General features: G+C 44.8%; 93 protein-coding genes, 1 tRNA gene and 24 pseudogenes (1 of these 118 cut by a window edge). 34 read left to right on the forward strand and 84 right to left on the reverse strand.

The window, feature by feature from the left end; translation table 11 throughout:
* The 48 genes and pseudogenes from AC0L66_RS13200 to AC0L66_RS13435 form a co-directional block, all read right to left on the reverse strand.
* Positions 1-1,683: pseudogene (locus tag AC0L66_RS13200) on the reverse strand (chemotaxis protein CheA) (it extends 593 nt beyond the left edge of the window).
* 9 nt (positions 1,684-1,692) lie between these two features.
* Positions 1,693-2,409, reverse strand: a complete 717-nt coding sequence (locus tag AC0L66_RS13205) for a protein phosphatase CheZ (RefSeq protein WP_265676162.1) — start codon at positions 2,407-2,409, stop codon at positions 1,693-1,695.
* Between the two features lie 31 nt (positions 2,410-2,440).
* On the reverse strand, positions 2,441-2,809 hold the full coding sequence (cheY, locus tag AC0L66_RS13210; protein WP_096995504.1) for a chemotaxis response regulator CheY: 369 nt from the start codon (positions 2,807-2,809) through the stop codon (positions 2,441-2,443).
* A gap of 45 nt (positions 2,810-2,854) precedes the next feature.
* Entirely contained in the window at positions 2,855-3,589 is a 735-nt protein-coding gene (locus tag AC0L66_RS13215; RefSeq protein WP_473567620.1) for an RNA polymerase sigma factor FliA, read from the reverse strand.
* Positions 3,582-4,470 (reverse strand): annotated as a pseudogene (locus AC0L66_RS13220) (MinD/ParA family protein). Before AC0L66_RS13220 ends, AC0L66_RS13215 begins: the two are co-directional and overlap by 8 nt.
* Positions 4,471-4,482: 12 nt before the next feature.
* Positions 4,483-4,803, reverse strand: coding sequence for a hypothetical protein (locus tag AC0L66_RS13225; protein ID WP_473567621.1), 321 nt, complete (start codon positions 4,801-4,803; stop codon positions 4,483-4,485).
* Positions 4,733-6,098: pseudogene (flhF, locus tag AC0L66_RS13230) on the reverse strand (flagellar biosynthesis protein FlhF); the annotation flags it as partial. The pseudogene flhF and the gene AC0L66_RS13225, both read right to left, overlap by 71 nt.
* A gap of 128 nt (positions 6,099-6,226) precedes the next feature.
* A pseudogene (gene flhA, locus AC0L66_RS13235) lies at positions 6,227-8,327 on the reverse strand (flagellar biosynthesis protein FlhA).
* Between the two features lie 138 nt (positions 8,328-8,465).
* A pseudogene (gene flhB / locus AC0L66_RS13240) lies at positions 8,466-9,595 on the reverse strand (flagellar biosynthesis protein FlhB).
* 63 nt (positions 9,596-9,658) lie between these two features.
* Positions 9,659-10,441, reverse strand: coding sequence for a flagellar biosynthetic protein FliR (gene fliR, locus AC0L66_RS13245; RefSeq protein WP_265676169.1), 783 nt, complete (start codon positions 10,439-10,441; stop codon positions 9,659-9,661).
* Positions 10,442-10,449: 8 nt separating this feature from the next.
* Entirely contained in the window at positions 10,450-10,719 is a 270-nt protein-coding gene (gene fliQ / locus AC0L66_RS13250; RefSeq protein ID WP_250616851.1) for a flagellar biosynthesis protein FliQ, read from the reverse strand.
* A gap of 1 nt (position 10,720) precedes the next feature.
* Positions 10,721-11,599 carry a flagellar type III secretion system pore protein FliP gene (gene fliP, locus AC0L66_RS13255; protein ID WP_473567622.1) on the reverse strand — a complete coding sequence of 293 codons (879 nt, stop codon included), beginning with the start codon at positions 11,597-11,599 and terminating at the stop codon, positions 10,721-10,723.
* 1 nt (position 11,600) lies between these two features.
* Positions 11,601-12,011 carry a flagellar biosynthetic protein FliO gene (gene fliO / locus AC0L66_RS13260; protein ID WP_265676171.1) on the reverse strand — a complete coding sequence of 137 codons (411 nt, stop codon included), beginning with the start codon at positions 12,009-12,011 and terminating at the stop codon, positions 11,601-11,603.
* Between the two features lie 2 nt (positions 12,012-12,013).
* Positions 12,014-12,424, reverse strand: coding sequence for a flagellar motor switch protein FliN (fliN, locus tag AC0L66_RS13265; protein WP_265676172.1), 411 nt, complete (start codon positions 12,422-12,424; stop codon positions 12,014-12,016).
* 16 nt (positions 12,425-12,440) lie between these two features.
* Positions 12,441-13,487 carry a flagellar motor switch protein FliM gene (gene fliM, locus AC0L66_RS13270; RefSeq protein ID WP_473567624.1) on the reverse strand — a complete coding sequence of 349 codons (1,047 nt, stop codon included), beginning with the start codon at positions 13,485-13,487 and terminating at the stop codon, positions 12,441-12,443.
* Between the two features lie 7 nt (positions 13,488-13,494).
* The gene (fliL, locus tag AC0L66_RS13275; protein ID WP_473567626.1) at positions 13,495-13,989 is read right to left on the reverse strand and encodes a flagellar basal body-associated protein FliL; all 495 of its coding nucleotides are present in this window, start codon (positions 13,987-13,989) and stop codon (positions 13,495-13,497) included.
* A 124-nt stretch (positions 13,990-14,113) separates the two neighbouring features.
* Positions 14,114-15,790: a flagellar hook-length control protein FliK gene (locus AC0L66_RS13280; protein WP_473567628.1), complete on the reverse strand. Its 1,677-nt coding sequence runs from the start codon at positions 15,788-15,790 to the stop codon at positions 14,114-14,116.
* Complete coding sequence (locus AC0L66_RS13285; RefSeq protein ID WP_473567630.1) at positions 15,732-15,968, reverse strand: hypothetical protein; 237 nt, start codon at positions 15,966-15,968, stop codon at positions 15,732-15,734. Before AC0L66_RS13285 ends, AC0L66_RS13280 begins: the two co-directional genes overlap by 59 nt.
* A gap of 262 nt (positions 15,969-16,230) precedes the next feature.
* Positions 16,231-16,675: pseudogene (gene fliJ / locus AC0L66_RS13290) on the reverse strand (flagellar export protein FliJ).
* Between the two features lie 9 nt (positions 16,676-16,684).
* A complete protein-coding gene (fliI, locus tag AC0L66_RS13295; RefSeq protein ID WP_265676177.1) occupies positions 16,685-18,007 on the reverse strand; it encodes a flagellar protein export ATPase FliI in 1,323 nt (440 codons plus the stop codon).
* Positions 18,007-18,807, reverse strand: coding sequence for a flagellar assembly protein FliH (gene fliH, locus AC0L66_RS13300; RefSeq protein ID WP_473567632.1), 801 nt, complete (start codon positions 18,805-18,807; stop codon positions 18,007-18,009). The genes fliI and fliH overlap by 1 nt, the downstream gene beginning before the upstream one ends.
* 19 nt (positions 18,808-18,826) lie before the next feature.
* The gene (fliG, locus tag AC0L66_RS13305; protein ID WP_265676179.1) at positions 18,827-19,879 is read right to left on the reverse strand and encodes a flagellar motor switch protein FliG; all 1,053 of its coding nucleotides are present in this window, start codon (positions 19,877-19,879) and stop codon (positions 18,827-18,829) included.
* Positions 19,879-21,588 (reverse strand): flagellar basal-body MS-ring/collar protein FliF, encoded by a 1,710-nt coding sequence (gene fliF, locus AC0L66_RS13310; protein ID WP_279348310.1) that lies wholly within the window; start codon positions 21,586-21,588, stop codon positions 19,879-19,881. Before fliF ends, fliG begins: the two co-directional genes overlap by 1 nt.
* A 91-nt stretch (positions 21,589-21,679) precedes the next feature.
* Positions 21,680-21,991: a flagellar hook-basal body complex protein FliE gene (gene fliE / locus AC0L66_RS13315; protein WP_265676181.1), complete on the reverse strand. Its 312-nt coding sequence runs from the start codon at positions 21,989-21,991 to the stop codon at positions 21,680-21,682.
* A 137-nt stretch (positions 21,992-22,128) separates the two neighbouring features.
* Positions 22,129-22,302 (reverse strand): annotated as a pseudogene (locus AC0L66_RS13320) (helix-turn-helix domain-containing protein); the annotation flags it as partial.
* 119 nt (positions 22,303-22,421) lie between these two features.
* Positions 22,422-23,584, reverse strand: a pseudogene (locus tag AC0L66_RS13325) (sigma-54-dependent transcriptional regulator); the annotation flags it as partial.
* On the reverse strand, positions 23,584-24,663 hold the full coding sequence (locus AC0L66_RS13330; RefSeq protein ID WP_473567635.1) for a sensor histidine kinase: 1,080 nt from the start codon (positions 24,661-24,663) through the stop codon (positions 23,584-23,586). The pseudogene AC0L66_RS13325 and the gene AC0L66_RS13330, both read right to left, overlap by 1 nt.
* Positions 24,664-24,843: 180 nt before the next feature.
* Complete coding sequence (locus tag AC0L66_RS13335; RefSeq protein WP_265676184.1) at positions 24,844-26,304, reverse strand: sigma-54 dependent transcriptional regulator; 1,461 nt, start codon at positions 26,302-26,304, stop codon at positions 24,844-24,846.
* Positions 26,305-26,532: 228 nt separating this feature from the next.
* Positions 26,533-26,943 (reverse strand): flagellar export chaperone FliS, encoded by a 411-nt coding sequence (fliS, locus tag AC0L66_RS13340; RefSeq protein WP_265676185.1) that lies wholly within the window; start codon positions 26,941-26,943, stop codon positions 26,533-26,535.
* Positions 26,944-26,953: 10 nt separating this feature from the next.
* Positions 26,954-27,256 carry a flagellar protein FliT gene (fliT, locus tag AC0L66_RS13345; protein ID WP_265676186.1) on the reverse strand — a complete coding sequence of 101 codons (303 nt, stop codon included), beginning with the start codon at positions 27,254-27,256 and terminating at the stop codon, positions 26,954-26,956.
* A 55-nt stretch (positions 27,257-27,311) separates the two neighbouring features.
* Positions 27,312-29,267: a flagellar filament capping protein FliD gene (gene fliD, locus AC0L66_RS13350; RefSeq protein ID WP_265676216.1), complete on the reverse strand. Its 1,956-nt coding sequence runs from the start codon at positions 29,265-29,267 to the stop codon at positions 27,312-27,314.
* A 61-nt stretch (positions 29,268-29,328) separates the two neighbouring features.
* Positions 29,329-29,790, reverse strand: a complete 462-nt coding sequence (locus AC0L66_RS13355) for a flagellar protein FlaG (RefSeq protein ID WP_265676187.1) — start codon at positions 29,788-29,790, stop codon at positions 29,329-29,331.
* A 133-nt stretch (positions 29,791-29,923) separates the two neighbouring features.
* A complete protein-coding gene (locus AC0L66_RS13360) occupies positions 29,924-31,054 on the reverse strand; it encodes a flagellin (protein WP_265676189.1) in 1,131 nt (376 codons plus the stop codon).
* Positions 31,055-31,352: 298 nt separating this feature from the next.
* Positions 31,353-32,487, reverse strand: a pseudogene (locus AC0L66_RS13365) (flagellin).
* Positions 32,488-33,094: 607 nt separating this feature from the next.
* Positions 33,095-34,231, reverse strand: a complete 1,137-nt coding sequence (locus AC0L66_RS13370) for a flagellin (protein ID WP_265676191.1) — start codon at positions 34,229-34,231, stop codon at positions 33,095-33,097.
* Between the two features lie 460 nt (positions 34,232-34,691).
* The gene (gene flgL / locus AC0L66_RS13375) at positions 34,692-35,885 is read right to left on the reverse strand and encodes a flagellar hook-associated protein FlgL (RefSeq protein WP_265676192.1); all 1,194 of its coding nucleotides are present in this window, start codon (positions 35,883-35,885) and stop codon (positions 34,692-34,694) included.
* A gap of 12 nt (positions 35,886-35,897) precedes the next feature.
* Positions 35,898-37,778, reverse strand: a complete 1,881-nt coding sequence (gene flgK / locus AC0L66_RS13380) for a flagellar hook-associated protein FlgK (RefSeq protein WP_265676193.1) — start codon at positions 37,776-37,778, stop codon at positions 35,898-35,900.
* Between the two features lie 263 nt (positions 37,779-38,041).
* Positions 38,042-38,977 carry a flagellar assembly peptidoglycan hydrolase FlgJ gene (gene flgJ, locus AC0L66_RS13385; RefSeq protein ID WP_265676194.1) on the reverse strand — a complete coding sequence of 312 codons (936 nt, stop codon included), beginning with the start codon at positions 38,975-38,977 and terminating at the stop codon, positions 38,042-38,044.
* Between the two features lie 14 nt (positions 38,978-38,991).
* Positions 38,992-40,083: a flagellar basal body P-ring protein FlgI gene (locus AC0L66_RS13390; RefSeq protein WP_265676195.1), complete on the reverse strand. Its 1,092-nt coding sequence runs from the start codon at positions 40,081-40,083 to the stop codon at positions 38,992-38,994.
* 70 nt (positions 40,084-40,153) lie between these two features.
* Positions 40,154-40,927 carry a flagellar basal body L-ring protein FlgH gene (gene flgH, locus AC0L66_RS13395; RefSeq protein ID WP_473567639.1) on the reverse strand — a complete coding sequence of 258 codons (774 nt, stop codon included), beginning with the start codon at positions 40,925-40,927 and terminating at the stop codon, positions 40,154-40,156.
* Positions 40,928-41,038: 111 nt separating this feature from the next.
* A complete protein-coding gene (gene flgG / locus AC0L66_RS13400) occupies positions 41,039-41,827 on the reverse strand; it encodes a flagellar basal-body rod protein FlgG (RefSeq protein ID WP_265676196.1) in 789 nt (262 codons plus the stop codon).
* Positions 41,828-41,845: 18 nt separating this feature from the next.
* Positions 41,846-42,595 (reverse strand): flagellar basal-body rod protein FlgF, encoded by a 750-nt coding sequence (flgF, locus tag AC0L66_RS13405; RefSeq protein WP_473567641.1) that lies wholly within the window; start codon positions 42,593-42,595, stop codon positions 41,846-41,848.
* Positions 42,596-42,852: 257 nt separating this feature from the next.
* Complete coding sequence (flgE, locus tag AC0L66_RS13410) at positions 42,853-44,157, reverse strand: flagellar hook protein FlgE (RefSeq protein WP_265676198.1); 1,305 nt, start codon at positions 44,155-44,157, stop codon at positions 42,853-42,855.
* Between the two features lie 26 nt (positions 44,158-44,183).
* Complete coding sequence (locus AC0L66_RS13415) at positions 44,184-44,891, reverse strand: flagellar hook assembly protein FlgD (protein WP_265676199.1); 708 nt, start codon at positions 44,889-44,891, stop codon at positions 44,184-44,186.
* 16 nt (positions 44,892-44,907) lie between these two features.
* Positions 44,908-45,324: a flagellar basal body rod protein FlgC gene (gene flgC / locus AC0L66_RS13420; RefSeq protein WP_250619705.1), complete on the reverse strand. Its 417-nt coding sequence runs from the start codon at positions 45,322-45,324 to the stop codon at positions 44,908-44,910.
* A gap of 5 nt (positions 45,325-45,329) precedes the next feature.
* On the reverse strand, positions 45,330-45,725 hold the full coding sequence (gene flgB / locus AC0L66_RS13425) for a flagellar basal body rod protein FlgB (protein WP_428752395.1): 396 nt from the start codon (positions 45,723-45,725) through the stop codon (positions 45,330-45,332).
* Positions 45,726-46,124: 399 nt separating this feature from the next.
* The gene (locus AC0L66_RS13430; RefSeq protein ID WP_265676203.1) at positions 46,125-46,955 is read right to left on the reverse strand and encodes a CheR family methyltransferase; all 831 of its coding nucleotides are present in this window, start codon (positions 46,953-46,955) and stop codon (positions 46,125-46,127) included.
* A gap of 65 nt (positions 46,956-47,020) precedes the next feature.
* Positions 47,021-47,958: pseudogene (locus AC0L66_RS13435) on the reverse strand (chemotaxis protein CheV).
* 76 nt (positions 47,959-48,034) lie between these two features.
* Between AC0L66_RS13435 and flgA the strand changes: the two are divergent.
* The 3 genes and pseudogenes from flgA (at position 48,035) to AC0L66_RS13450 (ending at position 49,731) form a co-directional block, all read left to right on the forward strand.
* Positions 48,035-48,781 carry a flagellar basal body P-ring formation chaperone FlgA gene (gene flgA, locus AC0L66_RS13440; protein WP_390902949.1) on the forward strand — a complete coding sequence of 249 codons (747 nt, stop codon included), beginning with the start codon at positions 48,035-48,037 and terminating at the stop codon, positions 48,779-48,781.
* A gap of 144 nt (positions 48,782-48,925) precedes the next feature.
* Entirely contained in the window at positions 48,926-49,243 is a 318-nt protein-coding gene (gene flgM, locus AC0L66_RS13445; protein ID WP_473567644.1) for a flagellar biosynthesis anti-sigma factor FlgM, read from the forward strand.
* 60 nt (positions 49,244-49,303) lie between these two features.
* Positions 49,304-49,731: pseudogene (locus tag AC0L66_RS13450) on the forward strand (flagella synthesis protein FlgN).
* 147 nt (positions 49,732-49,878) lie between these two features.
* Here the strand turns inward: AC0L66_RS13450 and AC0L66_RS13455 are convergent.
* The gene (locus AC0L66_RS13455; protein WP_265676207.1) at positions 49,879-50,307 is read right to left on the reverse strand and encodes an LPP20 family lipoprotein; all 429 of its coding nucleotides are present in this window, start codon (positions 50,305-50,307) and stop codon (positions 49,879-49,881) included.
* Positions 50,308-50,316: 9 nt separating this feature from the next.
* Positions 50,317-50,952 carry a FlgO family outer membrane protein gene (locus tag AC0L66_RS13460; RefSeq protein WP_250619698.1) on the reverse strand — a complete coding sequence of 212 codons (636 nt, stop codon included), beginning with the start codon at positions 50,950-50,952 and terminating at the stop codon, positions 50,317-50,319.
* Positions 50,953-51,125: 173 nt separating this feature from the next.
* Between AC0L66_RS13460 and AC0L66_RS13465 the strand changes: the two are divergent.
* Together AC0L66_RS13465 and AC0L66_RS13470 are read left to right on the forward strand one after the other, a co-directional pair.
* Positions 51,126-52,263 (forward strand): annotated as a pseudogene (locus AC0L66_RS13465) (flagellar assembly protein FlgT).
* 53 nt (positions 52,264-52,316) lie between these two features.
* A tRNA-Arg gene (locus AC0L66_RS13470) sits at positions 52,317-52,393 on the forward strand.
* Positions 52,394-52,485: 92 nt separating this feature from the next.
* Here AC0L66_RS13470 and AC0L66_RS13475 read toward each other — a convergent pair.
* Both AC0L66_RS13475 and AC0L66_RS13480 read right to left on the reverse strand, forming a co-directional pair.
* Positions 52,486-54,708 (reverse strand): UvrD-helicase domain-containing protein, encoded by a 2,223-nt coding sequence (locus AC0L66_RS13475; RefSeq protein WP_473567646.1) that lies wholly within the window; start codon positions 54,706-54,708, stop codon positions 52,486-52,488.
* Positions 54,698-55,363, reverse strand: a complete 666-nt coding sequence (locus tag AC0L66_RS13480) for a hypothetical protein (protein WP_473567648.1) — start codon at positions 55,361-55,363, stop codon at positions 54,698-54,700. Before AC0L66_RS13480 ends, AC0L66_RS13475 begins: the two co-directional genes overlap by 11 nt.
* A gap of 422 nt (positions 55,364-55,785) precedes the next feature.
* On the opposite strand from AC0L66_RS13480, the gene AC0L66_RS13485 reads away from it, so the two are divergent.
* Positions 55,786-56,151 carry a hypothetical protein gene (locus AC0L66_RS13485; protein WP_473567650.1) on the forward strand — a complete coding sequence of 122 codons (366 nt, stop codon included), beginning with the start codon at positions 55,786-55,788 and terminating at the stop codon, positions 56,149-56,151.
* 63 nt (positions 56,152-56,214) lie between these two features.
* Here the strand turns inward: AC0L66_RS13485 and AC0L66_RS13490 are convergent, their stop codons facing one another.
* A complete protein-coding gene (locus AC0L66_RS13490) occupies positions 56,215-56,574 on the reverse strand; it encodes a PilZ domain-containing protein (protein ID WP_265677679.1) in 360 nt (119 codons plus the stop codon).
* A 345-nt stretch (positions 56,575-56,919) separates the two neighbouring features.
* On the opposite strand from AC0L66_RS13490, the gene AC0L66_RS13495 reads away from it, so the two are divergent.
* The gene (locus AC0L66_RS13495; protein WP_473567651.1) at positions 56,920-58,218 is read left to right on the forward strand and encodes a GGDEF domain-containing protein; all 1,299 of its coding nucleotides are present in this window, start codon (positions 56,920-56,922) and stop codon (positions 58,216-58,218) included.
* Between the two features lie 193 nt (positions 58,219-58,411).
* On the opposite strand, the gene AC0L66_RS13500 is transcribed toward AC0L66_RS13495, so the two are convergent.
* The gene (locus AC0L66_RS13500; protein ID WP_473567653.1) at positions 58,412-60,091 is read right to left on the reverse strand and encodes an RluA family pseudouridine synthase; all 1,680 of its coding nucleotides are present in this window, start codon (positions 60,089-60,091) and stop codon (positions 58,412-58,414) included.
* Between the two features lie 448 nt (positions 60,092-60,539).
* Between AC0L66_RS13500 and AC0L66_RS13505 the strand changes: the two genes are divergently transcribed.
* The 4 genes from AC0L66_RS13505 (at position 60,540) to AC0L66_RS13520 (ending at position 63,273) form a co-directional block, all read left to right on the forward strand.
* The gene (locus AC0L66_RS13505) at positions 60,540-61,025 is read left to right on the forward strand and encodes a hypothetical protein (protein WP_265677682.1); all 486 of its coding nucleotides are present in this window, start codon (positions 60,540-60,542) and stop codon (positions 61,023-61,025) included.
* A gap of 267 nt (positions 61,026-61,292) precedes the next feature.
* A complete protein-coding gene (locus AC0L66_RS13510; protein ID WP_265677683.1) occupies positions 61,293-61,562 on the forward strand; it encodes a PTS sugar transporter subunit IIB in 270 nt (89 codons plus the stop codon).
* A gap of 11 nt (positions 61,563-61,573) precedes the next feature.
* On the forward strand, positions 61,574-62,830 hold the full coding sequence (locus AC0L66_RS13515; protein WP_265677684.1) for a PTS ascorbate transporter subunit IIC: 1,257 nt from the start codon (positions 61,574-61,576) through the stop codon (positions 62,828-62,830).
* Positions 62,827-63,273, forward strand: coding sequence for a PTS sugar transporter subunit IIA (locus AC0L66_RS13520; protein WP_265677685.1), 447 nt, complete (start codon positions 62,827-62,829; stop codon positions 63,271-63,273). Before AC0L66_RS13515 ends, AC0L66_RS13520 begins: the two co-directional genes overlap by 4 nt.
* Positions 63,274-63,399: 126 nt before the next feature.
* Here the strand turns inward: AC0L66_RS13520 and AC0L66_RS13525 are convergent, their stop codons facing one another.
* Positions 63,400-63,861 carry a hypothetical protein gene (locus AC0L66_RS13525; RefSeq protein ID WP_473567655.1) on the reverse strand — a complete coding sequence of 154 codons (462 nt, stop codon included), beginning with the start codon at positions 63,859-63,861 and terminating at the stop codon, positions 63,400-63,402.
* A 771-nt stretch (positions 63,862-64,632) separates the two neighbouring features.
* On the opposite strand from AC0L66_RS13525, the gene AC0L66_RS13530 reads away from it, so the two are divergent.
* From AC0L66_RS13530 to AC0L66_RS13540, 3 genes are read left to right on the forward strand one after another with little or no spacing between them, the layout of a single operon-like run.
* Entirely contained in the window at positions 64,633-65,103 is a 471-nt protein-coding gene (locus AC0L66_RS13530; protein ID WP_473567656.1) for a hypothetical protein, read from the forward strand.
* Between the two features lie 55 nt (positions 65,104-65,158).
* The gene (gene mgtE, locus AC0L66_RS13535) at positions 65,159-66,499 is read left to right on the forward strand and encodes a magnesium transporter (protein WP_473569263.1); all 1,341 of its coding nucleotides are present in this window, start codon (positions 65,159-65,161) and stop codon (positions 66,497-66,499) included.
* A 19-nt stretch (positions 66,500-66,518) separates the two neighbouring features.
* Positions 66,519-67,232 carry an MgtC/SapB family protein gene (locus tag AC0L66_RS13540; RefSeq protein WP_265677808.1) on the forward strand — a complete coding sequence of 238 codons (714 nt, stop codon included), beginning with the start codon at positions 66,519-66,521 and terminating at the stop codon, positions 67,230-67,232.
* A 96-nt stretch (positions 67,233-67,328) separates the two neighbouring features.
* On the opposite strand, the gene AC0L66_RS13545 is transcribed toward AC0L66_RS13540, so the two are convergent.
* On the reverse strand, positions 67,329-67,706 hold the full coding sequence (locus AC0L66_RS13545) for a SirB2 family protein (RefSeq protein ID WP_428750646.1): 378 nt from the start codon (positions 67,704-67,706) through the stop codon (positions 67,329-67,331).
* Positions 67,707-68,148: 442 nt separating this feature from the next.
* Between AC0L66_RS13545 and AC0L66_RS13550 the strand changes: the two genes are divergently transcribed.
* From AC0L66_RS13550 to AC0L66_RS13605, 12 genes are all read left to right on the forward strand, one after another.
* Positions 68,149-68,793 carry an aldehyde dehydrogenase family protein gene (locus tag AC0L66_RS13550; RefSeq protein ID WP_473567660.1) on the forward strand — a complete coding sequence of 215 codons (645 nt, stop codon included), beginning with the start codon at positions 68,149-68,151 and terminating at the stop codon, positions 68,791-68,793.
* Positions 68,774-69,520, forward strand: a complete 747-nt coding sequence (locus tag AC0L66_RS13555; RefSeq protein WP_473567661.1) for an aldehyde dehydrogenase family protein — start codon at positions 68,774-68,776, stop codon at positions 69,518-69,520. Before AC0L66_RS13550 ends, AC0L66_RS13555 begins: the two co-directional genes overlap by 20 nt.
* A gap of 150 nt (positions 69,521-69,670) precedes the next feature.
* Positions 69,671-70,789, forward strand: coding sequence for a membrane-bound lytic murein transglycosylase MltC (gene mltC, locus AC0L66_RS13560; RefSeq protein WP_473567663.1), 1,119 nt, complete (start codon positions 69,671-69,673; stop codon positions 70,787-70,789).
* 214 nt (positions 70,790-71,003) lie between these two features.
* Complete coding sequence (locus tag AC0L66_RS13565) at positions 71,004-72,236, forward strand: NAD(P)/FAD-dependent oxidoreductase (protein WP_473567664.1); 1,233 nt, start codon at positions 71,004-71,006, stop codon at positions 72,234-72,236.
* A 72-nt stretch (positions 72,237-72,308) separates the two neighbouring features.
* Positions 72,309-73,589 (forward strand): dicarboxylate/amino acid:cation symporter, encoded by a 1,281-nt coding sequence (locus AC0L66_RS13570; RefSeq protein WP_428750642.1) that lies wholly within the window; start codon positions 72,309-72,311, stop codon positions 73,587-73,589.
* 395 nt (positions 73,590-73,984) lie between these two features.
* A complete protein-coding gene (locus tag AC0L66_RS13575; RefSeq protein WP_265675771.1) occupies positions 73,985-74,383 on the forward strand; it encodes a YgiW/YdeI family stress tolerance OB fold protein in 399 nt (132 codons plus the stop codon).
* 304 nt (positions 74,384-74,687) lie between these two features.
* Positions 74,688-76,091: a methyl-accepting chemotaxis protein gene (locus AC0L66_RS13580; RefSeq protein WP_473567665.1), complete on the forward strand. Its 1,404-nt coding sequence runs from the start codon at positions 74,688-74,690 to the stop codon at positions 76,089-76,091.
* Positions 76,092-76,213: 122 nt separating this feature from the next.
* Positions 76,214-76,948 (forward strand): TrmH family RNA methyltransferase, encoded by a 735-nt coding sequence (locus AC0L66_RS13585; RefSeq protein ID WP_473567667.1) that lies wholly within the window; start codon positions 76,214-76,216, stop codon positions 76,946-76,948.
* Between the two features lie 265 nt (positions 76,949-77,213).
* Positions 77,214-78,053: a LysR family transcriptional regulator gene (locus AC0L66_RS13590; RefSeq protein ID WP_473567668.1), complete on the forward strand. Its 840-nt coding sequence runs from the start codon at positions 77,214-77,216 to the stop codon at positions 78,051-78,053.
* Positions 78,054-78,336: 283 nt separating this feature from the next.
* Positions 78,337-79,962 carry a guanitoxin biosynthesis MBL fold metallo-hydrolase GntH gene (gene gntH / locus AC0L66_RS13595; protein WP_473567670.1) on the forward strand — a complete coding sequence of 542 codons (1,626 nt, stop codon included), beginning with the start codon at positions 78,337-78,339 and terminating at the stop codon, positions 79,960-79,962.
* A gap of 107 nt (positions 79,963-80,069) precedes the next feature.
* Positions 80,070-80,582, forward strand: a complete 513-nt coding sequence (locus tag AC0L66_RS13600; protein WP_473567671.1) for a hypothetical protein — start codon at positions 80,070-80,072, stop codon at positions 80,580-80,582.
* A 62-nt stretch (positions 80,583-80,644) separates the two neighbouring features.
* The gene (locus AC0L66_RS13605; protein ID WP_473567672.1) at positions 80,645-81,118 is read left to right on the forward strand and encodes a hypothetical protein; all 474 of its coding nucleotides are present in this window, start codon (positions 80,645-80,647) and stop codon (positions 81,116-81,118) included.
* Between the two features lie 165 nt (positions 81,119-81,283).
* Here the strand turns inward: AC0L66_RS13605 and fdxA are convergent, their stop codons facing one another.
* The gene (fdxA, locus tag AC0L66_RS13610) at positions 81,284-81,607 is read right to left on the reverse strand and encodes a ferredoxin FdxA (protein ID WP_265675774.1); all 324 of its coding nucleotides are present in this window, start codon (positions 81,605-81,607) and stop codon (positions 81,284-81,286) included.
* Between the two features lie 268 nt (positions 81,608-81,875).
* Between fdxA and AC0L66_RS13615 the strand changes: the two are divergent.
* Positions 81,876-83,494, forward strand: a pseudogene (locus AC0L66_RS13615) (NAD(P)/FAD-dependent oxidoreductase).
* Between the two features lie 92 nt (positions 83,495-83,586).
* On the opposite strand, the gene AC0L66_RS13620 reads toward AC0L66_RS13615, so the two are convergent.
* The 7 genes and pseudogenes from AC0L66_RS13620 to AC0L66_RS13650 form a co-directional block, all read right to left on the reverse strand.
* Positions 83,587-84,330 carry an ETEC_3214 domain-containing protein gene (locus tag AC0L66_RS13620; protein WP_473567674.1) on the reverse strand — a complete coding sequence of 248 codons (744 nt, stop codon included), beginning with the start codon at positions 84,328-84,330 and terminating at the stop codon, positions 83,587-83,589.
* A 16-nt stretch (positions 84,331-84,346) separates the two neighbouring features.
* Positions 84,347-85,866: pseudogene (locus tag AC0L66_RS13625) on the reverse strand (transglycosylase SLT domain-containing protein).
* Positions 85,867-85,910: 44 nt separating this feature from the next.
* A complete protein-coding gene (locus AC0L66_RS13630; protein ID WP_473569265.1) occupies positions 85,911-86,507 on the reverse strand; it encodes an LPP20 family lipoprotein in 597 nt (198 codons plus the stop codon).
* Positions 86,508-86,510: 3 nt separating this feature from the next.
* Entirely contained in the window at positions 86,511-87,515 is a 1,005-nt protein-coding gene (locus tag AC0L66_RS13635; RefSeq protein WP_473567675.1) for a hypothetical protein, read from the reverse strand.
* A 50-nt stretch (positions 87,516-87,565) separates the two neighbouring features.
* Positions 87,566-88,540 (reverse strand): hypothetical protein, encoded by a 975-nt coding sequence (locus AC0L66_RS13640; RefSeq protein WP_473567676.1) that lies wholly within the window; start codon positions 88,538-88,540, stop codon positions 87,566-87,568.
* A 412-nt stretch (positions 88,541-88,952) separates the two neighbouring features.
* The gene (locus AC0L66_RS13645; protein ID WP_473567678.1) at positions 88,953-89,264 is read right to left on the reverse strand and encodes a hypothetical protein; all 312 of its coding nucleotides are present in this window, start codon (positions 89,262-89,264) and stop codon (positions 88,953-88,955) included.
* Between the two features lie 263 nt (positions 89,265-89,527).
* Positions 89,528-90,028 carry a DUF3332 family protein gene (locus AC0L66_RS13650; protein ID WP_473567680.1) on the reverse strand — a complete coding sequence of 167 codons (501 nt, stop codon included), beginning with the start codon at positions 90,026-90,028 and terminating at the stop codon, positions 89,528-89,530.
* A 558-nt stretch (positions 90,029-90,586) separates the two neighbouring features.
* On the opposite strand from AC0L66_RS13650, the pseudogene AC0L66_RS13655 reads away from it, so the two are divergent.
* Positions 90,587-92,179 (forward strand): annotated as a pseudogene (locus AC0L66_RS13655) (BCCT family transporter).
* Between the two features lie 575 nt (positions 92,180-92,754).
* Here the strand turns inward: AC0L66_RS13655 and AC0L66_RS13660 are convergent.
* The 4 genes and pseudogenes from AC0L66_RS13660 to AC0L66_RS13675 form a co-directional block, all read right to left on the reverse strand.
* Positions 92,755-94,013 (reverse strand): annotated as a pseudogene (locus AC0L66_RS13660) (DEAD/DEAH box helicase).
* 181 nt (positions 94,014-94,194) lie between these two features.
* Positions 94,195-94,676: pseudogene (locus AC0L66_RS13665) on the reverse strand (YehS family protein).
* A 264-nt stretch (positions 94,677-94,940) separates the two neighbouring features.
* Positions 94,941-96,549: pseudogene (locus AC0L66_RS13670) on the reverse strand (methyl-accepting chemotaxis protein).
* A gap of 258 nt (positions 96,550-96,807) precedes the next feature.
* Positions 96,808-97,650 carry a crotonase/enoyl-CoA hydratase family protein gene (locus AC0L66_RS13675; RefSeq protein ID WP_473567681.1) on the reverse strand — a complete coding sequence of 281 codons (843 nt, stop codon included), beginning with the start codon at positions 97,648-97,650 and terminating at the stop codon, positions 96,808-96,810.
* 365 nt (positions 97,651-98,015) lie between these two features.
* On the opposite strand from AC0L66_RS13675, the gene AC0L66_RS13680 reads away from it, so the two are divergent.
* Both AC0L66_RS13680 and AC0L66_RS13685 read left to right on the forward strand, forming a co-directional pair.
* Positions 98,016-98,315 (forward strand): hypothetical protein, encoded by a 300-nt coding sequence (locus AC0L66_RS13680; protein ID WP_473567683.1) that lies wholly within the window; start codon positions 98,016-98,018, stop codon positions 98,313-98,315.
* A 151-nt stretch (positions 98,316-98,466) separates the two neighbouring features.
* Positions 98,467-98,709 carry a hypothetical protein gene (locus tag AC0L66_RS13685; protein ID WP_473567685.1) on the forward strand — a complete coding sequence of 81 codons (243 nt, stop codon included), beginning with the start codon at positions 98,467-98,469 and terminating at the stop codon, positions 98,707-98,709.
* A gap of 80 nt (positions 98,710-98,789) precedes the next feature.
* On the opposite strand, the gene AC0L66_RS13690 is transcribed toward AC0L66_RS13685, so the two are convergent.
* The 11 genes and pseudogenes from AC0L66_RS13690 to AC0L66_RS13740 all read right to left on the reverse strand — a co-directional run bounded on the left by AC0L66_RS13690 (position 98,790) and on the right by AC0L66_RS13740 (position 107,343).
* The gene (locus AC0L66_RS13690; RefSeq protein WP_265675783.1) at positions 98,790-99,683 is read right to left on the reverse strand and encodes an acyltransferase; all 894 of its coding nucleotides are present in this window, start codon (positions 99,681-99,683) and stop codon (positions 98,790-98,792) included.
* Between the two features lie 145 nt (positions 99,684-99,828).
* Complete coding sequence (gene pgpA / locus AC0L66_RS13695; protein WP_265675784.1) at positions 99,829-100,335, reverse strand: phosphatidylglycerophosphatase A; 507 nt, start codon at positions 100,333-100,335, stop codon at positions 99,829-99,831.
* Positions 100,332-101,305 (reverse strand): annotated as a pseudogene (thiL, locus tag AC0L66_RS13700) (thiamine-phosphate kinase). Before thiL ends, pgpA begins: the two are co-directional and overlap by 4 nt.
* A 91-nt stretch (positions 101,306-101,396) precedes the next feature.
* Positions 101,397-101,864 carry a transcription antitermination factor NusB gene (nusB, locus tag AC0L66_RS13705; RefSeq protein ID WP_265675785.1) on the reverse strand — a complete coding sequence of 156 codons (468 nt, stop codon included), beginning with the start codon at positions 101,862-101,864 and terminating at the stop codon, positions 101,397-101,399.
* Positions 101,864-102,334, reverse strand: coding sequence for a 6,7-dimethyl-8-ribityllumazine synthase (ribH, locus tag AC0L66_RS13710; RefSeq protein ID WP_004741508.1), 471 nt, complete (start codon positions 102,332-102,334; stop codon positions 101,864-101,866). The genes nusB and ribH overlap by 1 nt, the downstream gene beginning before the upstream one ends.
* A 175-nt stretch (positions 102,335-102,509) precedes the next feature.
* Positions 102,510-103,620: pseudogene (gene ribBA / locus AC0L66_RS13715) on the reverse strand (bifunctional 3,4-dihydroxy-2-butanone-4-phosphate synthase/GTP cyclohydrolase II).
* Positions 103,621-103,765: 145 nt separating this feature from the next.
* Positions 103,766-104,419 carry a riboflavin synthase gene (locus AC0L66_RS13720; RefSeq protein ID WP_265675790.1) on the reverse strand — a complete coding sequence of 218 codons (654 nt, stop codon included), beginning with the start codon at positions 104,417-104,419 and terminating at the stop codon, positions 103,766-103,768.
* Between the two features lie 79 nt (positions 104,420-104,498).
* Complete coding sequence (gene ribD / locus AC0L66_RS13725) at positions 104,499-105,629, reverse strand: bifunctional diaminohydroxyphosphoribosylaminopyrimidine deaminase/5-amino-6-(5-phosphoribosylamino)uracil reductase RibD (RefSeq protein WP_473567697.1); 1,131 nt, start codon at positions 105,627-105,629, stop codon at positions 104,499-104,501.
* Positions 105,630-105,652: 23 nt separating this feature from the next.
* Positions 105,653-106,102, reverse strand: coding sequence for a transcriptional regulator NrdR (gene nrdR, locus AC0L66_RS13730; protein WP_473567698.1), 450 nt, complete (start codon positions 106,100-106,102; stop codon positions 105,653-105,655).
* Positions 106,103-106,203: 101 nt separating this feature from the next.
* A complete protein-coding gene (gene truC / locus AC0L66_RS13735) occupies positions 106,204-106,938 on the reverse strand; it encodes a tRNA pseudouridine(65) synthase TruC (protein WP_473569267.1) in 735 nt (244 codons plus the stop codon).
* 207 nt (positions 106,939-107,145) lie between these two features.
* The gene (locus AC0L66_RS13740; RefSeq protein ID WP_473567700.1) at positions 107,146-107,343 is read right to left on the reverse strand and encodes a YqcC family protein; all 198 of its coding nucleotides are present in this window, start codon (positions 107,341-107,343) and stop codon (positions 107,146-107,148) included.
* A 117-nt stretch (positions 107,344-107,460) separates the two neighbouring features.
* On the opposite strand from AC0L66_RS13740, the gene AC0L66_RS13745 reads away from it, so the two are divergent.
* Positions 107,461-108,510, forward strand: a complete 1,050-nt coding sequence (locus AC0L66_RS13745) for a DUF3549 family protein (RefSeq protein WP_265675794.1) — start codon at positions 107,461-107,463, stop codon at positions 108,508-108,510.
* Between the two features lie 9 nt (positions 108,511-108,519).
* Positions 108,520-108,819 (forward strand): DUF3301 domain-containing protein, encoded by a 300-nt coding sequence (locus AC0L66_RS13750; RefSeq protein ID WP_265675795.1) that lies wholly within the window; start codon positions 108,520-108,522, stop codon positions 108,817-108,819.
* 35 nt (positions 108,820-108,854) lie between these two features.
* On the opposite strand, the gene AC0L66_RS13755 is transcribed toward AC0L66_RS13750, so the two are convergent.
* The gene (locus AC0L66_RS13755; RefSeq protein ID WP_265675796.1) at positions 108,855-109,334 is read right to left on the reverse strand and encodes a GNAT family N-acetyltransferase; all 480 of its coding nucleotides are present in this window, start codon (positions 109,332-109,334) and stop codon (positions 108,855-108,857) included.
* A 790-nt stretch (positions 109,335-110,124) separates the two neighbouring features.
* Here AC0L66_RS13755 and AC0L66_RS13760 point away from each other — a divergent pair.
* Both AC0L66_RS13760 and AC0L66_RS13765 read left to right on the forward strand, forming a co-directional pair.
* Positions 110,125-110,413, forward strand: a pseudogene (locus AC0L66_RS13760) (hypothetical protein).
* On the forward strand, positions 110,406-110,858 hold the full coding sequence (locus AC0L66_RS13765; RefSeq protein WP_250615518.1) for a YaiI/YqxD family protein: 453 nt from the start codon (positions 110,406-110,408) through the stop codon (positions 110,856-110,858). Before AC0L66_RS13760 ends, AC0L66_RS13765 begins: the two are co-directional and overlap by 8 nt.
* Before the next feature lie 79 nt (positions 110,859-110,937).
* On the opposite strand, the pseudogene AC0L66_RS13770 reads toward AC0L66_RS13765, so the two are convergent.
* The 4 genes and pseudogenes from AC0L66_RS13770 to frsA form a co-directional block, all read right to left on the reverse strand.
* Positions 110,938-112,187, reverse strand: a pseudogene (locus AC0L66_RS13770) (glutamate-5-semialdehyde dehydrogenase).
* Positions 112,188-112,206: 19 nt separating this feature from the next.
* Positions 112,207-113,344, reverse strand: a pseudogene (proB, locus tag AC0L66_RS13775) (glutamate 5-kinase).
* A 162-nt stretch (positions 113,345-113,506) separates the two neighbouring features.
* A complete protein-coding gene (gene crl / locus AC0L66_RS13780) occupies positions 113,507-113,896 on the reverse strand; it encodes a sigma factor-binding protein Crl (RefSeq protein ID WP_265675864.1) in 390 nt (129 codons plus the stop codon).
* 128 nt (positions 113,897-114,024) lie between these two features.
* Positions 114,025-115,273 (reverse strand): annotated as a pseudogene (frsA, locus tag AC0L66_RS13785) (esterase FrsA).
* Positions 115,274-115,343: the final 70 nt, after the last annotated feature.

Raw genomic sequence — 115,343 nt, forward strand, 5'->3', positions numbered from 1 at the left:
ATATCAGATTAAAACACTCTTTGTTGGTCAGACGCGAAGCCGCATCTTCATCCATCATGCCACGTTTAACCGCAATTGCTCGCAGCTTATCCGGATCCATGCCACCGCCATCATCGACGATAGCCAGTTCAATATGGTCACCTTCTTGTGACGCAGACAAGGTAACGGTACCTGTGCGTGATTTGCCCGACTGCTCGCGCACATCTGGCATTTCAATCCCATGGTCAACCGAATTTCGAACTAAGTGAATCAGCGGATCCGCTAACGCTTCAACCAAATTCTTATCTAGATCCGTTTCTTCACCTTGCATCACTAATACGATGTCTTTGTTCAGACTACGCGCGAGGTCGCGAATCACGCGAGGAAAACGTCCAAAGACCTTCTTGATGGGCTGCATGCGGGTTTTCATTACCGCGCCTTGCAAGTCTGCTGTTACAACATCAAGATTAGAGACCGCTTTTGACATCTCTTCATCGTTGCTATTAAGGCCGAGGCTAACCAATCGGTTTCGAACCAACACCAACTCACCCACCATATTCATGATGGTATCGAGTGTAGACGTGTCCACGCGCACGCTGGCTTCTGCCTGTGGTTTTTTCACAGGCGTTGCTTTCGTTTCGCTATTTGCAGGCAGCTTCTTCTCTTGCATCGCTGGCGCTGAAATCGGCGCTGGATGAGAAGCAGGAGCCACACTGACTGCACGTTCAGTGCTCGATACCCCAGCTGGAGCGAGTTCAGCGGTAGACGCGGTAGACTCTTGTAACACGGAGACAGGTTTCGTCGCGGCTTCTAGCTCTTCTGGTGAAGGACCATTGCCCACACCATGCAGTTCATCCAGTAGCTTTTCAAACTCTTCGTCCGTCATCAAATCCCCACCTGAAGGCGGCGAAGCTGGAGAAGGGGTTGGTGTCGCAGTCGGGAGGACAGCAGGTTGAGACGAAGCATCACCTAATGATGGGCCTTTGCCGACACCATGAAGTTCATCCAACAGTTTTTCAAATTCATCATCGGTAATATCAGAAGAACTGGCGTTAGCCGCTTGCGGCGTTTTATCTACCGAAGTAACGGCGGCCGAAACTGGCTGAGAAGGCACGTTTTTTTCTGGTTAGGCGCAGCGCCTTTGCCGTGTAGTTCATCTAAAAGACGTTCGAATTCATCTTGAGTAATATCATCGATTGAGCCGCCTTGAGCATCAATCGACGTTGATTCAACAGCAGCAGGCTCACTAATAGCCTCAACAATCGGTGCCACTGGCGCGGCGGGTTGAGGCACCTCGATAGGTTCGTTGCTGGTCGCTGGTGAGCTAAGACAATGTAACGCTTCTAAAAGACCAGGATCGGCAGGCGTGATAGATTCAGAGTTTTGTACCGACTGAAACTGATGATTAATGGTATCCAATGCTTTAAGCATGGTATCCATTAGGTTTGCGTCAACGCCTCTTTGGCCATTTCGCAAAATATCAAACACATTCTCCGCACCATGGCAGGTATCCACAAGTTCGGTCAACGCTAAAAACCCTGCGCCACCTTTAACAGTATGAAAGCCTCTAAATATTGCATTGAGCAGATCTTTATCTTCAGGGTTATTCTCTAGCTCAACCAGTTGCTCGGACAACAGTTCAAGAATTTCACCCGCTTCCACTAGAAAGTCCTGAAGGATTTCTTCATCTAATTCGTAGCTCATAGTCCACCTCTAAAACCCAAGACTCGAAAGCAAATCATCGACTTCGTCTTGCGAGGAAACGGCATCCGTTCGCTCGTGAGGGTTAATAATGGGTCCCTCAACGCCAACTGGTGCCTGCTTTGGTTTTGTAGTTATTGATTGTTGTTCGTCACTGAACACTTTCAAAATTTCCACAAGCCTTGTTTCCACTTCACTCACTAATGTGATAACTCGGCGTATGATTTGTCCAGTAAGGTCTTGAAAGTCCTGCGCCATGAGGATATTAGTTAGCTGCGTTCGAAGTTCAGTGCTATCGCCCTCAACCTGAGTCAGTAAGTCATCAATCCGGTGACACAAATCTTTAAATGTTTGTAGCTCAACGCGTCCATGCATGAGTTCATTCCATTGTGGACGAACTTGTAGCAAGCACCCATGAAGGTTATCGGCCATTGGCAAGCAATGCTCAACCGCATCCATGGTCGTATTCGCTGAAACTTCGGTTTTATTAATCACGTATTCAAGACGATCGCGCGCTTCAGGAATTTCGTCATTGGCGATCTCGTTTAATCGAGTATCGATACTAAATTCGCTTAATGCGTCGTGTAGATCTCGCGTCAATGCTCCAACTTCTTGGAGCACCCGACTTTCACTACTGCCTTGAATCATCATGACTAGCTCATCCGCCTCTTGCTGCTTTTGCTCTTCAAGGAGCACAACAAGTTGCTTAGCTTGTTCCAATGAAATCATTCTGAAATAGCCACTTTGCTATGGGAGCGCGTTATAAACGCTCAAAAATTTTGTCTAATTTTTCTTTTAATGTTGCAGCAGTAAATGGTTTAACAATGTAGCCATTGACACCTGCTTGTGCCGCTTCAATGATCTGCTCGCGTTTTGCTTCTGCAGTGATCATTAGGACAGGTAAATGTTTTAACTCGTCATCTGCTCGAATGTGGCGAAGAAGATCGATACCTTGCATGCCTGGCATATTCCAGTCAGTCACCACAAAGTCGAAGTCGCCTTTTTTGAGCATAGGTAACGCTGTTAAACCATCATCAGCTTCAAGCGTGTTGCTAAAGCCCAAGTCGCGTAGAAGGTTTTTGACAATACGTCGCATTGTTGAAAAGTCGTCAACAATAAGGATTTTCATGTTTTTATTCAAAATTGCCTCCACTGAAAGCAAGATCAGTGATTATTAATTATTATCAGTCCAAGCGCTGAGCTTGGTTCGAAGACGCTGCATCGTTTGACTAAGTATTTGGCTAACGCGCGATTCGCTGACGCCTAATACTTCACCTATCTCCTTCAAATTCAACTCTTCGTCATAATACAGGGATAACGTTAAGGCTTCACGCTCAGGGAGCGTTTTTATCGATTCAATTAACGCTTCGCGAAATGCATCATCCGCGACGCCCTGAAATGGCGAATTGTCTTCATCGTCTGTTGCAACAGAAACAGAGTCCTCTGAAACGCCTAAATCTTCAATACCTACCAAACGAGAACAGCTTATATCTGTTAATGCACGATGGTATTGTGTCAAACTCATGCCTAAATGCTGGGCAACCTCTGCATCCGTTGGCTCTCGATTAAGCTCAACTTCTAGCAATGAGATGGCTTGCGAAATATCGCGACTGTTCTTGTGTACCGACCTAGGTACCCAATCACCACGACGAATATCATCCAACATGGCACCACGTATACGGATTCCTGCATACGTTTCAAAACTTGCACCCTTACTACCGTCGTAGTTTTTTTGTGCTTCAATCAAGCCGATCATGCTGGCTTGAATCAAATCTTCCACCAATACATTCGGCGGCAGTCGCCCAATTAAGTGGTGCGCAATTCGCTTCACTAATACTGAGTATTTCTCTAAGAAAGCTTGCTGACCGCTTAAATTGGCATGCTGGTCATAGGTCAAAGCTTTATTCACTAAACGGTTCCTCTAGTGCTGCAGGTCGATTTAGCAAGCGCTCGACGAAAAATTCTAGATGCCCACTAGGGACTTTAGGAATCGGCCAAGTTAGCGCTTTGTTTGCTAAAGAGTTTAAAGCTAACGCAGCAGGCGAGCGCGGAAACGCATCCACAACAATCTTCTGCCTTTTCACTGCTTGTCGCACTTTATCATCTAACGGGATACAAGCGACTAACTCAAGGCTCACATTGAGGAATCTCTCTGTGACTAGTGTCAATTTTGCGAATAATTCTCGGCCTTCTCGGTAGCTACGCACCATATTCGCCACAACTTTAAAGCGTTGAACCTGATGCTCTCGGCTCAATAACTTAATCAACGCATAGGCATCAGTAATCGATGTTGGTTCATCACACACCACCACAACCACATCTTGTGCCGCGCGAGAAAAACTCACCACCATGTCTGAAATACTAAGCAGCAGTATCTACTAGCAGGACATCCATCTCATCTTCTAACGTACCAAAGGCACGAATCAAACCGATATGTTGTGCATGGCTTAATTCTGTCATGCTTTGCGTGCCTGAGGTGGCAGGAATAATACGGATGCCGTGTGGACCTTCCACAATCGCATCTTGTAAATCGCATTCACCCGCTAGAACATGCCCTAAGTTTCTCTTAGCGCGAATTCCAAGCATTACGTCGACATTGGCCAGACCTAAGTCCGCATCCAAAACCATGACTTTTTTGCCCTGACGAGCCATACAAATCGCAAGCCCAAGTGTTACGTTAGACTTGCCCACACCACCTTTACCACCAGTAACCGAAATTACCTTTGTGTACGTTGGCTGAGTCAAACGTCTCAGTCCACTAGCTTGGTCATGTATCATGTTATTTGTCATATTCGCTTGCACCTAAACCCCCTCCATATCGCTGTTCCAGAAGTGGGGTTCATTCTCTGTCGACTTTTCAAGTAATTCGTTCGCTTTAGCGACCATGTATTTTGGCTGAGCGATAACAATATCTTCCGGGACTCGTTGCCCATTAGCGATATACGTTACTGGCAGCGCATTTTGCACTACAACACTGATAAACTCACCCAAACTCAATGATTCATCGAGCTTGGTCATGATGCAGCCCGAGAGAGGGATGCGTCTAAAGTGGTCAAGTGTTTCTTGTAACACTTGACGTTGTGCCGTAGCTAGGTAACACCAAGTAACTATTAATGATTTCACCGCTCTCTTGCATCAGAGTATCTAACTGCTCTGAAAGACGGACATCTCGTTGTCCCATACCTGCGGTATCAATTAAGACTAAGCGTCGGTTTCTCAACTGATATAATACATCGGCCAGTTCTTCAGAATCTTTAGCCACTCTTACCGGACAGCCCATAATTCTGCCATAAATGGACAATTGTTCATGAGCACCGATACGATAAGTATCCGTTGTAACAAGAGCGACATTGTCCGAGCCGTATTCCATCGCCGCTCGAGCCGCTAACTTGGCGACCGTCGTGGTTTTTCCAACACCCGTTGGTCCCAGCAAAGCAACAATGCCACCTTGGCGTAAGATATCTTGCTTACTGATCACTACCTGATCAGAGACTAGCGCAAGTAATGCCTTCCAAGCTTTTTGTGGCGGCGTATCTTCTGGAATATAGCAAGCAAGTTGATCCGCTAATTCTGGTGAAATACCCATCCGCTCTAAGCGTTTGATCAGCATGGCTCGCAGAGGTTCTCTACGTTCGACTTCTTGCCACATCAGCCCAGAGACTTGGTGCTCTAATAAACGTCGAATAGAAGACATATCTTCTTTCATCGACTCTAACTCTTCGCCAATTTTTCCGTCGCGCTTGCTCGAAGAAGAATAGTGGCTTGAAGACGTCTGATTCGATGGCGAACGCTCTGACGAGGATTGCCCCGATGTGAAATGATTAGGCGTGTGGCGTTGCATTACTGCACGCGGGTCGGATTCTCGCTCGCCGTAAGAGCGCGATGACGAAGAATAAGGCGCGCTTCGTTCCTCTCCCGCTCTATCACGGTTCTCGTGCGATTCACGGCGATTGTCTTGAGTATATTGGTAACGGTCGCTACTTTGGTAAGCCGAACTCATTGATTGAGTTCGCTCAGACTGTCGTTCTAGCAGGGCTGACAACGAATCAGTCGGCTTCGCAGCTTGAACTTGGGTATTAGAATCAGAACCACCACGATAGTTTTTCAGCATATTTGCAAAGCGATCGCTAACCGAAGGGGTACTGGCATTACCACGTTGATTCAAGCTGACATGATCATCTTTTAATTCACGCTCACCTGAATACCCAGATTGAGTAGACGGCGTAAATTGGTGATAATGCCTTGTTGCTCATTTGACGTGGTGCAGCTTGATTACCATCGCCATCAATCGCGGCAACGATTTCAACGCCACCCGCCACTTTTTTATTTGACATGATGACCGCCTCTGCGCCAAGTTCTTCTTTAACTTGGAGCAAGGCTTGTCGCATATCTCTGGCAAAAAATCGTTTAATTTTCAACGGTCACATCCATTTTCCATACTACGGCGTTAGTGAATAGCAAGTCGCTATTCAGAGCGATTGAATACCATCGCCTATTATCTCTATCAACTAACCAATACTATCGACTAATCAATACTAACTACTCATTAATTTCCAACCGCCTGTACGATTCGTATTTGTTTTTCATCAGGTATTTCTTGGTAAGACAACACTCGTAAATTTGGAATCGTGTTTTTGACAAATTTAGCTAACGTCGAACGAAGTACGCCCGATGTGAGCAATACGGCTGCCTCACCTTTTAATTCTTGTTCTTGGGTGGCTTGTGTTAACGATGCTTGTAATCGTTCGGCTAAGCCAGGCTCAATACCCGCTGACTCACCACCCGCTGCTTGCATAGTTTGATGCAATATTTGTTCCAATTCTGGGATTAAGGTAATAACTGGCAATTCTGGCTCTATACCATTGATCTCTTGAACAATTAGTCGCTTAAGTGCAATACGCACAGCGGCAGTCAACACGTCAGGTTCTTGACTCTTTGATGAATATTCAGCCAATGTCTGGACTATGGTGCGGATATCTCGAATTGGAATCGCTTCATGAAGTAGGTTTTGCAACACCTTAACCATGGTACCCAATGGTAATTGTTCCGGCACAAAGTCTTCAACCAACTTGGGTGCACTGCGACCCAATAGCTCAAGTAAGTTTTGTACTTCTTCATGGCCCAACAGCTGCGCTGCGTTATTCGTTAACAACTGGCTCAAATGTGTGGCGAGCACTGTGGATGAATCTACAACGGTGTAACCAAGCGCTTGAGCGTGCTCTTTCTGCGCTTCTTGTATCCACACCGCTTCTAGACCAAACGCTGGATCAATGGTTGGCTCACCATCAATCAGCCCATATACCTGACCTGGGTTGATCGCCAGCTCTTGGTCTGGGCGGATTTCTGCCTCACCTACCGCCACGCCCATTAGCGTAATACGGTAGGAGTTTGGGGTCAGCTCCAAGTTGTCTCTAATGTGTACCGCGGGAATAAGGAAACCAAAGTCTTGGGAAAGCTTTTTACGTACCCCTTTGACTCGCTCCAGTAATTCGCCGCCTTGATCTCTATCGACAAGCGGGATCAAGCGGTAGCCGACCTCTAGTCCAATCACGTCAACCGGATGAACGTCATCCCACGACAGCTCTTTTGGTGGCGCTGATGGGTCTTTAGGTTGTAATTCTGCTGAGCAAGTTTTTCTGCTCTTCCGCTTTCTTCTGTTTACGCGTCATCCAGTACGCCCCGCCGCCCGCTAGGACCGCTAACAGTAGAAAGGCAAAATGTGGCATGCCCGGTACAATACCCATCACAAACATAATACCAGAGGTGATCATTAGCGCTTTGGGGTTATCAAACAGTTGGAAAACAACCTGTTGCCCCATATCTTCGTCAGTATTTTGACGCGTGACCATAATTGCCGCTGCAATAGACAGTAACAGCGATGGGATTTGTGCAACCAAACCATCACCAATAGTTAAGAGCGTGTAAATTTGTAACGCTTCACCAAAACCCAGTGAATGCTGCATCATACCGATGCTCAAACCACCAACGATATTAAGAAACAGGATCAAGATACTAGCAATGGCGTCCCCTTTTACAAACTTCGAGGCACCATCCATCGAACCGTAAAAGTCCGCTTCTTTAGTCACTTCAAAGCGACGTGTGCGGGCTTGGTCTTGATCAATGAGTCCGGCGTTTAAATCCGCATCAATGGCCATTTGTTTGCCGGGTAACGCATCCAAGGTAAAACGCGCGCTCACTTCTGAGATACGCCCTGCACCTTTGGTTACCACCATGAAGTTAATGATCATCAAGATCATAAACACCACAAGACCCACTGCGTAGTTACCACCAATCACCACGTTACCAAACGCTTCAATCACGTTACCTGCCGCGCCGCTACCTTCGTGACCATAAAGCAATACCACTCGCGTTGAGGCAACGTTAAGCGCCAAACGCAGCAATGTCGCAATCAGTAGTACAGTAGGAAACGCCGCAAAGTCCAGTGGACGACGGGTATAAACAGACACCAGCAACACCACCATCGCCAAGGCAATATTGAAGGTAAAAAAGAGATCGAGCAGCAACGCAGGGATGGGCAATATAATCATTGCCAGTGCAGCGAGAACCATAATTGGCGCGCCGACAGCAGGTAAAGCCCGATTTGGAATCGTCGGGAGTTTGTCGGCAAATGGTAAGGTTAATTTCATTACAACTACATCACTGCGGGTGGCACATAGCGCGCCATAATTAAAATATTAGATCTGTATCATGCAAGAAGCATACCTATAGACAGCCAATTTTTTGACACCCCATAAAGGCTGTACCATTGCGTCGGAAGGCAGCCATTAATATCGCATCTCTTTCGGTATCGTAATCTGGTCATTTTGCAGTGTCGGTCGCTGCCCGCCTTTTTTACGATATTGCTTTAATTGATACACGTAAGCAAGAATCTGCGCCACGGCGGCAAATAAGCTATCTGGGATCTCTTGTTCTAATTCCGATGTGTGGTACAGCGCACGAGCAAGGGGGGAGATGGCACAATATAAATATTATGTTCACGGGCAACTTCACGTATTTTCAAGGCCATATGATCAATCCCCTTTGCGACCACAATGGGGGCTTTATCCTGACCTTGTTTATATCGAAGTGCGACAGAGAAATGTTCTGGGTTGGTAATAATAACGTCTGCCTCTGGGACTTCCGCCATCATTCTTCGTTGTGCCGCTTCACGCTGAAGCATACGAATACGGCCTTTTACTTCCGGTTTACCTTCCGTATCTTTAAACTCATCTTTGACTTCTTGCTTAGTCATTTTGAGTTGTTCGGCATGCTGCCAAATTTGAAAGGGCACATCTATCGCCACCACAATCAATAACGTGGTACTGATCAGCAATATAAAATTGAGCAGAATATCCAACGCATGGAAAATGTTTTGTGGAAAGACCTCAACACTTAGTTGAAATAAGTCAGCACGTGATGCGTTAACTAAATAAAAAGCCATCCCCGCAACCAGTGATACTTTGAGAATGGATTTAATCAGTTCGACCCAACTTTGCATGCCGACCATGCGCTTTAGACCGCTGAGTGGATTCATTTTAGACAGTTTTGGCATCGCCGCTTCTGCCGAAAAGCTAATACCGCCAACACCAGCCGCGCCTACTAATGCAGCAAGAAACAAAACAAACAAAATCAGAATTAACGGCAGAACAAGCCCAGATAACACGCCCATGATGATGTCAAATAGCACAGTGTGATCGTAAATTTCTTCCCGTGATAGGGTGAAAAATCGACTCATGGTATTAAAAAGTGCTTTGGCTAGCCCTTCACCAAACATCATCAGGGACAGAGCCCCTACCATCAGCACTGATACAGACGCCAGCTCTTTCGATCTCGCAACCTGGCCTTTTTCACGCGCCTGCTTTAACCGCTGGGGCGTGGCGTCTTCTGTGCGTTCTTGTCCATCTGACTCAGCCAAGTCTGCCCCCTTTCGTCATGAGTAAGCTCATACTAATAATCACGCCAGTGCCAATCATCGTGTTCAACATGCTAAACGAATCAAGCGACATACTTGCCCCTCAACTTCTAGCCAGTACAGTTGATAATGGCTATACAGCCCGGCGAGCATATACCAACAAATCATCAAGCCCACTACCAGTGCAAACGTAAAGCCCAATGCAAAAATATTCAGTTGCGGGGCGGCTCTAGTCATCACACCAAACGACAAGTTAACCGTGAGTAGCGCAATAATCCCGGCAATCGCCATACTCAATGCCGTTTTGAACATTAAGCTTAGCCAGCCTGCCATCTCTCGAAAATCAACCGTAGTCAGTTGACCACTGCCAATGGGCAAAGTTTTAAAACTCATCACAACCAATTGAATCATTTTAAGATGACCATCGGTTGCCAAAAAGAACATAGTCGCCAAAAACATAAACAACTGACCTAACAGCGGTGTGCTTTGTCCATTGGCAGGATCCACCATAGAGGCAAAACCTAGACTCGATTGCATGCCGAGTATCTGCCCGAGCATAACAAAGGTCTGCACCATAAAAATGGTCACCATGCCCATCGAGATACCAATGATCATTTGCTCTGCAACAATCAAGAAGCCTTGGAATGAGAACAGCTCAATGTTTTGTGGGACCGCAGGTAATGTTGGCATCACCGCGAGAGTGAGGGCTAAACCAAGAAACAGACGAATTCTAGGTGAAACAAAATTGGCCCCTGTTACCGACATGACCATTAACATGGACGATATTCGCACATAAGGCCAAAAATAATTAGCTAGCCATTCAATCACCGTGCTCGTTGGGTATTCCATGCTCGGCGTTACCAAAGAACCTGAGGGATTCGTTCGATGATCTCATAAAAAAACTCCATCATCATTTGCGTCCCCCAATGAGCGAACCCCATCAAAACCAGTAATGTCACCACAAGCCTAGGAAGGAAACTCAACGTTTGTTCGTTGATCGAGGTAGCGGCTTGGAATATCGCCACCACTAAGCCAACCAATAAGCTTGGTACTACGATGGCGCAAACCAGTAGCAATACCATCCACAGAGCATCACGAAACAGTTCAACAAACAGCTCAGGCGTCATCTTAATTACTCCAGCTACAACGCAAAGCCGTATAGGCCAAGGTTGATAGAATCAAATTCCAACCATCAACTAAGACAAACAACATAAGTTTAAACGGAAGTGACACAATCATTGGCGACAACATCATCATACCCATTGCCATCAGGACCGACGCTACCACCAAGTCTATGATTAAAAATGGGAGGAACAGCATAAAGCCAATTTGGAACGCGGTTTTCAGCTCAGACGTGATGAATGCCGGAATCAAGACGGCAAGGGACACATCTTCTGGATTTTGCGCGGTGGAACCTGACATGTGTACGAAGGTTTCTAAGTCTTTAACGCGAGTTTGTTTCAGCATGAAATCCTTCATTGGGCCTTGTGCTTGGTCAAAGGCTTGTTTGGCTGAAATCTCTTCATTCAAATAAGGCTGAATTGCCTCATCATTCACCTTACTCAGCACAAGCGACATAATGAATAAGGTTAAAAACATGGCGATACCAATAATCACTTGGTTAGAAGGCGTTTGCTGTAAACCCATCGCTTGTCTAAGAATCGACATGACCACAACGATACGAGTAAATGACGTCATTAAGATGACCATGGCAGGCAAGAAGCCAAGCATGGTCATCAAGGCTAGAATTTGTAAGTTTACCGAATAATCTTCGCTGCCATCCGCATTGGTCTTCATGGTGAAGGCAGGAATACCTGGCCCAGACGCAAAACCACTCGCCGTTGAGCTTCCCGCCGCCCCTTGGTCGCTCTGCATCGCCGAAACCGTTACACCACTGTCTAGTGCTACACCGCTCGTCACTGGCGTCGCTAACGCCTCTTCAGCTGCGCATATTGGTGCAAAAATAAGGAGCAGACAAAGGCACGCTCCGCGCAGTATCGTCATCATGCTAACCTTGTTTTTTCATCAATTTGGATAACTGAGCCGCAAAAGCAGGCTGGGTGCTTTCTTCCTGTGTCAGTGGCGTCTCCAGTTTAGAAATCAACTGTATGGATTGCGCGGTGATACCAACAAGAAATTGTTCATCTCCCGCTTCCACTATCGCGATACGCTCTTTTGTCCCAACAGGGATTTGTCGCACAATTTTGAGCCCTTGCTGATTGATCATTGACGGTACTTTCATCCGTTTAAGCAACCAAGCCAGTCCCAAAATCACCATCACAACCAGTACAAGAGCCCCCAGTGTGGCGGCAAGATCAAACGGAGATTCTCCACCAGCGAGCTGAGTAGGCGCTTGCGAAGCCTGCGCAGAGGCAGACAATAGCAAGGAGGTAACCACTATCGAATTGAGTATTTTCATGCTTAACGTAACTTTTTAATGCGCTCGGTTTGGCTTATGACGTCGGTAAGACGAATACCAAATTTATCATTGACGACAACCACTTCTCCGTGGGCAATGAGAGTACCATTGACCATTACGTCCAATGACTCCCCCGCGATACGATCCAATTCAACCACCGACCCTTGGTTCAATTGCAGTAAGTTACGAATACTGATTTGCGAACGCCCTACTTCCATTGAAATAGTCACAGGAATGTCCATGATGGTATCGAGCTTGCGGCGCTCATCTTCGGAAATTGGCGTCGAGGAATCTTGCAGCTCATCCAAAGGCGCGGCAAGCACTTCATCTACGTCAATATCGGGGGCCATTGGATCTTCTCCAAGTGCGGCTGCCCATTCATCTGCTAACTTTTGGTCGTCTGTAATGCCCATAACTTTTTACACTCTCTTATTCGTTCTCATCGTCCACATGCTCGAGCTCAGCCATAATATCCTTACCAAGGAAAGCTAAATCCGTTTTTACCACATCTGGGCGTCTAATCTTCTCGGAAATTTGAACGGCAATTTTCTCTCCCGCTCTTCCCATTTTCACTCTATATGTCGGTAACTCTTCGACAAACATGGTGGCATTTTCCGGCATTTCAATCGGAATGATGTCACCCACTTGCAGCTCCATCAAGTCGCGTAGAGACACGTCTTTTTCCAACAAATTCACGCGAAAGTTAACTGGCACATCCATAATTTCTTCACGTAACGCGCTGCTCCAACGAACGTCAGTTTCCATTTTATCCGACTGCACCCCCGCATCGAGAAGCTCTCGAATAGGCTCAACCATCGAATACGGCATCACAACGTGGAAGTCGCCACCACCGCCATCAACTTCGATGTGGAAAGAGCTGACAACAATCACTTCCGTCGGACTAACAATGTTTGCCATGCTTGGGTTCACTTCTGAGTCCAAATATTCGAACTCTACCCCCATCACTGGCGACCATGCTTCTTTATAATCTTCAAACACGGTTTTCATCAGCAATTGAATAATACGGCGCTCGGTTGGCGTAAACTCTCGGCCTTCAATCTTGGCGTGGAAACGACCGTCTCCACCAAAAAAGTTTTCGACGAGAATAAAGACCAGACGCGCTTCCATGGTGATTAACGCGGTACCTTTTAACGGTCTAAACCGCACCATATTCAAACTAGTTGGCACATAAAGCGTGTTTTGGTATTCGCCAAATTTCATCATTTGAACGCCGTTTATCGACACTTCTGCGGTCTTTCTTAGCATATTGAATAAGCTAATTCGCATATGTCGTGCGAAGCGTTCGTTGATGAGCTCCAGCGTTGGCATTCGACCACGAACAATGCGGTCTTGGGAAGAGAAGTCAAAATGCACCGCATCACTAGGATCCTGATCCAGTTCTTCTTCTACCTCATCAACGTCATCTACGCCATGCAGTAGTGCATCAATTTCGTCTTGGCTTAATAAGTCAGTCACACATTACCTACTGGATAACAAAATCTGTAAAGAGTACACGTTCTATCACGGGCTTTCCGACCACTTGAGACAAGCTGCTCTGTATATCGGCGGTTGCTTGATCACGTAATTCAACTCGCCCATTGGTACTTCTTAGCTGCTCAACGGACGTTGAGGCAAACGTCGACAACAACGTACTCTCAATCAATGGCGAATGATAACGAGCTAACTCTTCATTATCCAAACCGCGTACCATTAGTTGAGCTTTAATTTGAACCATACGATCACGAGATTTACCTGCCACATTAAACACAAAAGGTTGCGCGATATTGACGTATGAAATAGGGTCGACCACCACAACAGGGGCGTTTTGCACAGACGTTGAACGGGGTTGAGGCGTACTATCGCCGCCAAAAAGCCAGTACGCCACGCCGCCAGCAATGAGTAACAGCATGAGTACTGCTACGATGATAATCAACAGCTTTTTCTTACTGTTTGGTTGTTCTTGAATATTTTCTGCCATATCAATATTTACTTTTAGTTAAGCGGCTTGAGGTTATTGAGCCGATTATACAGACAATCCTACATCTCGCGGTTTCGCTTTGAATTGATTCATTAAATAAAACGCTCAGAGCGAGATAAACTCGCTACGCATAGTAACTGATTCCGTCTTCTTTTTTCGCTATATTTAGGTTCATACTGACCCCTTCCTCTAAAGCGTCCACATCGCCATGAGACTGACCAGCGCCACTTGAACCTTGGTTATGAGCATCCGCCGATGCATGACGCTGCTGTTGACCAGAACCTTGTTGCTGTACTGAGGTATCAGCAAGTTGAATACCTTGCTGCGATAACATTTCTCGCAGCCTTGGCATTGATTGATCAACCATCTCTCGTGTTTGCTGGTTCTGAACGGTGAAATGCACGGTCGCGGTGTCACTATTGAGTGTCATGCGAATTTGCATTCGCCCTAACTCTGGCGGATCAAGGCGAATATCCACCTGCTTTAGGTTCTTCGCCATCATCATCTGAATACGTTCTGAAACTTGATCGCTGGCATTCTCTTTAGTGAGCACCATCGGTGATTGTACGTTCGTCGTCGCTTGTGGTTGCTCACCGCGTAGTGCTTGAGTGCCCAATGCTGTGCCTGCTGTCGCTGCCGGATTCAGACCGTTTAGCGGCTCATTACTCGACGCGGGACTGGGTTTCAAGCCTTTCAAGTTTGTCTGACCAACCCCCATCGCATTAGGTGGTGCGACTCCACTCGTCACTGGACTCGCTGACGGCGTTTCTTTTCCTGCTAGCATTGACGCTGCAGCTAATGTTCCTGCGGCTGGCGCACTAGCACCGTCATTACTCGCCGCTGCCGTTCCGTGGTGAGCTGAATGGAAAGGCTGCGCTTGCTGTGAATTTGGTTGCGATAATGGCGTTGGTACTGCATTGAGCCCATTCGACGCTGACGCCGCTTGCTTATCTAACGTTGATTTATCCAGCGCGGCGCCTGCGGCAAGTATCGCGGCTTTTCCTTCCAGCTTAGCATCACTGCTTCCATCAGTTTGCGACCAAGCGATTTGAGAATTCGCTCCGTCACTTTTTACGCTGCCGTCAGCCACTGCTAACCCTGCCACACCTGCTGACTGAGATAAGGTACTATTCGCTTGCCCTACTCCGATTGATGATGTCGATGTTGGCGGTGAGGCTGCTGTTGTAGAAAGCGCAGTTGCAGAAGCTATCGCGGTTGAGGATAACGCCTCCGCTGGTAAAGTCTGTCCAGTTGCGGATTCCACTGGCATAGATTGCCCTGATTCTACCGCGAAAGCCGCTAGCACCGCAGCATCGTCTGATGCTTGAGTCGCGTCAGTGGTCTCATTGACCTTAGCAGTCGCGACCGCCACCCCGGCAGCCGATTCTAATGGGGGCGTTTGCAGGGCTTTGTTTGACTCGTTTAAGCGATTCAGTAATTGAGAGCTTTCATCCATGGTCGCTTGTGCTGATGTGTCAGCGTGTCCTGACGACTTACCTTGTGAAGTCGCTGGCAAATTTCCAGAATTCGTTGCTGATACTCCCTCTTCCGAGGCAACAGTAGCACTCGCCAGCGCCATTTTCTTGACGTCCGAAGATGAGATTTCTTCACTTTCTGTTTGGGTCTTTACGTTTTGATTTACGCTATCAGCCGACTCACTTTTGCCGTTCGATTCGAATCCTTTATTCTCACTTGATGCTCGTGCAATCTCACCCTCACCATCCGTTACTGACTCGGAGGCATCAGAGGGAAAGCGGGCCAGAATCAGCCACTGATTTTTCTGATGTTCCCTTCTTAGCACTAGAACCATCAACACTTTGTTTTTTATCTGCATTTTCACCAGATATCGCACTTTTCAGTGTATCAAAAAAGCCCGGTTCCTCTGACGTCGTAACGGCATCTTTCGCTGAAGCAGAATCGTTGCTCGATTTAAGATTCGATGATGGTGACGCATTATTGCTAGAGACAGACAGACTCATTCCATTCGGGCCTACATAGTGGTGATAACAAAATTAATAGTGATGATGACAACATTAATAGTGGTGATAACAAAAATTAGAGGCAAGTGACTGCCGCCAGTTTTTATAAGCAGACATGATGCAATAATTATACCTAAGTGATAACAAGCGGCAGGATTGGATGTGCTTGGCGTGACATAAAGCGAATAAGGTGCATCGCTGAGTAACAAGCGTAAGCTATTGATCGGTTGAAGCTAATCACATTATTCAACTAAAAATTACTTTAACGCTGAGTTTTTCGGCGAGCAAACAGCAAATTAGAGAACTCATCCATTTGTTGTTGCTCCTTTTTATCGGCAATACGCGCTTTCTCTTTGGCTTTTTTTATCCATCATCCATTCATACGACCGCCGCTGCTTACGCGTGTTATGCCAAAACTCTTGGCAATCCTCAACTTGTTGCGTGAAGTGCGATTCTGCCGTTTTTTGCTTAGTCAGCGTTTCGTCCAATTGAGTCAGAAATCGGTTTAAATGTCCGTATTCACTCGCCGTCAGCCCTTCCTTTCCACGGCGCACCAATTGGTTACAGTAATCGAGTCGATACTGCTCTATCTGTCTAACTTGATTGTAGTAATCTTCGAGTTCAGAGCGCGCTTTATTCAGCGCCAACACAGCTTGTTGCTCGTTATCTTTTGCTTGATCAAGAAGAAAGTCGAGTGCATTGTCCATAACTTACCGTCAATTAACCTGCAGCAGTTGCTTGAGCATGTTAACGCACATGTCGTAAGGCACGGTCTCTTTCATGCTTTGCTGTAAATATTGATCCAACTTCGGCTTCAGGGTAAAGGCGCTATCAATCGCAGGGTCAGTCCCCGGTTTGTATGCCCCAATCGACACCAAATCTTGATTCTTGCGGCACACAGACAGCACCTGTCTCACCGCTTTGGACATCAATACATGCTGATCATCGGTTATTTGCGGCATGACACGACTCACTGATTTTTCCACATCAATCGCGGGATAGTGCCCAGCGTCTGCCATTTCGCGTGATAATACAATGTGACCATCTAGAATCGCACGTGAGGCATCGGCGATTGGGTCTTGTAGGTCATCACCTTCGGTCAATACTGTGAAAAACGCAGTAATCGAGCCTTGATTGTCATCACCATTGCCTGCTCGCTCAACAAGCGCTGGCAGCTTGGCAAACACCGATGGCGGATAACCTTTCGTTGCAGGGGGTTCACCCACCGATAAGGCAATCTCACGCTGCGCTTGTGCAAAACGAGTTAATGAGTCCATCAATAGCAATACATCGAGCCCTTGGTCTCTAAAGTACTCAGCGATAGTCAACGCCGTTTGGCAACCTTTCAAACGCATCAAAGGCGATGAATCCGCTGGTGCAGCCACCACTACAGAGCGTTGACGTCCCGTTGTACCTAAAATCTCTTCAATAAACTCTTTAACTTCTCGTCCACGCTCACCAATTAACCCCACCACCACCACTTGCGCGGTTGTGCCACGAGTCATCATGCCCAAAGTGACCGATTTACCCACACCAGACCCAGCAAATAGGCCGATACGTTGGCCTTTGCCAACCGTTAACAAGCCATTAATGGCCTTAAGGCCAACATCTAGCGGTTCTGAAATAGGCTTTCTTGCAAGGGGATTAATAGGCTGGGCATTAAACGAGGCGCGTTTCTCAGTGTATATCTCACCAAGGCCATCCAATGGATTACCGACGCCATCAATAACACGGCCTAACAGTTCCATCCCGACCGGTAAGCCAGTTTCTGCCGTCATTGGTGTCACTCTCGCGCCGGGCAAAATGCCACTGATTTGCTCGCTTGGCATCAAAAACAGGTGTTCACCGGAAAAGCCAACCACTTCCGCTTCCATCTCACCCGTCATGGTTTCGACTTTACACAAGCTACCGATGGGCGCTTTGCAGCCCGTCGCTTCTAATGTTAATCCAACAACTCGCACCAACTTACCTGACGCGACGGCACGTGACTTGTGCCCTGATACTTTATACTGAGCGAGACGGTCAGAGAGCGCTTGCATTAATCCGAACCTTGGTGGCGATTGGTGCCACAAAAGCTTTGTAGCACGCTGTGAATTCGCTCTTCCACCTTGTAGCTCACACTGGACTCACCCGCTTCAATTTGAACATCACCACGATTGAGCGCAGGCTCTACCACGAGTTGCCAATTACGAATATCCAGCTCTTGATCACCATAGGCTGCTCGGACAATGTCCACGTCAGCAGGATGTAGTTTGAGCGTAATAGCGTGTCCCACAATAGGGAGTACTTCTACCGACTGTTTAATTGTATCGAGAATAAATTGTGGGTTGGTTTGGACTTCAACATGCACGACTTCTTTGACTAACGTCAACACCATGTCGACCAGCTGCTTCTCAACTTGGCTACTCATCAGTTCAAGAGGTTGAGCAAACTGGTTTGCCATACCCATGAATATCTCAACCTGCTGCTTGATGTATTCCTCACCTGCAGCAACGCCTTCGGCCTTGCCAAGGTCAAGCCCTTCCTGATGACCCGCTTCTAATCCTTCCTGTTTACCCTTATCAAAACCTTGCTTAAACCCAGCTTCCTGGCCTTGGAACAGTCCTTCTTGATAAGCCCCCTGCTTAATCAATTCAATCTGCTCTTCCGTTAATTCAAACGGCGCATCTTCTGGCGTTGGCTCATCAAGCGGTGTCCAGCTTGGATCGTAATTTAATGCGGTTTCACGAGCGTGCTGATTGGTCTGAGACGTGTAATCGGGAAGTCCCCATGAATGTGCAGACTCCATGGTGATGTCTTCAGAAGGGCGCAAAAAGCCGCGTTTTCTATCTCCAGCCATGATTTACCTTACCCGTTGATTACAAGAACTCGTCGGCACCACCAGAGAGCATCAACTCTCCACTGTCTGCCATCTTTCTTGCTATGGTCAAAATCTCTTTTTGTGCCGATTCCACATCCGCGACACGTACAGGTGGCATCGCTTCAATATCTTCGCGCATCATATCAGCCGCACGTTTCGACATGTTATTGAAGATCTTCTCTTTAAGGCCATCATCCGCGCCTTTAAGTGCTCGTTGTAGAACATCTTGAGGGACGTCTCTAAGCAGCTTTTGAATGCCTTGATCATCAACCTCAATGAGGTTTTCAAATACAAACATAAGATCTTGAATATGAGTCGCCATGTCTTCGTCTTGGTCGCGAATTTGATCCATCAGCAAACCTTCGACATTGTTGTCGAGGTAGTTCATGATCTCGGCCGCCGCCTTCAGGCCACCAATTTTCGCAGCTTGCGCACCAGCTTGACCAGCAAACTGCTTCTCCATAATCTCGTTTAGCTCTGCCAACGCTGAAGGTTGTACTTCTTCTAAATTGGCGATACGCATCATGAGATCAAGACGCACTCGCTCTGGGAATTGAGAAAGAATTTCCGCCGACTGATCGGCTTCAAGATAGGACAATACGATGGTTTGAATTTGCGGGTGCTCATTAATAATGATGCTCGCCACTTGACGAGGGTCCATCCATTTCAATGAATCAAGTCCCTTCGAGCCAGTACCGAGTAAGATCTGGTCGACCAAATTATTGGCTTTATCTTCACCAAGTGCAGCCACCAAAGTATTACGCATGAAGTCTTCACTGCCCATGCCAATATTGGTGTACTTCTGAATGTCTTCAAGAAACGCACGGTGCACGGCACCCACTTTATCTTGGCTCAAGTCGCTTGCGCGAGCCATTGCCCCACCAACACGTTGCACTTGTTTTGGCTCTAAATGGCGAATGATACTAGCGGCGTCTTGTTCATTTAAACTGAGTAAAAGAATGGCGGCTTTTTCTTCACCACTTATGTTTGAGATATCTACGGTTGATTCAACAACCTGTCCACCATTGCTGGCTACAATTTCATTTGCCATTAGTTCTCAACCATCCAATTTTTCACCACTTGCGCGGCAAGCTCTGGCTCATTCGCCACGAGTGCTCGAACCGCCTTCAAGACGTCTTCATCTTTATGTAAGTTAGGCAGATCAATACCTGTACTAAATTCGAACAGTTCGCTGCCATCGATATCGCTGCCGATCAAACTGGTCTCACCATCGGCACCGAGCGGTAATCCATCTGGGCCATACAATTGCTCATCGGTATCTTGCGCAGCTGGATTAAGCAATTTCTTCATTGCCGGACGAATCAACACCAATACCACGACAATGATCACCAGTGCACTGGCAAACCATCGAACCCAATCGTTGAAATTCGGGTGTTCCCACAGTGGAACATCCGCCAATTGCTCGGTTACTGGTGTTTCAAAGGTCATACTCAATACATTGAGTAAATCACCACGGCTTTCACTAAAGCCCACCGAACCGATAAGAATTTGTCGAATTGCGGCCAGTTCGGTTTCTGAACGAGGCTCATACGTTACGTCGCCAGTATCCGGGTTCACTTTCGCGCGATTCTTAATCGCTACGGCGACCGTTTGACGATTCACGACACCACTTTGCTTACGCTCGTGACTGATCGTGGTATCAAGTTCAAAGTTGCGTGTGGCTTCTTTGTGTACCGAGCCTTGCCCTAATACCGACCCGTCTTTCATTTGCGCAACGTCAGTTGGAATCGAGGCATCCGCTGGCGGTTGATTACTCAGCGCACCAGGAACCCCAGCCACAGCGTTACCGTTATTATAATCTTCTAACGTATATTCACTTCGCGTCGCTGGCGTATTAGGATCAAACTGCTTACGAGTTTGCTCCACTGCACTGAAATCTAACTCAATATCCACCTGAGCGGTGTAGTTACCAAGTCCTAAAATAGGGATTAGCACCGAATCTATTTTTTCACGCAGCGCTTGTTCTTGGTTTTGCTCAAGCTCTTGCTCTTTTCGCCTTGCTGCAGATGTCGCGTCTTGTGAGCCCGAACTGAGCAGTCGGCCATGTTGATCGGTAACAGTAATTCGCGTGGTTTTCATGCCCGGCACCGCACTTGCCACCATATCAACTACCGAGTCGACTTCCTGACGTTTCAGTACTGAACCTGTTGCCAAGGTTAAAAAGACCGATGCGGACGCTTCTTGATTATGACGAACAAAGACACTTTGCTTAGGAAGAGCCAGCAATACTCGTGCAGTACGAATTTGTTTCATTTGCTCGATGGCTTTGCCAAGTTGACGCTCACGGCTGAGTTTAAGTCGCTCTTGCTCCAAACGCTGAGATACGCCAAAACCCATATCTTGCATTAAGATATCATCGCCAGTATTGGACGCGCGGTTTAGCCCCGCACGCACCATATCTAGCTTTAGGGTATTGTACTGATTAACTGGCACGCTCAACGCATTGCCTTCAAGCTTATATTCGACTTTCTTTTGATCAAGATAGTCGAGCACTGGGATTAACTCTTCTGTTTCGTAAACGCCTAATGGACGCATTTCAGGTTCTTTAACCCAAAAGAACAGCATCACGATAAGCGCGACACAAATAGAAATGGAAAGTACTAAAACAATTTGTCTTAATAGATCGAGATCACCCACTGCTAAATCAAATTTAGAGCTACTTTTCTCGTTAATATCTGGGTTTTGACCTTCTGAAACTAAATTTGAGCTAGCGACTAAATTCGAGTCAGCGCCATCCATTACGGTTACATCTGTTGAATGATTTTCTTGAGCCACTGTCCACTACCTAAATTGACGGTCTACTACCTAAAATAACGGTCTAATACTTAGACTACACGGGCATGTTCATGAGTTCTTTGTAGGCCTCAACAAGCTTATTACGTACTTGGATGGTTGCTTCAAACGCAACACTGGATTTATTTCTGGCGATCATAACATCGGATAACGATACATCGGCATCACCGCGATCAAATCGCATTTGTAAATTACCTGACGATTTTTGCAGTCCATTCACGTTATTTACTGCTTGTGAAAGCATGTCACCAAAATCCGCCCCTACTTGCTGCGCTGTAGGCGTAGCGCGGGCGCTAGATGCTTCAAGCATCATCGCTTGCATCTCGGTATTTAATCCATCAACTCTCATGCTTTCTCACTCACTGTCATTTTATTGACAGCGTCCTTTATTTGTCAGCGCTAAATCAGAAACCAGCAAAAATTATGCCATGAAAGGCATCGGTGTGACTAGCGTCGATAGCGCGAAAACTCGATACTGCGACACGCCTAGTTTGGGATATCTATACCTGCATCACGCATTTTTGCCAATTTGTAACGTAAGGTTCTTGGACTAATGCCTAATTTCTCAGACATATCTTTACGTCGCCCTTCGCACTCTTTTAGCGTTTCTAAAATAATGGCAAACTCCTGATCCCTCAATTCCCCACCCAGTCCTTCACCAATAGACACAGGCTTTTCTAATACCGCAGTTCTATCCGCACCATGACTAGGGTCGGCAATAGGGGCAACGCAAGGCTCAGCCATCGGTAACTCATTGCTCGCATACGAGATCGGATTGGCAACAGCTTGCTGTAAACCTGCCGCATCTTGCCAATCAACGCCCTCTAGCAAGATATGCTCCGATTCAATCATAGCTTGGTCGCATAAGATGAGTGCGCGTTGCACAACATTGTCGAGTTCACGGACATTTCCGGGCCATGGGTATTGCATCAGTTTTGCCATTGCCAACTCGCTAAACTTCGGTACTGGCATACCTAATTTCTTACAATGTCTTTCGGTTAAATGCGTGGCTAACGGTGCAATATCTCCCGTTCGCTCACGTAATGCAGGCCATGAAATTGGGAATACATTCAAACGATAATAAAGGTCTTCGCGAAAGTTACCCTCTTGGACGTACTGCTTAAGGTCTCGGTTACTCGTTGCAAGAACACGAACATCCAAGGCAATACTTTTACGGCTACCTAAACGCTCCACTTCACGCTCTTGTAACACACGCAATAGCTTGGCCTGTAAATTCAGGTCCATTTCGCTGACTTCATCAAGTAAGATGGTGCCGCCCTGCGCTTGTTCAAATTTTCCCGGACACGCTTGAATCGCACCGAGTAAACGCCCCTTTCTCATAACCAAACAGTGTGGCTTCCAGCATGTTGTCTGGAATGGCAGCGCAGTTAAGCGCCACGAATGGCCCATCCGAGCGCAGTGATTGATTATGAATGTAACGCGACATGACTTCTTTGCCTGAACCACTCGGTCCAAGTACCATGACACTGGCATCCGTTTTGGCGACTTTATCCGCTAGCGCTAATAGTTGGATACTTTTCGGATCGGCAACAATCGCATCGCCATTACTGTCTGACTTGACGGGTGCGTAACGGCTCACCATATTCAGCAGTACTTCTGGTGCAAACGGCTTCGCCATATAGTCAATCGCGCCTTCTTTCATTGCCGCGACCGCATCTTCTATATTGGCGTACGCTGTCATCAGCAAGACAGGTAGATTTGGCCAGTGCTGCTTAATATTTCGCAGCAACGCCAAGCCGCCCATTCCGGCCATTTGCACATCGGATACGACAATATCCACAGGCTGGCTTTTTAGTTTTACTAGGGCATCTTCAGCGCAATCGGCTTCTACCCATTCATAACCCGCGAGCGCCAAGGTATCGACCAAAGCTTCACGCAATCCTTCGTCGTCTTCTACTATCAGTACTTTGCTTTGTGCCATTATTCGTGTCCTTCATTTTTTGCGTCAGAAGAGGATGTCCCTGCAAGGGGTAAGCACATGGTAAAACACGCACCGTCGCCTTCTTCCGATATCAATTCAAGTCGGCCTTCATGAGCACGACAAACCATTTGTACCACAGCAAGACCGAGTCCAGTCCCTTGCGAGCGAGTGGTAAAAAAGGGTTCCATAATTCGTTGCTGAAGCTCTTTCGGGATGCCAGGTCCATTGTCCTGTATCGAGATTTTTAGTTCGTCATTCACCGGGCGAAAAAACACGTCAACTTGCGATTCTTTGCCACTAATTTGCACCGCATTTAACACTAAATTACTTAGCGCAGATGCTATTGCATTGGCATTCCCTAGTAGCTCAACGTCGTCATGTTCAACTTCAATAAAGTAATCGATATGATTACTTTTTAAGGTTGTCTCTACCATGGGCTGGTATTCTGCGACTAAGTCCTTTAAAGAAAACCTTTGTACCACTTTGTTGTCGCCACCTTTGGCAAACAACAACATGTCATTCACCTGCTTTTCTAAATCATGCAGTCGATCAACCAGCTTCATTTGAAAACGTGAGCGAGTGGCATCATTGAGATTAGGAGCCCCCAAATTTGAGGCATAGAGCATAGCGCTAGATAGCGGCGTACGAACCTGATGGGCCAATGACGCAACCATTCGACCCAGCGAGGATAAGCGCTGTAAATCACTCACCCTGGATTGTAGTAAGCGAGTTTCGGTGAGATCGGTAATGAGAATTAACTGGCCTGTTGAAGAAGCTGAAATAGCCAAACGTACCTTACGACCATTACGTAACGACACTTCATGCCCATCGTCTTCTTTGGGATCAAACACAACCTGAATAAGATGAAACCATTTTTGTCCAACTAACGGTAGCTCTAGAATTCGATGGGCTTCTGGGTTGGCTTCCCTAACCACTCCTTGCGTATCGAGCAAAATCACACCAGCAGGCATCGCTTCTATCACTTGTTGATAGCGTTCCACCTGAGATTCTAAGGAATCTAAATGCGAGGAGGACGTTGGAGTAGTCGGCTCTACGGCGTCACTAGGCGACGAGTTCATGAGTGAGGCATTCCTTTTGTTATCCCAACGACAGAGGGCAAGCACCCTTAGAATATACAGTTCCATAAAAAACTTAAGCCCGGTAATGCAAAAAGCATACCAGGCTTAAGTTTTTGTTTTTTAACAATTTAACAGCGTCAAAAAAATGTCGCACGCCAATTTCATGTGACAGCGATCACATTAGCGATTGAGGCTGTACTTACGCATTTTTTCAACTAAAGTCGTTCGTCGCATACCCAACATATCTGCCGCTCGCGCAACAATACCATCTTGTGCATCTAACGCCTGGTTAATCATATTGACTTCCAGTTCCGCGAGCATTTCTTTCAGGTTGACGCCTTCAGGAGGCAGTGCCTGCGGGGCATTATAGTCATCAAGTTGTGGCTCATTAAGGCTAAAATTATCAGCAAAAATGCTATCCAATGCATCGCGCTCTTGTTCTTCCACCGATTTAAAGATATTCATCTCTGGCTGGAACTCAGGAATGTCACTGTAGCGATACTTCACTGGAAGATGGTTAACATCAACCAAACTATTTGGATAAAGAATAACCATTCGCTCTACCAAGTTCGCTAACTCACGAACATTGCCGGGCCAATCATGTTCCATTAGAGAGTTAACCGAACGAGGGGCAAAGCAGATGGGCTGACCACCTTCTGCTTCCAAGCGCGTAAGCAATTCTTGAAGCAATAATGGAATATCTTCTTTACGATCTTTGAGCGATGGCATTTCAATAGGAAACACATTAAGTCGGTAAAACAGATCTTCACGGAAATCGCCACGCTGAATCATACTTTCTAGGTTGCGATGCGTTGCAGCCACTATGCGAACATTGGCTTTTAGCACCGCAGTCCCACCAACACGTTCAAACACACGCTCTTGTAACACTCGCAGTAGCTTCACCTGCATCGACATCGGCATGTCGCCAATTTCGTCCAAGAATAAAGTGCCACCTTCGGCTAACTCAAAACGCCCTTTACGAGAGGTAATCGCGCCCGTAAACGCCCCTTTCTCATGACCAAACAGTTCACTTTCTAATAAATCGGGTGGAATTGCGCCACAGTTAATGGGTACAAACGGCCCACCTCGACGACTTGAGTGGTAATGAATATTGCGGGCAACCACTTCTTTGCCAGTACCTGACTCGCCTAAAATGAGAACATTAGCCTCAGAATTGGCCACTTGCTCGATAAGATGCCTCACATCTTGAATGCCTTTGCTTTGACCAACAAGGCTTCTAAAAAGTGTGTTTTTCCGAGTATTGGAAGGTACTTGTACCCCTTTGCGACCAAGGAACTCTTGGCAGTGACGCAACGCATCACTCAGCTGTGGATAGTTGAGTGGAAGTTCTAACTCACCAACATAATTAGTTAATGGTTCCACAGCCCCAGTGAATTCACTCGTCACTAACAGTGGGATATGGTTGGAATGAGACAATTGGGTGAGTAAGGCGTCAGAAAACGTAGGGTGTGCTAATGCCCCTACAATACACCCTGACCAGGCTTGCGACCAATCAACTTGCTGTATGTCACTCGAAGGAATGGTGACACAATGTTCGCCGACAAACTCTAAAATAGTATTTAGATTCGTTCGAATTTGCTCATCGTCAGCGATGACGAGTAGTTTAGCTAAGCCATGCATCTTTTGAGATTAATGCCTCGATAAAAAGTACGGCCAAAGTGACGTCAAATATCTGTCATGCTGAGCCTAGAGGACAGCACATTTTCCAGCGCTCATTTATAAATTTAATTTTATAAAATAAGTAATTAGAGACAAAAAAACGCCATCTGGCATTGGATGGCGTCTATTCTATTGACAATAACCTTATAAGGCAACTTCATCGCGGCGAGATTAAGAGGTTAATTCCGCTTAAATCCCAACTTCTTCTGCCGTTAAATTATGGAAACCTGCAGGGATTTGATCCCAAGCCGACTTAATTTCCCTGATAATGTCGATAACATCGTCGATTGGTTGAGGATTATTCTCGTGATTGGCTTCTGTGATCTGTGTGATCATAAACTCATATAATTGATCAAGATTCTTGGCAATATCTCCACCATCATCCATTGATAAGCAACTACGAAGTGCGATGATGATGTCCAAGGCTTTGCCAATACGCTCACCTTTGACAGGAATATTGCCTTGCTGCATCGCCGCTTTCGCTTGGATCAGTCTTTCAATAGCACCACCCATCAACATCTGGATAACTTTGTGCGGTGAGGCAGCGCTTAATTGGCTGTCTACTGATACTTTCTTATATGCTTGCAATGAACCACGCATCACTATCCTCTCAAATAAATTTTTGGTACTGCTGCAGCGACTTTTTACCATGTCGGAATTTCCGCAGCGACAGTCCCAATTGTTCGGTTTTAGAATGCATCTTCGCGGTAACCTGCTTGGTCTCTTCCACCGCTAAGCGCCACTCTTCACTCTGCTTTAGACGAGGATTGCGCTCACAAGCCGCAATCAACGTTTTTATAATGTGTTCTCTTATATCGACCAAGGCATGAATTTCTTCAGTATTTAACTCAAGATTATCTAAATGCGATAGTAATTGGTGATCTGTGTCACGCAGTCGGTCAAATATCGTCACTCATCCTGCCTTTTTCTTTCATTAACAGTACGTTATATGTACTACACCGTAAAACTCAAGACAGCGCGTTCATCATGCCCGCAAGCTGCGATTGCATCTTGCCTGTCGCATCTTGCATCGCCGCAAATTTATCGTGAGTGCGTTTTTCCAACCCTTCCATGCGTCGATTTAGCGTGGTTTGATCATCGTTTAAGCTGTAGTTTCGCTCCGTCAGGCTCTTCTCCCGTGTTCGAATTGAACCCGTCACGCCCGTCATGCTGTGAATAGCGTCTTCAACCTTTTTCGCAAAACCATTGTTGCCGCCGAAGAAGTCTTCCAGCTTATTAAAATTATTGTTGAGTTGCTTATCAAGCATTTGATAATTGATCTCAAGGTTACCCTGCCTCGTGGTCGTAATACCAAATTCAGTCAAGGTTTTTAGATCGTCAGGCGCCCCTTCAACCGCACTTGAAAAAACACTTTTCAAGCGGGAGTCAGCACTACGAACGACACTATCACCGGACAATGGCCCCACCTGCCCCGTCGCCGGGTCGACTTTCGCGAGATCAGCGGATACTTGATAAAACTGATTATAGGCAGCAACAAACTGCTCAATATCGGCTCGAACGCTTTGTCTGTCGTATTCAACACCAATTTCCGCAGGGCGCTCTCCAGGTTGAGTTGTGCCCTTCAACGTGAGGTCAACACCTTCAATCGCATCTTCAATGACGTTGTTACTGCTCGCAAGCTCAGCGACACCGTCAAGCACCACTATTGAATCCTGTGCACTTTGTACTTCTGCCATACCTTTATAGATTTGCAGTGAACGCTGCGCTTCCGCAAGTTCAGCTTGAGCCGTCTCCACTTTCTCGATTCGCTCACGCTCTTCTGGGGTGAGCTTTTCGCGCTCTAGCTTTTTCGCTTCTGCTTCTGTCATGTCGCCTTCTGCGACCGCTTTAGCGATTGCCGCCTTTTCTGCTTCAAGCTCTTGTTCTAATTTAGCTTGTGCTTCTTTTGGCGTGACATAGGAGTCGGTCAATGTACCGGAGGCAGTATTACTCCAGCCAGGTACTTCTTTCGATTTTTCTAGCGCTTTTTCATCCAGTTCAGGTTCCGGTGCTTGATACGAATCCATCAGAGTGCCAGATGCGGTTTCCGTCCAACCGGGAATGGTATCCTCTGGGCGGCCAGAATTTGCCTCTTTGCCCTTTTGATTAGCATCGTCGTTAGCTTGCTCACTATCCTTAACTTGTGAGCCTTCCTCAGCTTGGGTGCTTTCGGCTTGTTGCGCTTGTGCACTTGGATCGTCGCTAGTCACCGCATCTTGCGCTGACTCTACGCTATCTTGAGGGGGCAAGCCCAATAAGGCGAGGGCTTCTGATTGTGCATGTTCAAGCTGTTTAACCCGCTGCTCTATCGTCTTATATTCAAAACGATATAAGTCATCGCCTGGCTCTGCCTCAACGTTGATAAGAATACTTTTCTCAGCACCAGATTGGTTAGCGGCGACAATCAAACGAGGGCCGTTCATATCTTTAATGACTGAGGCGCGAATACCGGGGTTATCTCGGGATCCATTGATCGCTCGAACGACATCAATGAGTTTGGAATTTTTGCCTAGGGAGAGGTCGAAGCTGTCTTCGCCAAGGGAAATTTGCAACTTGCCGGGTCCAAAACGAGCATCTTCTGGCACCACGTCAGACGCCACTTTGTGACTCTGGGCAAGTTGCAATACATCGACTGCATATTTGCCAGCAATTGCTTCAGTTGAAGCGGTCGCTGTGACAATACTCTCTTCAGAAGTGTCTACGCTGCGCACTGCAAACGCTTTTTCCTGACGAAAGTTTGCCATTAGGTTTTTCATCGTATCTAGTGACTCTCTGAGCCGCCCATAGGCACTGATACTGGAATCAATTTTAGTGCGTTCATAGTCAATACGTTGCTGTTTAGGCACACGTTCTGCGTTGACTATTTTGCTCACCATGGAATTGATATCCATGCCAGAAGACATCCCTATCGGGCCCATATTCACCAAACCACTTCGAAAGTAATACACGATCGTCACGCAATGCACTCACGCGTGACATATTCAATTAAACTCGCATATCGATACTGACAGAGGCGTGTTTTTCAAGGCGTTCGAGTACGACGAGTAAGTCTTCATCAGGGACCTGGCGGATAATCTCACCGGTATCATTGGCAATAATAGTGACAATATGACGCCCTGAATCTTCATCCATGCGAATCGATAAACTCGTATTCAACGTGGTTAAAAATTCATCCAAGCGTTCCACCATCTTTTCACGCTCGACATCATTGAGATCTCGGCGCTCTTTGGCAATCTGCTGAATAACTTCGGAAGTCTTATCATCTGATAACGCTTCACTCTCGACTTTTTTGCTTGGGTTGACCGTTTGATTTGGCGCTAATTTGCTCGCCAATATCTCATTGGGCTTCCCTTGCGCTGACGCACTTGTTGTATTCTTTGAAGCAATTTCTGTGCCACTAGAAGAGGCAAAAGGCTGAATGTTCGATGCGTAGGATGAAATATCCATAACAGTCTCCCGTTTCTAACCTTAATTGCCCAATGCCACCTCATATCCAAATGAATAATGAAATGACATTGGAAATCAACGACTGTCACGGACAGCCGCTAATACGATTTGCCTAAGGTTGTCTTGCCTAGAATTAACCTAGTAAGCTCAATGCAGCTGAAGGCGATTGTTTCGCTTGTGCAAGGATTGAAGTACTTGCTTGTTGCAAGATTTGGTTCTTCGTCATTGCCGTTGTTTCTTTCGCGTAGTCCGTGTCTTTAATACGGCTATTTGATGCATTTACATTCTCATTGATGTTGCTGAGGTTGTTAATCGCATGATCAAAACGGTTTTGGAAAGCACCTAAAGAAGCACGCTCTGAGTCAACATTTTTTAGTGCGCCATCAATAATCGCGACCGCTTCTTGAGCGCCGCCAACAGATGTTACATCAATGTCTTTTACCGTCACGTCTTTTGCATCGCCAATCGTTAAATCAGACGCTAGACTGCCACCAAATTCAACTTCGCCCGCTACTTTTTGAGTAGCAGCAAATAATTGCATTTTGCCATCTTCACTGACCGATGCTTTGACATCTGAGCTTTGGCCATTGATGTAGGTTGCAAGCTGTTCAATGTCGTCGCCTTGTTTTGCACTGATCGACAATTCAACTTCTTCACCTTGCTTATTGGTGTACTTCATTGTCAGATCGGCACCAGCATCAACGCGCCAGCTTGCATCTTTACCTTCTTCCGATGCGTAGCTCTTGCCACCCATCGCAGCAGTATCAGAACGCATGCTGCTCATCGAAAGCATAACCGCTTCGCCAGAATCTGCGCCAATTTGGAAAGATTGCGTACCGTAAGTACCGTTAAGTAGACGATTGCCACCAAATGATGTGGTTTCTGCAATACGGTTTAATTCATCGTTTAGCGCCGTGACTTCTTCTTGAATTGCCACACGCTCTGACTTGGAGTTCGAACCATTGGCGGATTGTAGGGAAAGGTCACGCATACGTTGCAGGATGTTAGTAGATTCATCCATTGCACCTTCCGCAGTTTGTGCAATTGAGATACCGTCATTGGCATTTTTCACTGCCATATCTAAACCACGGCTTTGCGCATTCAAACGGTTTGAGATTTGTAGACCCGCAGCGTCATCTTTTGCGCTGTTGATTTTGTAGCCAGAAGACAGACGCTCCATTGACTTAGTTGTGTTCTCTGCAGCGGTATTTAGATAGCGCTGAGCAGTCATTGCAGACACGTTAGTGTTTACATTAATCGCCATATATAGATCTCCTTAGGCATTTTAGGTAGATGGCCGCCGAGTCTCTCACCTCACGTTGGCACATCTATATCATTTCTCTCATTCCCTTTAACGGCGACGGTTTTAGAACCTTTAGCAAAAAAAAACGATTTTTGACTAATTAATTCAATTGATTGGGCAAATGTGATCCTGATCTGAAATACAAACAAGTATGGCGTTTTGTTGAGTATTTGCATAAAAGCAAAAAACCAGAGCTCAAGGCTCTGGTTTTTATCTTTAAACGCTTAGTAGAAGTAAAGCGTATCGTTAACTCAAGTGCTTAACCTAGTAGGCTCATCGCGGCTTGAGGTGCTTGTTTTGCTTGCGCCAAAATTGAGCTTGAAGCTTGAGAAAGAATTTGATTCTTTGTCATCTCTGTTGTCTCTTTAGCGAAGTCAGTATCTTTAATACGGCTCTTCGATGCATTCACGTTTTCGTTAATGTTATCAAGGTTGTTGATCGCATGGTCAAAACGGTTTTGGAATGCACCCAGCTCTGCACGGTGGCTATCAACGTATTTCAACGCAGAATCAAGAATCGCAACCGACTCTTGTGCACCACCAACGCTTGTCACGTCAATCGTATTCACGGTTACCGCTTGGCCGTCTTGCATGCCTAGCTCACCCGCTAGTGAACCACCAAACGACACTTCACCGTCTACTTTGTTAGTACCGGCAAACATTTGCAGTTGACCGTCTTCATTCACAGAAGCTTTGACTAGAATCGGTTTGACCATTGATGTAAGTCGCTAGCTGCTCAATATCATCGCCTTCTTTTGCAGTAATCGCGATATTTTGCTCGGCGCCAAATGTATCCGTTAGCGTGATATTTAGCTCGTTAGAGCCTGCTGCTACGCTCCAATCTTTATCTTTGGCTTCAGCTGCTTGGTAGCTCGTGCCACCCATTTTAGCGTTATCTGAACGCATATCGTTCAGTGTCAGCATAACGGCTTCGCCATTATCAGCACCGATTTGGAACGATTTCGTTCCGTGAGTGCCGTTTAGTAGTTTATTACCACCAAAAGATGTGGTTTCCGCGATACGATTAAGCTCATCATTTAGCGCAGTCACTTCTTCTTGAATCGCCACGCGCTCAGATTTTGAGTTAGAACCATTTGAAGATTGCAGAGACAAATCACGCATACGTTGCAAGATGTTTGTCGTCTCGTTCATTGCACCTTCAGCAGTTTGAGCAATCGAGATACCATCGTTGGCGTTACGCACTGCTACATCAAGACCACGGCTTTGTACGTTCAAGCGGTTAGAGATTTGTAGACCCGCAGCATCGTCTTTTGCACTGTTGATTTTAGAACCTGAAGCCAAACGCTCCATTGACGTCCCTTGCGCTTGACTTGCATTGTTTAGGTAACGCTGAGCGGTCATTGCCGATACGTTAGTATTTACGTTTACTGCCATTGTTGTTTCTCCAATTGATTTTCCGGTGTAGCGGTTTCCGACGTCTCGGAAAACCAAGTAGTTCTCTCAAAGTTAATCCTTTAACGACGCGGTAATGAAAACCTTTAGAAAAAAAGTGCAAAAAAACCAAGAAAATAGCCATTTGATTAGGATTTAGACAAACAGAAAAAAAGTGTAGAAAAAGGGTAAAGTTTACGTAAACGAGGCCGACAACATCTGGTTTGCCATTTAAATAGAGCAGGAAAAGACGTGAAATTCATCGCTAGCAGAACAGCGTAATGGCAAAACGATAGTGAGAACAAAGATAGTGAAGAAAACGAATTATTCGCGCAGAGAGCGGCTTGTGAGATGGTTTAATGTAAAAGGTTGGCTTTGAAAAAGAAAAAGCCCCTTTTCCTTTGAGAGAACTGGGGCTGGGTGGTCGCCAGAGGCTGCGTGGAGATCAAGAGAAATGAACGCAAGACCGGCAAACCGAACATACCTTGTTACCGTATTAGGGCAGGTTGTGAGAGAGAGCCCCAACACCTTCGCAAGATATGCATGCCTGTAAGTGATGATAGATTGCCACGTCTGGCGGCTACCACTCTTACTTAACTTACGCTGTTTACTACTGGAGTAAGGTCATCGCAGAGTTAGGCAACTGTTTCGCTTGAGCAAGAATCGAGGTACCTGCTTGTTGCAGGATCTGGTTCTTAGTCATGGCGGTTGTTTCTTTAGCAAAGTCCGTATCCTTGATGCGACTGTTTGACGCATCAACGTTCTCTTGAACATTGGCTAAGTTATTAATACTGTGGCTTAGGCGGTTTTGCTTAGCACCTAAGTCAGCACGTTGTGAATCCACATACTTTAAGGCCGAGTCGATAACCGATATACCATTCTGAGAGCCCGCGACCGTGGTCATATCAATATCTTGAACCGTCATTTGTGTCGCTTCATTGCTCAAGCCAAGATCCGAGGCTAAGCCACCAGAAATGGAGAGATCACCTTCTAAATCAGGCTCTGCGATGAAAATCTGCAACTCACCGTTGTCACCAACAGACGCATTCACTTTATCCGACTGACCATTGATGTAAGTGGCAAGCTGTTCAATATCATCACCTTGCTTAGCAATGATATCAATTGACACTTCTTCACCACTCTTCGTGACAAATTCAAACTTCAGATCACTGGCATCAGGTGCCACTGACCAATCTTTGTCTTTGCCGTTTTCAGCTAAGAAAGTCGAACCGCCCATACGGAAGTCATCGGCACGAATGCTTGTCAGACCCATAATCATAGCTTCACCGGAGTTCGCACCAATTTGGAAAGAAGCGTCGCCAAACGACCCATTCAGCAGACGGCGTCCACCAAACGAGGTGGTTTCAGCAATACGGTTCAGTTCAGCTTGAAGCGCGTTGGATTCTTCATTGATCGCTTGACGCTCTGACGGCGAGTTTGTGCCGTTAGAGGATTGAATCGCAAGATCTCGCATTCTTTGCAAGATGTTGGTTGACTCATTCATTGCGCCTTCTGCGGTTTGCGCAATCGAAATACCATCGTTGGCATTACGCATTGCAACGTCCAAGCCTCGCGATTGTGCCGTCAAACGGTTAGAAATTTGCAGACCCGCTGCATCGTCTTTCGCGCTATTGATCTTATGACCAGACGAAAGGCGCTCCATTGAGGTGTTTAAATCCCCAGAAGCTTTATTAAGGTAACGTTGTGCGGTCATTGCCGACACGTTAGTACTTACTGTCACTGCCATTTTGCTCTCCTAAATGAGTTCGCAAACATTCAAGATGGGTTGCGAAGTGGTCAGCATTGCTCTCATAAGGAAATGCACTGACCGACAACATCCATCTGATACCCCGTATCAGATGGAGTATCTATTCATTAAAATAAACCAACGAACTCCGTTAGTCTTATTGATGCTTTCCAAAGTTAATATACAAGTACTATGCCAAAAATTTGCCATTACTCGCACAATTAACAAAATCTTTATTTATCTGTATGTTAGCGGCACATTTTATTACTAATAACAATACTATCGCTGCCGCTTGGCTCTCAGAGGCAATGACAAGGCGGGAATAATTGCCGCTTTATCGACCTACGCTCATATGGCATTGCGCATATGGCAACCGAGGCCGTGACCATTGTCTCTACATTCCAAAGACTTTGCGTTTAAGCGATATGCCCATTGCAAATAAGCTGGAATGAGTGAACTATTACAAATAATTAAACAGCGTTAAGTCTTTGGTTTTACCAAACGCCAGTTGTGAAGCTTGTAACGCTCTCGAATTTTCTTCAAATTCAATCACCGCCTTGGAGTAATCCAAATCTTCGAAATTACTTTTTGAACGAGCCAGTGAAATTTTAAAATCTTCGTTTTGTTGCTCTTGCGTATCTAAGGTACTTAGGCGAACACCCACATCGGTTCTTGCTTTAGTCAGATGTAAGAACGCCGTATGAAACTCTTCGGTCACTCGATGCAGTTCTGCATTCGCAGAGGCATCAGAGGCGTCAGAATCTAACGCTTTGATGGCGTCTTTAAACGTATCAAAGACACTAAAACTTTCTCTTGGACTAAGCGTAATCGCGTCACCCGCGGTGATCTGCCCCTTCACTCGAAGACTGAAGCCTTCATGCGAAATACCATTTTTGTTATCGTAATCACCTGCTTTGACTACCGAACCATTTCGTTCTAATTGATAGCCAAACTGCTCGCGTCCCATATCAACAAAGGTAATTTTGTAAATACTGCTATCGTTAGCGTTTTGGTTATACGCTTTATCAAGTAACAATTCCGATGCGTTTTGTAATTGAAAATTTGGCTTATAACCACCAAACGGATTATCCACTTCCATAAACAACTTGCTGCCAGGGTCACTGGTCGGCATTTCCATGCTGTTGGAAATACGCATTTTTCGCTGGTAATCATCCCCGGCATACGCAATACGCCCTTGATTATCGGCGAAAAATGGCTGTGTTTTCGGCTTGGTTCCTGCAAATGTGTAATTGCCGGATTCATCTTGATTATTGGCTAACGCGAGAAAGTTTTTTGCTAACTCTTGCAGTTCTCGTGCTTTGGCTTCCCGGTCTTGGGGTGACAACGCGCCGTTAATCGACTCCATCGTCAAACGCTTTGCTTCATCAGAAAATTGCTCTGTCTCACGCAGCATGACTTCTTGGTGCTCAAGGCGGTTGCGCGACAACACAATCGCATCGGTAAACTGATCTAACTGTTCCGTTTGCTGCCCAACCTTTTGTAGGTAGTGTATTGCTAGCGGATCATCCGCTGGCTTTTGCAACTGTTTTCCCGACGCCAATTGCGCCTGGTTATGATGGATTTTATTTTCTTGTTTACGCATGTCGTTTTGCACAGTCTGATAACTATGAAAACTTGAAATTCGGTTCATCATAAATTAGCGCTCCTACCTTAACTGCAAGATAGTGTCGAAGGTTTCATTGGCGGCTTGCATAACGCGCGAAGACGCCATATAAGCTTGCTGAAACTTCATCATGTTTGCCGCTTCTTCATCTAAGTTAACACCAGAGATTGACGCTACCCGACTTTGTGCTGCTTGATGCTCTAATTCAGCCACTTCTTGCAGTCGTGTCGCGGTTGAAGCCTTTAACCCCACATCAGTATTCAAGTTATGGTAAACATCAATAATGGTTGATTCATGACCATTCATTTTCTTGTCACGCTGAATATCGAACATCTTGCGCAAATTACCGTTATCGCCTTCTGAGTGGGTAAGATTGGCGGTAAATTTATCATTCGGTAACGCGCCTGCCGTCAACTGGAATTCTGTTCCTAATACTGAAACGGGACCAGACGGAGGATAAGGTTGTGGGGCTAACAATATATTGCCTTTCGGGTCCGTTACTGCGAACTCCTTCCCTGTCGGGGAAACCAGTACTTCAAATTCTCGCAGCTGACCTGCGGCAAGCATAGTAAACTTTGCCGTTCCTTGAGCTGACGTCGTCGATGCTTCAAAGCTTTGTGCAGCAATGGCTTTGGGATCATTAGTGTCCATTTGAATTTGTGCCGCGCCATTTCGAGTAGGACGAATCAAGAGTTTTTCACCCGCCGCTGGCGCGTTACGAACATCAATGATCATGCCGTCAACGTAAAACGCGCGACCATCAATATTAAGTTCCGCCGTGATGGTTTCACCATCGGGCTTCGTCACGGTGTAATTCGTACCATTATATTTAAGCGCATATTCTCCGCCTTTAAGAGCACTGGTTTCACCAATGTACACCGCTACATCCGCATTCGACTGCGGCGTCGCGACCACGCGAGATTTCGCTATGGCTTCACTATTCGTATCGACAAAAATATCAGCGCCAACCTGACCATTCAGATCAAGCCCCTGATTTTGTAACTTATTAACCTCGAAGCTAAAGGCCGTCGCCACTCGCCCAAGTTCATCCATAATGTACGGAATTTCTTTATCACGTAGCTCAAACATTCCCGCTAATTTACCGCCAATATCTGTCGCAGTAATTGCCTTTATGCCCTTGCCTTCTACCATGGCTAAACGTCGTTGGTGAACGTCGGGATCACCGTCGATCATCTTCAACTGACTGGACTCTGTACCTGATACAAGGGTATGCCCGCTGCCAATATGGACATTAAATCCCTCGGCATTTTTACGCGGTGTGATGGTCACCTTGGTGTATTCGGACAGTTCTTTCACCAAGTTTTCATGTTTATCCATCAGGTCATTATGAGGTCCGGGAGTTTTCATCATTAGTCGATGAATATCGCGGATCTCTACGGCGAGTTGATTCACTCGCTCAACGCCCATTTCTAGCTTTTTATTCGCCGTATCAGCCTGCTGGCGAATGGTTTCATGGACATTGTTAAACGTTTGACGTACCTGATTGGCTTTTTCTAATACCACTTTACGCGCACCAACGTCGTTCGGTGTATCGGCAAGGGTTTTTACGGAGCTGAACCAATCATTTAAATTTTCAGGTATTTTTTTGGAAGCCACGGAAGATAGCATCCCTGACATGAGATCAAGGTTAGCCAAATTCTCGTTACGATAGTTAACTTGTGTCGTTGCCACATTAAGCTCTTTAACGGCAAACTGATCCCAAGAGCGGCGAACATTTTCCACATGCACACCCATGCCGTAGGTCTGACCGCCAAATTGCCTTGGGCTATTGGTGCCTTGCACGACAGACTGTCGGCTATAACCTTCCGTATTTGCATTTGAAATGTTATGACCAGTGGTGTTTAACTGTCTCTGAGCCGTGAGTACACTTTGCGTACCTAAGTTCAGAAGATCTGACGCCATATCGCCCCCAAAAATAACCATTCGCGTAACTCAATCACAGATTACGCTTAAAGAATCAGCGAACTAGAATCCAGCTCGCCATACAACTTTGCAATATATATGCCAGTATTTATTTATCGGGTCATTTGAGGAAAGGAATGCATTTCAAGGTGACTAAAGCAGGCTCAGAAACCAACAGAGGTAAGTAGGATAATAATAGGGTGAGCGGTGAAGACAATAAATAAAGGTTACCCAACGCAACATCAGGTAACCTTTGAAGAAGGCTACAGATTCATATCGTCAATCTGCGCTTTTACTCGTAAGACCTTATCGGCATAGCTCGGGTCTGTCGCATAACCCGCCTGATGAATATCGCGGATAAACGACTCTGAACCACTGTCACGCTTGAGCGCGGATTGATATCTCGGGTTTTCATTTAAGAATTGTACGTAGTCATTAAAGCTCTCTTCGTAAGTACGATAAGAGCGGAACGCTGCACGTTCTTGAACTGGCACATCCTGATGATACTCAAGGGTTTGTGTGGCGACTTTGCCACCATCCCAACTGCGGTCGGCTTTAATATTAAACAGGTTATTACTGCTACCTTGGCTATTGCTTACTACCTTTTGTCCCCAACCTGTCTCTAACGCTGCTTGTGCAAGCAACAAGGAAGGATCCACACCAAGTGATTTCGCGGCACTGTCGGCGTAAGGCTTCAGCGACTCGACAAAGCTTTGAGGCGTATTAAAATCAACGGCTTGGGTTTGTTTACGCTCATTGAGTCCTAACGTTGCCGCCATTTCACGCGCTTTGGCTTCATCGTACGGCATGTGTAACGAACTATGGAACGCCTCATTACGCATACGAATTTCACTACTCGGCGCTTCATCTTCCAAGCCTTGTCCGGCACTCAACTGAGCAACAATCATGTCAGCCAATCCCATTGAGCCAGATGAGCTCAATTCACTGGCCATTTGGTCGTCAAGCATCTGTTGATAGAACTGACCATTTTGGCTATTCATCATATCCGATTCAAAATGCGTATTGGCATCTCGCATCGATTTCAGCATCATGGAGGTAAAGATCGATTCAAACTGCGTCGCTGCAGCGCGAAGTGCCGCTTTGTCATCGGCTTTATCGCCACTTGTCGCTTGTTGACGAAGCTTGTCTAAACTGCTGATATCGTGAATAAAGCCGACATCATTTGGATTATTAATCATGATGTTCTGCCCTATTAAATCACAATAAGCTGGCCTTCAATGGCGCCTGCTTGTTTTAACGCTTGTAGAATAGCCATTAAATCTGATGGTGCTGCGCCAACTTCGTTGACGGCTCTGACGAGGTCATCTAACGTTAAGCCCGGTTCAAATTTAAACATTTTGCCGTCACCTTCCGTGACTTGAATGTCCGAATTCGGTACCACCACCGTTTCACCACCAGAGAACGCGCCCGGTTGACTCACTTTGAGATTCTCTTTAATCGCCACGGTCATCCCACCATGCGTAATCGCAGCTGCTTTGAGACGAACATGCTTACCGACGACAATCGTACCAGTGCGCGAATTAACAATGATTTTTGCACCACTGTCGGCCGTATCAAACTCAACATTTTCAACCGCAGATAAGAAGGCCACACGTTGACTCAGATCGCGAGGCGCTCTGACACGTACCGATGTTGCATCTAATGGGCTCGCCATCTGTGGCCCCAAGAAATTGTTGATGGCATTCGCCATATTCTGAGCGGTAGTAAAATCAGATTCAAGTAAGTTGAAAGTGATATAGTCTCCGCGGGAAAATGGTGTTGGGATTTCTCGCTCAACCATAGCGCCACTTGAAATCATGCCTACTACAGGGTTATTACCGACAATTTTTGACCCATCAAGGCCTTCGGCGCTGAAACCGCTCACGACTAAATTGCCCTGAGCAACGGCATACACTTCACCATCCAAACCTTGCATGAAGGTTTGCATCAATGTGCCACCACGCAAACTTTTTGCCGCGCCAATAGAAGACACCGTCACATCGATTTTTTGACCCGGCTTGGAAAATGCAGGTAACTCAGCCGTTACAATCACCGCCGCGACGTTTTTAAATTTAGGCTTAAAGCCAATGGGCATTTGAATGCCAAATCGCTCTAGCATTGAACGGAAGCTTTGTTCGGTAAACGGTGTTTTTTCACCCGTACCTGGTAAACCAGTAACAAGACCATAGCCCACAAGTTGGTTACTGCGCACCCCGGCAACTTCTGACACATCTTTAATGCGTGCCGCTTGTACACTTGCCGCGGCAAAGCACAAACCTAATAGTAAAAATGTGAATTTTTTCATTACCTTACCCCAAATACAAACAAACCCTCATAGGAGAGGGTTTGCCGCTTTTGATTCGTTAAAACCTGTCCTATAGAGAGACATTAAAAAATCGTGCCAAGAATCCAGGTTCTTGCATATCTTGTTGTGTTCCGGTGCCTGAATATTGAATTCGAGCGTTAGAAATGCGATTTGAGGCAATGGTGTTGTCAAATTCAATGTCGTCTGGGCGGATCGTGCCACTCAATCGGATGTACTCATCACCAGTATTCAAGGTCAGCCACTTTTCGCCACGAATAATCAGATTGCCATTGGCTAGTACTTCAATCACTTCCACCGTAATCGAACCGGATAAACTATTGCTTTGGTTGGCGGACGCGTTGCCTTTAAAACTGTTGTCATTTTTAAGTGCATAGGAGAAATCATAGTCGTTAATCGTGACTGGTCTGCCGCCGACTTCCAGTGGGTCCATCGTCGAGTCATTCGCTTTCGACAAATCCGCATCGGAGCTTTTTGCCGCTTTAGTGGCTTCATCAAGCGTGACAGTAATGATGTCACCTAAGCCGCGCGGTTTAGAATCATCGTACCAATCGCGGGAGTAATCGGTATTAAACAACGAGCCTGTCGCGGCAGCGTAGTGCTCAGGCTTGTTTTTAGGATGAATGGGTGCCCATGCAGGATCATCGGCGACAGGATCGGTTCTGCCTCTTAGTGTATCAACAATACCGTTAGACTGTGTGCGATCGCCTTCTACTGCATCGACCGCGGTGGTGCTGTCAGCGACTTCGTCCACCGACTCTTGCGGCCCAAATTGAGCACAGCCTGACAATACGGCTAACACGGTAATGCAAAAGAGTTTTTTCATTGTCCTGAATCCTGTCACGTTACTAAGTCTACGTTTACCAATCACTATCTAGCGCGCTTTAATATCGAGATAATTCAATATTTAAACGCTTTAAAAACTAGGCTCTGGAATCTATAACTGCTGGGTTGCGAAGCTCATCATCTTATCTACGGATGAAATCACTTTTGAATTCATCTCGTATACGCGCTGCGCTTCGATCATGTTGACCAACTCTTCGGTTACATTCACGTTTGAGCTTTCCAGCATAGATTGACGAATTTGCCCAAAGCCATCTAAACCCGGTACACCTTCGTTAGGATCGCCGCTCGCGCCTGTTGGCAAGTAGAGGTTTTGCCCTATCGGCTCTAAGCCGCCGGGGTTAATAAAGTCAACGGTGGTAATGTTACCGACCACCTGATTATCTTGTTGGCCACGAACACGCACGGACACTTCACCATCAGTCCCTACGGTAACGGAAATGGCGTCTTCAGGGATGGCAATTTCTGGCTCCAGAGAGTAACCCGAGCCCGACGTCACTATGATGCCTTCATCATTCAACGTAAATTGACCATTACGGCTATACCCAATATTGCCGTCTGGCATCAATACTTGGAAAAAACCGTCACCTTCAATCATCATATCCATACTGTTTGAGGTGGTTTGCGCATTACCTGGTGTGTGGATCTTTTGAGTTGCGACGACTTTTGAGCCCGCCCCTAACATTAAACCAGACGGCAGCTCCGTATTTTGCGAAGATTGACCACCTGGTTGGTTAATATTTTGATAAAACAGATCTTCAAATACCGCACGGCTTTTCTTATAGCCAACGGTGGAGGCATTCGCCAAGTTATTTGAGATCGTTGATATGTTGGTTTGCTGCGCGTCTAAGCCAGTCTTACTTACCCATAGTGCCGGATGCATCGTATTCCCCTAATCCAATTAACCCATGCGAAGCAAGGCATCAGACGCCTTGTCCATGTCTTCCGCTGACTTCATGAGCTTAACTTGCATCTCAAACTGACGTTGCAGGTCAATTAAGCTGGTCATCTCACCTACAGGGTTGACGTTACTGCCTTCTACCGCGCCCGTCATCAGTTGGACATTGCCATCAAGGCCATAGCCTAACTCCGGGTTTTTATTGCGGAACAAACCGTTAGTATCTTTGAATAGTGAACGATTATCGGGATTGGTCAGTTTAATACGGTCAACAATTTCCATTTCGTCTGCAGGCGCATCTTGTGGAATCACCGATACCGTACCATCGCGACCAATCTCAATTTTTTTAAGTGGAATTGGCACCGTAATTGGCGTACCACGTTCACCTAAAATCAAGTGGCCATTGCTGTTACTAAGTAGACCGTTTTGATCAACCTGTAAGCTACCGTTACGTGTTAACCCTTCCTTGTCGGCTTTATCCATCACTGAAATCCAACCTTGCCCTTCTATGGTGACATCAAGATCGCGGCCTGTCGTCACGACACTGCCTTGCTCAAAGTTGTGACCTGGACGCTCCGTCATGCTAAATACACGTGTCGGCATGCCTTCGCCATAGGCTTGCATCGATCGAGCTTGCGCAAGATCAGCTCTAAAGCCCGGTGTGCTGGCATTGGCGAGGTTGTTGGCTCTGAGTTGCAAAGCTTGCATATTTTGCTTTGCGCCGCTCATAGATAGATATAGGGCACGATCCATTGATAGCTCCAATATTCAAAGTACAGAATATATAAAGCAAATTGTATGCCAATATTAAAAGTACAATTAATACAATAGGTTAAGTGTAATTCAAAAAGAAAGTTGACCGATAGAGCCTAGAACGGCAAATGAATGGCCCAGTGTGGCAAATTAACGCGGCAAGGTAACGTGGCAAATTCACGTCAAGTGGCAAGATTGGCAAAAATAACAGGGTTAACGAAAAGCGCCAGTCAAAAACTGGCACTTTTCTCAACATATTATCTAATTTGTAAGATGTTTTGCTGCAACTGGTTATGTACATCAAGTGCACGCGAGTTCGCTTGGAAATTACGCTGCGCTGAAATAAGGTCCACCAGCTCTTGAGTCATATCGATGTTTGACTGCTCAAGCGTACCATTGTTGATAGTACCGAAGGAGCCTTTGTTCGATTCACCCCAAATCTTTGCACCCGATGCGGTGGTTGAATCCCACTGAGTTCCGCCTTTCTTTTCAAGACCTTGCTCATTAGCAACACGAACCAATGCAACACGACCAAGCGTTACGTTTTCGCCATTCGAATAGGTTCCGAGCACGTTACCCTTCTCGTCGTAATCGACTTTGGTTAAGAAACCAGTTGTTGCCCCATCTTCACTAAACTTCGTTAATTCAAACGGTGCGGCAAATTGTGTTGTGCTATCTAGCTTAAAAGACAATTGCTGAGCAGGATCGGCACCATTCATTTCAACCGCATTAGGACCTTCGCCAATCGCTTCTGTCACAATTGGTTGGCCATTATTAAGGCTCGCCAATGTACCATCGTTATTAAAACGTATTGTATGCCCAACATGTCCCGTTGGAGAAGAGGCGTCACCGCCACTGATATTCACTGGCTTTTCACCTGCACCATCACTCACCGTGTAGTAGCTTTGCCATGTGTTTGGCTGATTCTGATCCTTTACATAATAGGTCGTCATTTTATAAGACTGACCCATTGAATCATACATCGTTGAAGACGTTGAGCGGTTATAGGTTTCTGGATCCGTAAAATCAAACAATGCCGGATCTTTTAGATCGCCATTAGCGGGTAAGTTAGCGCCAATTTCAATGTTAGCGGTCTGTTTTGGCTTACCAAATTCAGGCGGAACATTAATTGGCTTAGGCTCATAAGAAACGACTTCATTAGTATCTTTGTTGACTTCATAACCCAGTAAGAACTCATCGTTAGATGTCACCATGTAGCTGTCTTTGTTCAGGTGAAACGCACCGTTTCGAGTGATTTCATTTTGCTGAGGCACCAAACGTTCTTTAGATACGGCAAAGAAGCCGGTACCGCTGATACGTAAATCCATTGGGTTGTTGGTAGATACACTCGACCCTTCATGGAATTGCTGAGCAATTTTACTTGGCTGAACACCGCCACCTGGGGTGGTTTTCGAATTCGTGAATAATGAATTCGAATACACATCACCAAATTCCGCACGTGACTCTTTAAAGCCGAATGTGTTGGCGTTGGCAATGTTATTACTGGTCGTATTTAAGTCCAACTGAGCCGATGATAATCCGCTCAAAGATACATATGACATTCCTAATCTCCTAACCTAGCTTATTTTCACGCTTTGCCGACTTCCAATACTTCCGCAAGTCGAACTGGATTTTCAAAACCAGCTAGATTGAGTAGTACGTTTCCGTCTCCTTTGCCAAGAAGCACGCTGTTGACGTTTGCATAACTAGACACTTCAAGCTCTTTGCTTTCTCCGTCCAACAAACCCGAGGCTTTCACCTTGTACTTGCCAGGCGGCAATGAATTACCTTGATCGTCTTTGCCGTCCCATTCTACGCGAGCATCACCACCGGGTTTTGCGCCAGCATTGAAGGTACGAACCAGTTGACCCATTTCATTTTCTACACGGACAAAAACATTTTCTAAAGACTGAGGCAATTTCACCATTGCCGCCATACCTTTATCCGCTTCCTTAACCCCTGCAGCGCCCGGTACTAACACATCTCGCCCTACCAAAGAGGAAGCTTGAAGCGCTTGATTTGACGTCATTGACGAATTGAGATTCTCGAACTGAGAATTCATTTTGCCAATACCATCTACCGTGGCAAACGAGGCCATTTGAGCAATCATTTGATCATTGCTCACTGGTTTAAACGGATCCTGCTGAGCCAGTTGCTTGGTGAGCAAAGACAAGAAATCTTCTTGCTTAAGATCTTGCTTACCCGTGGTCTCTGCTGGTTTGTTTTGGTCCTGTAGCTTTTTCAGTTGGTCAACGTAGGACAAACCGCTTTGACCAACATTGTTGATTCCGGCCATTTGCTATCTCCTATCTCTATTGACCCATTTGCAGGGTACGAAGCAACATCTGCTTACTCGCTTCCGCTACCTGGACGTTAGTCTGGTATGAACGAGACGCAGAAATCATGTTGGCCATTTCCTCCATCACATTAACGTTTGGCTTGTAGATATAGCCTTCGTCATTCGCGAGTGGATGATCTGGGTTGTACACTGCACTTAGGGGTTTATCGCTCTCTACAATGCCCATCACTTTGACTGGCACGGTATGATCACGGTTATAACGCGCTTTACTCAGTTCCGCTCCAAACACGGCATGACGCGCCTTGTAGGTTTCTTTCGCTGAGCTACTAACACTGTCGGCGTTGGCAAGGTTACTTGAGGTGGTATTAAGACGAACTGACTCAGCACTCATCGCTGAACCCGTTACGTTAAAAACATTAAATAAACTCATCTTAATTACTCCCCTTTGATTGCCTTGGTCATATTTTTGAACTTACTGCCTAAAAAATCGAGTGATGCCTGATGTCTTAGTTGGTTTTGCATGAACAGGTTTCGTTCAAGGTCAACATCTACGGTATTGCCATCCCCGGTATCGGGTTGGTCGGGAATACGGTAGAGCATTTCCCCTGTCACATTGGTAGAGGCAGATATATGCCGTCCATCGGTGCGGTCTAGTCCAATGCTTGCCCCTGAGGTTGCCGCTTTTAACGCACGATTAAAATCCATCCCCTTCGCTTTAAAGCCAGGTGTATTGGCTTGAGCGATGTTGGTAGAGATGACTTCAGCGTTCTTCTCGCGTACACCAACGGTGTGCTGATGAATGCCGAGTGCATTGTTAAAAGAGATGGCCATTTAAACCTCATTGTTCAAAAATAGGTGCCTTGAGAAATATAAAGCAATTTCCGCGCCAAAGTTTTAAGCCTCTGTTACTTTTATTGAGACCGTGGGGATTTTTATCTAAACCATAGGTAGTTTTATTTAACCTACGGGTACTAGATAAAGCCACGGCCCCGATTTAAGCTTCAGGTGCTAGATAAAGTGCCAGACACTTGATCTCTATGAGTGTGAAAATTGATTCAGTAAGCACATTCGGGATTAGCACAGCAATATCTGCGCCACGTTCGCGATGGTATTGATTAGGAATGTCGTTAGTGATTGCTCGCGACCCAACCACATGATTACAGCTTAGCAAGAAATGCCACGGAAAGGGGTAAGAAAAAGCCCCGGATGATCCGAGGCCAGTATTCGAGTTTAAGGTTTAAGCTTGTAGATAATGCCGGGGTTGCATCGCACCATTTCAAATTTGTCAGTTAACCCAGTTAACGACTCCGATGCACCTAACAATAAATACCCTCCGGGATTTAAACTGCGCGCCATTTGATTCAAGACTTGTGATTTCATCTCTGGCGAAAAGTAAATGAGTACATTTCGGCAAAAAATAATGTCGAACTTGCCTAGTAATGCATACGAGTCCATTAAGTTTTGTGGACGAAAGTTCACTAAGCGTTTCGCGCTATCTTTTATCTTCATCTTGCCGTTTTTCGCATCTTCAAAAAACGCGCGGCGACGCTCTGGTGACAAGCCACGTCCGAGTGCAAGGTTGTCGTACTCGCCCAAACGACACACATCCAACATTGTGTTGGAAATATCCGTCGCCGTGATCGACACATTCGGCAACATGCCAGGCTTCTTCGCTTGAGTTTCTAGTATCGTCATCGCCATTGAATACGGTTCTTGGCCTGAAGAACTCGCCGCTGACCATATTTTTATCGGACGTTTATTTGCCGCCATTTCTGGTAACAGCTTGTCAGATAGTACCGTGAACGGGTAATTATCTCGAAACCACAATGTTTCGTTGGTCGTCATCGCATCCACAGCGGCAATGCGCAATTCGCGATTTCGACCCGATACGACATCTCTCAATAAGTGAGACAATGACGTCAGCCCATTTTTACTCACTAACGGACTTAAGCGGCTTCTCACTAGATACTGCTTACTGTCTCCAAGCACAATGCCGCACTGTGACTCTAAAAAGCGGCTAAAATCACGATACTCTTGATCGCTTATGGTTATCGCTGTCATTAACTACTCTATACTGCTTTTGAAAGCTTGCTTAATACAAGTTCTATTGTGATTTTATTGTTTCGCTAACCTGCTACGACAGCAGCTTTTACTGCGCTTCCCAGCTCTTCTGGGTTGAACTTAGCGATAAACTCGTTGGCACCGACTCGCTCGACCATCGCCTGATTAAACACTCCGCTAAGCGAAGTATGCAAAATAATGTGCAAATCTTTAAGACCTGGATGACGGCGAACCTCTGCCGTTAAGGTGTAACCATCCATTTCTGGCATTTCAATATCCGAGATCAACAAGGATATTTGCTCGCGAATGTCGCCTTCTGACGCCATTTCTACCAGCTTGTTATACGCGTCTTTACCATCTTTAACCAAAATGGCTTCGAAGCCAATAGACTCGATTGCTCGTTGGACCTGTTTTCTTGCTACGGCGGAATCATCAGCGATCATAATACGCTTGACGATTTGCTTTTGTTGCTGAACTTCCGCTTCTGCAATTTCTTTAGCAAGATTACCATCCATCGCTTCTTCAACCTGAGTGATATTTCGGCCAGTATTTTCTCAACGTCAATGATTTCCACTAACTCATTATCAATATTGGTCACGGCAGTCAGATAATTTGCACGCCCAGCCCCTTCTGGCGGTGGTAAAATAGACTCCCAATGCATATTGATAATACGCTCAACAGAGCTCACCAAAAAGCCTTGTACACTACGGTTAAATTCCGAAATCACCACAAAACTATTGGCAATGTCTGTTGTTGGTCTGCCGCCTACAGCCAAGCTCAGATCAATAACAGAGATGGTTTGACCACGAATATGTGCCACCCCTTTGACCAAACGATGTAGATTCGGCATCGCGGTGAGTCGCGGGCATTGCAACACTTCTTTGACTTTAAATACGTTAATACCGTATCTCTGACGTCCCATTAAGCGAAACGTTAATAATTCAAGTCGGTTTTGACCTACTAGCTGCGTTCTCTGGTTCACCGAATCTAAGATACCGGTCATAAGTTCATCTCCATCTCAAACTTTACGCCAAAAAAGTGATAGTCTACTGCAGGCAACGAGGAACCTGAGAAACAGAATGCTGTATTATAAGACATCTTTTTTGAATACTTCCAGCCCCAATTTTAAGCCAATGCTTAATGGGCTTTTACTCTTTATCGTCTGGCACACGTTTTTCTTTAGTGCATTAACGCACGCAGCGACGCCAGAACAAATAGAAAACATCCAAAAGGCAGCCCAAGCTCATGTTTTGGATACCTTAGATGCCCCAATTGGCGCGGAGCTCACAGCAACCGCAGGACGAATCGACTCTCGTGTTCATGCGACCGATTGCATTGAGCCTTTGCAAACCTCCTCTTCCAATGCCAGAAACACCAGCAGTAACGTCACGGTTTTAGTTGAATGCCCAAGTGATAACTGGCGACTCTATGTGCCCGTTAGACTCAGCATTTCGTTGCCACTCGTTGCTGCGACTCGACCACTGGCGCGAGGGAGTATTGTCACCCAAGGCGACGTCATGATGACAATGGTGGATAAAAATCGTTTCCGTCGCCAAGGATTTACCGATTTTGAGCAAGTCGTTGGCTCCAAATTGAAACGAAATGTAAAGCTAGGGGATGTCATAGAGCGCAACGATGTCTGTGTTGTGTGCCGCAATGAAAAGGTCGTGATACGCGCCGTCAAAAGCGGCATGACCATCTCAACCAAAGGCACAGCCCTGAGTGATGGATCGAATGGTGACCAAGTAAGAGTGAAAAATGACAAGTCTCAGCGTATAATTGAAGGTATTGTCACTGGAGTGGCTGAAATTACCGTGAATTTTTAATTTATTACCCGTGACTTTTAAATTTTTCCTAAAGTATCTTCGCTATAGGTCGATACTGACGGTATACAAGAAAACTCTATTGTCTACGACTACTATTGTTTACGACTACTAATATTTACGAACATATGCACAGAAGGCTTAACTATGGCAGGCATTGATAACATTCGTTCTAGTCAGACGCTAACGACGACAAGTCGCGCCCCTGCTCGTTCGGAAACAAGTACAAGTAGCAGCTCAGCGCCAGTTAGTCAGTCATCAGCAAAGCAAGATGCCGTGACATTAAGTCAAGGCGGTAAAGCAATTGGGCAGATGCATCAACAGATGGCATCACAACCTAGCTTTGATACGGCAAAAGTTGCCGCCATTAAAGAAGCCATTGCTAACGGTTCTTATACCGTCGACCCAGAAAAACTTGCTGATAACATGATTAAGTTTGAAGAAGAGCTAGGCGGTTTAAAGTAATTCGCACTATCTAGAGAGAACGCGCTGTGCGACTCACTCGATAAATAAAAGGTAAAATGAATGGCAGCCCTTGTTGATTTAGTTGACTATCAGCTTAAAAATGCAAAAGCCCTGTCTCTTCTATTGTCAGAAGAGACCAAAGCCATCGCAGCTCGTGAATCGGGTGATATTGAGCGATTAGCCAAAGAAAAAATGGCGCTCATCGGGCAACTTCAACAAACCGACCAAAGACTAAGCCAACACCAAGACGTTGCAAGACTCACTGATGAAGCCTTGCTGGCTGAACAAGTCCGCACCGTCAAATCCATCATTCTTGATTGCCAAAAAATTAACGACATTAACGGACAAAGCCTACAACGGGCCCAACTCAGCTTTAATAAACTCAATAATTTGATGCAACAAAGCCACGGTAAGATAGGCATGACCTATAACGCTTAAGCGGACAGACTCATACGCTTTCAACACTAGGCACTAACCTTAAAGCCTAGCGTTTTCTACGCATTAAAAACAATCAAAGTTTAAGCACACCTAATTCTTATACACGATCAAAAAAAGCGACAATCATTGCCGCTCCTTTATACATCCTGCAATTAACGTTAGTCGTTAAAACAGTTATCCGTAAAAGCTGTTATCCATTAAAACAAGGTTTGACGCTTCTTCTCTGGAACACGACGGATTTCACCGTAGTCGCGAAGCCTGTCCATTTTTTCAATGTCGAGCAGCAGTTCTGTGACATAACTGTCACCGACTTTATAGCTTCTGACCACTTCCGCGCCACGAATCACACCGTCAACGGCCCCAGTTGTCGACTCTACGCCAAGCTTTTGGTCTTGCAGATCCGCTCTTGCCGACACTCGAAGACCGTATACTTGCTCTGCCAGCTCGCGGTATGCATCAATTTTAGAGGCACGCATGGCACGCACTTGCTTCTCTTCTTCAGTGCGACCCGATTGCTCACTAATGCTGGCATAACCGACAGCCGTCAACGTATTTTGGTTAAGCGTACCGATTGGTGCACAACCAACCATCAGCATCGTGGCCAATGCCATTAACCAGATTCTCATTGTCATTTCCTATGGTCGTAGAATGATAGTATGCGGCGAGGTCATCATTGGGTCTGAACGAATCAATACCCCATCTTCTGTACGCATTTGATTTAACGTATCAAGATCTCGACCAATGCGATCTGCTGGTAAGAAACCTTGTGCAGACGCAACCACGACTCGCGATTGCATACCAACCACACGAGCATTAATTAACACACCACCTTCTTGACGCAGCATCGTGCCCGTCAAAACAAACTGAATTTGTTGCTCTTGAGCTAAGTCTTTCCAATCTCGGCTTAACGCAAAGTCACCTTGGCTCGTCACCTGTATCGAGCCCGTTGTTTTAAAGTCGACAACTTTAAACCCACGGCGTTGCAACTGATGGATGAATCCTTCAGACACAGAATTGCCTAACCAATTGGTGGATTCCATACTCTGCAAATCCACAAAGGATGCCACTGCAATAGGGGTTCTCACCGATACACTGGTGTTTGACTCAACAAGGTCTTCGGTCAAACCTTCTACAAAATAGTCCATCGTATGACGGGGACTTTCCATCAGCATAAATTTACTGCCGCTGTAGGTTTCTTTACCGTTATAGATTGGTGAGTAGGCACAAGAGGTCAGTGTTAACACCGATGCCATCAATAGCCACTTTTTCATGTTTCACTCTCCAAAGTTGTGAATTGGGTAGATTAATTCCTGAGCCTGTGAAGGTTGGAACAATCTTTGCTTTCTCATTGTTGTCGTTAATAAGAAAGTCCGCTCCAATATTCGCTGGTAAACGTTTAGCAATAATCATCTAGCAAATATTGTTCCGCATTTGGATTGGTCGCATGAAAAAAATTATTTGTTCTTTAGTTTCAAGTACCTTACTCGCTATTGGTGCTAGCTCGGCGCACGCCGCTTGGTATGAGGTCACTGGTGTCTCAACCATCGTATCGTCAGAAAAGGCGGCAAGGATCTATGCCTTAGAGGACGCGGTCTACAAAGCGGTAGATTTTGCCGGAGCCGATATTGGCAGCCTTTCAGGGCTAGCGCCACTGCTTGAAGATGACAAAGAGCAATACCAGTTCATTGACTCTGAAGTTCGCCATATTGTCATTGATGATAAATACACCAGCGGCAACCAAATGTTCGTTAAAGTCCGCGTGGATATCTATCCATCGGCAAAGGCTTGCCATCAAAGCCAATACAAAAAGACCTTTGGGGTGGCAATGTTTGACATTGTCGACCCTCAGCAGGCCGTGATGGGACAAATCTATAAGCTTGGCGAAGATTACAGCTCGGTGATTGAAAAACAGCTTGCCACTCGCTCGTACAGCTTTGTTTCAGTGGGTACTACCCGCTATGAAATTGACAAGCGACAGCCAGAGCGGATAAAAATGATCGCACAAGATCTTGGCGCACAATACTTAATCACCGGAGAGATTAACGACTTAACAGCCACCATCACAGCTCGGCGGCTTACTGAGCGATGATGTCACCAATCGACAATTTGCCATGAACTTAGCTATTTTTGATGGCAAAACAGGCCATGAGATATTCCAGCATTCATACCGTGAAATCGCCAAATGGCCATTTGCGAAAACCAGTAAAGTAGATACAAAAAGCGCCCGTTTTTGGACATCCACCTACGGTGAGATGATGCAACGTGTTAGCCGTAACATTATGTTAGATTTTGAAGCGGAAGTGTCTTGTAAAATGACCTTGCCAGAAGTCGTTGCCAGCTACGGCAATAAAATTACGCTAGATTTAGGGCGAGTACACGGCGTCCAAGCCGGAGATAAGCTCACGCTTTGGCATACTGGGTCATTCATCGACCAAAATGGATTGCCGCGCAATAAAGTCTCACAAAGTGATATTACGCTAACGGTATCTCGAGTGTACGAGCGAGAAGCAGAGGCTACCGTAGACCAGCCAAGCTTAGCCAACAGCATTCAGATTGGCGATGTCATGCACAAACAACCATAAAACTAACAATATAGGCTTAACTTATTCAAATAATTGAGTATTATAAGCCATAAGCTCCCGTGGCACAGCTGGATAGCGCAGCCCCCTCCTAAGGGGCAGGTCACAGGTTCGAATCCTGTCGGGAGCGCCATTATTTAAAGGGCTAGCAAGTTAGTAACTGCTAGCCCTTTGTTGTTTTTGCTGTTCTGTGTAGCAAATTTGTAGCAGCTTGAGTTTTGCTACCTAAGCCGCGCTAACCTTGTAGGAACAGTTATTCTCTACATTTCGGCGATAAGTGGAACATCCCCAGAATGCACCATATTTGCCGCGCCTCAATTTCATCTCACTACCACAGTTCAAACACACTGGACGTTCGTGTTCGCAGCTGGAATTAATACAAGCCTGATAACCTTCTTTGCTTTCTCGGGTCATCGGACTTTCACACTGCTCACAAGGTGTTTCTTTATGCTTGCAGCGAGGATACAGCGTACAAGACATAAACTTGCCGTATTGACCAGTCCTAGGCTTAAGAATGCCTACCTTACAAGAATAACAAACGGTTTTATCCGCCTCTTGTTGCATTAAAGACACATCAAATTCATCAATAGCAACCGGGTACTTTTCTTTGAGTAGTTCCGTTACGAAATCACTGGCATCAGTCATATCAGCAAGTAAGTAAGCGTTGTGTTTCGCACGAGTTAAGGCGACATAAAACAATCGGCGCTCCTCAGCATGCTCAAAGCTGTCCCCTTGAGGTAACAAAGCGTTAATCAACGGGGGAATCTGCTTTTCTGACGGGAACCCATGTTTACCTGTCGTCAGCCCCATAACAACAACATACTCCGCCTCCTTGCCTTTAGATGCATGGAAGGACTGGTTCTCAATATCGAGCGTTGGATAACGCCTTCTAAGCCACTGTAAGTAGTTGGCATCCGGTAATTTGTACCAATACCGCGCCAATAAATAGACTTTGTTTTTAGCTGGCTTATTCGATTCAAGTACACGATTAGCGATAGAAGTTAACGCCTTATCCAGTGAGGATATTCCTTCCTCTTCAGCGCCTTGTCTAATGATGCTTAGCGCAGGTTCGTTAACTTGAACAAGAGACTTAATGTTCTTTTTTAGCTGAACTGGATTTTTTGTCACGAACCGAGTAGCAACGTCTCCGATAGAATTATTAAATCTAAACGTCATGTCTAGGGTCGTTTGAGACGTTGCACCAAAGTACAGTTCAAAATCTGTCGTTAAGCGAACATCTGCGCCACTAAAGCGGTAGATGGCTTGCCAATCATCGCCAACACAAAACAGAGAAGAATCCTCTTTGTTATCGCGTAGCGCTTTCACTAGCCTTGCCCTTGGTTCCGAAATATCTTGGAATTCATCAACGAGTAAATATTTCCACGGCGATTGAAATTGACCCGTTTCAACATACGACAATGCTTTGGAAATCATATCATTGAAATCGATGACGCTTTGCTCAACTAGGTAATCTTGGTAGCGTTGTAGCAACGGCATCAACAGCTCTAGTGCTTTTTCCGTTTGCTTGGGGTCAATAGAGCTATTAATTATTTGCTTAACCCCTTCCCCATCAAGACATGCGGCTTTATACATATCGACCATTGACCCTAGCAACCGTGCAAGCTCTGAGACCTGACCTGTCTGTTCTAAATTGTCGAGCAGAGTATTATCAGGCAGTGGGGTTGTGTTTACCTCACGAGCTATAAGTTCACTCTCCAAAATACCTAACATGGTTTGGTTACGATGTTGATGGTAATAGAGCTCCACATAACCCGTGCCATACTTAGCATGCGTTTTCCGTTTCCATTCTATCCCTTGTTGATATCGCTCTTTGTCGATATAAGGCGGAGGATTACCGTTTTTATCCGTGCCATAATACTCAATATAGATATCGTAATCAGGCAGGTAGAAATCTGGTTCATATTGTCGATACTGCTCCGTAGAGACATCGATTCGATACTTGGCTTCGTACTGGTAATTAATACCCTTTCTATACAGCCAGTTTGCAATCACCATTTCACCAAAACTTTTTACCTGCTCCCCTTTAAGAGTGCGGATATCATTATCGTTGAGGTACTTTAAGTACTCCCCCTGCGTTTTGAACTTGAATGGGTCTTTATCGACAAAATAATAAGCACTAAAATAGTCGAGTAGCGCTTTCTTGTATCGTGCATCCTGCATAAGAGACGCAATGGCGTCATTCATCCATTTTACTTTTGCTCGAACATCGCTTTCTAGGGGAGATAAACTTGGTGCTTTGCCCTCTACTTGGGCGATAATTTTGACACCAAGGCTATGAAACGTACTTGCTTTTACATCATCGAATCCTAACTTTTCTTTTATCCTCTCATCCATTTCTTGTGCGGCGATACGACCATAGGCAAGCATCAATATCTCCTTTGGCGTTGCCTGCCCACTGTTAATCAAATAGTAGGTTTTACCCACCATGACACTGGTTTTTCCTGTGCTTAGCGCCCGCTAGAAGTAGGTTGTTGTCATTATCGGTTACACAAGCGATTCTTTGCTTTTCGGTTAGCGGATTAGACTCGACATTATCGAAGAACGCTCCGAACGCTGCCAATTGACACTCAGTGTATTCATGACGGATTCTATCTATATCAGATTGAGTCCAATTCTTTATATTACTAAGTTGCTCCGCCGTTTCCTGCGCTAAGTCCGAAAGTCCAGATGCCTTATCCCAACCTTTCCAGCGCTTGAATTCATCATCAACAAATAATCTGATGTTTCGCACAGCAGAGTCGCGGATAAAACGTGAATGACATTGATGATTGACCCGTTGAATAAAATTTTTTAAACGTTCTGCATTGCGGTTAGCCCAAAAGGGGAAAAAGCGGTGTGCATGCTGTATTGGAAGAAGGTAGCTCAACATAGAAAAGCGATGTTGTTCACCGTTGATACGAAAACTTAAACTACCGCCAGAAAACGAAGCTTTGACGACTGGAGCACTGTCCAACTGTTCCCATTTGAAAAAATAGGTTTCGTCGCCTCTGTCTACTCTTACACCCGCTTCACAGATCGCCAGAACCGCTTGTTTGTTAAAAATTCGAGCGAGAAGGTTTGTGGTGAGTGTCCACTGGGTCATCGTACGCTACCGCCTAAGTGTGATATGCCTCGTAAAGTGGGCATAGTCTAACTTATTAGCTGAGTACTAGTACTTGAGCGTTGTTAAGTTTTGTTTCTAAACAATCTAAGAGTCTTTGATGAGACGGTACAACCAAACAAGAAAGACAATAGATAAAATATAATAAGCGGGGAGTCAGGACGACAGAGCCCCTTGGTGATCACAATCAAGACATGGTTAGCGTTAACTTAGAAATGGACATTTCTGAGCTACGAGCTTCATACTTTTTGGGAAAAAAGGGACACACATCAAAAGCGTACTTCAAAGGGTGACTTTCATATTTCCGTCAATCACTGCTACGCTGAAATCAGTCAATATAACTTAGCAACAAAAACGAATCGCTGTTTCTGTCGTTGGCTGTTACTTAGGTTAAGGAGGAGTGTTTGCCGAGCATTATTCAAGATTGCAATCGCGAGCTCAAAAAAGTGCTGCACTTCTACCCCGAAGAGCAGCGAACGAGCGTTGATTGTATGCTTGCTCAGCTAGTGTGCTGTGAGATTTTCCTCATTCAATACCCTATTCTCAATCATTTCCGCGGCAAAAGCTCTCCTTGGTATCATGTGCAGAATCTCCGGCACCAATTATTGTCTCGTCAAAAAGAACACGATTTGATTTGCTATGAACTGCCGATTTTTCAAGGCTGGTCTATGGCAAAAATTGATGATGCGCGAGTCTATGAAAAGCCGATTCCCCAAAACGTTCGTCGAGCTTATTTAGACTACCAATATTTTATTGAAAGCCTGTACTAAAAGGACACACCTCAAACTACCCTTATATTCAATTCTAAGAATTGATTCACATTCGTACTTAAGCTACTCCAGTGCGACTTGCATCGGAGCACCAAAGAATAACATGTCAGAGATGCCGAGTTTATTTTCAAATTGGATGCCAACTCGCAGTTCTCGGCTTCCTAATATCTGGCTACCAAATACCACTATTCCCAAGTATTTTTTGTTGCCAAGCTTCACTTCTACCCGTTCACCAATCATGAGTGATTTTCGACACGCAACACCAATACCACCTTTCGAAATATCGATGACCCTTACCTCTGTGTAGCTAGAAAATAGACCCGTTTTTTTAATAACCCCTTTTGCATGTTGCATAGTGTAACGGGGGTGCTCTCTGAGCTCACTGGCTAGGCTTGTATTTACTCTTGAAGTAAGCGCTTTCATTTATTATTGTCCACGTCCGTGTATTCTTGCCTGGTTTAGTTTATAAGCATCACTCATGTGAAACCTAACATTAACAAGCCAGTTTACGTCATGACTAGTGGTATTTTTTAGTTTTGTGATCCACTAATTACTTATCATAAAGCACTAAATTAAAAGTAATTATATAGGATCGTATAAGGTATCGCTAAGCCTTTAAATTGAGGCTAATGGAGGGCTCATTACGACCTACAAGATGTGATTTAAAACACGGTTTCATTATTGGAAATTGGCAAATTCGAGCAATTTGCTTAGTACTGATATACCCTAGGAATAAGTAAGCGCTTTCTTTTTTGGAGGGGGAATCCAGTGCATTGGTGGCGTCGAATTAGAAGAGAAAATGGTTACGCAATTTTAGCAATATTGAGCTTAATTCTGATTATCTGGTATCACTGGGGGATGGACGTGAGCCATCACATTAAGCTCAATGTACCGGGGATTTTGATGCAAAACGATGTTGCTAATGGAGGTAACTCTCAAGGTCAGTTTGTACAACATGATGAAGTTCTGAGTTTCTCTTGTAATACTCGACGCTCTAATACGTTTCCTTTTTGCAGTGTCGTGATACCAGTATCACCCCGAGCTCACGAAGAGCTCAATCTTAGCCGTTATCATTCCGTTAAAATCAAATTATCCTACTCGGAAACATCCGATCTTAAAGACTCAGTACTGGTATATTTACTCAATGCTGAGCACGATGCCACCTCTGCCACCACTATTTTACGAGCCAATCTTCAGAGTATCATTCCTGTTAATCAACCTGCTTATTTATACTCACTGCCCATTTCCAATTTCTATGTCCCATCTTGGTGGTCATTTTTGCACTCACAAATTTCCGATCACTCCGCACGATTCAATAACGTAACCAACATTCAAGTGGCCACTGGCGATAGCCACTCCATAAAAAACACCACCATTACCATTCACTCAATTGAATTTGTCGGTAAGTGGGTAACGTTGCTAGAAGTACAATCCCTATTAGTTACGGCATGGGTGCTCGCGGTGACCGTGGATGTTCTTTCTCGACTAATGGCACTAAAGCGATCGGTTCAGGCCAGCCAAAGCCGAGCGTCATTATTGGATATGAGTTTGACGCGCGCGAATCGGGAACGCGATGAATATCGCAAGCTTGCCTCTTTAGACAAATTAACCGGTCTCCATAACCGCCAAGGCATACAGGAGCGCTACTTTCAAAAACTATCCGAAGATACGTCGCTGTTTTTGATCATATTGGATGTTGATAACTTCAAACACATTAATGACACGTACGGCCACAATGAAGGAGATACCGTATTGATTAACCTAGCCACAACGTTGTCCTCTCATTTACGTGAGGACACGGCGGTTGGCCGCTGGGGCGGAGAGGAATTTGTGGTGATTTTCAGGGCGAAAAGCCAAGTCATCGCTACACGGATTGCAGAGCGTATTCGTAAAAATGTCTCGGATAATCAATTAAGCCTGTACTTACAAGTAACATGCTCTGTGGGTGTCACAAACGTGGATAAGAGCACAACCTTGCTAGATAACCTCGATCGCGCAGATAGAGCGTTATATCAATCAAAACAAGGGGGGAAAAATCGGGTATCAACTAAGTTCTCTGACTATTAGGAAAAAGTCGTACCGCGGACGCGATGAATTTAGCTTTGTCGGAACCGTCGTTCCCCTTAGCAAAGCGTACATCTGCTCGATAATTGACCATGTTGATATTCGATCAGTTAGCTCATTCATTGGTACGAAATGTAAATTCTAATCTCACATAGGTTCGGCTAATCACACACTAGCCGAACACGCGAATTGCCACTTAAAACTCAGCTTCCACCTGAAACGTCATGCGCTCATGGGTAATAGGGTGATCAAGAATCAATAATTCAGCGTGTAAATGCAGACGATTCGCCGTTTTACCATACAAGTCATCGCCGACTATTGGCATGTGTAAACCAAGGGCATGAGCACAATGCACTCTTAATTGATGAGTTCGACCCGTCTTGGGAGAAAGGTAAACCTTAGTTTGGTTATTTTTTCGCTCAATCACCTGCCATGTGGTTTCTGCGGGTTTACCATGTTCAAAACAAATCAATTGGCGCGGTCTGTCGTCTAGATCACCGCGCATTGGCAATGCAATACGTCCTTCATTTTCTTCAAGTACGCCATCAATCAATGCCACATAGCGCTTTTCAACCGTGCGTTGAATAAACTGCTTTTGTAAGCTCTTATTCGCTCGTTTACTGATCGCAATGACCATTAAACCCGATGTCGACATATCCAAACGATGCACGATCAATGGACCAGTGGCATCCGGAAACGTCTGCTTCATTCGAAGATAAACAGAATCTTCAATGGTTTTTCCAGGTACCGACAAAAACTCAGCGGGTTTATGCACTACTGCCATATCCTCATCTTGATAGAGGATATCAACAGCCTTACCTTCTGCTGGGTTCTTGAGTAGCGGGTTGTCATCCACCTCTAAACCTTCAAGCATATGCGTTAGAATGGGATGGCACTTACCCTGACAGGCTGGGTAATAGTTTTTATGCTGTCGAATGGATGATTTTGGTGGCAATCCCCACCAAAATTCCGCTAAAGCTAATGGTGTCATTCCATTTTTAAAGGCATATTGCAACAGTTTGGGCGCCGCGCACTCCCCTGCCGCCGCAGGGGGTACACCTTGAGTAGTCTTTGCAAAAAGTTCACCTAAGTTTTTCTCTTCACCATTGGCATTCAAAAACTGGTATTGATCAAACAACTGCTGCTGTAGCCCTGCAGACAGCGCTTTACGCGCCTGCTTCAGTGGGTTTATTTTGTCATTAAGCCCGTTCAATTCGCTCTGTGCCGCAGCGATACGCGCCTCCCAACTGAGCTTAAGATCGCGAAGCTGCAGCTTTTCTATCACGCTTGCTTGGCTTAACTGCTGTTTTAGTGCTTGGCGTTCTTCATCGGGCAATTCGGCTGCCTCGGCACGTTTGACCTTTCTAGCCTTACGCCCTTCTACCATATAACTACGATGGGCTTTTAATGCATCATCTGCCGCTTGCGTGACTTCTTGTAGTGTTAAACGAACGCTAGCAAGTTCTGGTGCCGCTTCTAGTGCATTAATTTGATGGCTAAGTTGATTAATTTCATCCTGCCCTGCGTGAAAAAAGCAGTCTTGGGCTAGCATATCGAACACTGGTGGTACAAAGCCTGGAAGCAAATTTTGATCGGCGACTTTACCCGAAAATGCAGAGAGATAACCAATATCGCCTTGGCTATTTTTAACCACCAGCACGCCAAACATTTTGCCAATGGCACCCTCTACTTCCCCTTCTAGACCGAAGTTATGTTGCCATTCAGACTGAGTGCAGAGATGCTCTTGTAACTCTGTTGCAGCTAATAAGCCCAGCGGATGGGGCGTATAATAAAATGGGTAAGTGAATCGCTCCGGCAATGAGTATTCATCAATGGACGACTTGAAGGGGGTGAAGCAGTGTTCTGGAGTGTGCATATGGCGCTCTATATCCAACATTCGCCCTATAGAGCGCAACGCTTCATGGGCATGAAAAGCTGGCAATTCTAACGGTTAAGTGAAGTAAGATCACTACTCAATCGTTTGCAGTTTCTAAGTAGTTGATTTTATGACGGTGCACCACATCAGCGCGCATCAGCAACGAGTCGATATCTCTTTTTACTTCCCATCGCGCAGTCATACCTCGTGAGGCGTTATCACTTTACTTACCACAAAGATAGAAGCAATGTTTATCAAGCGCTTTACTCCACGATAGACAAAGGATATCAAGTAAGATCTTAAGATCGTTTGATCTATATAACTAAGCCACTGTTTTTCAGATTAAAAAATGAAATCACGTTAATCTGCAATTTATAATGCATTGTCACAGCACTCGTGTATATAATTATAGAGAGATAAAACATCACGTTGTACTGGGTAACATTGAATGTTAATTAAGAAAATGGACGCTCCAAAAGATATGCAGATTGGTGCTTTTTTTGAAACAAAAAGGCATGGTTCCGTCATGATTGTTGAGTATTATAATACTCATACGGTTATCGTTGCGTTTAAAAACACAGGACATATTCGTTCAACCACAGCAGCAAAAATCCGCAGTGGCCAAATAACCGATCGTTCAGTTCCACCTCAATCATCGATGGTTGGTAGGAAGTATGAATCGTTAAAGCACGGTTTATTAACTATTAAACAAATTGAATCTGAAAATATCGTTGTTTTGGAAAGTGAAAATGGCGAGGAGGTGAGAATGTTACTTCCTGCGGTTCAAAAACTGAAAGAACAAATAGAGGAAGAGTATGAAAGTGATGACGAATTAGAATTGCCCACCTCTCTTAGTGCGCTAACAAAACGAAATAAGAAAACAAAAGATGTTAACTCACTTCTGAAAAAAATGATTACGGAATATGGTAAGTAAAACTGATTACCCTATATAAGCAACTACACACAAGACCTGGATCACACTTTATTCTCTCCTTAAAAATCATCATTTAAATCCCTATAAATATCGACGCTTACTTACTCTCATTTTAGGGTTATTTGCCATTTTGTGTGATCTGGGTCACAAGAGCATTTTAACTTTGTGAGCTAGGTCGATATCAATATTGGGGATTTTAGGTAACATCCTCTCCATCAAGACGTGAAACACTTATTTTTAGATCAACAAACCCTACAGAGATATATTATGAAAAAGATTATGGTTGTATGCGGAAATGGCCTTGGCACTTCACTAATGATGGAGATGGCGGTTAAAGAAGTTGTAAAGAAAATGGGGTTTGAAGCAGAAGTCGATCACGAAGATCTGTCATCGGCAGCGTCAAGTAAAGCGGATATTTGGGTTGCTGCAACGGACATTGCCAACCAACTTGAAGACGCAGGCAAAACTAACATCATTAGCTTAGCAAATATCTTTGACAAAGCGTCAATTGAAGAGCAATTAAAAGCAATCATCTAAGGTAATATACAATGGCTAATTTCTTTGAATTTATGCTTGGCTTATTAAAAGAGCCAGCAATAATGGTTGGATTAATTGCTTTCATTGGCTTAGTTGCTCAGAAAGCCGATGTATCAACCATTTTAAAAGGCACAATTAAAACCGTAATGGGTTTCCTGATTTTAGGGTTTGGTGCTGGCGCGCTTGTTGGCGCTCTAAATAACTTTTCCGTCGTATTTACTGAAGCATTTGGTGTAAGTGGTGTTATTCCAAATAACGAAGCGATTGTTGCTTTAGCACAAGAAGCATTTGGCTACGAAATGGCATTAATCATGTTCTTCGCCTTCGTTGTTAATATTCTATTGGCTCGCTTCACACCGCTTAAGTATATATTCTTAACGGGTCACCACACGATGTTTATGTCGATGTTGGTTGCGGTAATTCTTTCTACAGCGGGCATTACTGGCACACTATTAGTCGCTGTTGGTGCAGTGATTGTCGGCTCGCTAATGGTTATCATGCCAGCGCTTGCACAGAAGTACACTGAGAAAGTAATGGGTACTGATCAACTGGCAATGGGTCACTTTTCAACCCTGTCTTACTTGGTTTCTGGTTATATCGGCAGCAAGTTTGGTGACACATCGACCACTACTGAAGATATGAACGTACCAAAGAGCTTAATGTTCTTACGTGATACGCCAGTAGCTGTAGCGGTAACCATGGCAATCTTCTTCCTATTTGCCTCCATTTTTGCTGGTGGTGAGTTTGTTGAAACTGTTTCTGACGGCCAAAACTGGGTAGTCTTTACTTTCCTACAATCTCTTATTTTTGCTGGTGGTGTTTACATCGTTCTTCAAGGTGTAAAAATGCTCATCGCGGAAATCGTCCCAGCATTTAAAGGTATTTCCGATAAACTGGTTCCAGGTGCAAAACCGGCGCTAGATTGTCCAATGGTATTCCCTGTTGCACCAAACGCAGTACTTATCGGCTTCTTGTCTTCATTCACAGCTGGTCTTGTTGCGATGGGCATCCAAGGCATGTTTGATTGGACGATTATTGTTGCTGGTGTGGTTCCTCACTTCTTCGTGGGTGGCGCATCTGGTGTATACGGTAATGCGACAGGTGGTCTACGTGGTGCGATTCTAGGTTCATTCACTCAAGGTCTATGTATTTCATTCTTACCAATGCTGCTACTTCCTGTACTAGGTAATATCGGCCTAGAAGCGACAACATTTGCTGACTTTGACTTTGGTGTCGTTGGTCTTATTCTTGGATGGATTGTGTCATGAGCATTATGAAGTTAATTGGAGATAACATTGTTATCTCCACAGAGACGAACTTAAGCGTTGATGCAGCACTAGACATTACTTGTTCAAAACTTCTTGAACATGGCAAAGTTGAAGCAACGTACTTGGATGCGATTAAGCAAAAACATCAAGAGATTGGCGCGTACTATGTGCTGGCACCCAAAATTGCCATGCCGCATGCTCGCCCAGAAGATGGTGTTAATGAAGCAGCGCTGCAAATCACCGTCTTCAAACACGGTGTTGACCTTGAGTCAGAAGACAACGGTGATGTTTATTTCTCTGTCACCTTAGCAGCCATGGATTCAGACAGCCATATTCAAACCATTATGGCTCTGTCAGAGTTGTTCCAAAACGATGAAGATGTTGAAGCAATCATTTCTGCACAAACAACAGAACACATTGCTGAAATTTTAGAAAAATACTGATTCAGTCCCCCTACTGCAGTATGTATAAAGCCCTCTACTAGTAGAGGGCTTTTTTATATGATCTTATTGCCAGTATGCTTAATTTAACAAAGGTAAATAGTGATACATCTACCTTACAGGTGACAATTAAATAGTCTGTACTGGGATGTTTTCCATTTGAACCGATGTGTGGTCCTCGGTGTAATAGGTATAGGTCGCGACAATACCATCGTATTGGCTATTCACGAGTAATCGAAGTTCAACATTTGGTAATAATACAGGGCCTGGGCCAAAGCGTGGATCCCAAGAACCCGGCATAACAGGATACCCTGTTGCTACAATGAGGTTATTGCATTCAGATTCACCCATCACACACAACGGTGCTGCATCACCGTTTAACTTAGTAAAGTGCGGCTTATCAAGGTGAACAGATGGATGACTCACCTCACCAAAACCGCTTACCGTTCCGGTTTTAGGATGAATAGAGAGAGTCAGATTAAACTCAACACCACCCAAAACCCCCGGTGTGGCAATACGGTACTCACGATGCTCAACTTTGTGACTTGTTGATGATTGACCTAGCTCATTAACTTCGCTTGTTTCTGACATGTTATGTTCCTTTTATTTTCTACGACTTCCTAAGTAAGCACGTAAATTTTAATTCAACGAACGATAGAAACCATTACACGACATTACACGTTTACGGGGTAGTTAATTGAGGTATCTATCATTAGATTACTCGCTTGGTCATTTGTAAGTGAATATTTCATTGACGGTAAGTTAGTTTGACAATCAATTAAATATTCCCTACGATGCACTCGATTTTACAGAACAGTAATTTCACTCTAATTTTTAAATACAGGAATAATAGGGACCTATGGACTCTTCGAGTAGTCGAATAATAAAGTTTGGTGTTTTCGGTGGAACGAATATGCCCATGGTTTCTTGTCTGACAATAGTCTAATGACTATGCCAAGGGAAACCCTTGGCATAGGTGAACGCTCACTCCCCTCCCTGTTAACTCCAAACATTTTAAAGTCATATCAATCACATACACGTTGATTTAAATAGTCAACATGATAACTATTGGTTGTGGCTATTATCAAAAAGATTATTAATTTATCATTATAATGAAGCATCCGATCATATTATGAATGTGATCGCGACTATTGGATTCGCCACAACCCTGCTGTGGATCTAATTATAATAACACTTCATCTTAATATTAAATTCTACTTATTTGGTATAGTCAAACTCATCAATTATTGTCAATGTCGACGCTTGGCTTGTACTTATTTATTTGGCTGATATTTATATCATTTTGGTATGATATCACCTGTTTGGTTTCTTTGTTCTTATCCTATTTTAGGAGATACAAAGATGATAAAAACATTGCTTTCGATAGCAGGAATTAAGCAAGCTAAATCAGCGCGACTTGTTCCTGTGGAGCACTTCGTTAACACTGGTATTTTATGTGTTGGCGAAGACCTCTCACTCCAAGATGTGCGAGTAATAGCACGCTCAGCCTCAGACTTTCATGCCGTCGCGGCCATCTCTAAAAGCGGCTACTACCTTGGTCTATTGCCGCTAATTCATTTGCTCACCGCTAACCCAAAGCAATTGGTTTCCGAGTTTATTTTTGCACGCAATCATTACATATTTTCGTCTGAAAATACTGACCAAGCATCATGGCAATTAACCCATAGCCGATGGAATATCCTACCTGTACTGAATAGTGAACATCGAGTCATTGGCGTATTCGAACACAATAATGCTCGTGCATTAAACAATCACTACCAACACCTAAACACGCCAATCAAGCACTCACTACGTCTATCAACTTGCGCCTAAGCCCAATAGTTTCAAGGAAAATTCTATGACTTTTTACAACATATCCCAAGAGCTAATGTCGCTTCACATTAGTCAAAATCAATCAGCAGTGCAGCGTTTCCTTGCGTCACACCCATTAGCAGATTGCGCAGAGGCTTTTGTAGCACTTATCGATGACCAACAACTGAATGTACTGGAAGTACGAGATTTATTTCGCTTAATGACCCCTGAATCCCAAATTACATTATTGGAATACCTGCCACTTACTTTACAGACCAACCTTGCGGAATACCTAGATATCACTGAGCTCGTTCAATTAACACAAAACATGGCTCACGATGAACGAGCAGACCTCATCGCAACCTTGTCTATTCCATTACAACAACAAGTTCTCAGTACTATCGAGCACGAGCATCGCGTCGATATCGAGCAACTGACCTCTTACCCGCAAAGCAGTGTTGGCGCCATCATGACATCAGACTTTGCCACCTTAGCGATGAATAGTACCGTTGAAGATGCCATCAAGCAGCTTAAGCATATCGCACGTGACAGCGAAACCATTTATCAAGCGTACGTGGTTGATGCTCAAGAATGCCTACAAGGCACTGTTTCATTACGAGATTTGATTCTCGCCAAACCACTGCAAACCATTTCTGAGATCATGACCCGGGTATGTATTTTTGTGCGTGTCGAAGAAGCTCAACATATCGCATCTCAAGCGATACGAAAATACGACCTACTGGCACTTCCGGTACTAGACATTAACAACCGCTTAATTGGCATTGTCACTTATGACGACGCCATGGACGTTGCCGAAGAACATGTTGACCGTCATATCCACAAAACAGCCGCCGTCAATTACTCAGGAAACTTAAAGGACGCTTCCATTACCCTGATGTACCGAAAAAGAGTGTTTTGGTTGGTACTCTTAGTTTTTGGCAATATTTTTTCAGGAGCAGGTATCGCTCACTTTGAGGACATGATCGAAAGCTATATTGCCTTGGTTTTCTTTTTACCATTACTCATTGATAGCGGCGGTAACGCTGGCTCTCAGTCAGCGACATTAATGGTGCGCGCACTCGCCACTGGTGACATTATCGCTAAAGACTGGGCAAAAATGCTAGGCAAAGAACTGATGATTGCCGCCTTACTAGGGATCACGATGGCCTTAGCGGTTTCTTTTTTAGGGTTTTGGCGCGGTGGGTATGATATCGCGCTCGTCGTTGCGGTAACGATGCAAATCGTCGTACTTGTCGGCTCCGTCGTCGGGATGTCATTACCATTTTTGCTCAACAAAATGAAACTCGATCCCGCTTCCGCCAGTGCGCCTTTGGTCACATCCATTGCTGATGCGTTAGGGGTTCTTATTTACTTTTCCGTCGCATCGTTAATTCTTGATATGCCCGTCAGTATTTAGCCATAATGAAGAGAATATTATGATCATATCTGAATTAACCACTTTTCTTTTGCCGCTTATGGTTGCCTCAGTACTTGGCGCAACTGTTGGTGTCGAACGACAGTGGCATCAACGAATGGCTGGTTTGAGAACCAATGCGCTGGTGTCACTGGGTGCTGCCAGTTTCACTTTGATGTCAACGCTCGAAGTCAATGACGCCAGCCCTACACGTATCGCGGCTCAAGTCGTTTCAGGGATAGGTTTTCTTGGTGCAGGGGTCATCATGAAAGAAGGAGCCAATATCCGCGGGCTCAATACTGCCGCTACGTTATGGTGCTCGGCAGCCATTGGGGTAATGGCTGGTGTGGGGCAAAACACGGGCGCTTTCACAGTTGCACTCATGGTGCTTGCCACCAATACGCTGCTACGCCCACTTGTCTCTGCGATAAACCAACGCCCTAATCTTCATACGCAGCAAGATGAAAGCTGGTGGCGGTATCACGTGGAAGTCATGTGTCATCATCAAGAGGAGCCCTATGTTAGGGCGTTATTATTGCAAGGCGCGTCGGATGGTATTTTACAACTTCAAAAACTCGACAGCGAAAGCATTCAAGGTGAAGAGGTGTCTCAGGTACGTGTGTACTCATCCATTCTTGTTAATAAGAGAACGGATCACAACATCGAAAAGATCGTTGGGCGCTTGAGTTTAGAACCCTCGGTTTCATCGGCTTGTTGGCAGGTATCGGAAGCTTAATTTATTAATATTACACGCTAGGGCATCCCAACTAAAATAGGAGAGTAAACGCAGTGATTCGTTCACTCTCCTATTTACCTCAAATTAAGCCCATTATTAGCCAAGTACAACCGGAGCATGGAGCTTACCGATAACAAATATCAACGTAAAAATGATGCAAGTTAGTGACGTTAAGATAGCGCGAGATTGTCGACTTTGGTGAGGTCTGAAGACCAACATTGCACTGCCCACGTAAGCGATAAAAAGTATGAATTTTTCGGTCAACCAAGGATCAACAAATGGGTATTGTTTAATCGTCAGACACAATAACAAGGCACTGATAAGCATCATAAACGTTAATAGCTGATGCATCGCAAGTGCAAACTTGTTTTCAATGAGGGCCGACGCATTAAAGCCCCACATCGCCCTTAATAAAAAACTAATGAAGCTAAGTAAAACAAGTGCAACATGTGCTTTTAAGATCAGAGAGTACATAACTATCCTTAACACTATTTTTACATTCAAACGTGCGTTTAAGGTATGCAATAGGGGTGAAGAGTTCTTTGATGTAAATCAAATGTTTCTCTTTTGTTTCTCTTCCGGATATTGGTTGCTGTTTTTTTGTTTCACCCACGCACTCAGACAATCGCTATTCGCACTCCGTTCTCTTTTTCTATAACGATACATCGAGCAAATGGCATCACGTTGATACGTTATTTTGCGCAATATTATCCATTCGAATATCAGATATTAAAGTCGCTCACTCTCCCACATCACTCGTATAGGCGAACAGGAAAAGACGATTACTGGAGGCTTTGTCACATTTCTACCAATATAAACTATTCAAAAATCGGGCAAGAAAATAGCGTAGGCACATTGCCGAGAAGAGCAAGTATCCCCTTACCATAAGCATTAGTTTTGCCCCCGGAGAAACGAAATGACAATTAGAACATTGAATCCCTACACCAACCAAATCGAAAAGTCTTTCCCAATTATCGATAACACACAGGTCGAGCAAACACTTGGTCATGCGCATCATGCTCACCTGCAGTGGCAAGGCACATCGTATGCCGAACGAGCGGCGCTACTCATGAAAGTCGCTGATATTCTGGAAGCGAAAAGTGACGAATATGCCAAGCTAATGACGACAGAAATGGGCAAGCTTCATCGTGAAGGCGTTGCGCTTGAGCTTCCTCTCTGCGCACAAATCTGTCGCTACTACGCGACGAATGCGGAACGATTTCTTGCGCCTGAGCCTATCGAAGGTGTGAGCGCTGGCTCCGCGTTTATCGAAAGCCGACCTTTAGGGGTGATCTATGGTGTAATGCCTTGGAACTTCCCTTTTTATCAGGTGATTCGTTTTATCGCCCCTAACATAATGGCGGGCAACAGTGTGGTGTTTAAACACGCCTCCAACGTTCCTCAGTGTGCGCAAGCAATCACACAACTCTTCGAACAAGCTGGGTTTCCTAACCACTTAGTCAATCATCTTTTCATCGCGTCTAGCCAATCAGAGCTAATCATTGCAGACAAACGGGTACAAGGTGTTTCCCTTACAGGCAGTGAAAAAGCCTGGTGCTAATGTCGCAGCTCTAGCGGGTAAACACCTGAAAAAAGTGGTGATGGAACTGGGCGGCAATGACCCATTTATTGTCCTAGCTGATGCCGATATAGATAAAGCGGTAGAACTGGCTGCCATTGCCAAAATGTTCAATTCAGGGCAAGTGTGTATTAGCGCCAAACGCTTTATCGTAGACGATAGTGTCTATGATATTTTCATCGACAAATTCGCTTCCGCACTGGCAAGCTTAAAAGCGGGCGATCCTATGTCTGATGAAACAGGGTATGCGCCATTGGTGAATGTTTCTGAACGTGACCAGCTGCTTTTACAAATACAAACCGCCGTGTCGCAAGGTGCCCAACTCATCGTAGGCGGAGAAGCAGAAGCTTTAGAAGGTGCATGGCTAAAACCAACCATTTTGGCTGGTATCACACCAGAAATGGATGTCTTTGACCAAGAGCTCTTTGGTCCGATTGCCGTGGTGTACCGAGTCAACTCAGAGCAAGAAGCCATTGAACTGGCAAATAATAGCTCTTACGGGCTCAGCTCTGCCGTAATATCACAAGACGCTGGACGAGCGCATCACGTCGCTAATCAATTACATTGCGGCGCATCATTCATTAATACCTTCTCTATGTCAGAGGCTTGTTTGCCATTTGGCGGGATTAAAAATTCTGGCTTCGGTCGAGAGCTAGGGCGTCTTGGCATAGACGAATTCGTCAATAAAAAGCTTGTTCGAACATTATAAGAGATTCATCATCGCCCCTTTCGATTACGGTATATAACGGTGAAGGGGCGATTTTTCTTAAATACTCACTCATTGCGAAAAATAATTCCCTCAACAAGGAAACAATTAGATACTTGCTCATGTATCGTTTATCTCATTGAGTACCAACCCTTGAAGAAAGCACTTTGCCTATCTTTACTGCTGCTAATTACTGGTTGCACGCCTTCTGGTTCATCACAAACTAATCAATCCCAGCCCACGACCAATCCGGTTATGTCTCCCACAGAGAAGCAGGTTATTACTCAGTTGCTCAGCTATGTCGTCAAACAAGGAAAAGCAAAATGGGGTGAAGATGACTTTGTGCAAGCGGGAAAGCACCGCTACGTAAAGTATCTAGATGGTTACCAAACTCGGGCTCATATTGATTTCGATAAAGGCAAGATATACGTCTCGACCATCGCTCAGAGTGACTCGCACAGCAAACTCAAGAAAGCCATCGTACAAACCTTACTTATGCCTGCAGACCCAAAAGATGCCGAGCTATTTAGCGACAAAGCCGCCGCTTTAAAAGGTAAACCGTTTTTACTTAATCAAGTTCTCGATCAAGATGGCAAAGCGATTGAGTGGCAATGGAGAGCAAACCGCTACGCTGATCATTTAATGACGCATCAGCTTAAACGCAAAAGCATAAAACGTGGCACTGCCTATTATGTTGAAATTACCATGGTTAAGAATCATCTAGAGCAGAGGGAATACCAATACGCCTCACTCATTCAAGCTGCGGCAAAACGTTATGGGTTAACTGAAGATCTGATTTACTCCATCATCAAAACAGAGAGTAGTTTTAACCCTTATGCGGTCAGCCATGCTGGCGCGTATGGGTTGATGCAAGTCATCCCTAAAACCGCTGGTGCTGATGTATTTAATTTGGTGAAAAAGAAACCAGGTATTCCAACCAAAGCGTACCTCTTTGATCCTGCCAACAACATCGATACTGGCGCGGCGTATTTTTACATATTGAAAAACCGTTACCTGCGTGAGGTCAAGCACCCAACGTCTCTGCACTTTAGTATGATTTCGGCCTACAACAGCGGTACCGGAGGTGTGCTCGCAACTTTTCATCGCGATAGAAAACAAGCGATGAACAAACTAAATAACCTCGCGCCAAAACAAGTTTATACCGCTTTGACTACGCAACATCCAAAAGATGAAGCGCGGCGATACCTGCAAAAAGTGCTGTATTTTCAAAAGAATTCAACGAAACCACCCTATAAAACGGTCTCCTCATGACCCAAAACAGGAAAAGATTCGTGTAATGATCTTTTCCTTTCTCTTTCAACCATTATTACAACTGTGTAATAGTCATTTTTAAATTAGCGGGATTATCAATATAAACCGTTCCAATACAATAGCGCCATTCCGTTTGTACTGAAGACTTAACCTTTAGCGCAAACCCTATTTTTAGCAACGTCTATCACGATTGCTTGGGCTATTGGAGCACATCATGTCAAAAATCGTAGTCGTCGGCGGCGGTGCAGCTAGCCTTGAATTAGTGACCCGCCTTGGAAGAAGTTTTGGCCGTCGTGGGCAGCATGACATCGTTCTGATCGAACCTGCAAGCCATCACTATTGGAAACCTCGTCTGCACGAAATTGCGGCTGGCACTTTTGATTCCGAGCTCGATGCGGTTAGCTATTTACAACATGGCTATTGTAATCAATATCAAACTATCCAAGCATCAATGAGCCGTCTTGATCGCCAACGAAAAGAAATTGAAGTTCGTGACGCTCAAGGGCAAACCTCAATGGTCAATTACGACTATTTAGTGATTGCGGTCGGTGCCGTCAGTAATGACTTTAAAACCGAAGGCGTGAGTGAGCACTGCTTATTTCTCGACTCTGCGCAGCAAGCACAACAAGCATGGGAGCAAATTAATCCTCTGCTGCGTGCTCAGGGTGAACACCACATCTCTATTGTGGGTGCTGGCGCAACAGGCGTAGAGCTTGCTGCAGAGCTTGCTAAGGTCAATGAAAAGCTTAATCGCTACCGCCACGACGCCAACTTAAAGGTAACGCTTATTGAAGCCTCTGAGCGAATTCTCCCAGCAGGCCCTGCTTGCATGTCTGAGAAAGTTCATAACGCTCTGGTAAAAAACGGTGTAGAAATCAAAACCAACACCCGAGTAAAACGAGCGGAGAGTGGCAAGTTGATCACAGCGAACGGAGAAGTCATTAATGCAAACTTGCAGTTATGGGCAGCAGGTATTAAGTGCGCACCGTGGCTTGCTCAGCTTGATGGACTAGAAACCAATCGCCTCAATCAGTTAAAAGTGAATGCGACCTTAACGACAACAGTAGACGACAGCATTTTTGTCATTGGCGACAGTGCTGAATGTCCACAACCCGACGGCAGCGTTGTACCGCCAAGAGCACAAGCAGCAAATCAAGCCGCTGGGCACTTAGCGACACAGATAAAACGCAGGCTAAAAGGAAAAGAGATGAAACCGTTTGTATTTAATGACGGTGGAATGGTGATTGCGGTTGGGCACAACTATGCCGTGGGTAGCTTGATGAATAACAAACTCATTTTGCGCGGTCGCTTAGTTCGCAACCTATACGACACCATCTTCCGACTTCATCAACGTATTCTCTTTGGTTGGGGTCGAGTCACCGCTCTGGTTGTGCTAAAGCGATTGAAAGGCACACTCAACCCTTTTTACAAAAATAATATTTCATAATTTATTACTCATGAACTAACGAAGAGAAGACACCCACTTCTCCTCTTTCCTTGCTATGTTGGAACAACCATTATGTGGATGACGCTTCGCCAATCTTTACCTCTGCAGCTACTACTCTCTGCTGCGGCCGCTTGGGCTCTCGCAAGCTTACTGCCCTTGCCTAATGAAATTGCTCAGCAAAGTTGGTATCAACTGATTATGCTCGGTAAAACCACCTACCTTGGATTATTAAAAATGGTCGTTGGTATCGTTGTTATGCTGTCCTTATTGCAAGGTATTACCAGCATTGGCTCAACCATGCGCCTAAAGAAAATTGGCCGTTCCACGCTACTGTTCTATAGCTTCACATCGTTCATTGCCGTTAGCTTAGGTCTTGGTGCATCACTCATGCTGCCTGCTTGGCAGCCATTAGCAACCCCCGTTCCACTTAATGACAGTGTGCAACTGATCAATTCAGAAGCCACGACTGGCGGCGCCATTGCAGCAAAGCTAGTAAGCATGGCATTAGTAAACCCTGTCGCGGCGCTTGCTCAAGGGAACTTGCTGGCTATTGTCGTTTTTTCGTTTATGTTGGGCGTGGCGCTGCTGGCCTCTTTACCTGAAAAGCACTCACTATTTGAAACGCTTTCTGGATTGAACAAAGGCATTACTACCATTGTAAGTGCGATTATTCGTTTAGCGCCCGTCGCCGTATTTTCAATCGTGTTTGAATTCACGGTTAATGGCAATAATGCTCTATTTCATCAGCTGGCTTTGTTTGCTTTACTCGTTTTTACCTTAACTGTCGTTCATGGCGCGATCGTACTGCCAAGCATTGCCAAATTCATCACTGGTATTCGCTACCGTCGTTTGTTCCGTGCGATATCCGCGCCTATGGCCATGGCGTTTGCCACGTCATCAAGCTCAGCAACGCTGCCTCTATCCATGCAAACGGCAGAACAGGAGCTGGGTGTTTCTCAAAGTACTAGCAGCATGGTATTGCCTCTCGGTGCGGTAATGAATATGGATGGAACCGCTCTATTTGAAGGGGTGGCGGCTATTTTCTTAGCGCAACTGTTTGGCGTTGATTTAACCACGACTGGCCTAGTGATGATTTTCATTATGGCGATGGTTTCCTCCATTGGTGCACCTGGTATGCCATCAGGGTCCATGTCTGGTATGCAGATGGTATTGCTTGCGGCAGGCATCCCGCTGGAGGCCATTGCGATACTGCTGATCATTGAGCGCCCACTCGACACCTTCAGAACCGCAGTAAACGTTGAAGGCGATTTAATTGCGTCACTTGTCATAGACAAATGGCAGCAAGAGCAACCAGCCTCCATCAAAGTAGCAGGTAAACAGTGCCTAAATTAGTCAACTTATTCCGCTCTATTTCTTATGAATGTCATTTGAAAAATTGATTGTAGGTATCAGCCTACGCTCGTACTTTGACGCTGAGCGATATGAATATCAAGATCCCAATGAGCCCGTGGTACCTAGCGTAAGAATAATATAAGCATGGATTGGAGGTTAGCGAGTACGCAAGAAAACTGACATTCTTGCATACAATTTTCAATCTAATTTTTTTAGCAGCTTATTTTGCAAATATCGCCATTGAGCATGGAAGGTGAAATTTGCAAAATGATCACCTATATTTCATAGCATCAGCACATGGAATTTCTAGCACGCTGATCTATAGTGAAAATTAATGATTAATTTAATCACTGCTTAAAGTCGTGACTGACTCACTGTGATTTCTGGGGAAAACAATGAAAAAAACATCTCTCGTTCTAATTTCATCACTGCTTCTTTCCGCTTCTGTTTTAGCCTCTGAAGGGGCGATCAATAAAGAAGCCATGCAAACTACCACGGGTGGATTTCAAGGCCCAACGGATAACGACACATTAAGTACGGTCGAAGAGGTCATGAATGCGGGCTGGTTAACCGATGGCAATAAAGTCACGCTCGTCGGCCATATTGTTAAATCAATGGGAAATGACGTCTACACCTTCCAAGACAGTACCGGTCAGATGCCAATCGAAATTGAAGCAGACGAATGGGGCGGTCAAACCGTTACACCAAAAGACAAAGTAAAAATCTTTGGTGAAATCGAGAAAAATGACAGCGATGTGGCGGTTGAGGCCGATTCAGTGCAAATTCTGAAATAGCTTCCCATCCCCCTAATAAGTTCTACATGCCATGCTTAGCTCACTATCGCCAAAGCATGGCTTCATTTTCATGCGCACTGTACACCAGCGCTTAGTGGCGCCCTTCTCTACTCTCTACTCTCTACTCTCTACCAGAGTAACAAGCGTAACCGCCGACAAAACAAACAGACTTTGTGAACATCATTAATCCCATCGCGCACAACGTGACCTAGATCACATAAAGACTCTAACCCCAATACGCTTTACATGGATAATGTGCCCCAAGCACCTCCTGCTATTCATACAAGACCTAAAGAGTAACGTCATGAAAGAAATCGCATTCCGCTGGATTGATAAGTATTTGATCAACGTAACGATCAGAGAGAACTTTCTCATTCTTTTTTTCGCGCCAGTTCTTACCATCCTTATCGTTAGTTCAACGCTTATCAGCGCATCAGAAAGTCAGCAACAACAGCTACAACGACAAAACATGAACACGGTAGCGAGCCTCATCGCACAATCTTCGCTCTCAGAAAATGACGTCCGTCGTGTACTTTCAGGCAGTCACATACAAATTGGTCACGATAGTCGCGAGAGCATTCCAGTACCCGGCGCTTCATATAGCCTGACAAGCACTGAGCAACCCAGCTTACTTTCATCACTCACCATCACGCATATCAGCGTAATTTTAGTATCGTGCCTCTTTATCGCACTGAGCCTTTACTACATCATGACTTTTATGGGTGGCGCGCTCTACAATATTTACGATGCCGTTCTTCGCCTTGCTGATGGCGATCTATCCTACCGAATCGGTCATGCGCCCGCGCGTAATGATTTCAACTTAATCGCAAGAACCGTGGATCGCGTCTCTACCCGTGAACAGCAGTTAGTCAAAGCGACGCAAGAAGCCATTGCTCTCGTTCAACAGATTAGCTCCGACCTACGCCAGCGTAGCCAAGCGAACCAACAACTCACTCACGATCAACAAGAACGAATTGACTCCCTAGCCAGCGCAACGGAACAAATGGCAGGCTCTATTCGTGAAGTGGCTAGCCATGCACAAGGCACCTCCAGCCAAACGAACCAAGCAACCAAGGCAACGGCTCAAGGGCTGGAAAACGTCAGCCAAACATTACAGGCAATTAACCAATTAGGCTCAGAAATTAACAGCGCAGCTGAAGCCGTGGCCGAGTTAGACAGTAACACCACACAAATTGACGACGTGGTCACCACCATCAATGCGATTTCTGAGCAAACCAATTTACTGGCACTAAATGCGGCGATTGAAGCGGCACGCGCAGGTGAGCAAGGCCGAGGTTTTGCGGTAGTGGCCGATGAAGTCCGTACCCTAGCAGGCAGAACGCAAACCGCGACCGTCGAAATTAAGAAGATGATTGAGGCGCTGCAAACCAACAGCCAAGGTTTAATGACCGTCATGCACCAAACGGTGAACAACGCTGAGTCCAGCGAGCAACTCATGAGCTCGGTGAACAATGATATCAACCACATCGCAGAGCAAAACCAATACATCTCCGATCGAAGCATTGAAATTGCCGCTGCCGCCGAAGAGCAAGGAGTAGTGGCTGACAATATTGCCTCAGATGTCGAGCAAGTTCGCGCCCAGTCACAACGAGTCGCTGATATGGTGACGCACTCAAACAATGAGATACAACGCTTAAATCAGCAAGCCGACGCGCTTGAAGCGCTCATGACCGGGCTTAAGGTATAGCGGATACGTACTGGTATGACGATGCCAGTACACCATCTTCTCTATTTCACTGAATGGCTTCAGACTCGCATCTATCACTCACTTGAGGTTATAATGCCCGCGCTTTCATCTAGGACATAACTATGATTTCTAAAAACCAATTAAAACTACTTCGTGCATTAGGCCAAAAGAAACAGCGCAAAGCGCATGGTTTGTTTTTAGTCGAGGGTGAAAAAAACGTCCTTGAGCTGGTTGGTGCGCAGCTGACGGTCAAGCAAGTCTTTGCCACCAGCGACTTTCTTAGCGCTAATGAGCAAGCGCTTAGCCGTTTTGATTGTATTGAAGCGTCTTTGGATGAATTGACGAAAGCAAGCAGCTTAGTGACTAACAATGCCGCTGTCGCAATTGTCGAAATACCGAGCCACGATATTCCTGAAGCAAAAGGATTGATGATTGCCTTAGATGGTGTCTCTGATCCCGGTAACCTTGGCACCATTATTCGCGTTGCCGATTGGTATGGCATCAAGCACATTGTTGCCAGCACTGATTGCGCTGACCCCTATAACCCGAAAACCATCCGCGCGACGATGGGCAGTTTTGGCCGTGTTCAGGTTAGCCAAACCGACTTGCCGAGTTACTTAGAACAAGCAAGTATCCCAGTTTATGGGGCGTTTCTGGAAGGTGAAAGTGTCCACAGTACCCAATTTTCTGCGCAAGGCATCTTACTGATGGGCAGTGAATCTCATGGAGTACGTGCGGAAGCTGAAAAACACGTCACTAACAAAATTACCATTCCAGCCTTTGGCGGAGCAGAATCACTCAATGTGGCGATGGCAACGGGGATTATTTTGGATAACCTGCGCCGTCAGCATAACTAATCGTGCTAAAGTGCTCGATTAAGCGCTCATGCTTGAGCGCTTAATAAAAATAAACATATGCAATTCTGCAATATAAGGTGCTGGTACTTTAGCGCGGCATCTCATTGCGAATCCTTCGTATAACTCCTCACTATACGCCATCGCAACATCAAATCGACGTTATCGATCTTACTGGTAAAACTCAACTTGAATGGTATAGTCTGGAGAGCAACTTTTTTTATACGGCAAATGACTCTAACCTTCGCTATATAAAGAGAGCATCACTTTGGATCTGAATCTATTAACCACCTTTCTTGCTGTCTATAAACAACGCTCCATTACTGGCGCTGCAGAGCAATTATCGCTTACTCAACCCGCGATAAGTGCTGCAATTAGACGCTTAGAAACGACAATAGGTAAAGCACTGTTTGTTCGAGAAGGTCGCGGCATTGTCCCGACAAGCACCGCTATTTCACTTGCTAATCGTATCGAAGATCCATTAACCATTATCAATAATGTCGCTCAACAAACCTACGATCTCAAAGTCTACTGCTCTGAAAGCCTCATCCATTTCATTACTGATGTTGACGGTATAAAAATTAGCGAGGCTCCTCTTGAAGATAATGAGTTATTTGATGCATTGATTGCACAAAAGATAGACATTGTTATTGACGTTGTTTCAAGTAAAAAACACGCTCTGATTGAAGAGATGCTCTTTGAAGAAGAAGCCGTCTGCTTAACTCGCCTCGGACACCCTCGCATCCACGATACAATGACAAGTGAACAATTCTACAAAGAACAACATATCGCCCTCAAACTAAAGCGAGGTGATATGAATACTGTTGAATTTTTATCACAAGGCATACATAAAGAGCGAAACATAAAGATAGAAACCAGCTCTATTTCAAGCATGTTATTACTCGCAAGTAACAGTGACTATATTGCCTCGTCAACTCGGTCATTTGCAGAAAAAATGGCCCCAAGGTTAGGATTAGTAGTTCATCCATACCCGCTAGAATTGCGTTCATTCAAATTTCGAATGCTATATCATAAACGCTACGAAAGAGACGTTCATCACAAAGCAATTCGAGAAGTTTTGCTCAACGCCCTTACTTACCGCAAGTAGCGTCATATCGCCTCTATAAGGACACCATTTACCGATAAAGTACTGGTCTTCCCCACAAGGTTACTTATACCTCACCAATACATATTTCGGACACACCTTAAGCGACCTCACTTATACCCCCCTAAAGCACACGTGCTAAATACCACCTCTCAACTCATAAATAATATTGATATATTAACTATATTTACCTCTATATATTGAAATTTTAGTTATGAATAGAATATCCACATCGGAGTGAGGAAGGAACTTCATTCATACATACACTCAACCGATAGGTGGAACTATGAGAACCTTTGCTAAATTATCTGCGGTATCAACGGCATTAATCATAACAACCACAGCCTTTGCTGCTGACCCAATGATGGAATACAACACTAAAAAAACCCAATCTAACATCGACAACCTGCAAACATTCGAATATCACGAAGGCGATACGCTTAATGAATACCTAGAGTCTCAACCAAAAGGCAAACTGTATTCCTCAGAGGAGGAAGTGCTTTCCGTACTCATGGGTGGTGTAAACAATGGTGAGTATCGAAGTAAAACTGACACTGGCTGGAAAGAAGGTTTAATGTTTGAAGGGATTGCTCCATACGGTGATCACATGGTTTCAGGTGCTAACTGGTTCCCGCGTACTGAAGAAGTGCAACCGGATGAAATGCGCGTCACGTTCATGGGTACATCACCAATGATTCGACCAGGACAAGCCAACACCTCCATCTATGTTGAACTTGGTAATGGTTCTAACTTTGTCTTCGATTTAGGTGAAGCATCTATTGCTAACTATGTCGCCGCGGGTGTAGCGCTGAATGAACTTGACCACATATTCATTACTCACTTACACGTAGACCATTACGGGTCATTACCTTATCTGTATCAATTTGGTGGTTGGAATGGTCGCTGGGAAAAGCCGTTAAATATCTACGGACCAAGTGGAGCCTCACCAGAGTACGGTACTCGCCATATGGTTGAAGGCATGCAGCAAATGCTCAACTGGCATACCGACGCCTTTGATGTCTTCCCCGCAGGTAACGACCTCATAGTGCATGAATTTGATTTTCGTGACGATGGTGGCGTCATTTATGACCAAGATAACGTAGAAGTTATTCACTGGCGCCGCAGTCACGCCAAAGATGGAGCGTCGGGGTATCGCTTGAACTGGACACAAGAAGATGGACGAGTTCTGTCCTTTGTATGGACGGGAGACGGCCGCCCTACAGAGCTCGATTTAAAATATGCAAAAGGGGCCGATTTGTTTATCACCGAACTGCAAACCGAAGTCTTTGGCGTATCCTCCATTATACAAGGTGTTCCACCTTTTTTAGCGCGATACACCGTCGATACACATCATACTCCAGCGTATGCCGCGGGCTATGTTGCCAACGAAGTACAACCTCGTTTATTTATGACAACGCACATGACATTTGACCCATATTTAAATGAAGAAACCGTAGCAGAAGTCCGCCATCACTGGAAGGGGCCTTACCACTTTGGGGCACCTGATGGAATCGTCGTTAATATGACGAAAGATAATGCATGGGTTCGTGAAGGTATCTTGCCAGACTTCCCAAATGCGCGTGCGCCACAATTTGATCTTGCCGATGGTTCTGAGTTCCGTATACCAATGCCGAAACAAAGTCGCGCCGATATTCAAGAACAAGAAATTCGTGATTTAGAGCTTGACCCGAAATTGTACTACCCAGAAGGTTATATGCCAGAGCTGTTAACGGAATGGCCCGTTGATCGCGATATCGTTATGCCAGCAGAGCAAGTACCAGAATCGATGAAGCAAGGAATGAATACCAAACAAGAGTACATGGATAGAGTACGTGAACACCATAACTTAGAACGTAAATCAGTGACCCGTCCAACAGAACCCTCAAAAGGGTCAGCGACAGATAAACAATAGGACCACAGGAGCGAAGGGCAGATCGTTCTTCGCTCCTGAAAAGTAAAGCCCCAACAACGCATGCTTTGCATCACTGTACGTAACTGACTTATTTTTGGAGTACTACTATGAAAAAATCAATCTTATCTATCATTATATTGGCGTTTATCTCTGGTTCTGTTTTCGCCAATGGTATTTCTAATGCTCATGACTATCATCCCGGAGCAACGAATAACAAAGAACGCCTTGCCGACATAGACCCAAGCTACCAATTGACGCTACCGTCAGAAAAAGAAGGCTACACCATGTATGACAATGCCTTTATGTCAGATGACGGCACATACTCGACGTATAACAAGCCAAATCCAGCAGATAAAACGCATATTGCCGATAAAGGATCACTCAAAATCACCCATGGCCAAGGTGGGATGATTATGACGGAATACACCACAAAGGGTGGTGAGAACGCTTTCTCTGTGATGTGCGGCTATACCTCTGGCCCCTCTTTTTGGGCTGACAGCAAACCAGCAAATGTTTGCAAGGATGCACAAGCATTAGCCCGTGCACTAGAGGCAAAAGGTGAGTGGGAAATGAAACCGATGGTTTACACCGTAGCACCACCAAAAATCCGGACAAACTAACATTAAGCGCGCTCTGATATACATTTCCTTAGTATTACCACTACAAATTCAAGGTTTCTATTATGAATAGGTTTTTAAAGCCACTTATTATTCTATGCACTCTACTGGCACCTATGGTCGCATCAGCAGAAGGACACAATCACAGTCATAACCATTTCAGCCCTGAACTCGAACGACTGGGCGATGATATCGTCGGTTTAACCGTTTGTTATAGAAATGGCTATTTATCCGATGAAGCGCAAGAACCCGTATTTAACAACCTGATAAACCAGGCTAGCGCAACGGGCGAAGAGCTAGGTATGTTTTACATGGATAAGTTAGGTCCAAAAGCCGAAGCGATTATGAGCGATGACGAGGCTCGGAAACTCTGGGATAACGAGTTCTGCTCTGATTTAACAGCCACATATTTAGACACCGATAAACTGGCCAACAAAAAGACAGACCATCATGACCATCATTCACACAGCCATAGCGAACTTTCCGCCGAAATATTGCAGCAAGATATTGAACGAGGACGGCTTCTAAGCATTCAATAAACGCCTTTTAATACTAAAGTTCCACCTAAATGCGGATGAAGTGTCACGCTCATCCGCATTTTCCCTTTAAGAGTGCCGTTTCAGCAAATGACTAATTCACCAAATTAAAAAACGCAGTGGCTGATTAAGCGACTGCGTTTTTTATGTCTAGAGAGCCAAAAGCATCTATTTCTCTAGCATACCTAACTTGTTTGGTACGCCATTCCACTTATCCGCTTCGTCCATTGCAGGCTTCACTTCGGTAATGTTTGGCCACACTTCTGCTAGCTCTTCATTCAATGCAATAAACACTTGCTGATCTTCAGATAGCTCATCTTCTTGAAAAATCGCCTGAGCATCACATTCTGGAACACAAAGACCACAGTCAATGCAGTCTATTGGGCTGATCACCATAAAGTTCGGGCCTTCATAAAATGCATCGGCCGGGCACACCGCCACACAGTCGGTAAATTTACATTGAATACAATTATCTGTTACGACAAATGCCATGGTCATCAGCTCTTGGTTAGTCAGTCAATCAATAGGCAATACGTACAAAAACCGTTCGCGCCTAATATGGAGGGGCGATGATACGGATTCACGGGTAAAATTCAACATCATGCCAAGCATAAATTTTTCACGCTCGGTATTCCCGCACTGCCCGGTCATTTGAATTAAGTATGACAGACAAACCAACTTCACGTAAAATGCGCGCCATTGTGAGCGTAGAAGCGAATTAGGTTCTACGCTAAGACACCTACTAACACGAGACATCACCATGATACGTTTAACCGAAATTAAACTTCCTCTTGATCACGAGGAAGACGCAATTCTTGCCGCCATCGCGAAAAAGCTAAACATTCCAAGCGAGCAAGTCCTGTCATTCAATATGTTTAAGCGTGGCTATGATGCTCGTAAAAAAAGTAAGATTTTACTGATCTATACGCTCGATGTTGTCGTCGATAATGAAGCGCAACTGCTTGAACAATTTGCCAATGATCCGCACGTGAAAGTGACCCCGGACATGGAATACAAGTTTGTTGCTCAAGCGCCTAGGCAAACTTAACTGAGCGCCCTGTAGTGATTGGTTTTGGTCCTTGTGGCTTGTTTGCTGGCCTTGTACTTGCGCAAATGGGCTTTAACCCAATTATTGTTGAGCGCGGCAAAGAAGTACGCGAGCGCACCAAAGACACCTTTGGTTTTTGGCGTAAACGTACACTGAACCCTGAATCCAACGTGCAATTTGGTGAAGGTGGCGCAGGGACATTCTCCGATGGCAAATTGTATAGCCAAGTGAAAGATCCTAAGCACTATGGCCGCAAGGTGATCGAAGAATTTGTTGCCTCTGGCGCACCAGAAGAAATCCGTTACGTCAGCAAGCCGCACATCGGGACCTTTAAACTGGTCACTATGATTGAAAAAATGCGCGCCAAAATCATTGAACTGGGCGGTGAAATTCGCTTTAGTACTCGCGTTGACGACATTCACATGGAAGACGGTCAAATCACGGGTTTAACCCTTTCTGACGGTGAGCAACTTCACACTCGTCACGTTGTGCTAGCGGTGGGTCACAGTGCTCGTGACACCTTCGAGATGCTGCATGAGCGTGGTGTTTACATGGAAGCGAAACCGTTCTCGGTAGGTTTCCGTATTGAACACAAGCAATCTGTTATTGACGAAGCTCGCTTTGGCAAAAATGCTGGCAACCCAATTTTAGGGGCTGCTGACTACAAATTGGTTCACCACTGTAAAAACGGTCGTACTGTCTATAGTTTCTGTATGTGCCCAGGTGGAACCGTGGTTGCCGCGACATCTGAAGAAGGTCGCGTGGTAACAAACGGTATGAGCCAATACTCTCGTGCCGAGCGTAACGCAAACAGCGCGATCGTAGTGGGTATTTCACCAGAAGAGGACTTCCCTGGTAATCCATTGGCAGGTATTCAATTCCAGCGTGAACTTGAAACAGGCGCGTTCAAGCTAGGCGGAGAGAACTACGATGCTCCAGCACAAAAAATTGGCGACTTCTTGAAAGGTCGCGATCCAAGTGCTCTTGGTGATGTGACTCCATCGTTCACTCCTGGTATTAAGCTGACCGATATCTCTAAAGCACTGCCTGCTTTTGCTATTGAAGCTATTCGTGAAGCCATCCCAGCCTTTGACAAAAAGATCAAAGGTTTTGCTGGTGCAGATGGGCTACTAACAGGTGTAGAGACGCGTACGTCATCTCCTGTTTGTATTAAACGTGGCAAAGACTATCAAAGCGTTAATCTAAAAGGCTTCTACCCAGCGGGTGAAGGCGCGGGTTACGCGGGCGGTATTCTATCCGCTGGCATCGATGGTATTAAGGCGGCTGAGGCTCTTGCGCTGTCGATGGTAGAGCAAGCGAATAACGTGTAAGTTCAAAGAGATAACTAGCTAGATATTAAATCTAGCTAGTTATCCCAACACACCTAATTATTGATGGCTGGCTAAGGGTATTGTTATTACCACTACAATTTGTGTATCAGTCTAAATTCATTACTAGTCAAAATCGCACTTTCTAATGCATCGATACCGATCGCACTATAGCCATAAAAATTCGGCTTCAAATTTTCTCTTACTTGTTCTAGCGCGGTTTCATCACCAAGTTCAAGCAGTTGTGAATCCATCAACGCTTGAAAAAGTTGCCTTTGTTTATCTTTTAATGGTTCTAAATACGCACTATAGCCAGAGATTGAGCTATACAACAGTTGAAAATCTCCGCCACTCCCATGCTCTAAATAGTAACTAAGTGCACGAGAATAATTTACTCGAATTTCTTCAACGGACTCAATCTGATCAAACGGCATTTCGAGTAACTGAGTTCCACCTGCGTGCTCCCCTGTATCAGGAAGAAAAGAACTAAATGGGAAGACTAAATAAGCCACCACTGACTCATTCCTAATAATAGCGGACAGAATAAATCGCCCATCCTCATAGTAGCGAATAACATCCGAGGTTTTAGTATCCTTTATATATATCGGCGCACCAAAAGATTCATCGAGTTTATCTGCCGAAGCTCGAATATACAGGCTATTGAGCTTGTTATGCGATGGGTAGTCAGTGAACTTTGACAGTGAAATTGTGTACATTTTTTCCACAGCATCGATAGTATCATTGACCCCACCTAACGCTATCGCGACAACCGATGCTAACCCGATCATTTTGGTCCAACGATCTCGCACATATTGAGATAACACATCCTTATTTTCCATTCGACAACCCACTCACTTAATTTGATTCTGCACTGTACAAACTCATTCGAGAAGACACTTTCTTAAGGTAGTTCTTTGTTTCATCGTATGGCAATGAGGCCATTAGGCGTTCATATACTTCGTCAGGAGTCATGCTATTGATCGTCTTAGCTGCTTTGGACAAGCTCATAGAATTATCTTCATTAAATGCCCTAGCAACATTACCAGCCCCGGTGTTATAAGCGGCAATAACACAGTATTCTCTACTTTTCGGGTCTTTTATCTTTGCGAGATAGCGGGTGTTTAGGATGTTTAAGTAAGCAACGCCTGTCTCTATATTCACTGGTGGCTGATATAAGGATTCGCTACTCATTGGTTTATCGATCTTTCGTACTTGCAAGTTCACGTCATGCCCTGCTGTTGATGGGACTATTTGCATGAGACCATAAGCAGGTATATGAGATTTCGCATCGGGACGAAATGCAGATTCACTATGCATAATTGCCATCACTAGCGACGGGTTTATGTCAAAGTTTTCGGACTCAACCAAAGCGATTGGCTGATACTTAACTGCTCTTTTTTTAAGGGAGCTTGATGGCAACTTTACCCGATAGGTAACAACCTTAGATGGAGTTTCAGTCTGCGAAGCTGACTTTGTTAAGACCGCCTCATTCTTTAAGCGTATTTCGCCCTCAAGTGCAGTATCAACCAGCGGAGCATCTGCTTTGGGAGTTTGCTGTACTAATATTTCTTCACTGTATGCGATAGAGGGTGCAGGTAACGCCACCAATTCTAGATCGTCTGCTGAATCGGCCATCGTCGTAGACTTACCTTCAATAGTTGGTGACTTGACCGCGTCCACTGTGGGGGGGATTTTCGCCTAATTGCTGTCTTTTTTGTTGATAAAAGGTAGCAAGGTTCGCGAGTTTCAATTTTGATGCGTCAATAAGCGCTAGCTTCTTTTTATGAGCCCTTTCAAAGATAAACGACTCTGGAATACCCGTCTCGCTCAGAAGTAATCTATCCGCCTGTTTATCAATCTCATTCATTTGACGATATGTTTGGTCAATAATAAACTGCTTTTCGATTGATTCATTTTCTTGGGAAAACTTCTTGTTGCTCTTCATTACAACAGCGTCTGTCGCATCAAAAGGGACATCATTAACTGAATCTGGTAATGATGCTAATAGTTCACTTTCTGTTTCATGCCCCGATACAAGAAGCGAAACTTCTATCGTTTCATCTTCATAATTAATTATCGTTTTCGTGTTATTACCTGTGTATTTAACATCCTTCGTATTATCACTAACCTCACCGACGCCCCACTTTTCAATGAGGTTCCTTTTCTTTTTGCAACTCTTCTTCATAACTATCTCTCCAGCCTTCATACTGGTCCAAGTAACGTTCTACATAAGTATGAAAATCAGATATTGATTGTTCTTTAGTTTCCTTCGTAGTATTGAACTGCGCATCAAATTCGCTGTAGAGTGGCGATGACACAGCGACTGAAGAAAAAGATAATACTAATAGACAGAGCGATATTTTATTTAGGTTCATACAATCCGCACATAAAAAAGGGCTAACAAGTAGCCCTATATGAATTAAAGTTTTAACGAATTAAGCGCTTGATTCAGTTCGTCCTTAGCTTGAACCCTATTAAATTGTTTCCATAGCTTAGAATCCGACGCGGCAGAATCGGCTACTTTTGATACATTCGCATCATACGTTGGCTGATCCATCCCGACTAAAACATATAGACCACCATTAGGGCTGACTTGACTGACGATAATGCGGCTATTAGTTAAGGTCCTCGTAACCACGTTTTTTGTTACGTTTTGAAAAGACTCAACCACCTCTTCTTTCTGTTGCTCATCAGTAACTGAAACAAGCGTGCTCTCAATCGCCTGTTTGAAAAGATTGTTCACCTCAATTTCAAACGAAGTCGCTAAAGTCACGCGGCCATTGTTAAGTGCAACTGTCTTCATTGCCCCAATTCCAGCCGCGCTTTTTTTAGCATAGCCAACAGCACCAATCGCTAGGTCTTGTGGCATAACGTCACAGACCCAACCGGGCGCTTCGATCGTTGGTGCGTCAGGGTAATGACAAACGCCATAATTCTGCGCTCCTTCAACAGTTTTAGTATTTTGACAACCCGCTAATACAGCGCTAGTAAGCGCCAGCAACATTACTTTCTTCATCATTTAGTAACCTAAGTGTTTTTTGCTATTACATTCAAGGTCTAATAAAGAGCATTCCATTTCATGAACTATTTTCGCCGAGTCTCCTTGCTGAACTTTAATCGCAAGCTCTTCGTCAATAGCGACCCATGAGTACTTTTGTTTGATGCCATGGTTAGGAATATCAACTACTTCGCCCTCACCAATGGAAAACGTTTCCACATCACCACCATGCGATTTCATGAGTTTTGAAAAAGCAACTTCAGCGCCTGGTTTAACTCGTTTGTTTTTCCCCATGCCAATTTTAACCATATTCCCAGCTTCACATTGTCGGAGCTCTAAAATAGGTGCACTAGGCGCTAACATCTGCTGCAAAGCAACATTATGTGCAACGGCTTCATTAGCAGCAGCGCTTGCCATACTTGTATATTGGGCGTTGTTTAGAGGACATTTTGAGCTACGTGTTTCTGTTGTAGCATAATCATCGCCAGCCAACTCAATACGCTCTACGAGCTCCATTCCTGGAAGCGTATAAATTTTCGCAATCGCTTTTACATCAACTTCATAGCTACACTTTGGCGGGACATAATGAGACTCACCATCATCATCTTTCCAAGTACGAGCTTCGCTATAAGATTTACTTAAATCCGTCGAAGTGACTTCAGTTAGTACCGCAAAATCTGCGATCGGTACACCTTTTGAATTGTAACGACCACTCTGCTCAGCAAGTTTTATTTCATCTCTGAGCTTATTTGCAATCTTCCTGTCGACAAGTTTAGCGCCAGCCCCTGATATTTGAGCTTCTAACTCATTGCGCAGAACTGTTTTTACCTTGCCACTGCTTGGATCTTTATATTCAAAATCCACAGGCAAGACAATGACTCTCTGATCTTCGGTAGATACTGCAGGGATTTCAGCTGTCTGTATTTCCACTCGTGTATCTGGAGTACAAACTGCGTCGGGACCTGTAGATATACAGCCTGTTAACGCCGTTAATAATGTTGTTGCCACTACTGTTTTTTTAAACATTTGAATAGACACTCCTGTCTTTATTGTTATTACTATTTTTATAATTTTTGTCAGTATTCAAGGCCGAGTGATTGCCAGATACCTTTTTTCATTACTTGATCATTAAAGTGGCGAGTTGCTCCTTTTACAGCCATGTCTTTACCTGTAATAGAGTTACCACTTGATATAATCTCGTTACTAGCCAGTACTTTATTCTTTTTATTGGTAAGGAAAATTTCACTGACGACAGTAACAATGTATGCATCTCCAACAACACTGTTGCTTGTATTTGAACGAATGGTGATAGTATGTGAACTGTTTTTTGACTTTGTCTGTCTGGCCTTGATACCAGTATTTGATATTTGATTTGCTAACAAAAACGCTCGCTTTGCGTCGCTCCTTGAGCTCACTATCCGAATGTCGAGATTATTTTTAATTGCCCTCTGCATCAATGAAAATTTATCCAATGTTTTTAGTTCTATTCTAGCCTCAGAGTTAAGTGTTCTTAGCATTGCATATTCAGCATGAATGCTATTTATTTTTTCATCTATAGCACTATTTTCCAACCACCAAACAAGCGCGTCACTAGTTTTTGCATTGTCAATAATATGGTTGATGCTTTTAAGCTTGGTATCTAGGCTCAATTCTAGCTGAGTAATAAGTGCGGTACGCTCAATTCTAACTTGCGCGTAAGACGCTGACTCACCATGGGATAAATTCGTAAATTCATAGCCACTAATCACTGTTTTTGCTGACTCAATGAATGTTTTTTGATCCACTAAACTACCAAAATACTCATTTCCATTTCTATTTGCTGTTGTATCTCGAGAATAGTAAGTAGAGCTTACCTGTGTCCATAGTTTATTGTTTAAATTCTTTAGTGATGTCGCTTTTGCAGTTTCAATAGTTCTACCAAAACCAACCGCATACAAATATTGATTGGAATCAATATTTGGTTCTAGATACCAGCTTGGAACTGTATTACTTTTACATGAAATTAGTAGAGGAAGAGCTAGAATAGCTAGCACCCATTGTTGAAAGCTCATAATGATAATTGGCCTAAATTAATAGTTACGTATAATTTATTTTCCCAGCAAATATAACTTTATTTAATGTTGTATTCTTTAATTGAAAATCTCGGCTATGACACGAGTCACACTTTTAATATCACAAATTCACATAGTGAATATTACAACCCCACAATCATTAACACGAGGAATGGCACATGATAATAAATACACTTAGATTGACACCTATTAATTCACTGTATCAATAAATGTAGCGAAATATTATAATGTACAGCACCCGATAACAATAAAAGCAATGTATGAGTCATTGCCTTTATTAACTTTTTCGGTATTAGGTACTTAAAACTTCCAAGACACACCAAGGTCAACGCCAACGCCCAAGTCGGCACCGTTATTGAACTTCACTTCTGGAGTGGCAAATAAATCGACATCAAGGTTTTTCACCTAGCTCCCAGCGAAGACCGACAGGTGCATGAATATCAATCGCTTCACTGTGCCAGTTGTAACCTACGCCACCTTCCACAAACCAACTAATGTTGTGCTCTTGGGAAATGGGTTTTTGCAACAGTGCCATACCACCATTCACATAATTGTCTTTGACACCAATAATAAGGGTATTGAACTGAAATGTGACGCCTCGTTTGCTGTCGGCACCTAACTCAAAAGCATGAGCAGTGGTTGCTGTCATTGCAATAAAACCAGTAGCGGCAAGTAGAAGTGATTTCGTCAGTGTGTTTTTCAAAGTATTTTCCTCTCTTAAAACATCCTGTCTGTTTTTATCCTGCAATAATAAATGCACTTGCCCGCTAAGGCGTTCGTTTTACTGTGCGCATTTGATGAGGCAGAGTTTAGAGGAATCGAAAAATTGAACTTACCACTTTGTGCCATGCGGGTATGACAATTCGGGCAAGGTAACGGAGAAGGCTAAATAGCAGTGATGAAATACATAAAGGCCTGCCCTATCTCATGTAGGCAGACCTTTATCGGTGTATTCGAGAAATACAGCTACGATAGAGAAGAGTGGGCTTTTAACTCATCGTGTGATGCCGTAGTGACATACTCACCGTCAAGATAGAAATCAACGCTGTCTTTACCACTCACGCCAAGCAAAACACGTGATTGACCGTTGTCATCGACAAAGTTCATTTGAGTCGTATTGCCATCAAGCATAGATATCTTAACGGGTGCGCTTGTTAGTTTCTTGTCTATCTTATGGTTCACTTTAATATAAGAGTTAGCAGGCATATCAGCCAAAGCTTTCTTCTTACTTAATGGGTTAGTACCGATCCAAAACTCAATTGAGTTGACGACAAATAAGTCTGCCATTGATGTTATTGCGTAAACCGGAGACATCAGCGTATAGAGACCTGCACGAGCATAACGGTTATCAACACCTTTTATGTTCACTTCATGCATAACAAAGCCTGTTGTCGCCATTTGGCCAATACAACCAGAAAGCATGGAAGTCATCACAGCGCTGGCCATCAGCGTCTTAATTTGTTTCATGGTACGTTTTCCTTCTTACCTCCTACCACTAAAAATGGTGGGTAAGTTGAGCTAAATATCATCACTAAAAATAATATGGCTATTATCTTCATCACCCCCAACTATGGAGCGACGCCGGATTATATTGACCGCCTTATAAATGGCAAGTGATTCAACCGCGTAGAATTCACGAAATAATCTTACTGTTTATCGACCAAATGTCCCCTGAAACCACCCCATACGAGAATTCAATATTAATCTCTTTTATTTCAACCAATTAAGCTCACAGTTACCCTTTCCTATTTCACTTCCAAAGCCATAAAGAAAACGGATGACGTTTGCCGTTTATTGCACTAAGCAGGCCAAATCCTACAATACGAAGCTTTTTGCGTATTAAGGAGATCACCGGGAAGCACTTGAACATTGCTCGATTTTTAATCGCAGCAAAAAGTCCTGTTTCGATGCTAACAATGTGTTAGGATGTCCGGCTTTTATGATTCAGCTCACACTTTGCTTGTCAAATAGTGAGAAAACACACATTGCTGGCTATCACAGCGGCACATGAATAGTGAACTTTTAATGCCAAATTCTAATACTGTCGTAGACTCTTCGACAGCTTCTCGCTCAGCGTATGACGCCATTCATCCGCCCGAACGACTGAAACAGCTAGCTGATAAACTGGAAATGAATAATCCAGTATTCTGGATCAGTGGCTCTTTCCTAACGTTATTTGTTTTACTTGCTCTAACCCACCCTGTCGCACTCTCCTCTGTTGTCGATTCTGGCTTTCAATCTGGCCACGAAATACTTTGGTGCCTTCTGGCAAATACTCCTTCTCGCGAATTTTGTTATTGGTCTAGCACTGTGCTTTGGTAAAACAGGTGACGTTAGACTCGGCGCACTGTCTGCACCAGATGTAGAAAACTTCAAATGGATCTCAATCATTCTCTGCACCCTACTTGCAGGTGGCGGCGTATTTTGGGCCGCAGCAGAGCCGATTGCGCACTATGTTTCTGCGCCCCTTTATTTGGCTCAGCAGATCCGTACACCAACGCGATTAATGCGCTATCGCAATCTTTTGTTCACTGGGGATTTCTTGCTTGGGCGGTACTAGGCTGCCTGTCTTCCGTTGTTCTCATGCACCTGCATTACGACAAGGGCTTGCCTCTTAAGCCACGTACGTTGCTCTATCCGTTATTTGGTCAACGTGTTATCACTGGCTGGCTTGGCAACACCGTCGATGCGCTTAGCATTATTGCTGTGGCTGCAGGCACCATTGGACCTATCGGTTTCCTTGGCTTGCAAATCAGCTACGCACTACAAGAACTGTTTGGCATTCCAGATACTTTTGCGACCCAAGCAACGGTAGTGGTGTTTGCGATGGTCTTCTACACCTTATCAGCATTAAGTGGCGTTAATCGCGGCATTCAAATCATCAGCCGCTACAACATTATCCTTGCTGCAGCACTTATTGGCTTTATTCTGATTGCCGGACCAACAAGCTTTATTGTGGATAGTTATGTTCAGGGCCTAGGACAAATGATTGATCAATTTGTTCCTATGGCACTTTATCGTGGCGACCCAGAGTGGCTTGGTTGGTGGACGGTATTCTTTTGGGGCTGGTTTATTGGCTATGGACCAATGATGGCGATCTTTATCGCTCGTATTTCTCGCGGTCGTACTATTCGTCAATTGATCTTGTCTATTAGTATTGCGGCTCCGTTAGTCACTTGTTTCTGGTTCACCATTGTCGGTGGCTCTGGGCTAGCGTTCGAACTGGCGACACCTGGTATCATCAAAGCAGGTTTTGAAGGCTTTAACATGCCGGGCGCACTATTGGCGATTACGCAACAATTGCCATTCCCAACGCTAATTTCAGTCTTGTTCCTAGTGCTGACCACGACATTTATCGTGACAACGGGTGATTCCATGACATACACCATCACTATGGTTATCAGTGGTGATGAAGAACCTAATGCGGTCATTCGTGCCTTTTGGGGTGTGCTGATGGGGGCGGTCGCGATCGTTCTTATCTCAATGGGAAGTGGCGGCATCTCGGCACTGCAATCATTTATCGTGATCACGGCAGTTCCAGCCTCGCTAATCATTGCACCAAGTCTATGGTACGCACCGAAAATAGCCAATCAAATGGCAAAAGCACAAAACCTATAGCTTTGTTTAAGAACCTCAACACCCTGTGTTGAGGTTCTATAATCCTTCATTAACAGCTATATCTCTCTTTCTCTTTGTATTACTTCGTTTTTACTCGTTCTGAGTGTTGCTGTTCTCCATGACTAAATAGCTTCGAAAACCACGATTACAATCACCCCCATCAATCTTACCACCCAAGAGATTGGCACTGCGAATATCTTGCTATATAACACTATCGTATTAATAAATAACACGCATATTGACTATTCACACAAGTGAATATGAATGACATAATTTTCCAGGAAAAATAAGAGTGGAACAAAGATCACGACCTCTTACTCTTTATCAGTAAGAGCAAAGTGACAAAAATTACTATTTCTCAGGATGATTGACATGTGTGAACACAATGAATACTTGGTCAGGGTACGTCGGACAACGTGGCAGCGACGAATAAAGCGAATTAAGGAGTTATATCGCTGCAGGGTTTGTAGGAGAGCTTTAATCATTAAATAGTATTTACATTGTTCCCTCTACGCAGCCTATGCGTAGAGGGAACAATGTTACATGCCTAGCTTAAATAACAATTGCGGCCTTACCTAACGCTTAGTCTTAAACTGCTTCGCGCTGCCTTTTTTGTTGGTGCGGCGGTTCGCTTGTTTGTCTCTTTTCGGACGTTTACTTTCTGTAGAAGCTAGCTTATCTGTCACTGGAAATTCGGCAAGTTGTTGCAATGGTAGTGAGCGCTCTGTCAGTGTTCTAATGGCGTCCAAGTATCCTGTTTCACCATGACAAACCAGAGAAATTGCCAAGCCAGATTGGCTAAGCACGCGCCGTTCGACCGACACGATGAACATACACTGACGCATCTGCAGGTAGCTCATAGTTGATGACGACTGGCAGCTGTTCAACATGTACGCCGCGAGCGAGTAAATCGGTGGCAATAAGCACTTGCACCTTGCTCTCTTTAAACGCCTGTAACGTCTGCTCTCTTTCTACTTGATCTTTATTACCATGTAACGCGGCCGTCTTAAAGCCGAGCCTTAGATAGCTTTTTACACAAAGCATCGGCATTATCTCGCGCGCCGATAAACACGAGAACTTGCTGCCACTGATTGTCTTTAATTTGTTGAATCAAGACATTGGCCTTGTTGCCTTTATTTACTAGGTATAAGGATTCTTGAACGTCAGTGACTACGCTGTTGGTCACATGGCTTTGTACGCGAGCTGGCTCATTGAGTAGCAACGCCACTTTTTGTTCCAATGCATCGGGCAACGTCGCCGAGAACATCATCGTTTGACGCTGACTTGGCAAAGCAAGCAAAATGCTCTGTACATCCGACCAAAATCCCATATCAAGCAAACGGTCTACTTCATCCAACACGACATGCTTGATATCGCCTAGCCGGATCGCTTGTTGATTAATCAAGTCAAGTAAGCGTCCAGGAGTGGCAATGATCATGGTCGGGTGTTGCTCTAACTGGTACTTTTGGGCATCAATATCCACACCACCACACAGTACGATTGACGACTGAGATAGGCTTTTCGCCAGCGGCGCCAAAGCATCATTCACCTGCATCGCCAACTCACGTGTCGGTACAAGAACCACTGCTCCACTGACGTTTTGATGGCTGTCAGCGCCCTCTTCACCCGTCGCTGCCCTTTCTCTGTACAATTGTTCGATTAATGCTAAACCATAAGCCATGGTTTTACCGCTGCCTGTCTGAGCAATCGCTAACACATCTTTACCCAATAATGCCTGCGGCCATGTTAACGATTGAATTTTAGTCGGCGACGGGTACATCTTTGCAATAGCGGTAGCCAATTTGGAATTAAAGTTGAAGGTTTTAAAAGGCATAATCAAGTTCATCGTACAAGAAAAGTGAGTAAGTACTCTCGGTGTTGCGGCTGGTGGTCTACAGCAACCACTATGAGTGGTAAATGAGCGAATATCAGTGAGAACTGAGAGGAATAGGTAAGCTGGCATGGCAGCAAAAGACATTGCATCTTTTGCTGCTTAACTGACTTAACTTACAAGCTTAATCTTGGTATTCGCTTTTGTCTTCAGGACGTAACTGGCGTTGAATCGCCATTAAGAAGTTACGCAAAATCTGATCTTTACATTCACGATAGTGCTTATTGTCTGGCTTACGGAAAAACGCACTCAATTCGTGCTTACTTAGATTAAAATCTACCGATTGTAGGGCATCTAAGATATCTTCCGCTTTCATATTTAGCGCGATTCTAAGCTTCATGAAAATCATGTTATTGGTTAGGCGCTTTTCAGGCTCAGGTTGTGCCCCTTCGCGCTTACCGCGTTTAATATTGATTAAGCCATTCAAGAAAATCGCTAAGTCTGTATCGCTTGCTGACTTATAGTTATCATCGCTGTCTTTTTTAACCAATTCGACACTTGTTCACGTGTCACTTTGTGCTCTGCCGCTGCAAACACGTCAATCATTTCTGCGTCTTTAAAGTCAAAGGTATAGCGAATACGGCGTAAAATATCGTTATTAGTCAAAATAAATTCCAAACAAGAAAGTAATCAGCATGGTCAGTAACACAGGGTGTGTAGCCGTATGTACCACTGACCTTGAAAGTCGAGCGCGAAGCCTAACACAACCGTGTTTGACTACCTACCTATTTAAGCACTGATTCGACGATGAAGCCATGTCTGAGAACGAATTATTCAGACACACCTTGGTGTCACTCGGTAAACATACACACACTCACCGATGAGCGATGCTTTACACACTGAATGGCTTCCGTTTAACCGCTGACTAGGCTACAACGTGAACCGCGCAACTAAGTGCTCAAGTTCGTTCACTTTCTTGTTGAGCTCGTCTACCTGCTTAGCACTGGAATGGGCTCGTTCTAATGTACGATCTGAGATATCACTAATCGAGGAAATATCCGATGCTATTTCCTTTGTCACTGCTGTTTGCTCTTCTGCTGCGGTCGCAATGGCGTTAATCATATTCTGGACATTGCCCGCACCTGAGACTATCTCTTCAAGTGCACCAATTGCCCCTTCACTTTGCTTTACTCCCAACTCAACCAGCTGACAATTATCAACCGTAAGCGAGACCGCCTGTTCAGTTCCTGATTGAATTGACTGGATTAACGTTGCCACTTCTTGCGTCGCACGTGTCGTGCGCTCTGCCAGGGCTCGAACTTCATCCGCAACGACAGCAAAACCACGGCCTAATTCACCCGCTCTTGCCGCTTCAATAGCCGCATTCAGTGCCAATAAATTGGTTTGTTCGGCGATCTCTTGTATCACCTTAATCACGCTTCCAATTTGTTGACCATGTTCACCGAGGGTACTCATTTGAGATGACATCTCTTGCATTTGGATAGACACTTGCTGAACACTCTCGACCATTCCGGAAATAACTTCGCGCCCTTCTACCGCACACGACTCTGAACGCTGCGCTTCACTATAGGTCTGGTTACCTTGCTGGGCGACTTCAGAAATCGTTAAGCTAAGCTCCTCTGACGCAGTCGCTATCAATGTCGCTTTGTCAGACTGCGATGATGCCCCAACAACCATCTGCTCACTAATCGCACTTAGTTCATAGGTTGCTTCTTTGACATTCGCACTGACAGAGTGGATCGAACATATTAAGTCAGCCAGCGACTGCTGCATTTGATTAATAGATTGCGCGAGAGTCGACAGTTCATCACTGGCGTCATCTTTCACTTTCGCATTCGATAAATCACCATTAGCGATACGACGAGCAATATCGTTTAATACCGAAACACGACGAACAATAGAGTTAGACAGTAAATAAGCAACTACGATGGAGCCTACCACTACGGATATTGCTGAAATAATGATGGTCAAAAAGATCACATTGAACGAATCGACTAGACCATTTAAGGATTGATAAGTATCTTTTTTCTGAAGCAGAAGCCTCATCAAGCGCCTTTTCTAGCGGGACTAAATACTGCTGAAATAGCTGTTTGGTAATATCAAAATTGACTGAGATACGTTCTTCAGAAACAGACGTCATAACTTGTGCTTCAAAGTTATCGGTATAACGTTGCAGCAGCGTCAAACCTTCTTTCAGCATCAAGCTATCGGCCCGGTTGCTCGCTTCTAAGCGTCGCAACTCCGTAAACGCGGCATGGGCACTGGCTAGGTTCTCCTGATAGGCGTGGGCAGCCTGAGCGTCACCCATTATCACTTCAAGTGAACTACGATAGACGTCGCCAATCTCATCAATCAAAATAAGATACTGCTCAAGCTCAGGGACATCATCACTACTCGCTTCTATCGCAACTTGCTCTGAAGCGGTCACTTCAAACCAAATAATGCTTAACCCAGAACACATAATTGCGAATACTGCAAAAAAACCGCCGTACAACTTATTCTTAACTGACCACTTCACGCTAACTACCTATCAATAGACTTATTTTTCTTCGAGAATTATAAGGCTAATTTGATATAATCACTAGGTAAAGTCGCTCACTATGGGAAACAGTTAACACGTCTCCCCTCATCGTGAGAACACTCGTATCCCATTGAAAATCATATGCTACCGCCAATAAGTGCAGTCATTTTCAGAACAACGAGCAAAGGTAAAACCTACTAGCATTAAGGTCTATTTGCCAATATTAAGGTTTATTTGCCAATACTAAGACGTTACCTACCAATATTTCTGTCGACTTTTAAAACTGGCCGCTGTTTTATTACGCAAGCCTTTTTGCGCTTGTTTGAAGTTTTGGCCCAGCATAATTCGAATCTGGCTATACGTTTCATAGGCAAGTAACTTCCATGCAGGGGCGGTCCAATAGCGAGTATAGATGTGCTTGATTGCAGCGGTAACGTCTGGTGACTTAAGAGCGAGCTCTTGGCATAAGTCATCGGCGGCCTGCATCGGTGTATCATGGATTTCGGTGATCAATCCCAACTCCAAGGCACGCGCCGCATCAAGTTGTGTCGCGCACATGGAAATTCGCATCGCTTGATCTTTTGCCATCACCTCTCTAAGTCCAAGGGAACCTGCCATATCGGATGTTAAGCCCATTTTTGATTCCATAATAGATAGATTAGCGTTCGGTGAACAGATTCGAAAGTCAGCGCCCAACGCTATTTGCAAACCCGCTCCCCAGCAGTAACCTTCAATGACAGCAATAACAGGTATCGATAGCGCTCGCCAATTAGCACTAACTTGCTGAGCTCGATTAGCACTTCCTGGCCACACTTTAACAAGCAGTTGGGCGGCAAACCGTTTATTGGCCATCATGGCACTAAAATCTAAACCAGAGCTAAAATTATCGCCATTACCCGTCAGAATGACCGCTCGAAGCTGACGATCTCGCTTTAAGCGACGACTGATATCAATCAATTCATCAAACATAACCATATCGACACCATTGAGCTTATCTGGGCGATTCAGCGCTACTGTGATGACATTATCCCACCTAACAACCTCAATATTTCGATAGTTATATTCATTGCTAGAATCATGAATAGATTCAGATTTCATACTCCACCTTCTCTGCGTGCGGTTGACTGGCTGAATTGAATTCTAAACAGGCTGCCATTACCGCGGACTTTAGATGTGTTAACGCGTAGTCACACATGACGCGGCTTTATTAGACAATAAAAAGCCGATGAAGAAAGTGTAGACACTCACCGACAACGCATTAGTGTATTTACTCGAACTGAGACATTAAGCAGAACACTCACCGCTAATACCCCTTTGTCATTTTGTGACTCCCTCGCTTAATAATAAGTCAAGTAAACTGCGATTCTTTGCACTGTATCCAATTAATATGATTATCAACTTGTGTTATTCGCGGGAGTTGTTTGAATGGGCGGGTAGTAATGGATAAAAGGGAACGCTATCCAATGTCAAATGACTCTAGCAATAAAGATATTAATCACTCACACCCTCTTTGGTTATCGGCTCTATTCGCCGTTTTTACTTTTGTACTGCTTTATTCGGTATTACCTAGCTACGCTGGCTTAGATAGCCCAGCAGGCTCTGCTTTACTATCAACTATGAGTGAATGGGCCGCGCCTATCGCAACGTTGTGGTTACTTCCACACGTTAAGGGAGGCTTTCATCTGCGCGATAACGTTCAAAAAGAATCTAACTTAAAAAAGCAATTAACGTGGAATAACCGTAACATCACAATGATTCCATAATTTATGCATTAGGTTTATTATCTATTTAACAACAAGTTACAAGTCAATACCGAATCACGACTAAAAATGTGATCAAGTTCAACTTGATCCATGAATATGGCGGTGGTAGTGTGGTCAGCGATGACGAAAACATGACCACAAGGAGCGTGCTTTGCCGAATATTCAAGTGAGTCGTTGGCTAGTTGAATCTTGCCCTAAAGTCTTAGAGCAAAAGATCATCTCAGCTGTCGCCTACCGAGAAATGAAGGATCTCATTTCTGATATGGAATTATGTCAGATATTCGGAGAAACCGTTTGGAAGAGCGGTGACAACTACCACACACATGCGGTCTCATTGCACATCAATGAAGAAGAAAAGCGTTGTCGAGTCATTCCTAGACTATCTATCGCTTAATTCAATAAAAAAAGGTCTACCTCACGGTAGACCTTTTTTATTATTCATATTTCGCACTAAACAGCGACGTAAGTGTACGCTTACTTTAAACCATTATTCTGATAAATTGATTCCAGCGTTTCGTCTTTTCGCTTCCAAAGCGCGTTCAGCCAGTGATGAAAACGACGTTTAAACGCTTTGTCTTTAAAGTAATCCCCATTTAGATTTTCATCCATAGGGTAGACCTCTATCTTAACCACCACTTTAGTTAATCTACCTTTAAGCAAATCTTCAAACGGGCTTTCACGGTTTTCTGGGTAAGCCAAGGTAATATCAACAACCCCATCTAACAATTGATTCATCGCGTTCAAAGTAAAGGCGACACCACCTGTTTTCGGTTTGAGTAGATGACGATAAGGCGTTTTACCTGTTTGAACCTTTTCAGGGCTATAGCGCGTGCCTTCAACAAAACTGATCATCGTGGTTGGTACATGCTGAAATTTTTTACACGCCTTTTTTATCGCATTAAAGTCATCATTACGACGCTCTGGGTGCTTAACAAGGTAAGCTTGGGAATGACGTTTCATAAACGGCATGTCTAGCCCCCAGCACGCTAAACCAACAAAAGGGACGTACAACAAGCTTTGCTTTAGTAGAAATTTGCACATTGGCATTCTGTCTTTCATTACCGAGCTGATAATCACAATATCGGTCCAGCTCAAGTGGTTTGAAAGTAACATATACCATTGCTCAGGGGTGAGCTCCTCTCCCCCTTCTATCTGCCAATCGATGTTGTTGTTTACGTTTAACAGCCAGAGGTTAACGGTTGCCCATACCCACATTTGCTTATTTGCCAAACTCGTCATGGTCTTTTGCACTGGATGAAGTGGCAAAATCAGTTTGATAATAGAAAGTGTTGAAACCACGACTGCGGTGACCGCCGTGTTCAATATGACGAGAAGTGAGTTGATCAATAAACGCAGATTACTAAGCATACATCTTGTTACGAGTTCAAAAAGGGAGGCTAATAATAACAATTTTTTCAGCTCAGTATAGTAAAGCTTTGTCCCTACCCGGCAATAAATCGAGAAAATCACCCTATGAGTGCATAGGGCAAAAACTCTAACGCTTACTTTCGCTTTACGCTAGCCAACCAGAGAAATGACCGACTAAGTACAGACATAGCCCTGCCATCACACCAGCAACGATATCGTCAATCATAATACCTAAGCCGCCATGAACGCGTTTATCTAGCCATCCGATAGGCCATGGTTTCACCATATCGAAAAATCGAAATAACACAAAACCCGTAATTAGCCACTTCCATTCATCCGCTGGAATATTCAATGCAGGCACGAGCATCATGGTAATCCAAAAACCTGAGAATTCATCCCAGACAATAGAACCATGATCATGAACTCCCATATCATCAGACGTGACCTGACAAATTTTCACGCCTATAAAGCACGACGCCACAACCAATACAACATATAGGCTAAACGGTAGTTGCACCAACAGAAGATACAATGGAATGGCCGCTAGTGTCCCCATCGTGCCGGGAATGATTGGAGACAAGCCACTACCAAATCCTGTCGCCAGCAGGTGCCATGGGTTTTTTAACGAGATCAGGCTCAATGGGTTGGTCATACGGTTACCTTAAAGTGGTCAAAGCCACTTACGTTCCAGTCTAAAGGGATATTATTGCGATGCAGTTCTAAGTCACGAGTGCCTGTTATTCTGCCTATACAGCGAAAAGGCGTGTTCGAAAGCGCAACCTCTAGTTGCCCGCGGTTCGTTTCCGGAACAGTAAAGCACAGTTCATATTCTTCACCGCTAGTCAGGGCGTAGTACTGTCTCTCATCCTCTTGCTGCAAAAATGCCGTCAATGCTTAGGTGAGATAGGTAGCTCTGCGACATCAATTCGCGCCCCTACGTCAGAGCGAGCAAGAATATGTCCGAGATCGGAGACAAGCCCGTCTGAAATATCGATAGCAGAAGAGGCAATGTCTCTTAGTGCCATACCACTTAACACTCTAGGAGTAGAGATAAAATGTTGCTCTACCAGATGCTCATTAAGCGCTACATCGTCGCTCATACGCTGCTGTAAAATAACATCTAACCCGGCCTTAGCATCACCTAACGTCCCCGTTACGTAAATCCAGTCACCTACTTTTGCACCACTGCGAGTGAGTCCCTTACCTTCGGGCAACGTTCCCTGAACGGTCAACGTAATCGACAATGGACCTTTTGTCGTATCGCCACCAATTAATTGTATGCCGTAATAATCAGCCAGTTTGAAAAAGGTTGTGGTAAACACTTCGAGCCATGCATCATCAACGTTAGGAAGCGCGATCCCCATGGATACCCATGCAGGAGAGGCTCCCATGGCAGCAAGGTCGCTAATATTTGACGCTAACGCCTTATGAGCAATATGAGCAGGGTTTGCATCTGCGAGAAAGTGAGTGCCAGACACTAGCATGTCTGTGCTAATAGCAATGTGGCTATTCTGTGCGGGAGCCACAATAGCGCAATCATCACCTTGGGCTAGGATTACATCTTTACGCTGTTGCTGCTGATGAGCAAAGTATTTGTCAATTAAGCTAAATTCACCGGACATATGGGTAATAGACTCTAGAATTAGGTGTTCAGAGTATATAAAAAAGGCCAGCATAATGCTGACCTTTTTAGGATAAGACGAACGTTAATTGTTACTTTTTACGTACGCTTGGCGCGGCTTTATCAAGCACACCGTTAACGAACTTGTGGCTATCTTCTGCTGCAAATACTTTTGCTAGCTCAATAGCTTCATTGATAACAACTTTGTAAGGAACGTCTTCACGGCTTGTCATTTCGTACATAGCTAGACGAAGCAACGCCAGTTCCATCATATCGAGATCTTGCATTGGGCGAGATACGAATGGACGCAGTTTGCTGTCTAATTCTGTGTGATTCAACGCGACACCCGTGAGCAAATCACGGAAATACACAACGTCAGTCTCTGGTGCGCTTAACGCTGGCTCTGCGGCATGATGTTCTTCTTCATCATACTTACCACCTGACAAGAATTGTTCTTCTACATTGGCAACATTTTCTTTAGTAATTTGCCAAGAATAAATTGCTTGCAGAGCAAATTGACGTGCATTACGACGTGCGGCTGGTTTCACACTGGCCCCCATTAGGAATCGATTTCAGAAAGAACGTTGATCATCTCTAGCGCGCTTAGTGCAGCCTCTGCACCTTTATTACCAGCCTTGGTTCCGGCGCGCTCAATAGCTTGATCGATAGTATCAACAGTCAAAACACCAAATGCGACTGGTAGGCTGTATTCCAGTGACACTTGAGCAAGACCTTTATTACACTCACTACAAACATAGTCAAAATGTGGCGTTCCGCCACGAATCACTGTACCTAGTGATACGATAGCGTCAAACTTGCCTGTTTTAGCAACGCGTTGAGCTACCAATGGCAGTTCAACCGCACCAGGACAACGAACAACAGTAATGTTGTCTTCGCTAACCTGACCATGACGTTTCAAAGTATCGATAGCACCAGACAATAGGCTTTCATTAATAAAGCTATTAAAACGAGCAATAACAATCGCAATTTTTGCGTTTGGTGCAGGGAAGCCACCCTCGATAACTTTCATATACTTTCCTTATAAACTATGTTCATCTCGCGAGAATCGCCGGATTCTAGCACAACTCAATTATCAATATCTAGCTCAAACTTCCTCACACCTAAATCATTTAAGGCTTGAAGAAGCTTGAATCTATGTGTTAAACGCGGTTTGTTCCGTTTTCATTGGATAAAAACGTTAGCGCCTATTTAGTTACGTACTCAGTCACCGTTAAACCAAAGCCGCCAAGTGCGTGGTATTTTTTATCGGCCGATGACAGCAATCGCATTTCATGTACACCAAGATCAGCCAAGATTTGCGAACCGACTCCCACACGACGTGAGGTGCCTTGTTTTTTCGCCATGGTTGGTGCTTGGCCGCTGTCTTGCTGCTCAAAGACTTTGATCTTGTGAACGATAGATTCCGTTGTTTCTTCATTACCTAGCAAGACTAAAACGCCGCCCTCGCTACCAATACGCTGCATGGCCTTGTCCAAAGTCCAGCTACGTTCAGAGTTTCGATCTGAGCGAAGAATATCAGTGAAGGTATCTTGTAAGTGAACACGCACTAGCGGGGTTTGTGCGGTCAAATCACCACTGCACATCGCATAGTGAATTTGGTTATCAATGGTATCGCGGTAAGTCACGAGCTCAAACTCACCAAACTCAGTAGGAAGGTGACAAGCTGCCACTCGCTCAATCGTCGTTTCGTTATTATTACGATACTCAATTAAATCCGCAATGGTGCCCAATTTCAGATCATGCTTCTCTGCAAAGATTTCTAAATCAGGGCGACGAGCCATACTTCCGTCGTCGTTAAGAATTTCAACAATCACTGACGCAGGTTCAAAACCCGCTAACTTTGCCAAATCACAACCCGCTTCAGTGTGCCCTGCACGGGTTAATACCCCACCATCTTGCGCGGCAAGTGGGAAGATATGCCCCGGCTGAACCAGATCGGCAGCCTTCGCCCCTTTCGCTACGGCCGCTTGAACCGTGCGCGCACGATCTGCAGCTGAAATACTCGGTGGTCACGCCCTCTGCGGCTTCGATAGAAACGGTAAAATTCGTCGTGTATTGGGCGTTGTTATCTTGCACCATTGGCGGTAAGCCAAGTAGCTCACAGCGCTCTTTGGTCATGGTCAAACAAATCAAGCCGCGACCATGTGTTGCCATGAAGTTGATCGCTTCTGGCGTGACATGTTCCGCAGCCATGATGATATCACCTTCATTTTCACGATCTTCGTCATCCATCAAGATGACCATTTTACCTAATCGAATATCTTCTATAATGGCTTGGGGCGTACTAATTGGCATATCACATTCCTGTTATTCATTTTGTTTGGTTGCAGCGTTTGCCATATTGCTCAACGTTTGCTGTTTCACTAAGCGTTATACCGCTCTAAACGGTCATTGTTTCGCTATGCGATGCTGTCTCTCTAAACATGGTCTTATCACTAAACTAAGCGAAACCATTTTGTTGCAAAAATTCCATTGAGATGCGTGACTCTGGTTCGCTCTGCGTGTGGCTTTGCAGTAGGCGCTCCATATAGCGAGCCATGACATCCACTTCTAAATTCACTTTGCGCCCGACTTGAAAGCGATCAATGGTCGTTTCTTCAGTTGTATGCGGCACAATGGTGAGTTTAAAGGCATTTTTTCGTAATCCATTGACGGTCAAGCTAATACCATCAACAGTAATCGATCCTTTTTCTGCGACATACTTATTAAGTTCTTGAGGCATCTGAACCCAGAACTCGATGGCTCGTCCCACATGCTGGCGATCAATAATCTCGCCAACGCCATCGACGTGTCCAGAAACAATGTGCCCACCAAAGCGCGTCGTTGGCAGCATTGCTTTTTCCAAGTTTACCTTTTCACCCACCTGGTAATGCGCAAAGCCTGTTTTATTTAACGTTTCAACCGACAGATCCGCAGTATATGTGGTGGCCGTATGTGCCGTTACGGTTAAACAAACGCCATTGGTGGCAATACTGTCGCCCAACTTCACGTCACCCATGTCAAGCTTCCCCGCATCAACATGAATACTAATATCTTCTCCACGAGGAGTGATGGCTTTTAATGTGCCAATTGCTTCAATAATACCTGTAAACATCTGTCTCTATTTCTATTTTGTTGGGGACGCGACGATTAATGTCGCCATGTATAACGTATTCATAAAGAATATCGATTTATCAACTGTGTCGCGACTTAGGTGTGGCTACAATGCGTATATCTTGCCCCACCATTCTTACGTCTTTAATCACCAAATCGATGGTGTCTTGCATAGATTGCAGACCTAAAGCGCCGATCAAACCGCGACCATCCGCACCCATAAGTTTAGGCGCTAAATACACGATCAGCTCATCAACCAATTGTTTTTGGATTAACGCGCCAGCTAATGTTGCGCCCGCCTCAACCCATACATGATTAATTTGCTGTTCTGATGCCAATGTGGTCAGAGCCTCTTCGAGGCAAAGCTGCCCCTGATCATCCAGCGATATATTTATATCACTATCCGATTGAGCGATGCGAAGCACAGCACCGTCACTTTGATAAAGCGCTAAATCAGGGGTTAAGTGATGTTGCCTATCTAAAATAGCTCGAATAGGTTGACGCAGCTGCTCCGAAGTTATCGTATCTGTCACCTGACTTGGCAGTTCGTGCCAACGTACATTCAGTGATGCGTTATCCTCTATCACGGTTTTACTCGTCGAGAGGGTTGCACCAGCTTGCGCTCGATAGGCCTGAACATCTCGCCTTGCGCAAGGTCCCGTAATCCACTGGCTCTGGCCATTTTCTAGCGCGGTTTGTCCATCAAGGCTTGCCGCCATTTTAAGCTGAACAAACGGTAATCCCGTTTCCATTTTCTTCAAGAAACCTGGATTTAATGCGCGTGCATCCGCCTCTAACAAGCCTACTTGAACCTCAATCCCGGCTTCACGCAACATGCTAAATCCCCGCCCCGCGACTTGCGGATTGGGATCCGACATCGCGCAAATCACTTTCGCGACACCAGCTTTAATCAACCCTTCCGCACACGGAGGCGTTCTTCCATAATGTGAACATGGCTCAAGAGTCACATAAGCCGTGGCACCCAAAGAATGCTGACCTGCCATTCTAAGCGCGTGCACTTCAGCATGGGGCTCACCTGCTTTTTGGTGATACCCTTCACCGACAATCTGCCCATTGAGTGTGAGCACACAACCAACATTAGGGTTTGGAGCCGTTGTAAAGCGACCTTTGTACGCCAGCGCTATTGCTCGACTCATCATCTGATGATCAATAGCACTAAATCCAGCATCACTTGTGTTGGACTGCTTCATACAAGGTGTTCCTTTTGTATCGATTAATCTTCTAGTCGAGCGATTTCTTCGCCAAACTCTCGAATATCTTCAAAGCTGCGATAAACCGATGCAAATCGGATATAAGCCACTTTATCGAGTTCCTTTAGCTGGGTCATCACCAAGTTACCTATCATATCACTTGGAACTTCGCGCTCATAGGTCGCTCGAAGCTGCGATTCTATATGGCTAATTGCCAGTTCGATGGCGTCGGCGCTAACCGGACGTTTTTCTAACGCACGCTGAATCCCACCCACCATTTTATCTTTATTAAATGGCTCACGGTTACCGTTTGACTTAATCACTTTCGGCATCACAAGTTCTGCGGTTTCAAAGGTAGTAAACCGTTCACTGCACGCCAAGCACTGTCGTCTACGGCGAACCTGATGACCATCCGCTACCAATCTTGAGTCGATGACTTTTGTATCATTTTCTGAGCAAAAGGGACAATGCATAACACCTCCTAGGATTGAAGTGACCATTTATGTGGGTCGAAGAGACAGTCTATCGAAATTCAACCCATTAAGAAATCTACTATTTCCGCTTCTCAGCTTGATTACTTCACGTAATCCTGAATCGCTTCACATTCTTGCCAACCAAATTCATTAATCAGGTCGATCCATGTATCATCAAAACGAGCGTTGATCACAATTTCAGTCTCTAGGATTGGGTGTGTAAACTTCAACGACGACGCGTGAAGCATCAATCGGCGAGCAGAAAAGTGATCACGAAACAAACGATTATGTTTACCATCACCATGCGTTGTGTCGCCAATAATGGGATGGCTAAGATGGTGCATATGCCTTCTTAGCTGATGCTTACGCCCGGTTTCTGGCTTCATTTCAACTAAGCCATAGCGGCTTGTTGGGAATCGTCCTGTCGAGTAAGGCACTTCGACTTGGGCTAGCGGTTCGTAAACCGTCACCGCGGGTTGCGCTTCTTTTTCTTGCGTCGCAAACTTGTCCGCGATTTTGTCCAATTCAAGCTTGAGCGCGTAATCAAGGCGATCACCCTCTTCTATCCACCCTCGTACAATCGCGTGATAGGTCTTTTCCATTTTGTGTTCGGCAAACATTGGCATCGCTTTCGAGGCTACATCACTCGATAATGCAAACAACAACACGCCAGATGTGGGTCTATCTAAGCGGTGCAATGGGAAGACATGTTGACCAATTTGGTCACGCAAAGTCTGCATAACAAACCGAGTTTCACCTTTATCTAACCACGAACGGTGAACAAGCATCCCTGCAGGTTTGTTCACCGCAATTAAAAACTCATCACGAAAAACAATCTCTAGCGGGGCAACTAGGTTCTAAGGTGGTCGTTGATTCTTTCACGGTTTCTGACGAGTTTTCTAAATCACGCTCAGAGGGATGACTGGTGCTGTTCGAGGTGGTCACGACTTGGACGCTCCATCAATTTTTTTAGGATGTGGATAACATCATTATACTGTGGCAAAGTTTGCCAAGCCTGCTCAAAATATGGCGTTATGTCGAAATTAGCTAGGTAGCGCTTGTCCGGCGGCAAGCATGGCTTCAATGCGAGACAAAAACACCCATTGTAACCACTCTTCTGGCGCTAATGTATCTATCGCAAACGGCTGCGTGCTTAACAACTTTTCTTCTGCAGGAGATTGCTTCTGCCATAGGCCATGTTGCTGCATCGCCCATTTTAATTCTTCAATATGTTGCTTCATGTTCAATATCTGAGTTGTCAGGCTGATTTAATTCAATGAAAACCAACCATGACCTTGAAAATTCGCGATAGAATACCATCTATTGCTCTATACCCAAACCGTACTAGGAACAACGCCATGGATACCCTTCATACTTTGACAAACATGCTGGTGAACAGTGGTTGCCAATACCACATCTACGATCTATCACGACGTGTTCAGAAAATTGATAACCAGCAATTTGCCAATGTTGAAAAAGGCAGCCAACCTTATCCGTTTCCCATTCAACGCAAAGCACAATTTGCGGTGGCATACTGGAATGAAGAGAAACAGCCTTGGATCTGGTTTTTAACGTTCAACTTAGACGAGCGCGGGTTATTAAACCAAGGTGATATTGGGCAATTTATCCAATTTGTCCTAGAGGCAATGGGATCTCGTTTAAGCCAGGAAATGACTGACGAACAGCAGCAAAAGCTAGCAAACAACCCGTTTACCTTCCGGCCAAAAGACGACAAGCTCGCCATTTTCCATAGCCTATTAAGAGCTCAGCTTGCTTTACCTACTAGCCAATACTACACACACGCTCAAGAATATTTCCAAGGAAAGCTAGGCTGGAACAACTGGCAGGGTGTTGGTTTACAGGGGATTACTGATCTCGCAGCACGATTAACGAATGACGATAATGGTCGAATCGTTCGTACCAGCTTACGTCATATTGCTAGCGAACCTAAATACGCACTACTCGGTGCCCTTGAACATGTTGCGTTACCTGACAAACTATCTGATGTCATATTTGAACTCGCACACGATGAATGCCAATCAAGCGACGCTGATCTGTTTTTGCTGTCCGCTTACGTTCGTGCATTAGCAGGTGGCAAGCCACAACAGCTCGAAACCTTAGTGACGGGCATCCTAAATAGCGCTCGCCTTAGCCACCAAGAGATCCTCATTGCTATTGCTGGTAGAGCTTGGCTTCCTCTCACGACCACTACGATCGCCGACCAATACCTCATTCGCTTAGCACAGACAGGTAATCAAGCGCTGTTTAACCAGTTATTTGCAGATCTAGTGATGATGCCCAGCTTAAGAATGGTGCTATTACCGTTGTTGCATTCCACCCCTTCACAAGAACTCACTACTGCTCTCGTAGGCTTGCAACAAGCCGCAACGCAAGGGCGTACGCACTAAGGATAGGCTGTGATTGATAACCTTTTAATGATTTTGGCGCTGAGCCTATTTTGCTTTTTCTTTTGGCAACAAAGGCGTCAATCAGAAATAGCGAAGTCGGCGGTAAGTCGTCGCTGTAAAGAGCTCGATTTACAGATGCTCAGTGTTTCGTTCGGTACTCATAGGATTAAAGATGCCAATGGTCGGTTTGGCTGGCACACCATTTATGAATTTGAGTTTTCCGCACTTGGTGACGACTACTATCAAGGCAAGCTAGTGATGAAAGGATTTTATGTTCTAAATTTTCATATTCCGCCTTACCGCATGTAAAGACAACAACATTGCCTTTAACTCAACGGTTAAACTTAACGAGCGGTCATGGTGAACATTAAATAGGGTCCGTGCTCATTAACGGCTCGGCCACAGGACTGAAAGCCCAGCTTTTCCAATAGTCGAATAGAAGAATGATGGTCAACATCAACGTTGGCTGTCAATGATTGCACGCCGAGCTCATGACTCGCAGTCGGCAGAAAACGCTGCAACACTTCTGTGGCGATTCCTTGGTTCCAATACTGCTTATCAAACAAAAATACCAATTCAGCCTGCTCTTTAACGTTATCAACAAACACATGACCTAAATAGTCACGTGTTCGAATATCTAACACCGCCATTGCGAATATTTTTGGCTCTTCTAGTAGCGTTTGAAAGAGTTGACGAGCAGTCTGCAGTGAATGAGGGCCATTCATATGCTGACGATTTTTGGCGCAAACATTTAGCATTAAAAAATCCGATTCTAAATGCTTGGTATAAGGGACTAAAAGTGTCCTAAGTGTCGCGATTGTCATGAGGCATTCCTTTACGTTCATTCGGTCGTAGAACAATATCAGGAGAGGGGAAAGGCGTTGGGGTGTGATGTGGGAAAAAGAAAAGCCCCAACACTCGCGTATTGGGGCTATAGTCTTACTCGCAGCAGTCCGGCTACTATAGGTGCTCCATGCATCATCCGTAATAGTGGCTGAATCCTTCAGCTATATCCTTTCATCGCCGTCCTAGCGGTGTCCATATCATCCAATGACACTAACCATCCCAGTCAGCTCGCTTCACTTGTTCCTTGAGCGGTGTCCTTAAACATCATCCTGATGTGTGTCCTAGCACTCTCCTGAGTGTGTCCTTGTCCTTTTAAATCATCGTCCTGATGATTTTTACGCATCCAGCGTTTGTCCTTACTTCCGTGCTAGTCACTCTTACCTTGAGTCACTAAATCTTCTTCCTGAAGATGACCTTCCTGTGTCTTTCCTATTCCGTGTCAGCATCCTTCCGACAAGTTCTAATTTACGCGATTTCAGCATTGAGACAATATACTGACAGAAAAACTTTCTTCAAAAATAAAATAAAAAACCACTATATCCACTTTAAATCAACCACTTAACAATAAATAACCAGACAAAAACCTGTTATTTTTCTCTTTATCCTACAGCTCATGTGAGAGATCTCTCACGCAGCATTTCCACTTTGTCCGTGCCTCTGTTCATCACATAAGTCACCATAGCGCCCCAGCATCACAATTTGTTAGGCTGTACCCCCACGCCATTCAAATGTACTATTCATTGATGACCTGTTTAATGGATAAAAATGATGTTAACCAAAGACGTTTCTGCTGAGATTCACGCAGTCCTCACGAGTTTGAACGAAGAAGGAAAAGAACCTACCGTCGCTTTGGTCAAAGGCCGATTATCGACAAAAGTCCCAATGCCTAGCTCTCATCACTGTCATTAAGTCATGGAAAGCCACTCAGCACATTCCTAAAGTTGAAGTTGCAGCAGACAACCGTTCGCTTTCTCAAGAAGCCCGAATTGCAGCCTTAGAAGCTCAGGTGCAGCAGCTCACAACAAGATTAGAAAAGTTGGAAAATACACATGGTTAAAATTTGGGTAGATGCCGATGCATGTCCAAAAGTGATTAGAGAAACACTTTGTCGAGCAGCAGAAAGAACCGGGCTGACCTGCACGTTTGTCGCAAACCACACCGTCCCAGTTCCCAAACGCGACAACATTCATTCAATTACGGTACCCGCTGGTTTTGATATTGCCGACAATGAAATCGTTAGACGCGTTGAAGCGGGGGATTTAGTCATTACCTCAGACATCCCATTAGCGGATGAAGTGATCACTAAGAATGCTTTAGCGCTAAGCCCTCGTGGTGAGCTCTACACAAAAGAAACCATAAAAGCACGGCTTAACATTCGTGATTTTATGGACACCATGCGCTCGAGTGGTATTCAAACTGGTGGGCCTGCTCCATTAGGTCAAACGGAAAGGCGTGAATTTGCCAATAATTTGGACCGTTTTTTGGCTAAGGCGAAGCGTTAAGCTTACCTGTGTTCAATTTAAAGCATTAAAAAAGGCGCAGTATTCTGCGCCTTTTTACTTTGTATTACGTGAAGACTCGTTACGGTCTTGCAAGGTAATCGGCTTTTCCGACCCATTTATAACTGGTCAATTCTTCTAAGCCCATAGGACCACGCGCATGAAGTTTCTGTGTCGACACAGCAACTTCCGCTCCTAAACCAAATTGCGCACCATCGGTAAAGCGTGTCGATGCATTCACATAGACTGCCGCCGAACCCACTGAGTTAATAAACGTCTCTGCGCTCGCCAAGCTATTGGTCATGATGGCATCAGAATGGCTAGCATTATGAATTCGCATATGGTCAATCGCTTCATCAACATCAGCAACCACCTTCACACCAAGCGTATAGCTGAGCCACTCAGTATCAAAGTCACCTTCTTGCGCTGCTCGTAACTCATCAGCACCCTCAAGTATGGCAAGCGCTTTAGGTTCGGCAACCAGTGCTACTTTACCCTGAATACGCTGTGAGAACGCTGCTAAGAACTCTACCGCGACTTTTTCATGTACCAACAAGGTATCAAGTGAATTACACGCAGAAGGACGTTGGACTTTGGCATTTTCTACCACATCCATAGAGCGCATTAGATCAGCCGATTCATCAACAAAAATATGACTAATACCAAAGCCACCGATGATCACTGGAATATTACTGTTCTCTTTACACATTTTGTGTAAACCAGCACCGCCGCGAGGAATAATCATATCGACATAATCATCGAGCTTTAGCAGCTGTGACACTAACTCACGGTCAGGCTTCTCAATATATTGAACGGACGCAGCAGGCAGCCCAGCTTTTGCCAACGCTAATTGGATCACTTTCACTAGTTCCATATTGGAGTGAAAGGTTTCTTTTCCGCCACGTAAAATACTCGCATTGCCCGTTTTCAAACACAATGCGGCAATATCAATGGTCACATTGGGGCGCGCTTCGTAGATAACACCCACAACACCAAGAGGCACGCGACGACGAGACAAGCTCATGCCATTTTCTAAGACTTTGCTGTCCATCTCACTGCCAACAGGGTCATTGAGCGTGATAACGTTACGAACGTCATCGGCAATGCCTTTTAATCGCTGCTCATTAAGCAGTAAACGGTCAAGTAACGCTTCCGTCAGTCCAGCTTCTCTTCCTAGATTGATATCGATGGCATTGGCAGCCAAGATAGCAGGCAAGTTCGCCTCAAGTTCATCAGCGATAATATGCAATGCCTGATTTTTTGTGCCGTCGATGCTGTAGCCAGTGCAAAACTTGCTTGTTTTGCATCACGACCCATTTGGATCATATCCATTATTTATCCTTTTGAATTCTTAATCTTGAATGACAACCATGTCGTCACGGTGAATCACTTCTGAGCCGTAGTCGTAACCAAGCAGCGCCGATATTTCATTACTATGCTTGCCAGAAATCTTAGCTAAATCGCTATCAGAATAGCCACAAATACCACGAGCAATAAGAGCGCCGTCGAGCGTTGTCACGCGCACGACATCGCCGCGACTAAAGTGACCAGACACACTAACCACACCTTTTGCTAATAGACTACTTCCCTTGCCAATCACCGCATTTACCGCGCCTTTATCGATAACAATATCACCCGTCGCTGCTGGACCTAGCTAAAATCCAACGCTTGCGATTTTCTAGCGCTTCAGCAAGTGGCAAGAAGCGCGTACCTTGCGGCTGTTCAGACAAAGCATCAAAAATCACGTTCTCCGCACTGCCTGCGGCAATAATAACTTCAATACCAGCTCGTCGAGCGATATCAGCCGCTTGTAATTTCGTCGCCATACCACCGGTACCCAACGTTGTGCCACTACCACCAGCAATTTTTCGTAGCGTTTCATCAATCGTCGTGACTTCTCGTATCAGCTCAGCGTTTGGATCTTTACGAGGATCCGCGGTAAATAAACCACGTTGATCCGTCAATAATAGTAATTTATCCGCACCACATAAAATGCCGACTAACGCGGATAAGTTATCGTTATCGCCGACTTTAATTTCGGTTGTCGCCACCGCATCATTCTCATTTACAATAGGAATAATGTCGTGGTTAACAAGCGCATTGATCGTGTCGCGTGCGTTAAGGAAACGCTCACGATCATCCAGATCAGCACGAGTCAGTAGCATCTGCCCTATTTTAAGACCATAGATTGCAAATAAAGACTCCCATACTTGGATCAATTGGCTTTGACCAACCGCGGCAAGCAGTTGTTTGCTTGCCATTGAGTTGGGAAGTGCGGGGTAATCTAAATGCTCACGACCAGCCGCGATCGCGCCAGACGAAACAATCACGACAGAATGACCCAGTTTTTTTAACTCAGCACATTGTCTAACTAGCTCCACCATATGCGCCTTATTTAGCGCCAGTGAGCCACCCGTAAGAACACTTGTTCCCAACTTCACCACAACGGTTTGTGTATTGGTCGTTACAGAATTGATTTCAGTTGCCATTTCTTTGAGCTTGATATGAAAAATTTAATAGGAGTGATGTTTTAGCAATCAAACATCAATTGTACAAGTAAAAACTGGTTAGCTGGGAAAGAGGGGGGTAGATAAACGATAAAAATAGCCTCAGAGATCCCCAAGGCTACTTACTTGCTACATTAAGCCTACTTACACAAACTCAACCGAATCATCATGAATCTCTACAGAGAGCTTAAATTTATCATTTAATGCTTTCGTCAGTTTTTCATGAAACACTTCTTGAGTGCGAGTAATTTCCGCCGTTGCCGCTTTCGGGGCAGATTCAAGTACCCACTCACCCACTTGGTTATAACGGCCGATCTGATACGTAGCTTCTAATTTTGCGTCGTCTATAGATAAATCTAACCACCAGCCCCAAAATTCACGATCTTCGGGTGATTTACTATCATCCACACAAACCGATAAGCAATCAAAGTGGTAGGCTCCTTCTTTACACAATGGCTCTCTCAAGTAGGGACCAATGGCTTTTAGTGCCGTAACCAAACGGTAATGTGTGGGTTTTTTCGCCTCTTCTGACATCATGAAACTCCGTTTCAATGTAAAAATACTAGTTAGACGGTATAAACCTATTACTCATGATTTATTTATATTTTTATCATAGAGTTGATTACACCATTATTTCATATTTAACTAAATACAAACAAATGTCACCTGAAAAGTTCATCTTCTAACCACTTTATCGCCATTTCTAGCGATTGCTCATACCCTTTGGCGATCCCTTTCGCTGGGATCTGCTTCGCTTTACCATAGTCACTAAACATCGCAACAAGACGATTGTCAGAGATTGGCGAGACCATATCGCCTTCGAGACTCATCGCGAGAATAGGCACCCGTGTGCGGCGAGACGTCAAAAAACCTTGCACTTTTAATGACCAAGCCATGAGTTGACCCGACAGACTGTTTATATCGACGATATCTTTGCCTAAACGCGATGCCAGCATATCCAAATACATCTTTGGCATCTGCTTGATTTTTCTGGTTTGGTCAACACGTCGTGTATCGGGGCGCCAAGAGAAACGCAGCCCTTAATTTTATAGGGCTCTAAAAACGATAACCGTACCATTGCGTTACCGCCAAATCGGAACCCGAGCAAGCCAACCTTAAAATGATCGACCCAAGGAATATTTGGCAATTCGTTGAGTACCGCTTGATGCAAACAAGAGCTGTCTTCACTCAATGGCCAACGAGCGCTGTGACCAATAGAGGGCATATCAACCGTCAACATCGCAATACCTGCAGGAGCAAGGTAATCACGGTATAAACGCCACATATCCGTTTGCAACGAATCTAGCCCTGCGCTAACAATGACTACCTGGATTGAGGTTTATCAGTACTTGGCAAATGAAGGTTGGCGACAATGCGCTTGTTCTTATACGGGATTTCAAGTTGTTTGATAATATGGCTTGTTCGCTTAGCGGCTTCATTATAAGCCGTATTGGCAAGCACCTGAGCTTGAAGTGCCAAATTGTCATTTTTTAAGTGCGGATAACCAGCAATACTAAAACACAACGACGCAGTAAAAAGTTGCTCTGCCGAAGCATCACCATTGAGATCGTTGGCCTGCTTTTGATGCTGCATACCCAATTTTGTCCACTCGTAGTTCCAGTTACCACTGTGGTATCCCATCACCGTGTCTAACCACTCATCCACCGTACGAGAATGATCAGAAGAAGCAATACGAGCAAGAATTCGCTCTTGTTCTATGGGATCGACACCTTGCCAGACCCACTGCAACCGTAGCAAGTTTCGATACCAAGCCCTTGGCATCAGCTCTCGCTTCTCCTCAAGAATTTTTTCACTACTCGGCATATACCTCATAAGGCGAGAGGTTTCTTTCGCCTGCTTGTTCTTTTCAAACAAGGTTTCGGAGATATTTTTACTGACTTCTTCTGACATACGATAACCTTACTCATATCATTCACGCCCTATAGTAATCAAAAAACCGTTTGGGTTCAGTTCTTTTACG

Source organism: Vibrio sp. GJ43-1, assembly GCF_055808835.1.

Excerpts from the sequence above, each read along its gene's own strand:
- AC0L66_RS13505 (WP_265677682.1), top strand. The coding sequence starts at position 60,540 with ATGTTAATTAAGAAAATGGACGCTCCAAAAGATATGCAGATTGGTGCT.
- AC0L66_RS13355 (WP_265676187.1), bottom strand. The coding sequence starts at position 29,790 with ATGGATATTTCATCCTACGCATCGAACATTCAGCCTTTTGCCTCTTCT.
- flgJ (WP_265676194.1), bottom strand. The coding sequence starts at position 38,977 with ATGATTAATAATCCAAATGATGTCGGCTTTATTCACGATATCAGCAGT.
- AC0L66_RS13490 (WP_265677679.1), bottom strand. The coding sequence starts at position 56,574 with ATGAAAGCGCTTACTTCAAGAGTAAATACAAGCCTAGCCAGTGAGCTC.
- AC0L66_RS13360 (WP_265676189.1), bottom strand. The coding sequence starts at position 31,054 with ATGGCGATTAATGTAAACACTAACGTGTCTGCAATGACTGCTCAGCGC.
- AC0L66_RS13390 (WP_265676195.1), bottom strand. The coding sequence starts at position 40,083 with ATGAAAAAATTCACATTTTTACTATTAGGTTTGTGCTTTGCCGCGGCA.
- AC0L66_RS13520 (WP_265677685.1), top strand. The coding sequence starts at position 62,827 with ATGAGCATTATGAAGTTAATTGGAGATAACATTGTTATCTCCACAGAG.
- AC0L66_RS13575 (WP_265675771.1), top strand. The coding sequence starts at position 73,985 with ATGAAAAAAACATCTCTCGTTCTAATTTCATCACTGCTTCTTTCCGCT.
- AC0L66_RS13455 (WP_265676207.1), bottom strand. The coding sequence starts at position 50,307 with ATGAGAATCTGGTTAATGGCATTGGCCACGATGCTGATGGTTGGTTGT.
- AC0L66_RS13690 (WP_265675783.1), bottom strand. The coding sequence starts at position 99,683 with ATGCTTAGTAATCTGCGTTTATTGATCAACTCACTTCTCGTCATATTG.
- fliH (WP_473567632.1), bottom strand. The coding sequence starts at position 18,807 with ATGGCTGGAGATAGAAAACGCGGCTTTTTGCGCCCTTCTGAAGACATC.
- AC0L66_RS13570 (WP_428750642.1), top strand. The coding sequence starts at position 72,309 with ATGTGGATGACGCTTCGCCAATCTTTACCTCTGCAGCTACTACTCTCT.
- AC0L66_RS13415 (WP_265676199.1), bottom strand. The coding sequence starts at position 44,891 with ATGGCCGGAATCAACAATGTTGGTCAAAGCGGTTTGTCCTACGTTGAC.
- AC0L66_RS13205 (WP_265676162.1), bottom strand. The coding sequence starts at position 2,409 with ATGATTTCATTGGAACAAGCTAAGCAACTTGTTGTGCTCCTTGAAGAG.
- AC0L66_RS13540 (WP_265677808.1), top strand. The coding sequence starts at position 66,519 with ATGATCATATCTGAATTAACCACTTTTCTTTTGCCGCTTATGGTTGCC.
- flgG (WP_265676196.1), bottom strand. The coding sequence starts at position 41,827 with ATGCATCCGGCACTATGGGTAAGTAAGACTGGCTTAGACGCGCAGCAA.
- AC0L66_RS13620 (WP_473567674.1), bottom strand. The coding sequence starts at position 84,330 with ATGGAAAATAAGGATGTGTTATCTCAATATGTGCGAGATCGTTGGACC.
- flgA (WP_390902949.1), top strand. The coding sequence starts at position 48,035 with ATGCTGTATTATAAGACATCTTTTTTGAATACTTCCAGCCCCAATTTT.
- AC0L66_RS13500 (WP_473567653.1), bottom strand. The coding sequence starts at position 60,091 with ATGCACACTCCAGAACACTGCTTCACCCCCTTCAAGTCGTCCATTGAT.
- fliP (WP_473567622.1), bottom strand. The coding sequence starts at position 11,599 with ATGATGACGATACTGCGCGGAGCGTGCCTTTGTCTGCTCCTTATTTTT.
- fliR (WP_265676169.1), bottom strand. The coding sequence starts at position 10,441 with ATGGAATACCCAACGAGCACGGTGATTGAATGGCTAGCTAATTATTTT.
- AC0L66_RS13745 (WP_265675794.1), top strand. The coding sequence starts at position 107,461 with ATGGATACCCTTCATACTTTGACAAACATGCTGGTGAACAGTGGTTGC.
- crl (WP_265675864.1), bottom strand. The coding sequence starts at position 113,896 with ATGTCAGAAGAGGCGAAAAAACCCACACATTACCGTTTGGTTACGGCA.
- AC0L66_RS13475 (WP_473567646.1), bottom strand. The coding sequence starts at position 54,708 with ATGGTGGGTAAAACCTACTATTTGATTAACAGTGGGCAGGCAACGCCA.
- nrdR (WP_473567698.1), bottom strand. The coding sequence starts at position 106,102 with ATGCATTGTCCCTTTTGCTCAGAAAATGATACAAAAGTCATCGACTCA.
- AC0L66_RS13285 (WP_473567630.1), bottom strand. The coding sequence starts at position 15,968 with ATGAGTCTGTCTGTCTCTAGCAATAATGCGTCACCATCATCGAATCTT.
- flgH (WP_473567639.1), bottom strand. The coding sequence starts at position 40,927 with ATGAAAAAACTCTTTTGCATTACCGTGTTAGCCGTATTGTCAGGCTGT.
- AC0L66_RS13460 (WP_250619698.1), bottom strand. The coding sequence starts at position 50,952 with ATGAAAAAGTGGCTATTGATGGCATCGGTGTTAACACTGACCTCTTGT.
- fliL (WP_473567626.1), bottom strand. The coding sequence starts at position 13,989 with ATGGCAGAAAATATTCAAGAACAACCAAACAGTAAGAAAAAGCTGTTG.
- nusB (WP_265675785.1), bottom strand. The coding sequence starts at position 101,864 with ATGGGGGCCAGTGTGAAACCAGCCGCACGTCGTAATGCACGTCAATTT.
- cheY (WP_096995504.1), bottom strand. The coding sequence starts at position 2,809 with ATGAAAATCCTTATTGTTGACGACTTTTCAACAATGCGACGTATTGTC.
- AC0L66_RS13580 (WP_473567665.1), top strand. The coding sequence starts at position 74,688 with ATGAAAGAAATCGCATTCCGCTGGATTGATAAGTATTTGATCAACGTA.
- AC0L66_RS13630 (WP_473569265.1), bottom strand. The coding sequence starts at position 86,507 with ATGAAGAAAGTAATGTTGCTGGCGCTTACTAGCGCTGTATTAGCGGGT.
- ribH (WP_004741508.1), bottom strand. The coding sequence starts at position 102,334 with ATGAAAGTTATCGAGGGTGGCTTCCCTGCACCAAACGCAAAAATTGCG.
- AC0L66_RS13635 (WP_473567675.1), bottom strand. The coding sequence starts at position 87,515 with ATGTTTAAAAAAACAGTAGTGGCAACAACATTATTAACGGCGTTAACA.
- flgE (WP_265676198.1), bottom strand. The coding sequence starts at position 44,157 with ATGTCATATGTATCTTTGAGCGGATTATCATCGGCTCAGTTGGACTTA.
- flgM (WP_473567644.1), top strand. The coding sequence starts at position 48,926 with ATGGCAGGCATTGATAACATTCGTTCTAGTCAGACGCTAACGACGACA.
- AC0L66_RS13530 (WP_473567656.1), top strand. The coding sequence starts at position 64,633 with ATGATAAAAACATTGCTTTCGATAGCAGGAATTAAGCAAGCTAAATCA.
- pgpA (WP_265675784.1), bottom strand. The coding sequence starts at position 100,335 with ATGACCAACCCATTGAGCCTGATCTCGTTAAAAAACCCATGGCACCTG.
- AC0L66_RS13765 (WP_250615518.1), top strand. The coding sequence starts at position 110,406 with ATGGTTAAAATTTGGGTAGATGCCGATGCATGTCCAAAAGTGATTAGA.
- fliN (WP_265676172.1), bottom strand. The coding sequence starts at position 12,424 with ATGGGCATTACAGACGACCAAAAGTTAGCAGATGAATGGGCAGCCGCA.
- fliE (WP_265676181.1), bottom strand. The coding sequence starts at position 21,991 with ATGAGAGTTGATGGATTAAATACCGAGATGCAAGCGATGATGCTTGAA.
- fliQ (WP_250616851.1), bottom strand. The coding sequence starts at position 10,719 with ATGACGCCTGAGCTGTTTGTTGAACTGTTTCGTGATGCTCTGTGGATG.
- fliF (WP_279348310.1), bottom strand. The coding sequence starts at position 21,588 with ATGGATGGCGCTGACTCGAATTTAGTCGCTAGCTCAAATTTAGTTTCA.
- AC0L66_RS13680 (WP_473567683.1), top strand. The coding sequence starts at position 98,016 with ATGTCAAATGACTCTAGCAATAAAGATATTAATCACTCACACCCTCTT.
- AC0L66_RS13740 (WP_473567700.1), bottom strand. The coding sequence starts at position 107,343 with ATGAAGCAACATATTGAAGAATTAAAATGGGCGATGCAGCAACATGGC.
- flgC (WP_250619705.1), bottom strand. The coding sequence starts at position 45,324 with ATGAGTTTATTTAATGTTTTTAACGTAACGGGTTCAGCGATGAGTGCT.
- AC0L66_RS13585 (WP_473567667.1), top strand. The coding sequence starts at position 76,214 with ATGATTTCTAAAAACCAATTAAAACTACTTCGTGCATTAGGCCAAAAG.
- AC0L66_RS13605 (WP_473567672.1), top strand. The coding sequence starts at position 80,645 with ATGAATAGGTTTTTAAAGCCACTTATTATTCTATGCACTCTACTGGCA.
- flgB (WP_428752395.1), bottom strand. The coding sequence starts at position 45,725 with ATGGCCATCTCTTTTAACAATGCACTCGGCATTCATCAGCACACCGTT.
- flgL (WP_265676192.1), bottom strand. The coding sequence starts at position 35,885 with ATGATGAACCGAATTTCAAGTTTTCATAGTTATCAGACTGTGCAAAAC.
- ribD (WP_473567697.1), bottom strand. The coding sequence starts at position 105,629 with ATGAAGCAGTCCAACACAAGTGATGCTGGATTTAGTGCTATTGATCAT.
- flgF (WP_473567641.1), bottom strand. The coding sequence starts at position 42,595 with ATGGATCGTGCCCTATATCTATCTATGAGCGGCGCAAAGCAAAATATG.
- AC0L66_RS13430 (WP_265676203.1), bottom strand. The coding sequence starts at position 46,955 with ATGACAGCGATAACCATAAGCGATCAAGAGTATCGTGATTTTAGCCGC.
- AC0L66_RS13720 (WP_265675790.1), bottom strand. The coding sequence starts at position 104,419 with ATGTTTACAGGTATTATTGAAGCAATTGGCACATTAAAAGCCATCACT.
- AC0L66_RS13510 (WP_265677683.1), top strand. The coding sequence starts at position 61,293 with ATGAAAAAGATTATGGTTGTATGCGGAAATGGCCTTGGCACTTCACTA.
- AC0L66_RS13755 (WP_265675796.1), bottom strand. The coding sequence starts at position 109,334 with ATGACAATCGCGACACTTAGGACACTTTTAGTCCCTTATACCAAGCAT.
- AC0L66_RS13640 (WP_473567676.1), bottom strand. The coding sequence starts at position 88,540 with ATGAGCTTTCAACAATGGGTGCTAGCTATTCTAGCTCTTCCTCTACTA.
- AC0L66_RS13335 (WP_265676184.1), bottom strand. The coding sequence starts at position 26,304 with ATGCATGGCTTAGCTAAACTACTCGTCATCGCTGACGATGAGCAAATT.
- fliS (WP_265676185.1), bottom strand. The coding sequence starts at position 26,943 with ATGCGTGGTTCATTGCAAGCATATAAGAAAGTATCAGTAGACAGCCAA.
- mgtE (WP_473569263.1), top strand. The coding sequence starts at position 65,159 with ATGTCGCTTCACATTAGTCAAAATCAATCAGCAGTGCAGCGTTTCCTT.
- AC0L66_RS13370 (WP_265676191.1), bottom strand. The coding sequence starts at position 34,231 with ATGGCAGTGACAGTAAGTACTAACGTGTCGGCAATGACCGCACAACGT.
- fliG (WP_265676179.1), bottom strand. The coding sequence starts at position 19,879 with ATGGCAAATGAAATTGTAGCCAGCAATGGTGGACAGGTTGTTGAATCA.
- AC0L66_RS13600 (WP_473567671.1), top strand. The coding sequence starts at position 80,070 with ATGAAAAAATCAATCTTATCTATCATTATATTGGCGTTTATCTCTGGT.
- AC0L66_RS13545 (WP_428750646.1), bottom strand. The coding sequence starts at position 67,706 with ATGTACTCTCTGATCTTAAAAGCACATGTTGCACTTGTTTTACTTAGC.
- flgK (WP_265676193.1), bottom strand. The coding sequence starts at position 37,778 with ATGGCGTCAGATCTTCTGAACTTAGGTACGCAAAGTGTACTCACGGCT.
- fliI (WP_265676177.1), bottom strand. The coding sequence starts at position 18,007 with ATGCAAGCGCTCTCTGACCGTCTCGCTCAGTATAAAGTATCAGGGCAC.
- AC0L66_RS13675 (WP_473567681.1), bottom strand. The coding sequence starts at position 97,650 with ATGAAATCTGAATCTATTCATGATTCTAGCAATGAATATAACTATCGA.
- AC0L66_RS13550 (WP_473567660.1), top strand. The coding sequence starts at position 68,149 with ATGACAATTAGAACATTGAATCCCTACACCAACCAAATCGAAAAGTCT.
- AC0L66_RS13515 (WP_265677684.1), top strand. The coding sequence starts at position 61,574 with ATGGCTAATTTCTTTGAATTTATGCTTGGCTTATTAAAAGAGCCAGCA.
- gntH (WP_473567670.1), top strand. The coding sequence starts at position 78,337 with ATGAGAACCTTTGCTAAATTATCTGCGGTATCAACGGCATTAATCATA.
- AC0L66_RS13330 (WP_473567635.1), bottom strand. The coding sequence starts at position 24,663 with ATGAACTCGTCGCCTAGTGACGCCGTAGAGCCGACTACTCCAACGTCC.
- fdxA (WP_265675774.1), bottom strand. The coding sequence starts at position 81,607 with ATGGCATTTGTCGTAACAGATAATTGTATTCAATGTAAATTTACCGAC.
- AC0L66_RS13480 (WP_473567648.1), bottom strand. The coding sequence starts at position 55,363 with ATGACCCAGTGGACACTCACCACAAACCTTCTCGCTCGAATTTTTAAC.
- fliO (WP_265676171.1), bottom strand. The coding sequence starts at position 12,011 with ATGAAAATACTCAATTCGATAGTGGTTACCTCCTTGCTATTGTCTGCC.
- AC0L66_RS13525 (WP_473567655.1), bottom strand. The coding sequence starts at position 63,861 with ATGTCAGAAACAAGCGAAGTTAATGAGCTAGGTCAATCATCAACAAGT.
- AC0L66_RS13565 (WP_473567664.1), top strand. The coding sequence starts at position 71,004 with ATGTCAAAAATCGTAGTCGTCGGCGGCGGTGCAGCTAGCCTTGAATTA.
- AC0L66_RS13650 (WP_473567680.1), bottom strand. The coding sequence starts at position 90,028 with ATGAAACAAATTAAGACGCTGATGGCCAGCGCTGTGATGACTTCCATG.